Raw genomic sequence first — 105,486 nt, forward strand, 5'->3', positions numbered from 1 at the left:
CTAACATTTGCAAGTTTTTAGGCATGCGTGCTGCAATTTTATCTACATCATGAATGAATCCCATATCAAGCATTAAGTCTGCTTCATCGACAATAATCGTATTTGCTTTATGAACAAATAATGCTTGCTCTTCTACTAAATCTTTAATACGTCCTGGTGTTCCAACTACGATATGAGGTTGTTTTTTCAACTTTTCAATTGAGCGTTGTTTATCAGTTCCACCAATTAAACAACGTGCTGTAATCATTTGGTCTTCCGCACAAAACTTTGTTAATTTCACGATTTCTTCGTAAATTTGTTGTGCTAACTCACGAGTAGGCGCTGTAATAACAAGTTGTACTTCTTCACGACTTGCATTAATTCTGTTTAATGTAGGAAGTAAGTATGCATGTGTTTTCCCAGAACCTGTTTGGGATTGTCCAATTACACTTACACCTTTTTTCACGACCGGGAAAATTTTCTGCTGAATTCCTGTCGGCTCTGTAAAGCGTAGTTCACGAACTGCATCTATTAAAAATGGTTTAAAATCATACTGTGTAAAAGTTTGTTGTGTCATAAGTTACACCTTCTTTCTAAAATTTCTACTGCGCGCACAAATCAGTCAAGTCTACATTATATCGAAATCTACAAGTAAAATCCATCTTTAGTTTAGGTTTTCACTTCAAAAACTAACCTTCTTCCCTTTTATTGCATATTGTATGTGTATATACCTAACTGAAGAAAGGAGGATTTCTCACATGTTTCCGAAATCCCCTACAAGGCAAATGTATCCGAATCCAGGGCAACAACCTTATACACCATATCCAATTCCACAACTACCACCAATGGCACAAAAAAAGAAAGGTTTTCTTGCTAAGCTTTTTAAAAAACACGATCCAACCGAGCCTTTTATGCAAATGGTTCCACCTTACCGACAAATGGAAGGGCAACCGATGATGCATCAGCAACCACCACCGCCACAATATCAACAGCAATATCAGCAGCAATACCACCAACAATATCAGCAGCAACATCCACAATATCAACCATACATGCAGCAACACCCTGAGCAAATGATACCGCCTCAAATGTATGAATCAAATGAAACGCGCGGCGGCGCAACTACAGCTGCGGCAACAGCAAGCAGTGGCATCGGCAGTTTCTTTTCGAACTTAATTTCGAATCCCACTAATATGATAAACAACATCGAAAAAGTATCTCAAGTCGTTCAATCTGTAGGTCCTGTCGTCGAACAGTATGGTCCTATTATGCGTAGTCTACCAAGCATTGTTAAAATCCTCACCTCTGGAAAAAGTACGGAAGAAAATCAAACGGAAAATGTAACAGAGCCAGTTGAGGTAGAAAGTCCGCCTCCTGCACCTCAAAAAAAGAAACGAAAACGAAAGAAAATAGTGATTGAACCTGTAATAGAAAAAGAGTTACCGAAAGAACCAGTTCAACAAACAGCAACAAAACCAAAACTATATGTGTAACAATCCTTTGTTTTCTATCCACTCCTCCTTTATAATGTAAAAGACTATGCACAAAAGTATCCCTTGTTTAGAAGGAGAGGATTACTCATATGAAAATTGTTAAAATTTCCCCTCGTGGTTATTGCTACGGTGTTGTCGATGCAATGGTAATTGCACGTAATGCTGCATTAGATAAATCATTGCCGAGACCCATTTATATTTTAGGTATGATTGTTCACAATAAACATGTTACAGACGCTTTTGAAGAAGATGGAATCATCACATTAGACGGTCCAAGTCGCTTAGAAATTTTAGATAAAATTGATTCTGGTACTGTTATTTTCACAGCACACGGTGTTTCTCCAGAAGTTAAACAACGCGCAAAAGAAAAAGGTTTAACAACAATCGATGCCACTTGCCCAGATGTTACCAAGACGCATGACCTTATCGAAGCTAAGAAAGCGGAAGGGTATCATGTCATTTATATCGGTAAAAAAAATCATCCAGAGCCAGAAGGCGCAGTTGGTATTGCACCTGACATCGTTCACCTTATCGAAAGAGCCGATGATTTAAAAACCTTAGAAATCCCAACAGATAAAATTTTAGTAACAAATCAAACAACGATGAGTCAATGGGATGTTCAACATTTAATGGAGGACATTCAAAAAAAATTCCCAACAGCAGAATTCCATAAAGAAATTTGTTTAGCTACTCAAGTTCGCCAAGAAGCTGTCGCTAAACAAGCTGATGTTGCAGACTTAACAATTGTTGTTGGTGATCCGAAAAGTAACAATTCAAATCGCTTAGCACAAGTATCACAAGAAATCGCGGGTACAAAAGCATATCGAGTTGCTGATGTAAGCGAAATTCAATTAGAGTGGCTACAAGGTGTAGAAAACGTAGCTGTTACAGCAGGTGCTTCTACTCCAACGCCAATTACGAAAGAAGTTATCGCTTTCTTAGAGCAATATGACCCAATGAATCCCGCTACATGGGAAAGAGTTCGAAAAGTACCGTTACAAAAAATATTACCTCGCGTGAAAGTGAAAAAAGAACAATAATAAAAACCGTTGCTTACATGAGCAACGGTTTTTATTTTTCTTATACAAATATAAATGGATCTGTATGTAACTGCGAAGCATGAATGTGTACATTGAGTTTCTTTGCATCCACTTTTTCTTGTAATTGCTTTTGCACACCTTGTTTCATTACTTTTTCAACATTATGTCCTGGGTCAACTATATTTAAACCGAGCATCATCGCATCATGAGCAACATGATAGTACATGTCACCAGTTACATATACATCTGCTCCTTTAAATTTCGCTTGGTTTATATATTTATTACCATCTCCACCAAGTACAGCTACTTTACGCACTTTATCATCTAACTTACCGACAACTCTTGCGCCCTTCACGTCTAATGATTGTTTCACATGTTCTGCAAATTGGCCAAGCGTCATTTCTTCTTGTAAGTATCCTATTTTTCCTAGGCCTAACGTTTCACCTTTATTATCAAGCGGATACACATCGTACGCTACTTCTTCATAAGGGTGCGCCGTTACCATTGCTTTAATCACTTTCCGCTGTAAGGAAGCTGGAATAATCGTTTCGATTCGCACTTCTTCTACACGTTCTAACTGTCCAGTTTCCCCGATATAAGGATTTGTCCCCTCTTGAGGTACAAATGTGCCTGTACCCTCGCTACTAAACGTACAGTGGCTATAATTGCCGATATGACCAGCACCTGCGTCTCCTAATGCTTTCCTTACTTCTTCTGCATGAGTGACTGGCACAAACACAACAACTTTTTTCATTTCTTCTGCATATGTCGGTGCCAAAACTTCTGTATTTTGCAATCCTAACGCCTCAGCAAGTAAATCGTTTACCCCGCCCTTAGCAACATCCACATTTGTATGCGCTGCATAGATTGCAATATCATTTTTAATACACTTTTCAATAATTTTCCCATACACCTTATCTGTATGAATCGCTTTTAACGGGTTAAAAATTAAAGGATGATGAGCAATAATGACATTTGCCCCTAATTGAATTGCTTCATCCACAACTTCTTCCGTTACATCTAGCGCAATCAATACGTGCTGCACGGGTTTATTAAGCGCTCCAATCTGCAGACCAATCTTATCTCCTTCCATTGCCAAATGCTTCGGATACATACTTTCAAATAAAGAAATAATTTCATGGCCGTTTGGAATTTTACTCATGATAAAACCTCCCCTATCATTTTCATTTTCGCTTCTACTTCCCCACGCTTCGCTTTTGTTTCTTCAGAATCAGCCGCACGTTCTAACTGTTTTAAAATATTTTGGAAGTTTTTTAATTCTCCTTCCCATTTTTCAACGAAGGCTTCACTTTTTTCTGTTATTAAAAATGGTCCCATAAACAATTCAGCTTGTTTATTTTCAGAGTAAGGCGCTACAACATTTCCGCGCTCCCCTACTAAAATTTCGTAAATTTTCCCATCTTCTTTTACGATTTTTTCATGGATAAGCTCCCAACCATTCTCAATAAACCATTCACGAATATGATGCGCTGCAATATTAGGCTGTAAAATTAAACGTGTTACACCTTCTAATTTTTCTTTACCACTTTCTAAAATGTCACGAATTAACGCTCCGCCCATTCCGGCAACCGTAATTACATCTACTTCTCCTGGTGCGATAACAGCTAATCCATTCCCTTTACGCACATCTACTTTATCTTGTAAACCACTTTCAGCTACAGTTGCTTGCGCAGAGCGAAATGGTCCATCTACAACCTCTCCTGCAACTGCTTTTGTAGCAATATTATTTATAATTGTATAACACGGTAAATACGCATGATCCGATCCAATATCAGCAACTGTAGATCCTACTGGTATTTCACGTACAACTTCTTCTAATCGTTTTGAAAGCTTTACTTCATTCATGTATTTCCATTACTCCTTCTCTTGTCAGTCTGTCTCCATGATAATGAATTTATAGTAGTTGTTGCAAGCCCATAACAACAATTCACCGCTCTATCATTCATCGTATTTTAGAAAATATAGAAAAACAAGCCCTTTGCATAAGCAAAAGGCTTGTCATACGGAACTTTATTTTTTCTTCGATAACCAATCAGCTACTTTAGCGGCTTGATCAGCTGGAACTATATTGGCAGGCATATTGCCTTTTCCTTTCGAAAGAATTTCTTTAATTTCATCCTTTGAAAGTTTCCCACCAATTTTTTGTAAGTTAGGTCCAACTGCCCCTTGTAACTGATCACCATGGCAGCTCGTACAGCTTTGCTTCACAATATCTTCTGGTTTTGATGCCGTTTGTGCTGGCTTCCCGCCATTTTTTGCATCAGCTAACTCTTTAGATTTATTTAGCCCCTGAAATGAAAATACAAACATAACGATAATACCCAATGCTGCAATAAGAGCGAACGGAATCAGCGGATTACGTTTCATATCTCTTCTCCCCCCTCTATACCCCTAAATAGTTAGATGATTCAGTCATTTATATTGTACTTGAAAACGCTCTATCAGAAAAGAGCAAACTACTACTTGTTAAAAATATTCCATAAATTCAGTTTATTGTTTTTTATTGTCATATCGCTTATTATTTCGATAATTATTAACGTTTCTCATCATATTTTTCGCTTTTCTACATATATTTTTGTATATAATAAACAAAATTAATCGAAAAATCGAAAAATGAGCATTTGCAAATCAAAAGACAATTCTGTAAAATAAATTACAAGAAATTGTAATCGTTGCCCATAGCTAAATTTTAACAAAAATTAACAAAATAAAAAAGTTTACTTCACAAAAGTGAAGTAAACTTAAAAAATAACCTATTCTAAGAAATCCTTAAGACGCTTACTACGGCTTGGATGTCTTAATTTGCGAAGTGCTTTTGCTTCAATTTGACGAATACGCTCTCTCGTTACGCCGAATACTTTCCCAACTTCTTCAAGCGTACGAGTTCGTCCATCATCTAAACCGAAACGAAGACGTAGAACATTTTCTTCACGATCTGTTAGTGTATCTAACACATCTTCTAATTGTTCTTTTAGCAATTCATAGGCTGCATGGTCCGCAGGCGATGTTGCTTCTTGGTCTTCAATAAAGTCACCTAAATGGGAGTCATCTTCTTCACCAATTGGTGTTTCAAGAGAAACTGGCTCCTGTGCAATTTTTAAGATTTCACGTACTTTTTCTGGAGCAAGATCCATTTCCTCACCAATCTCTTCAGGAGATGGTTCGCGACCTAAATCTTGTAATAATTGACGTTGTACACGAATTAACTTATTAATCGTTTCAACCATATGAACTGGAATACGAATTGTTCGCGCTTGGTCTGCAATGGCACGTGTAATAGCTTGGCGAATCCACCAAGTTGCATACGTACTAAATTTGAAACCTTTACGATAATCGAACTTTTCAACAGCTTTAATTAGACCCATATTACCTTCTTGAATTAAGTCTAAGAAAAGCATACCACGGCCTACATAGCGCTTTGCAATACTTACTACAAGACGTAAGTTTGCTTCTGCAAGACGACGTTTCGCTTCTTCATCGCCTTCTTCAATACGCGTTGCAAGTCGAATTTCTTCTTCTGCAGATAGTAAGTCTACACGACCAATTTCTTTTAAATACATACGAACAGGATCGTTGATTTTAACCCCAGGTGGTACACTTAAATCATTGAGGTCAAACTCTTCTTCTGTTTTTGTAATTTGGCGATTATTAGGGCCTTCTTCGTTGTCATTATCACCAACTAAATCAATGCCTTGTTCACCTAAATATTCATAGTATTCATCCATTTGATCGGATTCAATTTCAAATCCATTCATGCGTTCTGCAATCTCTTCATATGTAAGAACGCCACGTTTTTTTCCGAGCTCAGTGAGTTGTTCTTTCACTTGCTCAAGGGTCATTTCAGTTTCAATTTGTTTAGAACGAGCTGGTTTGTCAGCCATCTGTTCCCCTCCTTACGCGAGATACAAACATTCATTATACTAAAACTTTATCAAAAAAGCTATTTTCTCGCTTTTTGATTTTGTAAATATGCTACATAATATTTAGCAGCCTCTACAGGATCTGTTTTTTCCATTTGTTTCACTTTAAAGATAATTTCCATCTTTTCAAGTTTTTCCTGATGCCGTCTAAGCGTCTCCAAATGGCCTTGCAACACTTCTTCTGTGTATTCTGGATTAATAAATTCATCCGTCGAAATATCAGTGATAATATTTTTCAACTTTTCATCAGAGAGCCAACTTAAAAATGTTCCAACTGAAGGTTCATTTCCCTTTTCATAATATGCGTATAGTTCATATAAAATCCCTTTATGTTCTTCTGTATGAAAATCTTCTATATGGGATTCCATACGAACAGCTACTTCTGCACTTTGCAACATATGGTAAATAATTTCTCTTTCCGCTCTTTCAAAACCTGTTAACTTCGGTTTTGTTTGAACGACTTGAGACGGTTTAGCAACCTGCTTTATTTGTTTTTGCTGTACCTTTTGTTCTTTGCGATATTGGTGCAATTGGTTCAAAAGTGTTTCCATTGAATACGAAAATTCTTGCGATAATGACTTCAAATATGACTCTGCCTGCATCGCATCTTGTAACAACGATAACTCTTTTAAAACACTCTTCACATATTCTTCTTTGCCAGACTCATCTTGCAAATTTTTCCCTAAACGCAAATAATTTATTTTAAAACCAACAAAACTCACACTTGATTTCACAAGATTTTCAAAAGCAGTAGTCCCATATTGTTGCACATATTCATCAGGATCAAGCTTATCTGGCAAGGATGTGACTTTCACTTGGCAACCAACTTTTAGCAATAATTGCCCTGCTTTCATCGTCGCTTCTCGCCCTGCTTTATCACCATCATAGCAAAGAACAACAGTTTCAACGTTACGTCGCAGAAGTTTTGCTTGTTCTTCAGTTAAAGCTGTTCCCATTGTCGCAACAGCTTCTTCCACACCACTTTTTACCGCAGCTAGTACATCGGCATATCCTTCGAAAAGAACCACTTGCCCACGCTTTCTAATAAACGGTCTTGCTTGGTGGAAGTTATACAACAATTTACTTTTGTGAAAAATCGGTGTTTCAGGGCTATTTAAATATTTCGGAGTGTCATCTCCTAACGCCCTTCCACTAAACGCTATCACCTTACCTTGTAACGTATAGATCGGGAACATAACTCTTCCACGGAAGCGATCATAATGACTACCATCCTTCTCACTTCTTATTAGAAGGCCAGCTTGTTCCATACTAGACAGCGATAAACCTCTTTTTTGTAAAATTTTCGTCGCTGCATCCCAAGCAGGTGATGCATAACCAATTTCAAACTTCTCAATCATCTCTTTCGTAATACCACGGTTTAATAAATATGAAAGTGCTTCATTTCCCTCTTCCGTATTTACTAATAAATGATGATAATACTTTTTCAATAATTCATGAGCTTGTTGCATGATGACAGTGTCATCAGATATGTCTTCTTGTTGTCCTTGCCCTGATGTATACTCTGCAACCGCAATTCCATTTCTTTCGCCTAGCTTTTGAACAGCCTCGGTAAAAGCCAGTCCTTCCATTTTCATTAGAAAGGAAAATACATTTCCACCTTCTCCACATCCGAAGCAATGAAAAATTTGCTTATCAGATGAAACAGAGAATGAAGGAGAATTCTCACCATGAAATGGACAAAGGCCGAAATAGTTACGCCCCTGTTTTCTAAGTTGAACGTATTCACCAATGACTTCTACAATATCGGATGATGTCCGAATCTGTTCAACAACTTCTTCGGGAATTCTGTTCCCCATAACTCCATCTCCGTGTCGTATTTTGTATTCGATATAAATTAAAAAATTCCTTTATAATTCGACAATATTTTTCTAAACTTGTTAGAAAGTGTTGCCGATTACATTGTATAAACGATTTTGAACCTTTCCTATAGGTCCTTTATCTGCATAAATCGCATATACATACTTGCTATATAAAATTGTATACATTTGCTCATCTGTTACAAATGTATCTCTTAGAAACAATACATACACACCTTTTTATAAGAAGAGTAGCAAGCCACATATACTGTTTGATCTTGAGATTTGTAACTTTTTCATGTTGATCCATATAACGATCAACTCCATTTTGTTCAGTATCTACAAAGATCCAATTGCCTTGCTATTTCCTTAAAGGATGAGCATATGATGCGACAAACAAAATTCCGACATGAAATTCCGCTCCAACTTGCACAATTTCAGCCTTCACGGGATATACATCTACACCAACTAATATGTTGTTGATGCTTTGCATATTTCTGTATTCTACATCCCTTCTGCGAATCCTTCCATAATGTGCGTTTTCTTGTATAGATTTTGTCGATTTAACGTAATTACATGTCTTTTTCGTAAATCCTATCCCTAGTTTATTCTGAAAAATTAAAGTCTAAACGTAAAATATAGGTTTTTATCACAATTTTTTATTATAATATATTTTCTTCAACTACGCTACATATCCCTTTATTTTTTCATCTTACATTTCAGGATGACAAACTCACACCTTGAATATACTAAAAGACAAAGGAGTATAAGTATAACCATTACACTACAATCTATTACAAAATCCATAGGTATCATATTTCACACGAGCGAAAAAAGCACATTCACCTTTGGTAAATGTGCTAAAACATTTTTTGGTTTTGCACTGCATTCACAATAATATTTGCTGTTTCTTCAATCGCTTTATTCGATACATCGATTACTTGGCAATTTATTTTACTAATTACTTCCTCAAAATGATTAATTTCTTCTTGAATACGATTAATATTTGCATATGTTGCTCCATCACTTAATCCAAGTGATTTTAATCGTTCTTTTCGAATATGATTTAACTTATCTGGCGTAATTTTCAAACCGAAACATTTTTCTTTTGCCACTTGATATAGTTCTTCAGGTGGGTCAACTTCTGGCACGAGTGGTACATTCGCAACTTTCAAGCGTTTGTTATGAGCTAAATATTGGGAAAGTGGTGTTTTTGATGTACGCGAAACACCAATCAACACGATATCCGCTTTTAAAATACCTCGTGCATCTCTGCCGTCATCATACTTCACAGCAAACTCAATCGCTTCAATCTTTTTAAAGTATTCTTCATCTAACCTACGGACAACGCCTGGCTCATATCTCGGCACTTGCCCCGTAATTTCTTCTATTTGATCAATAAGAGGGCCGATAATATCGTATGCCTCTACCCCTTCTTTTGCAGCCTCTGTTACTAAATATTTGCGCATATCAGGCTTAACTAACGTAAAACATATAAGTGCTTGATTACTCTTAGCAATCGAAATCACTTCTTTTAGTGTCCCTGTATCTTCTACATATGGTACACGTCTAATATCAGGAGCAAACGGGAATTGCCCCATTGCTGCTCGAACAACCAAATCAGCCGTTTCCCCTACAGAGTCAGATACGACATATACGATTTTATTATCCATTACATTACCTCACTTTAAACAAATTACACTTATTCGTTATTTACTAAATTTACAAACGCACGTGTAATATTTGTTTTTGTAATTCGCCCAATCACTTCTAAACCTTGTTTCGTATCTTTTACAACTGGCATTGCATCAATCTGTCTTTCTATTAATTCCATCGCAATATCATATAAAGAATCCTCTCTACGACACATCGCAATGTTTGGCATCCTTGTCATGATAATATTAACCGGAAGAGAGGTTAAATCCTGCTTTCCTAAGCTCGCTCTTAATAAATCTTTACGAGACACAACACCAACTAATAGAGTCATCTGATCTACAACGAACAATGTACCAACGTCCTCTAAAAACATCGTACAAATTGCATCGTATACGGAAACATTTTTATCAATTACAACCGGTCTAGATTGATAATCTTGTACTTTAATTTTCTTAACAGCTTCAGATAATAGCTGCCCCCCAGTTTTACCCGTATAAAAATAACCTACGCGTGGACGTGCTTCTAAATAACCAGCCATCGTTAAAATTGCTAAGTCTGGTCTTAGCGTCGCACGTGTTAGACCCAATTGCGCTGCAATTGATTCCCCTGTAATAGGACCGTGATCTTTTACAATCTGAATGATATGTTCTTGCCGTTTATTCAGCTCTATGATAATCACCACCTTTAATGCACAACGAAAAAAGTTATACTATCTCTTAAATATTATATACTAAATATGCTATTCGAAAAAGAAAGTATGTAAAAAGGACCGTATACGGCCCAAAATTATATTTGAAACTTATCAAGTTGTTCTAAAAAACGTCTTGATTTCAAATAAATTCCGCAATATTCATCATAATATGTATTCAATACTAAACGCATTTGTTTTTTTGTGCTATCCTTTACCGATACATTTCCGAGCCTATGTAAATCGAAATGGAAGAAAAGACGTAATAATTTATGAACAGCTTCTCCTACCGGTATACGATACGGGTCTTGCTCTGCATGACGTGAGCACAGAAAACCGCCTTCCCTAACGGAGAAGGCGACAAAGTCTGTTTCTTGATGACAAATCGCACATGTATCAAAGTACGGGCGCATCCCTAATACCGGAAGCATTTTCGTTTGATAAATTAATGATAATACTTCTGGATCAACACCCTCACACATATAATGCAACGTTTGATATAACATTTCAAATAAATACGGATTATGTTTTTTATCTTCTGTTGCTTTATCAGTTAATTCAACAATAAATGATGCATAAGCAGTTAAAAATATATCCTCGCGAATTTCTTTCATAGTTGAAATAATCTCGCCTTGTTGCAATGTTCCAAGCCCAGATCCCATTTGAATAAGAAACTGGCCATGTGTCATTAATTGCGACACAGATGCTAATCGGCTTTTCGGTTTTTTTGCCCCTCTTGCCATTGCACTTACCTTACCAAGTTCTCTTGAGAATATTGTAACAATCTTGTTCGTTTCTCCGTAATCTGTCGTACGGATAACGATGCCCTCAACTTTTTGAAACATGTTCGTCACCATCCAAGGTTTGAACAAAACGGGTCAAGAAATTGGAGAGTCTAGATGCGCTAGCTCCTCTTCATGTTGATCCATCTCATCGTTTACGTCTTTTTCCATTTCTTTCAAAAGCAAGTACGTTTCAATGCTTCCTGTTTTGGAGAAAAACTTCCAGGTAAAATCTAGCATAAGAATCCACCTTTCTCAATAAGCGTAGCCTATAAACCAATTTCCTTTGTTGTTATTAAATTGACCCATTTTGTCCATTTTCATGTGAGAAAAATTTTTCCTAATTTATCAAAGTTCATAAAAACCAATAATCAGTGGATGAACCAACCATCCACTGATTACAGCTTGACTCTATTTTAGTACTCATCCTCGCGGAAACCTAGGTCACGAAGCTGAGACATTTTATTACGCCAATCTTTTTGCACTTTTACCCATACTTCTAAAAATACTTTAGAACCAAGTAGCGCTTCAATATCAAAACGAGCTCGCTTACCAACTTCTTTTAACATTTTCCCTTGTTTTCCGATGATGATTCCTTTTTGTGATGCACGTTCAACAACAATCGTTGCATTTATATAAACTGCCCCGCCCTCACGCTTTTGAATCGCATCGATAACAACAGCCACAGAATGCGGCACTTCTTCACGTGTTAAATGTAGTACTTTCTCACGAATAAGCTCTGCAATAATAAATCTCTCCGGATGATCCGTTACTTGATTATCTGGATAGTATTGTGGTCCTTCTGGTAAATACTTTTTAATTGTTCCAATTAAAGCGTCCACATTATTACCGTCTAACGCAGAAATTGGTACAATCTCTGCAAACTCATGTAGTTTACGATATTGATCAATTAACTCTAGTAATTGCTCTGGATGAAGTTGGTCAATTTTATTAATTACTAAAAATACTGGTTGTTTCGTTTCTTTTAACTTCTCGATGATGAATTCTTCACCACGACCAAAGCCTTCGACAGCATTAACCATAAACAGAACGATATCAACTTCTTTTAATGTCGTTTGCGCCATCTTCACCATGAAGTCGCCTAGTTTATGTTTAGGTTTATGTATTCCTGGTGTATCAATGAAAATAACTTGTGCATCATTTTCTGTATATACACCTTGAATTTTATTACGAGTCGTTTGTGGCTTATCACTCATAATAGCAATTTTCTGGCCGATAATACGATTTAAAAATGTAGATTTCCCAACATTCGGTCTGCCAATAATAGAGACAAAACCTGATTTATAACCTTTTCTATTCATGTAAATCCTCCGCTAAAAATGCTCCTGGTAACAATTCTCCGACTGTCGTCTCTTGAACGTCACCATGTAAATTTGTTAAGTATACTTTCGTATCCTGTTTACATAATTCTACCATAACTTGTCGACATGCTCCACAAGGAGGTACTGGGCGCTTTGTATCTGCTACAACCGCAATGGCTACAAATTCTTTATCTCCTTCAGAAACCGCCTTAAATAAAGCTGTTCTTTCAGCACAATTACATAAGCCATATGATGCATTCTCAACATTACATCCACGATATACTTTTCCATCGCGCGTTAATAGTGCTGCACCTACTTGAAATTTAGAATATGGTACGTACGCTTGTTTACGCGCTTCGATTGCTTCTAGAATTAATTGTTTACTATTCATATTCCCGCATCCTTCCTGTTCACAGCTATGAAGAGGTACACTCTCTCATTAAAGCCCCTTACAGCACTTCCAAAGCTTAATAAAAGCTTCGGAATGCAACTATACCATATACGGTAAAAAGATAATAGCACCAATTATAACAGCTATAATTGCAAACAATAAAACCGCTCCTGCCGCAACATCCTTTGCAATTTTTGCAAATGGATGAATATCGGCAGTCGCTAAATCTACTGTTTTTTCCACAGCCGTATTTACCATTTCTAAACTCATTACACTCCCTATTACAATAAGTAATATCATCCACTCTGTTCTCGTAATATGGAAATAAAAGCCGCAGCATATAACAATGACTGCGGCTAAATAATGGATTTTCATATTTCGCTCATGACGAAAACAAAAGAATATACCAGCTATAGCATATCCAAAACTATCTATAAGTTTTCCTTTTTTCATCGTCCTAATCCAAAAGCTTCTAAAATTTCTTTTTGTCTTCCGAACATTTCTTTTTCATCTTCTTCTGTCATGTGATCATAACCAAGTAAATGTAAAAAGCCATGTAATGCCAAAAATCCAAGTTCACGATCGAAAGAATGTCCGTACTCTTCAGCTTGCTCTTTCGCCCTTGGAATAGAGATAATAAGATCACCTAACATGCGTGGCATCTCTGCACCAACAATCTCCATTTCTCCTTCTCCCATTTCTTCCATCGCAAAGGATATTACATCTGTAGGTTGATCTTTATCTCGGTAATCACGATTAATTTCTCTAATGCGCTCATTATCTACAAATGTCACCGATACCTCCGCACCATCCTCGATATTTTCCATTTGAGCTGCTTTTTCTAACACTTCACGAATTAAACTCATATACGCTTCTTTTACTTCTTCTGTTTCATCAATAAAATCAATTAACAAACTCATTCTTTCTCCTTTTCTTCCGGAAGTTCCGGATATGTAATACGCGAATGGAAAATACCATTTAACGTTTCACACAACGTTTTTCCAACGATTTGTAGTTCCTTAAACGTCAAATCACATTCACTAAATTGACCGTCTTGTAGTCGATCTTTAATAATACTTTGCACCAAATTATTAATTTGTTCTGGCGTTGGGTGATTCATAGAACGTACCGCAGCTTCTACACTATCAGCAATACCAACAATTGCCGATTCTTTCGAAGTTGCTTTTGAACCTGGATAACGGAACATCTCTTCTGTATATTTTTCTTTATCTTCTTTAATAGCTTTATAATAAAAATATTTCAGTAACGTTGTACCGTGATGTTGCCCAGCGATATCAATAATTTCTTGTGGAATATGATATTCTTCGAGCATTCTTACTCCATCCGTTACGTGAGCAATTATAATATCTTTACTCGTTACAGGATCTAATTTATCATGCGGGTTTTCAATTCCCATTTGGTTTTCAATAAAAAATTGCGGTTGTACTGTTTTTCCTACATCATGATAATATGCCCCTACACGCGCTAATACACCATTTGCCCCGACTGCTTCACAAGCAGCCTCAGAAAGATTCGCTACCATTACACTATGATGATATGTCCCTGGCGCTTCTAACAAAATTCTGCGTAAAAGCGGATGATTTGGACTTGATAGTTCCATAAGCTTCATGCTTGATACGATTCCAAGTCCACTTTCTAAATATGGTAAAATCCCCATAGCCAAAACGGATGATATAATCCCTGAAAGTGAAGCCATTAATAATTGCGTACCAATTTCAAGAGGCGAAAAATTCCCATTACGTAATAATAAGAGCGCCGCCAATACGACTACATTTAATACAGAAACGAGTATACCAGCTTGTAAAATCATTGTACGACGATTTTTTTCTCGCAAGAAAATACTAACCGATAATGAACTTAACAATACGTAAATCCCTACACTATAATTTAATGTACTCGTTACTCCTTCATTAAACATAATACTTCCGCATACAGAAAAAATCATACTCGTTAAAAAGACAAATCGATCACCAATCATTAGTTTTACAAGTATTGTTCCCATCGCAACTGGGACAACATATGCAATCCCCGCGTATTCAAGTTTTTGAAACAAACTAATGATTTTCATTAAGACGATTGTGATAGACAAAATTGTAATATACGCTAAAACATACGGTCTATCTTCTCTTTTTCTCTTTAAAAATAATTCAAATTGTTTATGCATAAAGTATAGTAACACACCAATGAGTACCGCTAATCCAACATAAGGTTGAAAGCCGTTCCCTTTTTCTAACAAACCAACTAATTTCAACTGATTATACACATCACTTGAAATTGTTTCACCTTCTCTAACAAGAACTTGTCCTTGAAGAATATAAACAGGTGGAACTAAATCTTCCTCTGCTTTTCTCTTCTCTTTCGTTAAGATCGGGTCATAAAAATAGTTTGCTGAAATTGCATATCTTCCTAGCGCCTTAATTGACTCTTTTAAACCATTATCAACATTAACACTATTCATCTCACTTACATATCGTTCTTTCGCATCTTTCAATTCGTCCATTTTAATATGCTCAGTCATGATACTATTAATCGCTGTGACCGCAGCATCTTTCGCTAATACTAATTGGCTCGAATCTGCATTAATCAAACTTAGTAAGTTTGAATCAGATAATTCTTTCGTTAAGTCAGCGGGTAGTTTCTTTTTTAACTTCTCCACTTTCTCAGCATCAGTCATCTTTTTTTGATCATCCGGTCCAACAGCTTTAATCTCTTGCACCACTTCATCCACTTTAGCAAAGACGTCATTCACAATATCAACTTTGTTTTGTTTATACTCACTTTTATATGTATATTGATCTTCAACTTTTGTAGCGGCTTCTTTTTTCTTTTTATCCGTTGTAACTTTATCTTCAATTTTTATAGGAGAATGGATTGTCTTTTTCGCAATAGAATACATATTAACATCTAATTGCTCTGGTTTTACATTATTCATAAGCGCAAAAAACAGCACTGCTCCTAATACAACGTAAGAAATCCAACTTAGTTTTTTCGAATGTTGTAAATTACGAAACCACTTAGAAATTTCTTGAGATCTTGACATGATTTCAATACCTTCTCCTCTCCAGAAATAAAGTGAAACTATTTATAGCTTTCATTTCTTCTACCAAACGATACTTTGAGGCAACATTTTATACACTAGTACCTATAGTTTATTTTCCTTATCTTTCATGATAGTAAAAAATATGACGTTCGCCAACCTTATCATACAAAAAGAAATGATCCTGACAAATAGGATCATTCCATTTTATCATATGCCTCAATAATACGTTGCACCAATGGATGTCTCACAACGTCCGTTTGTTCTAATGTAATAAATGACAGACCTGATACACCAGATAAAATATTAGCAGCTATAGATAGCCCTGATTTTACCCCTTTTGGCAAGTCTACTTGTGAAGGGTCCCCTGTAATAACCATTTTAGAACTAAAACCTAATCTTGTTAAAAACATTTTTATTTGAGCACCCGTTGTATTTTGAGCCTCATCTAAAATAACAAATGAATCATCAAGCGTACGCCCCCTCATATAAGCAAGCGGCGCGATTTCAATTACTCCTCGCTCCATCATACGCTGCGTATATTCTTGTCCAAGAATATCATGTAAGGCATCATATAATGGGCGTAAGTATGGATCTACCTTCTCTTTCAAATCCCCTGGTAAAAAACCTAAATTTTCTCCAGCTTCTACAGCAGGTCTTGTTAAAATAATTTTCTTTACATACCCTTGTTTTAAAGCCCTCACAGCCATTACTACAGCTAAGTATGTTTTTCCAGTTCCTGCAGGCCCTATCCCAAAGACAATATCATTCTTCTTCATCGCATGAATATATCGTCTTTGCCCCATTGTTTTTACACGAATGGATTTACCTTTTGCAGTCTTGAAAATTTCTTCTTCATATAACTCTTCAAATTGAGCAATTTTCCCTTGTTGTGCAAGCTGAATTGCATACGCAACATCTCTCTCTGAAATTGATATACTTTTACGAATTACAACAAGTAATTGCTGTAAGATTTTTTCTACGAGTGTCACCGTTTCAACTGCCCCAGATACATGAACAGTTTCTCCTCTAGTTACGATCGATACATTCAGTTCTCGTTCAATTACTTTTAAATGTGCATCATTGACTCCAAAAAGAGCGATTGCTTCGTTAGTATTTTCCAATTGTTGGTTCATTTCTACTAATTGTTCTGCCATTACTCAGTCTCCTTGAATATCGGATTCGGATATTGGTTGTGGCTCTGCAATATTTTCAACCACAGTATAATGCAATGTGACCTTTAGTTGACCCGCCTCAACCTCTTTACTCAAAATCTTATCACTTACAATCATAGCATGTTCATCCAATTTTTTCTTTAGTTCTTTTTCGGCCATCTCTTTCGCTACTTTCAGCGCTTGCTTTTCTGTATATTCTCGATTCGCTTCTTCCTCTTCTCTCACAACATCTTTTTCATATGCAATCGGCAGTGTAAAACCAAATAATTTCACATCATGCTTTACACTTTCAGTACGAGAGCGTTTATACTTATCATGCTGAAATCCCCATATTTTTATTTTCGTATCCCAAAATTTAAGAAAATGTTCATTGTATACATTACCAGTATACACTTGGAATTGCGTCTTTAACGGGACATCCACCTTAGATGTATACCACGTTTCTCCATACACAATACCTTTCGCTGAAACAATCGTCGGACTTTCCTCATTACCATATATTCCTGATACGAGAATCTGCCCTTTTTCTACATGATCATTTTTCAGTACAACCGGCTTTCCAACTTCTACGAACGTCTTTGTAATAATCGCTTCTTTTTTTGCTACTAAATTTTGCGGCCTTTGTTCCTTTTCTTTCTTCGGTTCGTTTTTTTCAACAATTTTAAAATGATACGTCGTTCCTCTTACTTCTAGTCCCGCCCAAGTAATGGCATTAATATTATCTGTCAAATGGCGTTGTACATCTTCTACATTCGGCATTTGAAATTGTAGTTTCCCTTTTTTAATACCCATTTTATCCAATTCTTTCATCAATATATATTCCGTTTCAGGTTTTGCTCCTGTAATTTCAATTTTCCAAACCATATTTGACATTGCAATCACACCAAAAAAGAAAATTAAAAAACCAATTAAAAATCCACTATTTTTAATTAAACGCTTATTCCAAAAAGGAAAACCATAACGTCCAATAAAATATAATTTACATTCATTTTTTCTATAAATTGGTTTTATTTTTTTCACATCGCGTAACAACATACAAAAAACTAACGTTTCATCAGCTATCTTTTTAACATCCCAAACTAATAAATTCCTCCGTACACATTCATTAACAAACCGTTCCGCTCCTCTACCTTCAATTCGCACTTTTACATATCCAAGCCACTTTATAAACCATTTATTTTTCATTTACCACCTTCACTACCTTTCTAAAAGTAGATATACTACTTTTTATTTGAAACATTAAAATAGCTCGTACTAAAATGAAACCGAGTAAAACTGTAATCAGTCTCTATCAACGGAACTTTTACAGGATAAAGAAGAAAAACTTCACAAATGGAAGTTTCACTTCAATCACCTTTTTTTTCATTTTCTAAAAATGTTACTTGCTCAATTATCCCTTCGAGCAAAAGCTCTTCTGGAAGAATCGTTTTAATAACAAAGGATTGTCCTTTAATTAATAATTGACCGTGTTTTAAAAGTAATCGCACTTCTTTATCTGAAAACACTAATAACCCCCGATGATTTTCTATATAAATATGTATTTGCCCAACAAGAGTAATCCGAGGTAGATCCATTAATACATCCACTGGTAGGTCTACTTGTTTTGTCAACCAATTTTTCATTTGTTCTAATTTCTTCATCTCGAAAGACCCCCTCTCATCCCATATATATGTATTTCTTCACAAGTGCCTATCGTGTTATAACGACTTCACTAACATAACTATATTCTGTAAGAGTTCATATCATGTTAATTAAAACAGCCGCTATATGAAATCATATTTGTCAGGACAATGATGGATCAGAGGATGTTACCTTTAATAATAGAAGTATTAATACAAGAATATGCGCCCCTACAGGATATCAGTACAAGTTACATTAAGAAATTGAGCCTAGCGAGAAGTTAGAAACTTGAAAAAAACTGTTACAATTCGTTCTGGATGTGACATACTGACCATAGAATAAGTAGTTGTCATTTATTGGACAAATGAGATAAAGTGAAACTTTAATCCCCCCTCACCAATCGGGCTGCCCGTTAATGAGGGATAAAATCAAAAAAAAAGAAAATTTCTCCACTCTGAATGTTACGTTGTAAGTAAGAATATTTTATAGATGGTTGTTATATGAATTTCAAAAAATATTAGGGTTCATTAAAAAATGAATTAATAAATGAGGAAATACGAAAGTAAATTGGCTTTAGTCAAGAAATTTCGAATGTTATAAAACAAATTATCGACAGTAATATCCGGCCATTTTATGCAACTGATGCAAAATCTAAAATAGTTAGAATCTCTTTCGTTACCTTTGAGGATTATGCTGAAGAGCAAGCTATAAAACTTCAATCTGATTTTCAGAAGGTTCGGTACTTAGCTTTTATTTGCGAAAGAAGTTTTAGTCAAGGAAGTAAGAATAGGTGTAGAATCGGAATTATACAAGGAAATAATAAATTGAAACTTTAACTAGAGGGGTTTCTATCACTTATAGAAACCCTTTTTAAGCAATATAGCGTTTCTCCTTAATAAGAACAATAAAAAAACGTCTCATACGAAATGAGACGTTTTTTTACGCTAATAGCTGGATAACCAGCTTATTCACAAGTGATCCGTCTGTTTTACCTTTTACTTTCGGCATAACAGCAGTCATCACCTTACCCATATCTGCTTTAGAAGTCGCACCAACTTCAGAAATAACTTGCTTGATTACATCAACTAGTTCTTCTTCAGTTAATTGCTCTGGCAAATATGCGCTTAAAATCTGAATTTCACTTTGCAGTTTATTAACAAGGTCTTCACGACCAGCTTTTTTAAATTCAAGGAGGGAGTCCTTATACTGTTTTACTTCACGAGCTAAAACTGTTATTTCCTCTTCTTCAGTAAGAGTATGTTGCAGTTTAATACCTTCATTTTGTAAAGCAGCCTTAACCATACGAATAACGGTTAATTTTTCTTTTTGTTTATTCTTCATCGCTTGTTTCATATCATCGTTTAAACGACCGAGAAGACTCATAACTTACACCCTCTCTTAGAATTTACGCTTTCTTGCCGCTTCAGATTTCTTCTTACGTTTTACACTTGGTTTTTCATAAAACTCGCGCTTTCTTGCTTCAGCAAGTGTACCAGTTTTAGAAACCGATCTTTTAAAACGGCGAAGTGCATCCTCCAAAGACTCGTTTTTACGAACGACTGTTTTTGACATTCTCTTTCCCTCCCTCCGAAACATCACACTTACATACTAACTTCAGCATGCAAAAAGAAACACTTCTTCAGCATGTCTTTTACGATTATAATACATTTTATCACTTCAGGTCAACTATTTGGCAGAATAAAAGAAGAATAGAAGCATTTCCTTTTCAAAAGTTATGCAAATAGCTAGTATCCTTTACTGATGAAGACAACTATATTTTTATCATTTCATCTTTTTTCATACAGGGATGCATGAAACGCCTCCCCACCTTATAGTACTTAACCGCTTCAAATAAAGAAAGCATGCAAACCGTTTCCGGTTGCACGCTCTTTTTATGCGCTAGCTGATTCTTTTTTTACATCATCTTCAAGAACACGAACAAATTGCGCTTCGTTATATGGATAACCAGCTTTCGTAATTTTCACTTTCACTAGCTTACCAATTAATTCTTCTGATCCTTCAAATACAATTTTCAAGTAGTTATCTGTATACCCTACATATAACCCTTCACGGTCGCCGTCTTTAAATTGCTCTTCTGGAATGATTTCAAGCACTTCACCTTCAAACGCTGATGCATATTCTTTCGCTAATTGATTAGATAGCTCAATTAAACGATGAACACGATCATTCTTCACATCTTCAGGAACTTGATCTTCCATGCGTGCTGCAGGTGTTCCTGTACGTTTTGAGTAAGGGAACACATGTAACTCAGAGAAGCGGTTCTCTTTAATGAAATTGTATGTTTCCATGAATTCTTCTTCTGTTTCACCTGGGAAACCAACGATTACGTCAGATGTAATCGCAAGGCCTGGTAACGCTTCTTTCAAACGATCTAAACGCTCTTGGAAGAACTCCATCGTATATTTACGACGCATACGTTTTAATACAGTATTAGAACCAGATTGCAACGGAATATGCAAGTGGCGTACAACTACTTCAGATTTATCTAACACTTCAATTACTTCATCTGAAATTTGACTCGCTTCAATAGAAGAAATACGAAGACGTTTTAATCCGCCTACTTCCGCTTCCATATCACGAAGTAATCCAGCTAAGTTATAATCTTTTATGTCTTCGCCGTATCCACCTGTATGAATACCCGTTAATACGATTTCTTTATAGCCTGCATCCACTAATTGTTGTGCTTGTTTAATAACTTCTTTTCCATCACGAGAACGCATTAAACCACGCGCCCAAGGAATGATACAGAATGTACAGAAGTTATTGCAACCCTCTTGTATTTTTAAAGACGCACGTGTACGATCCGTGAAATAAGGTACATCAAGTTCTTCATACACACGTGTTTTCATAATATTACGGACAGCATTAATTGGTTGACGCTCTTTACGGAATTCTTCGATGTAACCTAACATCTTTTCACGATCCTGTGTACCAACTACAATATCTACACCCGGAATCGCCATAATTTCAGCTGGAGATGTTTGTGCATAACATCCCGTTACGCAAATAACTGCATCTGGATTTTGACGCACAGCACGTCTGATTACTTGACGGCTTTTTTTGTCCCCAGTATTCGTTACTGTACATGTGTTAATAACATATACATCAGCTTTCTTTTCATATTCTGTTCTTTCATAACCACCTTGTTTAAACAATTGCCAAATGGCTTCTGTTTCATAGTGGTTTACTTTACAACCTAACGTATGGAACGCAACAGTTGACATTGATCATCACCCCATCAATTCAAAATGATACGAAGCAGCACTTAACGCGTATAACGGCGCCGTTTCTGTTCTTAAAATTCTTGGTCCTAAACTACATGGTACAAATTTATGTTCACGAAGCGCTGTAATCTCTTCCTCAGCTAAACCGCCTTCTGGGCCAAATACAATCAATAGCTTTTGACCTGGTTTCATTGTCGTTAAAGCTTTCGCAAAATTAGATCTCTCACCTTGTTTTGCTTCCTCTTCGTAAGCAACAAGACAAACATCATACTCACCACTCATTGAAAGCAATTGCTTAAATGATGCCGGAGCATGTACTTCTGGAATTTCACTTCTATGTGATTGTTCCGCAGCTTCTTTCACAATTTTTCTTAAACGCTCAACTTTTTTATCAGCTTTTTTCGCATCCCATTTTACGATAGAGCGAGATGCTTGAAATGGTAAGAATGCAGCTGCCCCAAGCTCAGTTCCTTTTTGAAAAATTAACTCTAGCTTGTCTCCTTTTGGCAGTCCACTTGCAATCGTCACGAAAACAGGAAGTTCACTTGACGCCTCTACCCATTCTACAATAGCCGTATTAATAAATTCACTGGTAATTTCATCAATTGAACATACTGCTGTTTTTCCGTTTACACAGCAATAAATATGATCACCAGCTGACATACGCATCACTCTTGCGATATGATGTACGTCATCACCTACAATGCGAATACCTGTCTCATTTACATATTTCTCTTCTACAAAATAACGTTGCATATAATCACCTTAGTAGAGTTTCGTTCCTTTCGTAAGTCAACACTTACGAAAAGAACGAAACGTTATCATTTTTCATATAACAAACGGCAAGTCTCTCACCTTATAGTGAGAGACTCCCCTTTTCATTATAGACTAAAATCTATATTACGCATTTCGTGCAATAATTGCTATCCAATCTTCCATTCGTAACACTTCTTCAATTGTAAATCCAGCTTGTTCTAACGCCTCAGAAATTACTTTTTCCTTCGCAGCAATAATGCCCGATGTAATAAATAATCCACCTGACTTCACAACTCTTGCTGCATCTTCAGGGAATAATAGAATAATTTCTGCTAATAAGTTAGCTACGATTAAATCAACAGGACCTTCAATGCCTTCTAAAAGACTATTTTGTCCAACAGACACGATATCATCTGTTTTATTTAAACGTACATTCATTTCTGCACTTTCAACCGCAACCGGATCTAAATCATATGCTTGAACAGAAGACGCACCTAATTTTGCAGCCGCAATACTAAGTACACCAGAACCTGTTCCTACATCAATAATAGTGTCACCTGGCTGTACTGTTTTTTCTAAAGCACGGATACACATCGTTGTTGTTGGATGAGTTCCTGTACCAAACGCCATACCCGGGTCTAATTCAATGATTTTTTCATCAGGAGAAGATGGTGTATATTCTTCCCAAGTCGGTACGATTGTGAATGTATCAGAAATTTGTACTGGATGGTAATATTTTTTCCAAGCAGTAGCCCAATCTTCTTCATTGACTTCGTTAACGGTAATATTTCCAGTACCAATTTCGATGTCGTAAGATGGAAGCACATCAATAGATGATTTTACACCTGCAATCGTTTCATGTAAAGAATCCGTTTGCGGGAAATACGCTTTTATTAATACACCTTCCGCCGGATATTCATCTGGGTTCAATGCATAAATTTCACCATATTGTTGCTCGCGCTCTTTCGTTAACTCCGCTGGATCCTCAATCGCAACTCCACTAGCACCAGCTTCATGTAAAATATGAGAGACAGCTTCTACTGCTTCTTCTGTTGTATGAATACTAATTTCTGACCATTTCACAATTTACCAACTCCATTTTTTATTTCCATTATTCCCCTTTGAAAGCACGTTTAAGCTTTCCGAATAAACTATCATCCTGCTCTTCTTGTCCTGCAAATTCACGTAATAAATCTTTTTGCTGCGAAGTCAATTTCGTCGGTACAACAACACGAACGACTACATATTGATCTCCTTGGCCGTATCCACGTACGTTCGGAGCACCTTTTCCTTTTAAGCGGAATTCTGTTCCAGTTTGTGTTCCTGCTGGAATTTTCAGCTTCACTTTACCATGAACAGTAGGAACTTCCACTTCATCACCAAGCGCCATTTGCGCAAATGTTAATGGCATTTCGCAAATAATGTGATCTCCTTCACGCTCGAAGAATTCATGATTTCTTACATGAACGACAACATATAAGTCTCCTGCTGGTCCGCCATTTACGCCGGCTTCACCTTTTCCAGACACACGAATTTGTTGACCATTATCGATACCCGCTGGAATTTTAACATTGATTTTTTTACGTTTACGAACTTTACCTGAACCGTGACATGTCGTACATTTTTCTTTAATAATTTGTCCAGTTCCCGAACAATGACCACAAGCTTGACGATTTACGATACGACCAAACGGTGTGTTTTGTTCTACACTCACTTGACCAGAGCCTGAACAATGTTTACATGTTTCTTTTGAAGTTCCTGGTTTTGCTCCACTACCTTTACAAGTATCACATGGATCTTCTACTGGAATTTCCACATTTAATTCCTTACCAAAAATAGCTTCTTCAAAATCTAAAGTGACTTGATATTGTAAGTCAGCACCTTGGCGCGGAGCATTTGGATCACGACGTCTGCCGCCGCCACCGCCAAAGAAAGAACTAAATATATCTTCAAAACCGAAGCCACCGCCGAAGTCTCCTCCGCCGCCAAATCCACCGAATCCTTGATTTGCACCAGCATGACCAAATTGATCGTACTGTGCACGCTTTTGATCATCACTTAACACTTCGTATGCTTCTTGTACTTCTTTAAACTTTTCAATTGCATTTTCTTCTTTGCTTACGTCTGGATGGTATTTTTTAGCCAAACGACGATACGCTTTTTTAATTTCATCTGTTGAAGCGCCCTTGCTAAGTCCAAGGACCTCATAATAGTCTCGTTTACTCATAAATTTACAACCCCCGAATCTTTCACATAAACGTAATTTTAACACCGAAAGAAAGTGCTTTGCAACAAAGTTTCCTCACTTACAGTATGCAAAGCGAAAAACTTAAGATCCTCACACATCGCTTCTCATTCGTGAAAAAAGCCAAAGTCAAGGCACGCTTGACTTTGACTTTTTGTCATCTTACTTATTATGTTTACAATTGAATTACTTGTCTTCTTTTACTTCTTCAAACTCAGCGTCAACTACATTGTCTTTCTTTGCGCCAGCGTCTTGTGCACCTTGCGCACCTTCTGCTTGACCAGCAGCTGCTTGAGCCTGCTCGTATAATTTAACAGTTAATTGTTGTACGATTTCTTGTAAAGCATCTTTTTTCGCACGAATTTCTTCAAGCTCGTTTTTCTCAATTGCAGCTTGTAATGCTTCTTTCGCTTCTGTTGCTTTTGCAACTTCAGCTGCATCTACTTTACCTTCTAAATCTTTTACAACTTTGTCTGTTTGGAATACAAGTTGGTCAGCTTCGTTACGAAGTTCAACTTCTTCCTTACGTTTTTGGTCAGCGTCAGCATTTGCTTCCGCTTCTTGTACCATACGTTCTACTTCTTCATCAGAAAGACCTGAAGAAGATTGGATTGTAATAGCTTGCTCTTTGCTTGTTCCTAAGTCTTTCGCACGTACGTTAACGATACCGTTCGCATCAATATCGAATGTTACTTCGATTTGTGGAATACCACGTGGTGCTGGTGGAAGGTCAGTTAATTGGAAACGACCTAACGTTTTGTTGTCAGCCGACATTGGACGCTCACCTTGTAATACGTGAATGTCTACTGCTGGTTGATTATCAGCAGCTGTCGAGAATACTTGTGACTTACTTGTTGGAATTGTAGTGTTACGCTCGATTAATTTCGTGAACACGCCACCCATAGTTTCAATACCTAAAGAAAGTGGAGTTACGTCTAATAATAGAACGCCTTCTACATCACCAGTAAGTACGCCACCTTGAACTGCAGCACCTAATGCTACAACTTCATCAGGGTTTACACCTTTATATGGCTCTTTACCAGTTTCACGTTTAATAGCTTCTTGTACAGCTGGGATACGAGTAGATCCACCAACAAGAATAACTTTATCTAATTCGCTTGGAGCAAAACCAGCGTCTTTTAATGCACGACGAGTTGGCTCTAATGTTCTTTCAACAAGACCTGCTGAAAGCTCTTCGAATTTCGCTCTTGTTAACGTTAATTCTAAGTGTAATGGACCAGCAGCTCCAGCACTAATGAATGGTAATGAAATTTGAGTTTGTGTTACACCAGAAAGATCTTTTTTCGCTTTTTCAGCTGCATCTTTCAAGCGTTGAAGCGCCATTTTATCTTGGCTTAAATCAATGTTATTTTCTTTTTTGAACTCAGCTACTAAGTGATCGATGATAACTTGGTCAAAGTCATCGCCACCAAGACGGTTGTCACCAGCAGTTGAAATAACTTCGAATGTGCCGTCTGCTAACTCAAGGATAGATACGTCAAATGTACCGCCACCTAAGTCATATACTAAGATTTTTTGTTCTTCGTCTTGTTTTTCTAAACCGTAAGCAAGTGCTGCTGCTGTTGGCTCGTTAATAATACGCTCAACTTCTAAACCAGCAATACGACCAGCATCTTTCGTTGCTTGACGCTCTGCATCGTTGAAGTATGCAGGTACTGTAATAACAGCTTTCGTTACTGTTTCACCTAAGTATGCTTCAGCAGAAGCTTTTAAGTTTTGTAAAATGATTGCAGAAATTTCTTGAGGTGTATAATCTTTACCTTCAACTTCTACTTTGTAGTCTGTACCCATATGACGTTTAACAGACATGATTGTATTTGGGTTTGTAATTGCTTGGCGCTTTGCAACTTCCCCAACTTGACGTTCTTCATTTTTGAAAGCTACAACAGAAGGTGTTGTACGGTTTCCTTCTGGATTTGGGATAACCTTTGGTTCTCCACCTTCCATAACAGCTACACAAGAGTTTGTTGTACCTAAGTCAATACCGATAATTTTACTCATGGCGAATCCTCCTAGTTTTATGTAAATTATTGATTTACTTTTACCATTGATGGGCGAATCACACGGTCTTTTAGTTTATAACCTTTTTGGAATTCTTCCACAACCGCGTTTGATTCAAATTCACTATCTTCCACTTGCATAATAGCTTGGTGTTCATTAGGATCAAACTGTTTACCAACAGCTTCAATCACTTCCACACCTTCTTTAGTCAGCGCTTCTAACAATTGACGATGCACCATTTCCATACCTTGTAACAAGGATTTCGTTTGCTCATCAGTCGCTTCCACTTGCATTGCTCTTTCAAAATTATCAAGAGCTGGCAAGATGTCTGAAACTAGACTTTGTGCTCTATATTTTTCAGCAGCCTGTTTATCCATTTGGACACGGCGCTTATAATTTTCAAAATCAGCTTGTAGACGTAATGTGCGACCTTCCGTTTCCGTTAGTTTCGCTTGTAGCTCATCTACTTTTTCTTGTAAAAGAGCAGCCTCACTTTTTTCTTCTACAGTTTCTTCACTGTTTTCTGGTGTGACAGCTTCTTCAACTTGCGCTTCTTTTACTTCTTCTACCACTTGTTCGTTACGCTCTTCCACAATATTCACCTCCTTAAAAGGTATTAGGTATCATGCATAGCATGATTACCTAAGCATTATATATTACACACAGCAATGAAAATTTCATCACTTGAGCGAATGTATTACTCTCATTTACTTTTTAAGTCCATCAGTAAATTGTCTCGTAAATAACTGTAACAAACTAATTACACGAGAATATTGCATTCTCGTAGGACCTAAAATAGCAATTGTTCCAAGTTGCTCTTCGCCGATCGAATATGTTGCAGAAATTAAACTACAATCCTCCATAGCCGTCGAAGAGTTTTCCCTACCAATTTTCACTTGAATCCCGACTTGTTTATGACGCAAAATGTCATAAAATTCGGCTTCATTATCAATCATGGTAAGTAAAGATCTAACCTTTTGAATGTCATGGAACTCTGGCTGCGAAAGCATATTTGCTTTTCCTCCAAAGTATATCTTTTCCGATAACGGAACTTGAAATGTACCATCCAACATTTTTATTGCACTATCGTAATTATGAACATACCCACGTAAAACTGTAACAATCTCCTTAAAGATTTTATTATGAAGTTCTTCCATCGGTACGCCAGATAGCTTTTCATTTAAAATATTAACCATTTTTTCTAAATCTGATAAATCAACAGATTCCGGAACGGTAATCGTTTTACTTTGTACATGCCCTGTATCGGTTACAATAATAGCGACAGCAGTTTGACGATCAAGCGGCACAATTTGTACATTTTTAAGTTTATTTGTACTTAACTTCGGTCCAAGAACAATGGCCGTATAATTCGTAAGTTCTGATAAAATTTGAGCAGATTGTTGTGCAATTTTTTCCGCTTCAAAAATTCTTTCAGCAAATAAATCTTTAATTTGTACAATTTCAGCGTTCGGTAAGTTTTGCGGTGCTAAAAGATGGTCTACATAAAATCGGTAGCCTTTCTCAGAAGGAACACGTCCAGAAGAACTGTGCGTTTTTTCAATAAAACCTAATTCTTCTAAGTCCGCCATTTCATTTCGAATAGTAGCTGAACTAAATGTAATTTCATCTTTTTTAGCCAACGTTCTAGACCCAACGGGCTGCGCTGATCCAATAAAGTCATCAATAATTGTTTGTAAAATTAAGAGCTGACGTTCCGTAAGCATCTCATCATCACCTCTGTTAGCACTCTTTGTCTTTGAGTGCTAAATCTATTAATAACTTACCAAAATTGACATTCAATTGTCAACGGAAACGTCACGAAATAATGAAACTTTTTCACGCCTATGGAACATTTAATTAGTCAATCAAAAATGATTGGAATACTTCATTCCCTAATAATTTTCCTTTTCGCGTTAAACGCACATGTCCATCTTCCTCTTCAAGCAATCCCTGCTCTTGGTTGCTTTGTAACTGCTTCGCGAAAACTTGATCCATCTCTACATTAAATTTATTGCGGAACGCCGTTTTAGAAACACCTTTTGTTTTTCGAAGCCCTAAGAACAGCTCTTCTTCCATTCTTTCTTTCTCCGTCACTTTGTGAACATCTAAATACGGAAATCCTGTTTCATCAATTTTATTAAAATATTGCTTCAGCGGACCTACATTTTGAATACGTTCCCCGTTCACATAACTATGAGCTCCAGCTCCAAATCCATAATACTCTTCATTATTCCAGTATGTGAGATTATGTCTACTTTTATTGTCACCTTTTGAGAAATTACTAATTTCATACTGGTTATAACCGTGTTTCTCCATTTCATCCATTACTATTTCATACATTTTCGCTTCATGGTCTTCACCCGGAAGACGCAATTTCCCTTTGTTCATTAAGTTATAAAACACTGTTTTAGGTTCCACAATTAATGAATATGCAGAGAAATGTTGTACACCAAGCGTAAAAGCAATATCTAATGTTTCTTTTACATCTTCTATCGTCTGTCCTGGCAAAGCATAAATAATATCTACATTAATATTTTTAAATCCTACTTCCTGTGCTTCTCGAATCGCGAGGAATGCATCTTCCCTCGTATGCTTGCGCCCGATTTTCTCAAGCAGTTCATCACGGAACGTTTGCACACCAAAACTAATTCGATTCACTCCACCTTCTAGCAGTACATTCAACTTCTCTTTCGGCAGATCTCCTGGATTCGCTTCAAATGTTAATTCACAATTTGGGGCGAACGGACGCAAATGACGATTAATAATCTCGAGTAATTTTTTTGTCTGTTCCATATTTAACGCTGTCGGAGTTCCCCCGCCCACAAAAATCGTTTTTATACTATCAAACGGAACTTTTTGAACCGTATTTATTATTTCCTTCTCTAAATAATCTAAATATTGATCAACCGGTTGGCGTTCAATAAACACTTTATTAAAATCACAATAGTGACAAATGTGCTGACAAAACGGAATATGAATATATGCAGCTTGTACCAAATATAACTCCTACCTTTCTAAAAAGAAAACCTCCGCACTCCGGAGGGTTCTCTACTTCTCTAACGTATTACGAATTTGTTCCATTCGCATTTTTCCCCAATCATACATCATTTCAACGATCGGTAAAAGTGACATGCCTAGTTCCGTCATATAATACTCAACGCGAGGAGGAATTTCGGGATATACTGTCCGATCAACAATTCCATCTTCCATTAACTCTTTTAATTGGTTCGACAAAACTTTATGAGAAATGCTTGGGAATAACCGTTGTAATTCACTGAAACGATGTGGTCCTTCCACACCAAGATGCCACAGTATCACAACTTTCCACTTTCCACTAATAATAGAAAGCGTCAATTCCTTTTCACAATTAAAATTACCATTTTGTATTTTATCTTGAATATCTTTTCGAATATTTTCGGACATTAACAATCTCCTAACTCTATATGAACTAAAAAGCTCTCTCATTATTGTAAATGAGAGCTGCTCAGATGTCTAAAAAGTAATTATACAGAAAAAAGAAGCCGCACAAACGACTTCTTTTTTATTTCAAATATTAGTTGTCATCCATTTTCAGTACAGCCATAAATGCCTCTTGCGGTACTTCTACAGAACCAACAGACTTCATACGTTTTTTACCTTCTTTTTGCTTATCAAGAAGTTTACGCTTACGAGAAATGTCACCGCCGTAACATTTTGCAAGTACGTTTTTACGCATCGCTTTAATTGTAGAACGTGCTACAACTTTATTTCCGATAGTCGCCTGAATTGGCACTTCAAATTGTTGTCTCGGAATTAATTCTTTTAATTTCTCTACGATTACTTTACCACGGTCATACGCTGAATCACGGTGTACGATAAATGATAAAGCATCCACTTGTTCATTATTTAAAAGAATATCCATTTTCACAAGTTTAGATGGTTTATAGCCAATTAACTCGTAGTCAAATGATGCATACCCTTTCGTATTTGATTTCAATTGATCGAAGAAGTCATATACGATTTCTGATAACGGGATTTCATATGTTAATGTAACACGCGTTTCATCTAAATATTGCATATCAATAAACGTTCCACGTTTACCTTGGCAAATCTCCATTACAGCTCCAACATAGTCATTCGGAACCATAATTGAAGCCTTCACAAACGGCTCTTCTACACGATCGATAGACTGTGGATCTGGCATATTAGATGGGTTATCAACAATAACATCTTCACCGTTAGTTAAATAAACTTTATAAATAACGCTTGGCGCTGTTGTAATTAAGTCAATCTTAAATTCACGTTCAATACGTTCTTGAATGATTTCCATGTGAAGAAGCCCTAAGAAACCACAACGGAAACCAAATCCTAGCGCTTGAGATGTTTCTGGTTCAAACTCAAGAGCAGAATCGTTTAACTCTAATTTTTCTAATGCATCACGTAAATCGTTATAACGAGCAGAGTCAATTGGATACAGACCACAGAATACCATCGGATTTAACTTACGGTAACCTGCTAACGGCTCTGCAGCTGGACGTTTCGCATGTGTAATCGTATCACCAACACGTGTGTCACCAACATTTTTAATCGATGCTGCTAAGAAACCTACATCACCTACTGTTAACTCGTCACGTTGCGTAGTTTTCGGTGTAAATACACCTACTTCTGTTACTTCAAATTCTTTACCCGTTGCCATCATACGTACTTTATCGCCAACTTTTACTGTTCCATTTACAACACGGATATAAGCAATTACACCGCGGTACGGATCATATAAAGAGTCGAAAATCATACATTGTAATGGCTCTTCTGAATCACCCGACGGAGCTGGTACTTTTTCAACAATTTGTTCTAAAATTTCTTCAATACCAATTCCAGCTTTCGCAGAAGCAAGTACCGCTTCTGATGCGTCTAAACCAATTACATCTTCTACCTCTTGACGTACACGTTCTGGATCCGCACTTGGTAAGTCGATTTTATTAATAACTGGTAAAATTTCTAAATTGTTATCAAGCGCTAAGTATACGTTTGCTAACGTTTGCGCTTCAATACCTTGCGCTGCATCTACTACAAGAATCGCGCCTTCACAAGCCGCTAAACTACGAGATACTTCGTACGTAAAGTCGACATGTCCTGGTGTATCAATTAAATGAAGAATATACTCTTCACCATCTTTTGCTTTATAGTTTAATTGTACTGCGTTTAATTTAATTGTAATACCACGCTCACGCTCTAAATCCATAGAGTCAAGCAACTGAGCTTTCATTTCGCGTTGTGTTAACGCGTTTGTTTTCTCTAAAATACGGTCTGCTAACGTTGATTTTCCGTGGTCAATATGAGCAATAATAGAGAAATTACGAATTTTGGACTGTCTTTTTGCTCTTTCTTCTTTATTCATCTATGTTCTCAACTCCTAATAGTCTCGCCAATATACACTAGCACTGATTATATCAATAGAGCAACAAAGATTCAATGAAAACTCGTGCTGCTTACGATACAAATCATTCTATCTATATCTTATGCGAATAAACCATAAGAGACAAACCCTTTTCAAATTTTAAAACGGCTGTCTTACAAATCAGTAAAACAACCGCCTCCCATGTTACTCTTAGCTAAAAATTCCTTTTATTTTCCCAACAACTATATCTGTCCCGAACTTCGTCATTTCATAAGCTACACTTGCTACCGCCATCCCAATTCCTTCTACAACATTAAAACTTCTTAAACGTTCTAATTGCTGTTGTTTTTCTGAGGCCGAAAACGAGCTACCCAAAATTTCTGATTCAGCACCTGTACTTTCTGTCCCTGTCATATGAGCTATTTGTTCATATGACAATTGCTGATAGCCTTTCATACTTTTCAAACCATGATTAGCAAGTGCCACTCCTGCTATCATCATAAGTAAACATAAAGCTACACTACATATACACAAAAGCGCAAAGCGACTCAAACCATAATCATCTGTTCCCCTCAATGTGTATATGCTCCCGTATTATCTTGATCAATTTGATGATGTAGCGCTGCATTTAAACCACTCGCTATTACATTCGCCATATCCTCAATAAAAGTATCTACTTCTTTTGGGGTTACCATTAAATTATGACCAAGAGGAGATAGCACTTCATAAATCAGCCTTCTTTTTTCTTCTTCTTCCAATGTACCAACAGCACCTAAAAACATATTTCTGCTCTTTTCATCCGGCATATCTTCTTCTGTTAATTTTTTCTTTTCTCCAAATGAAAATCCCGCTGGTAACAAAGATCGTGAAGGTTTATTTCCTTCTTTCATCTCTCGACCAAAATGTTTCAAAATAAAATCAATCGTATCACTTGTAATCGAAACAGCATCGACCACAGTCGGAACACCAATTGCGATAACAGGGATACCTAATGTGTCTTTACTTAGTTCTTTACGTTTATTCCCAACCCCCGATCCAGGATGGATTCCAGTATCAGAAATTTGTATCGTGCTATTTACTCGTTCAATAGAACGGGCAGCTAATGCATCAATTGCAATTACAAAGTCCGGGTTCGTCTTCTCAATAATTCCATAAATAACATCGCTCGTTTCGATTCCTGTAATCCCCATTACCCCCGGCCGAATTGCACTAACAGGCCTAAATCCTTCTTCTACACTTTCAGGCTGCAATTGAAACAAATGTCTCGTTACTAATACATTTTCTACAACTATCGGTCCAAGAGCATCTGGTGTTACATTCCAATTCCCAAGACCTACAATTAAACAGCTTGCTTCTTTTGTAACTCCAACCTCTTCTAAGAAACAAGAAAATTCTTTTGCAAAAATACGCTCCACTTTTTGTTGAAGTTCTGTATCTTGCTGACGTATCCCTTGTACTTCAAGTGTTAAATAATTTCCAGGTTTTTTCCCCATCGCTTCAGAGGCAGCTTCATCAATCGTTACTTTTGTAATTATAGTACCTTCTTCTTCTCTCTCTTTTACAATAACTCCCTGTATCCCTTTTTGTTCTTCTTGGCTTTCTTGCAACATTTGATGAGCTTCTACAGCAAGGTCAGTTCTAATGCTATATTTACTTAAATCTAATGGTTCTTTCATCGTATCTCCTCCGTAATTCATAGTAAATATCGTTAGATTTCCCAAAGTTATATAAGGTCATTCTTTCCTTTACGTGAAATTTCATGGATATACTATTGCAATTCTCTTCACCGTTTGATAGAATATCACTTGTTCTATGTAAGAATCGAGTCATTCGATTGCACCAGGGAGGTGAAAAGTATGGCAAACATCAAATCTGCTATCAAACGCGCTAAACTTAGCGAAGAGCGTCGTGCACATAACGCTTCTATCAAGTCTGACATGCGTTCTGCTGTTAAAACTGTAGAAGCTTTAGTTACTAATAACGATCTTGAAAATGCTAAAGAAGCTTTCAAAACTGCTTCTAAAAAACTTGACAAAGCAGCTCGTAAAGGTCTTATCCACCAAAACGCTGCAGCTCGTCAAAAATCTCGCTTAGCGAAACAAGTAAACGCGTAAGGCGTTTAAAAAACGATCCATTTGGATCGTTTTTTTATATACAAAAAAGTTCATGCACTAAGTGCATGAACTTTTTTGTGTCATCACATATGATTTAATCGCATTAAGAAAAATTCGAGCACAAGCTTCTTATCCATCTTTCCCGTCTTCATACTATAATCAGCTTCCGCTAATTCTATAATCACTTTTTTTAATTCTTCAAAAGAGAAAAACTTCGTTTGATTCATTGCTAACTTTACACGATACGGATGTACACCAATATGAGACGCAATTTGATTTTGTCCATAACCACGTTGCTGTAGCTCTTTCACTTGATACAACAAGCGGAATTGACTCACTAATAACGCAAGCAATTTAATCGGCTCTTCCTGCTGCGTAAATAATCCATCCAAAATTTGCATTGCACCTGCAATATCTTTTTTCACCACTTTTTCTGTCAAAGCAAATACATTTTGCTCAACTGATTTTGGCACAAGCTCTGCAACAAGTTTCGTCGTAATCTCTCCGCCCATACCAACGTATAACGTTAACTTGTCCATTTCCTTCGCCAACATCGTTACATTACTTCCCACAAGCTCTAGCAACAAACTAACAGCCGCGTTATCAATATGCACATGCACTTCATCTGCACGAGCAACAATCCACTTCTGAACATCCTGTACTTGCATTGCATTCGCTTCTACTACATCTGCTGTTTTCTTTAATAGTTTTGTAATTTTTTTTCGCTCATCAAGTTTTTCGTAAGGCGCAACAAAAACAAGAATAGAAAATGGAGAAGGTTCACTAATGTATTCTTCTAAAATTTTTATATTTTGCTCTAACTTTTCTTTTTGCGAAGTCAAAAATAGCGGTGATTTTATTAACAGTACTTTCCGTTCTCCGAAGAAAGGAAGCGTACGCGCATCCTCAACCACATCTTCTAAATACGCTTCTTCTAAATCGTATGTCACAACATTAAACTCTCGATCTTCTTCTTCAAGTGCTTCTGTCGTAATAAGCTTTATCGTTTCATTTATAAAAAAAGCTTCCGTTCCATATATTAAATATAACGGAGCAAACTGTTTCTTTTTAATTTTTTTATGTATATCACTCATACTTTTTCCTACTCCCTAACTTGGCAATATATATTTATACTAATGCCCTAGCTTTTGTTTTACAAGTACAAAGGAACAGGCTTTATAACCCGTCCCTTTATTTATATTAAACGCCACGCAATAAGCCCCGGGTTTCTTATTGGTGTGCGGTAATCACCTTCCCTTTATTATTCGCAATAAAAATTTGAGTATAAGTGCCAACTGTTAACATGCTTGGAAACGAAAAACTCACATTACTTCATGATTTACAAGTAACAAAAAAGCTCGTTTTCTCTTCATATGGAAATTGTAGATTTTTTTCTGACAATATTTTATACTAAAGTGGAATGTTGGGGAGGGATTCTAAATGAATGATTTTGAACAAAACGTTCAAAGTAAACGCAATGACGCTATTGATTCAGGGGTAGGATTTATCGTCTCATTTGGTTTTTTCGCAACACTTTTCATCATTGCAACTGTTATTAAATTTATCGGTTCTTAAAGACTGCCACTTCATGGCAGTCTTCTCTTTTTCATCTATTATGTGTTTTATCATATGTGATTTTACTTTTAAAGGTTCCATTTTCCCCTTTAAAAACATAGGAAATAGCACCTTGCTTGTCCGTGCGCCATATCGCACTCCCCATCTTCTCAAAACGCTCTATCACTTCTTTATGCGGGTGTCCATACCTATTCTGCTTACCAACAGATATAATCGCTACACGAGGCTGTATGACGTTCAAAAAAGGCTCTATAGATGACGTATCACTCCCATGATGAGCAACTTTTAAAACATCTACTTGTAAATCTGGATATGCCTCTACTAAAATCTTTTCCCCTTCTTCTTCCAAATCGCCTGTAAATAGCCACTTCAACCCTCCAAATTTTGCCCATATTACAATTGAAGCGTTATTTTCACTTTTTTCTTTTCCTTTTGGAGCTAAAACAAAAAATTCCGCTTCATTTACACTCCAACTCTCCCCTTCCCCCACTTCAGTTATTTTCATTTCCTTTTCTAATGCCTGTTTCTTGACTACTTTTTCTAATACTGCATCTTTTCCCTTTCGGCCAAATACCACTTCTTTTACAGGTATATATGATAATAATTCTTGCGCAGCACCTATATGATCTGCATCTCCATGCGTTACGATTAATTTATCAATTGTTTTAATACCTTCTTTTTGTAAAAAGGGTATTAAAACATCATTTCCAACAGAAAATTCATGCTTTTTTTGTTGCCATTCTTCCTTATTCACACGAAGCGTTCCACCTGTATCAATAAGATAAATCCCTTTATCATACGGAAGGCGAATTAATATTGCATCACCTTGTCCAACATCAATAAATGTTACACTTCCGCTTCCTCTAAAATATGGATATATATAATGATATGTGCTAATAAAAAGAAATACACTCGCAACTATACAAACTATTTTTTTCGGCGCTCTCCGTTCCCAAACCATCAATATGCTGACAATACTCGCGCAATATACAGCTACAAGATTGAAGGGCGTTTCCCCGAAGATAAGCTGGGTAAATGGTAAACTTTCACAATAACTTAGAAAATCATTAGACATACTCAAGCCTATTGATAATACATCGGCAAATCCTTTTGCGAGAAACGGGACAATTGGCATACACAGTAAAATAATAATGCTACATGGTAATACAATGATAGATAAAAACGGAACGTATAAGAGATTGAGGAGAATGCTATATGGAGAAAAATAACCAAAGTGATATAACAAAATCGGAGTACTAACGAGCTGTGAAATGATAGAAATATAAATAGAATTCCGGATTACTCCGTTGCTACTTCCTAACAATAACGGAGCAGACAAAAGTAAAGCGAAGCTACCTACAAAAGAAAACTGAAATCCAATATTAAAAACAAGATAAGGGTCATATATAAGCATGCATATAGCTGTTACACTTAAAGCATCTAAACTAGACAAACGAATCGAGCACATAAAAGCAATCAACATCAAAACTCCTGTTATAGAAGCTCTTATAACAGAGGGTGACGCCCCTGCTAAAACCATATACAAAGGAATACAAACGATAAGGCAAATTGTTGCTACCTCCCTTGTCACACCGCTTCTTAGCAAAATAAAATATACTATCACCATTAACAATACAATGTGCGAACCTGAAATTGCTAACAAATGTACAAGACCAAATTGTTGATATTGCTCTTCCACTTCAAACGTCATTTGTTGTCTATCACCAAATATTAATGCATTCATAAAAGCACCTGATTGCTCTGGAAACATTTCTGTAACTTTCGAGATTGCTTGTTGCCTCAAAAGAAGAATCCATTGCGTGAGCGACAGTGATGTTTTATAGCATTCAGAAATATATGTAGCCTCAAATGTAAAATGAATATGTTGTTTGTATAAATAATCACGGTAATTAAAACCATGAAAATTCCGAGCTGTTTCCGGTTCTTTCCTCTCACCCTCGAATACACATGATATCCCTGCGTATAATTGTTGCATTTTTTTCTTTTCCAAGACTGATTTGATTCTATAACTTAACTGCACTATATTTTTATTCTGATCTTCAAATTGAAAAGATAGGCGATCCCCATTAACAAGCGGTGTATTTTGTATAACTCCTCTTGTAACTCCATAGGACTCCCCTAGAGGCTTATTCCACGTTTGAACATAGGAAGTGTATATAGCGCTACTAAAGTACGCTACAATACAAAAAATGAAGGTTTTACGCGAAGTGCGATATAAACAGAAGAAAACATTTAAAAAGAGGCAAAAAACTATCAATAAAAGTGACGATGAAAAGGCAATTGCAACCCCTATTATAAACGAGATTGCAACATACCCCCATTGTTCCTGCAACTTATACTCACTCCTTATAGCATCATTTTTGCTTTCGTGAATACATGCTGTAATTCTTCCATTGATAAATTATCTTTTTCTAAAGACGCAAATAATTCTTTCAACTCTGTATAACGTTTTTGCTCCTCTAATGCAGCAATATCATATTCTAGCGGAACGTGCTTCACTGTTACGTTCGCTTGTTCAAATAACTCTATGGCGTATGGATGATTTTTATAATCCTGTGCATAATAAACCGCTGTAATACCACTTTGAATAATTGCCTTACAACATTGTAAACAAGGGAAATGCGTAACGTAAATTTCTGCTTCCTCTGTTTTCGCACCAAACTTGGCACATTGTAATAAAGCATTCATTTCGGCATGAATTGTCCGAACACAATGATTATCGATTACGTAACAACCATCATCTATACAATGTACGCCACCTTTAATTGAACCATTATACCCACCAGCAATAATTCGTTTATCGCGAACGATTGTCGCTCCTACCGCAAGCCTTGTACATGTACTACGCAAAGATAGTAGATGGCTTTGCGTCATAAAATATTGATCCCATGAAATTCGTTCCATATTTTTCACCTACTTTTTTGTCTACTTGTAGTGTAGCGAAAGAAGAAAAACTTCGTCAATCTTTTACGGAATAATAATTTGACCTTTTATCTTTTCAAGAGACTTCGCACCAATCCCATCAATCTCTAATAAATCTTCTATTTTCTGAAACGGACCATGTTCTTCTCGATATTTCAAAATACTTTCTGCCTTTCGAGAGCCAATCCCTGTAATTTTTTCTAGTTGTTCTTTCGCCGCTGTATTTATTCGAATCTTGCCATCTTCCTTAGAAGAAGTAAGCACCCCTTGTTCTGACTCATTTTTACTCGGTATATAAAGAAGCATTTGATCTTGTACAATTTGTGCTAAATTTACTTTTTTCATATCTACTTCTGATAAAAAACCACCAGCCTTTTGAACCGCATCCTTTACGCGATCTCCTTCCTTCATTTCATATACCCCTTCTTTACTAACCGCTCCTTTCACATCAATTATAATTGTTCTTTTCTGTTCCTTTGTATCCGATATTTTCGGTTTACCCTTTTTTTCTATCTCCTTCTCTTGTACATTCATTGTAATAGGCGTTCGTTCTACATTCTGATTCGTTTTCCAAAAAACAAGAAAAAGTAAAGTTCCAATAATAGCTACTAAACCTAACCACTTTTTCGGAAAATCCCACATCATTTTACACCTCTAATCATAAATTTATAACATCATTCATATTGTTTAGGAGAAAGCTGTTACGAAGGAGGGATGAAACTTTGAACATAGGAATTATAGGGACAGGAAACATGGGAAATATACTAATCGATGCATTTTTAGAAACCCGTGCTGTCAAACCTTCTTGCCTTACAATCATTAATCGGACGCCCGCAAAAGCATATCATATAAAAGAAAAATACCCTTCTGTTCAGATAGCAAAAACAATCCCGGAAGTAATCGAACAATCACAACTTATTTTTATTTGTGTTAAGCCGATAGATATATACCCTATCCTAAAAAAATACGCTGAACATTTTTCTGATGAAACGTGCTTAGTTTCTATTACAAGTCCAATATCTCCATCACAATTAGAGACTCTCGTACCTTGCCACGTCGCGCGTATCATTCCAAGTATCACAAATCGCGCTCTCTCTGGCGCCTCACTATTTACATTTGGAGATAATTGCTCTGAAGAATGGCAACAAAAACTACTTCATCTATTCAAAAACATTTCTACACCTCTTGTAATAAAAGAAGATATAACGCGCGTTTCATCTGATATAGCAAGTTGCGGTCCTGCTTTCTTTAGTTATTTACTACAATGCTTCATTAACGCTGCTGTAGATAAAACAAATATTACACACGAAGAGGCTACTACTTTAGTAAGTGAAATGGTCGTGGGGATGGGGAAATTACTTGAAAAAGAAATCTTCACATTACCTACCTTACAAGAAAAGGTTTGCGTGAAAGGCGGCGTTACTGGGGAAGGCATTCGGGTTTTAGAAGAACACGTTGGAGATATGTTCCATAAGTTAATCGAGCGAACACATGAAAAATTTGATGAAGATTTAGAATGCGTTGATCAGCAATTCAATAAACACACATAATAAATACGTCATTTTCATTCCAAATCCTTTTTATAAATACTTACTTTTTTACAATACATTTTCACTTCAACTACTATTCCCACACTTTACGCATACGATCTTTAGATTATGCTAGAACTAAAAATACATCTTCTTTATAAAACAAAAGCAACCTTCTCGGTTGCTTTTGTTTTTATCCGTTTTTCTTCGCCATGAAGAAAATACGCTCTGTTTGTTCTGTAACTTCAAGTCGCTCAAAATCACCTGTTACACGAAGCACTGTAAAACCTGCTTCTTCAAGCCATTTCGTTAACTCTTCCACTTGATATGCACGTTGCACGTGACATTCGTCAAACCGATGGTACACATCTTCTTCTGGATCTTGAACAAAGAATGTTAAATCATGCTCTACACTATTTGATTCTTCACCAGGGAAGCAATTCCAAATAAGAGATATTTCTTCTCCATTCACTGTATACGTTTCATTTTGAAATACATGATGTATTTTATATAAAGAGTGTACATCAAATAAAAACAAACCATCTTGACGTAAATGGTGAAATACTCTTCTAAATGTTTCTTGTACTCCATCTTCTTGCAATACATAATTTAATGAATCACAAAAAATCGTTACACAGTCAAACTCACCCGGAACATCAAGCTCGCGCATATCTTGTTGGTAAAAAGGAATAAAATGCCCTTCTCCGCCTAGTTTTTGCTGAGCGACTGTTAACATTTCTTCTGAAAGATCGACACCTATTAAATCGTAACCCTTTTGCACAAGCGGCAGGGTTACATTACCTGTACCGCATGCTACATCAAGAATTTTTGCCTCTTTCATACCTGCCTGCTGTAAACTTCCCTCTGTAAATTCCACCCATTTATCATAAGGGACATCATTCATTAGTTCGTCGTACAACAATGCAAATTGTTCGTATTTCATTGGCCTAACTCTTCTGTAATATCTTCACGTGGCACATCGCCCCATAGACGCTCTAAATTATAATGATTACGCTCATCTTTATGGAATACATGAGCAACTACATCTCCAAGATCAACTAATACCCAACGTGCTTCGTCAAACCCTTCCATACGTTGTACGTCGATTTGGAACTCATGTGCTTTTGATTTAATTTCACGTGCAATTGCTTGCACTTGTTTATCTGAATTTCCGTGACAAATAATGAAATAATCTGCAATTGGTGAAATACCTTGCATATTTAGGACAACCATATCTTCTGCTCTCTTATCATCAGCTGCTTTTGCCGCTAATACTAATAATTCTTTATCGTTCATTTACTCATTTCCTCCTTGATAACTGCATTGTATGTTTGGAATGTTAATGGATAAATCGTCTGATCTTTTTCCATTAAAAATTGAATTGTTCTCTTTAACGCAAATAATAGGGCTTGATTTATATCCGTATATGCGAGTTTACGAGCCTCTTCCACTCCTGGAAACTTTCGCCCAGGTTCAATGTAATCAGCTACATAAATCACTTTATCTAACATCGTCATATTCTCATGACCACTTGTATGATATGTAATAGCTTGCAAAATTTCAGAATCCGTAATGCCTACTTCTTTTTCTACTAAGTATGCCCCAACAGGTGCATGCCATAACTCTTTGTTATAGCAAAGTAAATCTTTCGGCAAATCTTCACGTTTAATAATCTCTTCCATTTCTGAAATTGCTCTACATTTCGCATAATCATGGAATATAGCTGCCATCTCTGCTTTTTTCTCGTCCACACCGTATAACTTAGCAAGCTCAATCGCTGTCTCCATTACACCAATTGTGTGTATATAACGTTTTTCATGCATTTGTTGTTTGACAATATGCAGTGCATTCTCACGATTCATACAACCCATTCCTCTCGATATATACCTGTACTTTTTCAGGAAGTAAATATTTACACGTTTTCTTCTCTTTATATCTCTCACGTAATAAGGATGAAGAAACTGCAAATTCCGGAATTTCCACTGTAGTAATCTTATATGGTGTATGCAATGTATACCCAGGTCTTGCAACTCCAACAAACGTTACAAGATTAAGTAAAGCTTCAATGTTATACCACTTCGGTAAATATTCAACCATATCCCCACCAATAATAAAGTGAAACTGCACATCCGGATACTTCTTCGTCAATTGTAACATAGTGTCATACGTATAAGATGGGCCCTTCCTACTTAGCTCTTCTAAACAAATAGAAAAGTGTTCTTCTGCCTCAGTCGCGAGCTCTAACATATGTAAACGACTTTCTACACTTGTAATATTCCGCCCTTGTTTATGTGGGGGAATCTGGTTTGGCAAGAACCATACTTCTTCCAAGTTCAAAGCGTGATATACTTCATTTGCAATTAGCAAATGTCCATAGTGAGGCGGATCAAATGTACCGCCAATGATGCCAATTTTCCTCAAAAGAAACGCCCCTTCCTTTTATATACAGCAACTCTCCTCGGTTAGGAATGAAGAGAGTTGCTATTAATAAAAGTTCAATTGGTTTCGCTCTCTACATCATTACGCATCAGCGATAAAAATAGCGCATGCTAATCTTTTTATCGAGGAAGCTTAATTTGTTTATTTTCTCTTGATTCTTTGTATAAAACGATTGTGCTTCCAATTACTTGAACGATTTCAGCACGTGCACCTTTTGCAAGTTCTTCCGCAACCTCACGGCGATCAAATTCACAGTTTTGTAATACACTTACTTTAAATAACTCACGAGCTTCTAAAGTATCTGCAATTTGTTTAATCATATTTTCATTTACTCCGCCTTTTCCTACTTGAAAAATTGGTGTTAAATGATGTGCTTGTGCACGTAAAAATCTTTTTTGTTTTCCTGTTAACATATATGTTAGCCTCCAAGCTTTTCTATAACTAATTGTTTCATTCTCTCGATATTTGGGGTGCGTCCTGTCCACATTTCAAATGCAAGTGCTCCTTGATAAACAAACATATCAATACCATTTTGAATGATTGCATCTTGCTCTTTTGCCTCACATAAAATTTTCGTTTCAAATGGATTATAAATTATATCTGATACAATCGTTCCCTTTTTTAACGAACAAATTTGTAATGGCGTATATTCTACGTGCGGATGCATACCTATCGTTGTCGTCTGAATGATAATATCATAATTTCCTTGTTCTTCTGTCGCTTTTTCTAACGACAAAGCAACAGAATTAACATCGGCCGTACGTGCAGCAATAAGTTCCTTCGCCTTATCTACTGTACGATTGGCTACATCAATATCTTTTACACCTACATCAGCAAGAGAAAAATAAATAGCTCGGCTAGCACCACCTGAACCAAGTAACAAAATACGTTTCCCTTGAAGTGGTTCATTACTAATTGACTGCAGCGCTCGAACAAAACCAATCCCGTCTGTGTTATAGCCAATTAATCTTCCATCCTTATGAACCACTGTATTTACTGCACCGATTTTCCTTGCCAATGGGTCAATCTCATCCAAATACTCCATAATAGCAACCTTGTGCGGAGTTGTTACATTAAATCCTGAAATACCTAATGCTTTTAAACCTCTTACTGCTTCCCCTAGCAATTCCTCTTCAACAAGGAACGCATGATAATGGGCATCCATATTCAAGTGTTCAAATGCATCGTTATGCATAACGGGTGATAATGAATGTCCAATTGGATTTCCGATTACACCATATAATTGTTTCATAAATCCCTCTCCATATTAAATTAAAGATTTACGTAGTGAAACACTTACTCCTTTTGGTACGTGTGCAACAATTTTTGCTCCTGGTTCGTTCACAGTAACCCATCCTAATCCAGAGAATACAACATCCGTTTTAGGTTCACGAATATTAAATTCGTATTTCACTAGCTCAGGCATATTTGCTAATTCTTCTGGCGTTGGTGGGCTTAATAAATCCCCGGCATGATTTTTATATAATTCATCTGCTTTCTCAAGCTTTGTACGATGGATTGTTAAGCGATTCGAGAAGTGACAAGTAAATGCACGACGACCACCACTTACATAATCAAAACGTGCCAATCCACTAAAGAATAACGTTTGTTCTTCATTTAATTGGAATACCATCGGCTTAATTTCTTTTGTTGGTGTAATAAGCTTTAAGCTTTGCTTTCCAACATAATGAGCCATTTGGTGGTGGTTAATAATACCTGGCGTATCATATAAAGAAGACTCTTCGTCCAATGGAATATCAATTAAATCCAGTGTTGTTCCTGGGAAATGAGATGTTGTAATTACATTTTCAGTCTCATCACTAAATTCTTTAATCATACGATTAATAAATGTCGATTTCCCTACATTCGTACATCCAACAACATAAACATCTTTGCCGCCGCGATAATACTCAATAGCATCTGCTAGTTCAGCAATTCCTTGTCCCTTCGCTGCACTAATTAAAAAGACATCTTCTGGTTTTAATCCTAGCTGCTTTGCACTATAGCGCATCCAATGTTTTACTTTATCATGTTTTACTGACTTTGGAATTAAATCAGCTTTATTTCCAACAAGTAATACTTTATTATTCCCTACGAAACGATGTAAGCCAGGTAACCAGCTACCATTAAAATCAAAAATATCTACAATTTTGACTACTAATGCATCTGATTTTCCAATTCCATTTAAAATGCGTAGGAAGTCATCATCTGTTAACGATACATCTTGAATTTCATTGTAATGCTTCAAGCGAAAACAACGTTGACAAATGACTTGTTCTTTCTCTAAAGATGAGGCAGGAGCATACCCCACTTCGTTTTTATTTTCTGTTTGAATTTCTACACCGCAACCAATACATTTAATTGTTTCAGTCAAACTTTATTCCTCCCAGTTAATTAAACCTTTTTTCTTCATATTTTTCATAATTCTTCGTTCAATTTTTCGATTAAAGCGCGTTACTAATCCGTCCGTTTGTGCTACCGGTACAACTAAAATTGTATGAAGGCCTACTCGGTTTCCACCAAGCACGTCAGTCAGTAACTGATCTCCAATTACTACAACTTCATCTGGCTGCAAACGCATCTCTTGTATCGCACGCTTAAATGCGCGAACAAATGGTTTACGTGCACTATGAATAAATGGAATACCTAATGGATCAGCAAAATCTTTCACACGTTGCTCATTATTATTTGAAACGACCGTTACTTGAATGCCTTGCTCTTTCATTTCCAAGAACCATTTTTCAAGTTGCGGCGTTGCATTGGGACGATCCCATTCAATTAAAGTGTTATCTAAGTCAGTAATAACGCCTTTAATCCCACGTTTTTTTAAATCTTCTGGTTGAACATGATATACATTTTTCACATATTCATTTGGTAAAAATAGTTTCAATTTCTTTCACCTCTTTGAGGATTTTTCATAAAATTTTTCGACAACATTTTTCGATATATAACCTGTGGATAAAATTGTACACATTTTCCACATTAATTTTTCAGTTAATTTGGAATTTACTAACAAACTATACACACTTTATCCACCTAGGTATGTGGATAACCACTCGTTTGTGACTGTCATATTTTTTTGGTACATTAAATGCATCAACGAATCAATCCTTATATTATTAGGAGGTGACTCACCTTGAAAACAAAACATATGGAACAGTTATCCACTGAGTTACTCACTGAGTCTTATTATAAAGCAAAAGAACTAAAATTAAATCCCGACTTCATTTTACTTATAAAACAAGAAATCATTAGACGCTCATTAGAGGACAAGCTTGTCAAATCATCTTGATTACATATAAAGTGAAAGTTTAATCAGCCCTTACCAATCAAACAGTTACAGGATAAATTATTAGATGCCCTGTAAAAAGAGCCATCCTACGATGGCTCTCGAATAAACAAGTACTCCCATCTAGGGGATTTCATCATTAAGTATCTTTGCCCATAACTCTTACTTACGGTTATAAAAGCTTTTCTTTATTTATGAGCTAAGCGAGTAGCTATTTTTTCACCAAGACGAAGCTCTTGTCCACTCTTTAATTCCTGCACTACTTCTATCATATCTTTTTCAAACAATAACACAACTGTTGAACCAAATGTAAAGTATGCCATTTCTTCACCTTTTTGAACAGTGTCTCTCTCATGCAAAAGCTCAATACTATTAACAAACATAGCACCTACTTTTACAAGAGCCATATGCTCGCCATCACTGCTTACTTCTGTAACAGAACGATAATTTTTTGACAGTGGTTCTTTCCCGTATTCCATACCAGCTGCATTTACCGGATATGATTTTCTACCGAGTACAAATCTTTCAGTCACAGAACCAGAAAGCGGACTATGAATGCGATGATAATGACTTGGACTCAAATAAATTACCATATATGTACCGCCTGCATATCGCGTTGCACGTTCTTCATTACCTAGCATATCCACAATTGAATAGCGCTTTCCTTTTATATCAAATGTTTTTGTATCCTCAATAGGACCATGATCTGCAAAAACACCATCAACAGGACTAACAATACTCGATGCATCTGTATCAATACTACGCTTTCCTTCTTTTAGCTTACGCGTAAATAATTCATGCAATGTTCTATATTCCTTCAAACCCTTTTCCATCTCATCTTGATTAATTTGAAAAACTTTCGCGTACGATGGAATAATGATAGAGCTCAAACGAGATTGTGCAAATTTACGTAATATATAAGAAGTAAAGCGACCATTTGTAAGTTCTATCATAAGTCGATATAATGTACGTCGCAAATTGCGAAACCCCCTAATCAGTCTATAACTTTAGTTTTCCCTTCTTTTCTTTCTATATCATATGTAAAATTGGTTCTTATTCCCACATATCATATAAAGCAGCCTTATTATATATACAGAAAACTAAGTATGGTATTATTCTTAAATTATTTAGCACCTTCTAATATTACAGATAGAATCCGTCATTTTCAACAGTGAACATGTATTTCTTCTTAGCATAACGCGTTTTCTTTTCTTATTTACAATAAAAAAAGCAGCCCATTTTAAATATGGCTGCTTCTAATACACTTTACTCTTTCGCTTTTTTCTCTTTCTCTGCCCTTACAAACTCGTGGAACATTTTCATTAAAGCACGCTTTTCAATCCGTGATACGTAGCTTCTAGAAATACCAAGCGCCTTAGCGATTTCCCGCTGTGTTTTCTCCTTATCTAGCCCAAGTCCAAAACGTTTCACAATCACTTCTTTTTCTCTTTCGTCTAAAATATCGATATACTCTTTAATTTTTTCTAACTCCATACTAAGCTGAATCATATCAATTACATCTTCAGACTCTGATTTTAATATATCAATAAGCGATATTTCATTGCCCTCTTTATCTTGCCCGATCGGATCATGAAGTGAAACATCTTTTTTCGTTTTCTTTAGTACACGTAAATGCATCAAAATTTCATTTTCAATACAGCGTGCTGCATACGTCGCAAGCTTCGTTCCCTTTCCTGCAGAATAGCTCTCGATCGCTTTAATGAGCCCGATCGTACCAATTGAAATTAAATCTTCTGCATCTTCTCCTGTGTTCTCAAATTTTTTAACGATATGAGCTACAAGCCGTAAATTATGTTCAATTAAAAGATTTCTCGCTTGAGCATCACCTTGCTCCATTAACTCTAAGTACTTTCTCTCATCATCTGATGATAACGGCTGCGGGAACGCATTGTTCTTCACATAAGAAACAAAGACAAACACTTCTCGAACCATATATCCAATTGCGGCGAATAGACTCAAACCTTTCACCTCCGCCAAAATAGTGGTCTTTATTATGTGTATGTGGGCGTGAGGTTGTTTGTGTCTGTACAGTTTATTTATAAAACTCAACACTTCTAACATTTAAAATATTTTATCGTTATATTATAATTAAATAAAATTGTTATTTATATATGAATATGCTATTAAAGGGGACACTATTCATGATTACATTAGAACGATTATTAAATGTAACAATTTATTTAGGGGTATTTTTACTTTTCATTTCGTTCATTACTTTTGTTATTAAAAGAGGGCCTGATTTATTATTTTTTCAATTTGGAATTTCTTTATTTTTTGGAGCTCAAATTATAACTGGAATAAAATTTTTTCATAACTATGGTTTCTCCTTTCACTCAAAACTAGAACTACTTATCTTTATTTTCTATGTAATTGGAATTATTACATGTATACTATTATTCTTTCACTTTCAAAATCCGTATCGAATTTTTTTATTAATCTGTAGTTGTTTATTTTTAACTGGATCCAATTATTACTTTAAAGAAACATTAAATTTTAGTAAAAAAATTCCAAATCAAAACAAAACTTTTTTAAGTACACAAGATGACTCTTTTCCAAAAGAAGTTCGTAAATTTTCAGAGGATTACAACAACATAATAAGAAATGATTTTTATGAAATACCGATGATTCCTACTGAATTACAGATTACAAGCAAAAAAGATTCTTCCCATAGTACATCTTACTTAGTTGAACTTCATAATAGCGAGAATGAAATTACTGATGACTCTGTACAATTAACTCCATCAGACCGTTTTTATGTGCTGTTAAATAAACAAAAAACAAAAATATCAAAAATAGTATATGAAGGGCAGAATTTTTTCACATTTACAGTCACACTAAAGGCTCTTAATTTACAGCAAGAACCAGAAATTCATAATATGTTTTTAGAAATAGATAAACGTAGAGCGATGAATCTTCTTAATTTTGAAATTAAAGCCCATACTAAAGAATGGAAAGTAATATTTAAAAGTGATAGTTCTTATTCCAATCTTCCTATCACATTTACTTTTGAAAAACGAACAGGCAAAGTATAAAAATAAAAAGAGTTATTTTTTCTTTGAAAAATAACTCTTTTTATTTTACTTACTCCAAATCTTTCTCCCCGCTTGGGCATCAATATAACGAATTTCCCGCCTACAATCAAAAGGTTCTTTATGTTTTTCATCTGTCGTTTGTTTGTAAAGTAGTTTGTATTTCGTTTCCTCTGCATCATGATCTAAAGACCATTCTAATTTAACTCGGATAGCCTCTCTGTATATTTCTAACGCTTTTTCTTTAGTTACTTTTGGTGTTATTTCGTATGTGAGCAATTCTTTTATAAAGTTGCTAGACTCCCCCGAGTAGTGCATAACAGCACCATTTTCTGCATTGATGTTAATCATAAATTGGTTATACTCTGCCGGAATATCATTTATATATACAGAAAAGATAAATCTTTCAATCCCATCTTCTGCTTCTTCACGTTCCTCCCAAAGACGCAGATATTGTGTGATATCTGGAATAACTCGTTCTAAAAATTGAAGTGCTTTTTGTAAACATTCCTCTCTAGACAGTATTTGCTTTACTTCTTTATCATCTGTCAGTTTTATAAAACCAGTTAATTCATTGGTTAATTTATCAATTTTAACGCTAACTAAATTATTATATTTCAACATCGGTAAATGCTTTTTAAAGAATTCATTCATTAAATATGGATTCTTTTCTTCTTTCTGTTTTTGTAATTCCTCTTTCGGAACAAATTTCATCCTTATTTCATCATCACTTTCTGTCTCATCTACTTTTGTAAAACCTTCTTTATTCCAGTCAAATAATTCGAATACTTCACCTCGTTCGTTACCTTTTTTCGATTTTTCAACAGCTACAGCCGAAGGCAATTTATAATGATCTGGTCCAAATAAATCTTTACCTGTACTTGCATCAATAAACGCATGACTAGGCTCTGGTTCATATACAAGATGGTACCCTTTTACTTCTTCCCCGTTTTCATACTCACATGAAGAGTATGTTAAATCTATAAATACAAGTCTCATATCTTGTCTAGCTTTCAAATTTTCTAAAACGATATTCTCCTCAACAATTTCACTTGGCCATAACGGTTTTTTCTCTATAGCTTTTTGTCCATTGTAATGAAAATGCACAACATTACCTGAAGAGTGCACTCGCACAACGCACCCTGTATTCGGCAATGGATAGCTATTCACTTCTTGCATATAATTTACTTCTTTCCAACCGCGCCTGTCGTCCTTAACCGTTACATATGTATAGAATTCATATCCTTCTTTTGTATATTTTTTCAAGAACGCATTTGCAATCTCTCTTGCCTTCTTCTCCTCTATCGCTTCCTTGCCACTTGAAAAAGAATTTTCATCATCTATCTTAAATTCAATTAAATTACCAGTATGTCTATTTAATGTAATTTGTATCTGTTTCTCCTCATCATCTTTATGTGCCCACCACAATAAATGATACGGGTCATCAACCCCTTCTTGATCATCTACAACAAGACTATATTCATCTGGAATATTAATAATATGAGCCACTTGCTCTTTTCTTTCTTTATCTTTTTGATTCATCATACCGCTCCCTTTATTACAATTTAAGGTAATTATAACAAACAAAACCAAAGAACTATAAAAAAAGACTAGAGATATCTCTAGTCTTCTACTTCGTTTCACGATGTAACGTTACTCGCTTTAATCGTGGACAATATTTTTTTAATTCGATGCGTTCTGGATTGTTTCGTTTATTTTTTTTAGAAATGTAATTACGATCACCGCACTCCGTACAAGCTAATGTAATATTTACACGCATATTTAATTCTCCTTTCTTTCAAAAATCGCAACTAAAACGTAATGATTACGATTTATATATTATAAAACTTCATTCCATTTGTCAATTGCAAAAACAAGAAGATTCCATTTAGAATCCCCGTGTTTTTATAGTTAAATAAATTTTCTCCCGCATTAACGGGCAGTAAGACCCCCACTGATTAAAAGTTTCACTTTATTAAAACGATTCGTATGTAACAAACTCACTAATCGGCTTTCGATATCCTCGTGGGCGAGTTTTAGTCGTATCACTTTTTCCTATCGTAATCATTAAAACAGGTACTATATGCTCCGGCATATTTAATTCACTTTGTACTGCTTTTTCATCGAAACCAATCATTGGACATGTATCATAGCCATAATATTTAGCTGCGTACATAAAAGTCATCGCGCTTAACGAAGCATTTCTAATCGCTTCATCCTCCATGAAACGCTCTCCTTTTCCTTCATATAAACCTTTCGTTTGCCTAATTGTATCTTCATATTCACATTCATCAATCATTTTTAAAACTTTCATACCGAAGTAAATATTTTCAACATTTTGGTATGCTTTTTTATCACCACAAACGAGCACTACCGCTGATGCACTCGATACTTTATATTGACCGAAAGCTAATTCTTTTAATCTTTCTTTTCGCTCTTGATCACGAATTACAACATAATGTGTGTGCTGCAAATTATAGCAAGATGGAGAAAGCTTAGTTAACTCAAATATTTTTTTAAAATCCTCATCAGGGATTTCTATACCTTGTATAAATTTCATTGCAGAACGTCTAGCAATTGCTAATTCTTCAAAGTTCACCATATATCCTCCTCGATAACTGTAAATTTAAATATACATTAATTTATACAAATAGATAAATCAAATAAAAACACTTTAAATCCGAATAATAATTATGATTAACAGCAAAAAAGACAAAAAGCTGAAACAATTAGTTCATACGAAATTCACACGAATCTATTACTATAGAAACTGTACATAGTGAACTTATTAACAATCACGTTTATTTATATAAAATCTTACTCGAAAGGAGTTGAAAGTATGAAAACTAAATATCGCTTTATGATCTCATCATTTGCTGCTTGCGCTTATATGATTTGGTATTTAGTATAATAACGACCTCACTTGCAAATAGGAAAAGGTGTGTATATAAATGGAATATAATCAATCAACAGTTAACTACTGGAAAGCTTTTGTATTACCATATACATTTGCTTTAGAAGAGTTAAAAACTAAATTTGAAATTATGAACCGGGAAGCTCAATTTCTAGAGGATTACAACCCGTTTGAACATATAAAAACAAGACTAAAACAACCTGAAAGTATTATTAAAAAACTAGAGCGCAAAAGCTTATTACCAACAGTTGAAAATGCTCAAACACATTTACAAGATATTATTGGTATTCGTATTACATGTTGCTTCGTAGAAGATATCTATCATTTGAAAGAAGTCATTCAAAAACGCGAAGATATGGAAGTCATAGAAGTAAAAGATTATATCGCTAACCCAAAACGAAACGGATATAAAAGTTTACACATGATCATTAAATACCCTTTATCACTAAATTCTGGTACAAAAGATGTATTTGCAGAAATTCAGTTACGTACACTGGCAATGGACTTTTGGGCAAGTTTAGAACACAAACTTTATTATAAATATGAAGGGAAAATACCGGAGTATTTAAAAGATGAACTACATGATGCAGCAATGAAAGCTGAAGATCTGGATAATAAAATGGCCACAATTCGTCAAGATATTGATGATATTGAGGCATGTTCAAATCAAATTATGCTACCACTATAAAAAAAGGTTCTCGCCAATGAGAACCTTTTTTCTATCATTTTTGGGAAGTACGACTCCACACTTATTAAAGTTTCACGTTATTTTTTCTCTATTGTTCGAACCTCTTCAATCTTCCATTTATCCTCTTCTTTTCCAAGGGCATACTGTACTTTCTTTTGAAGAGTAATACTGTCGTCTACTTCCTTTTCTTTCGTTTCAACAATAACATACCCTACTTTACTAACTTTCATATCTATATGTTCCAATTCAATTTTCTTATTTCCCTTTTGAAATGCGGCTTCTTTTTGTGTTTTTAAGTCTTCAGCACTAGGCATCTTCTTTGAAAATAACTCCATATGTTCTGCAAGATTTTTTTCATTGGTCGTTCGCACAAATGTATGAATAACATCTTGAATAGATTTCTCTTCTTCTTTTGTTATTTGTACCTTTTCCTCAGTTTTTTTAGTAGTAGAGTTTTGTGCTACATTATTCTCTTCTTGTTGACATCCAACTAGTAATACTACAAATGCTAGAAGGAATCTTAATTTCGTAAATATTTTTTTCATATTTCCAACTCCTAAAAAGAAAAGCGAGGCAGTTCGCCTCACTTTCGCTCTTAATTAGCGTCTTCCTTTATTCGGATCACCGCCACCAACAATATCAAAGACACGTTTCGCTATATTTGTATTCTCTTGAACGCCAGAGAACAAGTATTTACCTGGACCAAATGCATACACGTTCACATCTTCCCCTGTATGTCCACCTGTTGTCCAGCCTGTAACCGAGCGCTTATTGAAAATATCTTCAATTGCATTATCAATCTTTGTTACATCTTTTGACGGAGCTATATCATTTACAGCTTGAATTTCTTCTGGAGTTAATTGTAAATCAATATACTTTTTCAATGTTTCTTCTACATTTGCACCTTTTGCAATCTCATTTGCCATAAAGTCTGGTGTGCGTTTTGCAGCTTTAATTGGATCTACTTTAAAGTTATACTCGCCATTGGCACCTAAAGATAAGCCACCAGTAGCGTGATCTGCCGTTGCAACAACTAATGTATTTTTATCTTTTTTCGCAAACTCAATCGCTGCTTTGAAAGCTTTTTCGAAGTCTTCCATTTCACTCATTGCACCAACAATATCATTATCATGTCCAGCCCAGTCGATTTGACTTCCTTCCACCATTAAGAAGAAACCATTTTTATTTTTGTTCAAACGCTCAATTGCTGCATTAGTCATTTCTTCTAATGAAGGTGTTTTCTCATTGCGGTCAATCATTTTATCTAATCCACCTGGTGCAAATAAACCAAGAATTTGATCATTTTTATCATTTAACAATTGATCTCGATCCGTTACATAGCTATAACCAGATTTCTTAAACTCTTCTGTAAGATTACGATCTTTTCTAACAAAGTTCTTTACGCCGCCGCCAAGCATAACATCTACCTTATGCTTCCCTTTAATTTTCTCATCAAAATAATCATTTGCAATTGCGTCCATATTTTTACGGCTAATGTCATGCGCACCGAAAGCAGCTGGTGTTGCATGTGTAATTTCAGAAGTTGCAACGAGTCCCGTTGATTTCCCTTTTTCTTTCGCTTGCTCAAGAACTGTTTTCACTTCCGCTTTATCATTATCAACTGCAATTGCAGCATTATATGTTTTAATTCCTGCTGACATAGCTGTTGCTGCCGATGCAGAGTCTGTAATATTTTCATGTTCATCTTCTGGGTATGTTTTTTGTGTTCCTACAAGATGCTTATCAAATTCTGTAGATTCCATTTCAAAGGTTTTTGGATTATCTTTCATATAACGGTGAGCCGTCATATATGAAGGACCCATACCATCCCCAATTAATACGATAACATTTTTGATCTTTGCATTGCTTCCGTTCTCATCTGCATTAACCTCACTAGAACGAGTAAAATTCCATGTTGCTACCGAAGTAACTGCTAATGATGCCACAACTGCAAATGGCCATGCTTTTTTCACAAACTTTTTCACTGTCTTGTCCCCCTAATTAGGTTATTCATTTCCCACTATCAAATTTAATGGAAGACTATTAAGAGAAAATTAGCTGTATGTAAATTTTTTGTTAACTTATGTAAATATCAGTTATAATTTGTATAAGTTTGTCTTTTTGTATCAATCATTCCGCCCTTTACAATTTAAATATAAACAAGTTGGATTTCATTTAACGTAAATCTCTTTTTTTACATTTTGACTCTATGTTTATGAAAATAAATAGAAATGCGGTGAGCCTTTATGAAAATAGTAAAGCTAAATGAATCTTTTATTTTTGAATTACTTAATCTTTGCAAATCTGTTGGATGGTTACACGATGAAATTTTTATGAAAAAACAATTCGAAATGTATCTTTCTATCGGCACACTTGTAGGTTACATTCATGAAAACAAACTCATTGCGACTGGAGGAGTATTTCCCTTTACAAGTAACTTCGCTTCCATTGGTATGTTAATCGTTCACCCTAATTTTCAAGGACGCGGAATAGGGCGCATGTTGCTAAATCATTGCTTGGAACAAATTCATCCAAAACAACCCATTGCACTTATTGCGACAAAAGCTGGCGAACCTCTATACACATCATGCGGATTTCAAACAGCAACAACGATTCATCGTTTTGAAAAGCAAACTATTAAGACGTACCCTTCTCACTTACAACAAGTACAAGAAGAAGACCTTATATTTCTTACTTCTCTGGATCAAATTGCAACTGGTATGAATCGTTCTCTACTTTACTCTTTGCTATTACCAAGGGCCGTACACTCTTTTAAAATTGAAAGAAATAACTGTATAGAAGCTTTTTCATTATGCATACAAAAGGGCAATATATTATGTATCAATCCACTTATCGCCAAGCAAGAAGAAGATGCTATCCAATTATTAAAAAAGATATGTGAATGTTGGAATGGTATAGTACGAATTGATGTTCCACACTCACAATTTACATTTCGTCAATTTCTTCAAACAGAAAATTTCCAAGAAATGCTCCTTTCACCTCTTATGATAAAAAATGGTAGCCAACTTCCTGGAAATCGTAATATGCTATTTGCTATGATAGATACAGCGTTATGTTAGAAAGGAGACACCTAATTGAAGCGATTTAGCTATTTTATGGTAGGTTGTCTTACTCTTACACTATTAGTAGGATGTAGTGCAGCAGAAAAGCCAGTAGAACAAGTAAAACAAGTTAAAAATACAATTACAGCGAAACTAGCTACCGAGGAAAAAATGGTAGAAATAGATGGTCAAACCATTTACTTTAAAAAGATTGGTAATGAAAAACCACCTTTACTTATGATTCATGGCTTTGGAGGATCATCAGATGGTTTTCAAAAGATTTACTCCGATTTAGCAAAAGATCATACAATTATTTCTGTAGATGCTTTAGGATTCGGGCGCTCATCTAAGCCAATGGATTTTTATTATTCTTTTCCAACTCATGCAAATTTGTATTATAAATTAATGAAAAAACTAGGGTATGATTCATTCGCAATACTGGGGCATTCCATGGGGGGAGAAATTTCTCTAAATTTAACATATTTATATCCTGAAGCAGTTACTCACCTTATTTTAACTGATGCTACAGGTGGCCCTCATACATTCGTTAATAAACAAGGCTCACCAAAACCACAATTGTCGACTGATTTAAATGCCGTTTCTTCTATTACAGATTATGATGAAAGCAAAGTGAAATTCAAACGTAATGATGAAGAGCATTATAATAAAATGAAATTATGGCCTAGACGTCTTAAAATTAATGCAAATGAAATAAAACAGCCAACTTTAATTATATGGGGCAGAAATGATAGTAGCGTTTCCTGGAAAGAAGGAGAAACGTATCATCAATTCTTAAAAAATAGCACTTTACATATTATTGAAAAAGGTTATCATGCACCATTTCGCCAAGAACCACAAGAATTTGTCGGGTATGTAAAAGATTTCTTTAAGAACAATCCGATTAAAGTTGAAAAATAACATAAACGGGTATCTCAAAATGAGATACCCGTTTTCATATATTAAGCAGCTTGCTTTTGGCGTTTTGGAGTTTTTGATCCTAATACTTTCGGGATAACGAAGCCATCCATTCCAAATTTCCCAGCGTTCATACCGGAAACAAGAACAAACATAGATAAGATAACCATCTCAGGGTTCACACCAATTGACCCACTAAACATATAGGAAAAGTTCATTACAAGACCAAAAAAGACCGCTGTTTTTGTTAAACAGCCTACAATTAAACCAATTCCGACTAAAATTTCTCCCCATGTTACAAGTGTATTAAACAAATCTACATTTGGAATTGCAAATTCTTGTAAGAATGATGCCCACCAAGATTGAACAGCCGGTTGTGCACCTTTAGATTTTTCAATTGCCCCTTGCAAATAACCTGTTGCATCGAATCCTTTTCCTTGTAGTTTACCGATTCCAGCCATTAACCATGTGTAACCAAGATATACTCGAATTACTGCTAATGCAAAAGAAACTGCTTTGTTTTCTCTTAAAAATTGAATAACCATATCTTCCTCCTAAAGTTGTAATTAAGTTAGTTACAGATAATATAATAACATTAGTTACTTATTTTTCAAACGTTAATTATGAATAATCTGTGACATGCGTATGAAACATTAAAAACTAACGTTTATATAGTAACTTTTATTACCTGTAAAAACTTGAACATATCATACCACAAGTGATAACCATTTTCATTGAAAAAAATGTAAAAAAAATGTGAGTTAAATGTGAAACACGTTTATTCGAATATAGAATAAACGTGTTTCACACTAATTATAGAATCGAAATGTATGTGTCTCCTCATCAATTAAACTCGCTTCTTGTAACGCTTCTTCTAACGTTTTCCCATGGTTAATAACCCCATAAAATAAGCGTATAGTAAACATAAGTGCTGCATTTCCATCTACATAATCAATCGATCCAATATATGATTTCGCACCACTATGTAAAAAAAATTTTGCTAGATTTTGCTCCCCTAACGTACACCCGCTATTTACAATATGTGTATTATGCAATTTTGCATATTTATAAATTTCTTCTGTACCAAAATACCCTCTCGGTTCATCTTGTTCATATACTTCTTCGCCTAACTCTTCCATGACAAACTTCCCTTCTTCACCATGAAAGCAAAAAATAATATAATTAATATTGTTAAATAAGTTCTTTCCAGAAAGAACTTCCACAAAATCTTTCGGTCTACCAATCCAATATGTCACAACCCTTGCACCAAAATATTCAAGAGATGCTCGAATTGATTGCGCTTCTAAATCCGAATTAAAACCAACTACTAATGCAATATTCAACATACAACCCCCATCCTATAATCAGCCCTTATCAATCAGAATTTTATGGGATAAATCCATTTCATATATGCCCGTTTCTTTCAAAAAATCTGATCTAGTTAAAACGACTTTCTGGTAAATCCGTTGTATGTTCACCTTCACCATGCCGAACAAAAACGATTTTCATATTCAGCCTCCTCTTCCTATAAAATCCTCACACATATTTCTTCCCTATTGCATTCTTTATTCCTGCTGTATAAAAACCGATATGTAAAAAAGGTTTGACACTAAACTTTGTAAAATATTACAATATTACATGTAAAATACTTTTTACACCGAAAGGAGAATTACATATATGAAATGGATAATTGTCTTTATTGGAATGATTGTATGGGGATATATAAACGGCTTCTTTAGTAGTGATCAAACTGCTAATCCCTGGATTACAGATGATGAACGTGAAACAAAAATTAAACAAAAAGCAATTACGGCAAGCTGGTCCGGTGTTTTTATGTTTTGTACCATTAGCCTCTTAAATAAATGGTTAGGTTTAAGCACAAACGATAAATCACCGTACTTACCAGACCCTATCGCAGCTATTTTAAAGGAAAATGTAGAGTTACAAGTTTTACTCATGCTATTTGTTATGTATGGAATATTTTACTTACATTATCGAAGAAAATTAAGTGCCTAACTTCTAACTCATGATTATCCTCCTAAATGGTTATAGTAATTAGGACGAAATGAAAGGAGCGATAGAAAAATGAGTAACTCGAATGAATTTTTAGATACACTACATGAAAAACAAGCAAAAGATGAACAAAATAGAAAGCGCCAAGGGAACGGAAACCCAGCGAAAAAAAAGCCAAATAAAACGCATAAATAACAATAAAAAACTGCCTAAAATGATCTTTTAGGCAGTTTTTTATTGTTATTTCACCGAGATGACATTTTCCCAATTCCATTTCTCATAATACCACGCTGGTACATCTATATTTTCAATCCACTTCTTTTCCTGTTTCCCATCTTTATGAGCAAGCCATACATCCGCTTTCTTACGGTCTGAACGTATCCAAATTAATTGATTACTCTTCTTCATGAAGATCGGGTGGTAATCCCCTTGCCTGTTCTTTTTCTTTGTGATTTGATGCTGTGCATTACTTGTACTATCGACCTCATACAAAGATGGTAGTGGCCTTTTTTCTGGTGGAGTTTCTATCCCTGCCTCCTTTGCTCGTGAAACGATAATTACTCTATCGTTCTTCCATACAAAATCCCAATCAACATATCCTTTCGGCGTAAATATGTTCTGCTGAAGTGCTGGCAATTCCTTTACTTTTAAATGCTTATTTTCTAATGCAACTCTTCCGCTCCCTTCAATATAAGCTAATATATTTTTTGATGGTGCCCATTGAAACCATTGTGCGTTTAGTAACATTTGATCTACTTTTTCAAACCGACTGCCATCTGCACGAACTAAGCAAAGCGTATTACTATCAGCTGACCATGAAGCTGTCGGTACTGCTAAAAATGAAATCCACTTTTGATCTGGTGACCACTTAAAGCCACTTGCTACTAGCGCTAGGAAATCATCATGTTCATTTGGCAATGCATACAAATGCTTCATTTTGTGAGGATTCATATGTGCATCTTTTTGCACTTCATATAGCTGAGCCCCTGTCCATCCTGTTGGAAGTAAGTGCGCTTCAGAGGATACAAGAAAGTTCTTTCCATCGGGGTACCATGCATAATCCCCTACACCAGCCGATACATTTTCAAAATCTGCATTCTTTTTTTCTACATCAAATGTATTTAATGTACCTGTAAATATAAATGCAATTATATTTTCTGTTGGTGACCATTGATAATTCGATGCTTCTGAGTGAAACGGCGTAACTTTCTTTCCATCTTTCAGCCGATATAACTCAAGAATATTTTGTTTCTTCCCTTTTACATATGCCAGCCATTCTCCATCATGTGACCACTTTGGCCCTGTTATGTTCTCTCCTTTTGTAAGTTGTTTTTCTTTCCCCTCAACTTTAATCCAAAGGTTATGATGACGAATAAAAGCAACTTTCACACTATTATTTTCTGCGCTAGTAATAGTGATAGAACACAAAAACATAAACAACACTACACTACCACTTACTATTAGCCTTTTCATACCATCACTCCATTTCCCTCATAGCATTCCTCACTTTCTTCCTACAATATATGAAAAATATCGATTCGACATAATCAGAAAAAATTCCCCAAGAAATTTCCAATTCATAGAGGATTGGTATGAATTATGTCGAAAGTATAGTTTAGCCAACATTTATATTTATAAGTTATAACTAAAATGTAAGATTTAATTTCTGAATATTGGCACTTTTTATTAGGGGGAGTATCAATGAAAAAAACTACATCTACACTATTAAGCATGGCGCTTGTCTTTTCTAGTTTTGGAGCTTTAAGCGCTCATGCTGAATCACTACAAAAGGAGAAGCAATTTAGTCCACAATTAAAAACAACGATTGAACAGTGGGGAGAACATAAAATTGCTCAAAATGTTGAAACGAAAACAACAAAAGAAATATCAGTAATTGTAGAATTGCAACATGCACCTCTCGCTGCTCAAAGTAATATTCAGCATGCTCCAGATTTACAAAATAGTAATGCTCAGTCTTATCATGCTGAGCTAAAAAAAGCACAAGAAGATACGACTAAGAAAATAAAAGAAAAAGCACCTGGTGCAAAAATTAAAGAAGTGTATAATACGTTATTTTCCGGATTCTCTATTTCAGTTCCTGGAGATCAAATTACCTCTCTTGCCTCTTTACCTGAAGTAAAAGCAGTCTATCCGAACTTAACATATAAATTGCATGAAACATCAAAAAGTACTACTAACGAAGAAGCACCAAATATCGGTGGACCGACAATTGGTGCACCTGAAGCGTGGAATTTAAAAGATCCATCTGGCAAACCGCTTGATGGAAAAGGCATGAAAGTAGCCATTATCGACTCTGGCGTAGACTATACACACCCTGACTTAAAGGCAAATTATATCGGTGGATATGACACGGTTGATGAAGATAGCGATCCAATGGATGGTAACGTACATGGTACTCATGTAGCTGGAATTATTGCGGGTAATGGAAAAATTAAAGGCGTTGCTCCAAACGCTTCTATTCTAGCCTATCGTGTAATGAATGACGGTGGAACTGGTACAACAGATGATATTATCCAAGGGATTGAGCGAGCGATTCAAGATGGTGCGGATGTGTTAAACCTCTCCCTTGGGCAAGATTTAAATGTACCTGATCAGCCTGTAACATTAACGTTAGAACGAGCAGCGAAACTTGGTGTTACTACTGTCGTTTCAAATGGAAATGACGGACCAAAACCTTGGTCTGTTGATGCTCCTGGTAACGCAAGTAGTGTCATTTCTGTTGGAGCATCTACGGTTTCTATCCCGTTTCCAACATTCCAAGTAGCTGGTTCCAGCAAAACATATCAAGGGTTACCGTTATCAAAATCCGATTTTCCAATAGGAAATGATTCCCCTCTTGTATATGTTGGTTATGGCAATCCAAGTGATTATGCAAAACAAGATGTGAAAGGGAAATTCGCACTTATTTTACAAGGTACTTCTAGTACATTAGTAAAAGCAGAACAAGCGAAGCAAGCTGGGGCACTTGGTGTGTTATTAATCTCTAACGAAAAAGAAATTAATATGATGCCGGAATATTTTTCACGTGAACATCTGGCTATCCCAGTAATGCAATTATCAAATACAAATGGGGAAGAATTAAAAACTTTAATCACAAAACGAAAGAAAAATATAAAAATTGGACAACCAAAGCAAACAGAACTTATCGGTAACTTTAGTTCAAGAGGACCATCACAAGGAAGTTGGCTAATAAAGCCTGATGTTGTTGCACCTGGAGTACAAATTACTAGTACAGTACCGCGAGGCGGCTATGAATCGCATAACGGAACAAGTATGGCTGCTCCGCAAGTAGCTGGAGCGGTTGCCCTCTTGCGTCAAATGCATCCGGATTGGACGACAGAACAATTGAAAGCGGCTCTTACTAACAATGCAAAAACATTACATGATGTCAATGAAAATACATACCCTGTTATGGCACAAGGATCTGGTTTAATTAACATTCCGAAAGCAGCTCAAACAAATGTATTAGTAAAACCTAACAATGTCAGCTTTGGTCTTATTAAGCCAAATAGCGGAAAAGTAAAACTGACGCAAAATGTTACATTACAAAACCTTTCTAGTAAAAAGAAAAGTTTTTCAACTCGTGTGGAATTACTAGATGCCAACACAAAAACAAAAGTAAAAGCTTCTGTCCCTTCATCGATTAGCATACAACCGAATAGTAGTACCGAAAAACCATTTACTATCACGGTAGATAGCTCACTACCACAAGGTGTGTATACTGGAAATGTATATGTAAAAGAACAAGGGGCAAAAGAAGAAATTCGAATTCCATTCACATTTAGTATCGATCCTAAAGATTATAAACGTATCGATGGACTTGAAATTATTAATTCTACTTTTAGCCCAAATGGCGACCACGTACTAGATGATAATCTCATCAACTACTATTTAGTTGCGCCTGTGGATGATGTAACATTACATGCAAATTTAGTTACGAAAGAACGTGTAACGTATCAAGGGATTATCCATCAAGCTAAAAATGCAACTCCTAGATGCAAACCTTTCAAATGGAATGGTACAAAAGCAGATGGCATTCCTTTAGCTGACGGGCTATATCAAATCGAAGCAGTTGCTTCTAATTCTGGTGGAGAAACAAAACAAACAGCTGCTGTATTTCTTGATCGAACTGCACCTAAGTTAACACACGAAGTTGACCAAGAAAATCTCGTAATTAGAGGAAAAGTTGATGATATTCTACTAGATTGGATGTCAGAATCTGGTTGGATAGCACCTGGTATTCCAGTGAGAATGCAATATGAAATTAACGGAAATGGTGTATGGGAACAGGCATTCCTGAACCCTTGGGAGAAAAGCTATGACATTTATTTCGATCGCACTCAATTACACGAAGAAAAAAATACTATTCACATTGTAGCAACTGATGCAGCTGGCAATACCTCTAATTTAACTGTTAATTTAGAAGTGAAATAAAGTGAAGCCTTAATCAGTAGAGATTTTGTTCATCCCCACTGATTATTAGCCTTCACCAATCGGGGGTTACGGGCAGTTATTCTCCCACCGAATTTTGAGGTAGGAATTTTACTGCTCATTAACACGGGATAAAAAATTTTTGTTGACAATTTTTTTAATATAGTTTTATAATACAAAACATAGTTTAGTTTAACGAATTATATATCGGCTTTGAAGGAATGCTAGTAGCGACTTATATCACTGTCCCAGAGAACTGATGGTTGGTGCGAATCAGTACATATACAAGCGTGAATTACAATTCTGGAGCTTCTTTCCCGTAATGCTTTTTATGCATGAAGAGAAAGACGGATCTTTCCGTTATCGTAAAGTGAGTGGTAAACAATTAGTTGTTTACAAATAGGGTGGTACCGCGATTTTTATCGTCCCTATCGGATTTTCCGATAGGGACTTTTTTGCATCCATCCTCTTACACAATTTCATATATACGCGTTGAAAGAATCGCAGTAGTATCTTATATCCCTGTTACAGAGAGCTAATGGTCGGTGGAAATTAGCACATATATAAGTATGAATTACAATTCTGGAGCTTCTTTTTCGTAGTGCTTTTATGCATGAAGGAAAAGACGGAATTTTTCCGTTATCATTAATTGAGATGTAAGTATATTTTCACTTACAAATAGGGTGGTACCGCGATTCTTTCGCCCCTATCGGATTTTCCGATAGGGGCTTTTTCTATTTATCACAGAAACATATGTTAAATAATTCCGAATCTTATGATAAAATTTTATAAGCGCTTACAAAAAAATGAAAGGGGGGTGATACAAGCTATACGAAATCGATATTCAATTTTATTGAAAAAAAGGAGGATGTCTAAATGACAAAGAAAACAGAAATTCCATCGCATTTAAAACCATTTGTATCCACACAACATTATGATCAATACACACCGGTGAATCACGCTGTGTGGCGTTACATTATGAGACAAAATCATAGCTTCTTAAAAGACGTTGCTCATCCAGCCTATGTGAACGGACTACAATCATCTGGTATTAATATAGATGCAATTCCAAAAGTAGAAGAAATGAATGAGTGTTTGGCACCAAGCGGCTGGGGCGCTGTAACAATTGACGGACTTATTCCTGGCGTAGCATTCTTCGATTTTCAAGGACACGGATTACTACCGATTGCAACAGATATCCGGAAAGTAGAAAATATCGAGTACACACCAGCTCCAGATATCGTACATGAAGCCGCAGGACACGCACCGATTTTACTTGATCCTACATATGCAAAATATGTGAAACGTTTTGGGCAAATTGGTGCAAAAGCTTTCTCTACAAAAGAAGAACATGATGCATTTGAAGCTGTTCGTACATTAACGATAGTAAAAGAAAGCCCTACTTCTACTCCTGATGAAGTTAAGGCTGCTGAAAATGCTGTAATTGAAAAACAAAAGTTAGTTTCTGGTTTATCGGAAGCTGAACAAATTTCACGTCTTTTCTGGTGGACAGTAGAATATGGATTGATCGGAAATATAGATGATCCAAAGATATATGGTGCTGGTCTCCTTTCTTCTGTTGGCGAAAGCAAACATTGCTTAACAGACGCTGTAGAAAAGGTTCCATTTTCTATCGAAGCATGTACAGGGACAACTTATGACGTAACAAAAATGCAACCACAACTATTTGTTTGTGAATCCTTTGAAGAATTAACAGATGCGCTTGAAACATTTTCTAAAACAATGGCCTTTAAAACAGGTGGAAAAGAAGGTTTAGAAAAAGCAATTCGCTCTGAGAACTATGCAACAGCTGAGCTAAATAGTGGATTACAAATTACAGGTACATTTAGCGAGACAATTGAAAACGATGCAGGTGAATTAATTTACATGCGAACAAATTCGCCAACGGCATTAGCGCTTCATAATAAACAGTTAGCGAATCATTCTACTTCTGTACACAGTGACGGATTTGGAACACCGATTGGATTACTTACTGAAAATATTGCATTAGAAAATTGTACAGACGAACAACTACAATCATTAGGAATTAAAATTGGAACTATCGCTGAGTTTACTTTTGCAAGTGGTATTCATGTAAAAGGAACAGTAACAGATATTGTGAAAAATGATAAGAAAATTGCTCTTATTTCCTTTATCGATTGCACAGTTACTTATAACGCCCGCGTTTTATTTGATGCTTCATGGGGCGCATTTGATATGGCTGTTGGCTCACAAATCACTTCAGTATTCCCAGGTGCCGCAGATGCAGCAGCATTTTTCCCAATGGATGAAGAAGTTCAAGAAATTCCTGCTCCGCTTGTACTGAATGAACTCGAGCGTATGTATCAAACAGTTCGAGATATTCGAAGTGAGGGGATTTTACACGACGCGCATATCGATCAATTAGTAGCAATCCAAGAAGTATTAAATAAATTTTATGCGAAAGAATGGTTGCTGCGCCTTGAAGTATTAGAGTTACTTTTAGAGCATAACAAAGGGCATGAAACATCTGCAGCATTACTACATCAACTTTCTACTTTCACAACTGACGAAGCTGTAACACGCCTTATTAACAATGGTCTTGCGTTACTTCCAATAAAGGATGTGAAAAATGATGCTAAGATTAACTGAAGAAGAAGTTCACGAGGAATTATTGAAGGTAGATAAATGGATGGTAAAAGATGAGAAATGGATTGAACGAAAATATATGTTTTCCGACTACTTAAAAGGAGTCGAATTTGTCTCTGAAGCCGCCAAACTATCAGAAGAACATAATCACCATCCATTTATCCTTATCCAGTATAAAGCAGTTATTATTACTTTGTCATCTTGGAATGCAAAAGGTTTAACGAAACTAGATTTTGAGCTTGCAAAACAATTTGATGAACTATTTTTACAAAACGAAAATGCAATTATAAGAAAATAAAAAAGAGAAGCCTTTTTAGGCTTCTCCTTTTATTTGGAAATGGATACAATGTCCAAATGGATCCTCGACTTGTAATATTCCATCTTTGTACGTAGCAATCTTACCAATATTTTTTAAGCTTTCACATACTTGCTCTTTTTGTTTTTCATCCGCTAATACAATTGTGAAATATTTCAAACCAACAGAACCTGGCATTTGCGGTGGTACCCCTTCACCTTGCCATGTATTTAAACCGATATGGTGATGATAGCCACCTGCTGATACGAACAACGCTCCATTACGAGCTGGGATTGTTACTTCAAAACCAAGACCATCAACATAGAAACGTTTCGCTTCCTCTAAATCAGCTACATGGAAATGAATATGCCCCATCACAGTACCAGCTGGAAATCCACTCCATGTACTTCCTTGCTGCAATAATTCTTCACCAGCTAACGGGTTACTAACAAATGGGAGCTCTCCATTCTCATCACGCCAAACTTCTTTTTGTCGATCATGATAAATTTCAATCCCGTTTCCATCTGGATCAGCTAAATAAAGAGCTTCACTAAAGTAATGATCGGCCCCGCCATGTAGTGGATATACCATTTCTACAAGATGACGAAGAACATTCGCTAAATCCTGCCTACTTGGTAATAAAATTGCGTAATGATATAACCCTGTTCTTCCTCTTTGCTTCGGAAAAGCTTCTTTCTTTTCTTCAATGATAAGAAGTGGTTCATCATTTTCATTCCCAAATGTAACGACTGCTTTTTCTTCTTTTAGCACCTTCATACTTAGTACTTCCGTATAAAACTCTAGTGATTTCTTTACATTAGATACGTATAAATGAACAACATCCAGTGTTGTATCGGGATGAAGTTGAAAACTCATCTTGTTAGCCCCCCATTTAAATTAGTTCTTCTTTGACATTTTTTCTTTTAAGAAATTATCTACAAAACCATCAGCTTTTGCAACAAATAAGTATGCACCCATTGCTAATAATGCAAGTTCTAATTCGAAACCAGGATTTTTTCCATCTCCCAATAAACCAGCTGACCATTTCACTTTTACGATTGCTCCAACCATAACAAGTGCAAATAATAATCCAATATATCTTACACCTAAACCTAGAATTAATAATAGGCCTCCAACTAATTCAAATGTTGCTACACCGTATGCAAGTCCTCCTGGTAAACCAATGCTTGTAAACCACCCTGCAATATTGTCAATTCCTGATTGGAATTTTGTTAAACCGTGCATGAAGAATGTTACCCCTAACACGATACGAATAATTAAGTTACCAATATGTTGATTCATTTCTTTCTCTCCTTTATAGTTTTCTTATACAAAACTTTTATTCACATTACAAAACATACACTAATTTTTTTTATTCGTCAATTCATTTTCACTGGGAAAAAATATATTTTTTTTGCTATGATACAAATAGTTGTTTACAAAAAGGAGCTTGATTTTATGAATATTGGTTCTGCAATACGTGAAATTCGTCAACGTAGAGGCATAACAATCGCACAAATTTGTGAGGGAACAGGTCTTTCTAAAGGATTTATGAGTCAGGTTGAAAATAATAAAACATCACCATCTATCTCAACTTTAGAAACGATCTCCAATTTTTTAAACGTTCCCCTTCCCTATTTATTGTTAGAGCAAAAAGATCGATTAAAAATTGTCAAAAAAGAAGAACGGAAATACAGTGTATACGGCAAAGATGAGCAAAGAATTGAACATGTTGCGGAGCAAGGGGGCCTTCGCCTATCTTTAGTAGAAATCCCTACTGGATTCCCGAAAGAAAACTCACCAAATGCCCATGAAGGGGAAGAATGTCACCTTGTATTACGCGGAAAACTAGAAGTTCAGCACGGTGAAGATATTGCAATTGTAGAAGAAGGTGATTCTTTCTCATGGAATGCATGCGTTCCTCATATTGTTCGTAATATAGGAGAAGAAACTGCATTACTACTCATCTCTAGTTATGCGGAAAATCGAAAACGTGTTTACTAAATAATAAAAAAGAAGCCTGCTAAACAGGCTTCTTTTTTATCCCCTTATAATTCCATAACTTGTCCCCACTAGTACAGTCTTTTCGTGTTGATTGCGATAAACTGACTCGATTGAAACTTTTTTATAGCCTTCCATTTGCTCAACATTTGTTAAAGTTAATTCACAAGTGATTGTATCTCCTGTGAAAACTGGTCTAATAAACTCACTTACTAATTCTCTTGCTATGTAATGTAATTCTTCGCCTACTTTCGTTCCAATGCTAGCAGTCAATAAACCATGGACCATTAATCTTCCATTTTCATCATATTCCACATGGTGTCTACCTTTATCTCCGGTAATATTTGCAAATTCAAACACCTCTTCCTCAGTAAATCTTCTTTCATATTTAAATACATCCCCAACTTTTATACTCATTTTTATCCCCCTAATAATAAACAGAATTTTCTTTTATTTTATCATAAAATGTGCCTCAATCCATTCTCTATTATCAAATCCTCAAAATTACCTCGCTAAACTTTTACTTTTCATTCATTTATCGGTGACCATCTCTTTTCGCGACTTGATATCCATAATACGCACATGTTCCATTTCTCGATAGCTCTCTAACTTCAAATCCACAGCTTCTATAAAAATCAAAATTGTTCGCAGAAGTATGTGCAAACCAGTCACCATGTGGTAGCTTTTGCAAACAAAGAGCGACAAGTTTCTTACCTAATCCCTTCCCTCTATATTCACATTTCACAACTAAATTTACTATGTTCGCGACCATGATTCCATCAGAAATGACTCTAACCATGGCAATCATCTCTTCTTCATCCCAAATTGTGAATGCCCATGTTGAATTTTCAAATGCTATCGTGAATTTTTCAATTTGCCAAGAAGGGATATTATCATTGCTCCAACCGGCATCTTCGAATAAAGTCTTAATTGCATATGCAGGTACACCATTCGTCCCCTCACGAATAATAAGTCCATTATGATAAATGTACATGTAATCCCCCCTTTATTTTTATATACCATTCTTCAAAAAATGCAATTAACCTTTTTTCATCCAACGCGCCTAATGGAATAAACGAGAACATCCATCCCATGAAATGAAGTTGTTTTCTCATAACTAAGCCCCGTTTTTCTAGCAACAAAGATTGAGGCGGGGTGGTCCGGATTAATAAGAGAAATCAATTTATTCATTCGTAACGCTTGGAAGCCATAGTCTCGAAATGCTGCCGCTGCTTCTCTCGCATAGCCTTTTCCCCAATACTGAGGTAATAACCAATAACCAATTTCAATTTCCTCTTTTCCATCTATCTGCTGCTTTACTAATCCTGCATGACCAATCCGTATCCCCGTTTCCTTTTCAATTAATACAAATAAACCGAGGCCGTTTTTATAGCTAGGAATTACCCACTCTTCCAAACTTTTTTTACATTGCATATATGTTTTTAAATTCCCATTTCCAATATAGCGCATTACTTTTTCGTTTCCCCATAGTGAAGCGTAGAACTGTAAATCATCCATTGTATATTTACGAATTTGTAAACGGTCTGTATGAAACATTCCTTCACTCCTTTCTACTAATTTCTTCTTAATTTCACAATCATATTTTGTATGCACAATAAGTGTTACCATTTATTATAAATGAATCAACCACATAACACAGAATATTCAATCTTATAGAAACAAAAAAAGCAGTAGACAAATATTGTCCACTGCATCCATATCATAACTAGCATAAAGAAAACTACAATTGAGGGGGGTGTAGGATTTTCAAATATACTAGATACTTATCCCGTTCTAACGGGCGGTAAACTTTCCAATTGTTTCAAGTGAAAAGTTTACCGCACATAAGAACTTCCTTCGTTCATTAAGATAGTATTGCTAAATAATCATATACACGCTTAGATTTCTCTCCACCCATTCGTGCATGTTGAAGAAGAGAAATACCATGAGGACCAGATGCGCGCAATGCTTCTGGTTGAGCTACTAAAATAGCTTGTACAACTTCTAATTCACCAAGCATAGCTGCTGCAAAAATATCCATCCGAGCACCCTTTTCTAGTAAATAAAGAGCAATATCTTTACGACCTACATGTGCCGATGCGCCTAACGCACTTTCCCAATCTGATCCACCCCAATTATAAGAGGCGTGAAGTAAGCTTGGTGATTCAACCAATAGCTCTTGTACTTTCTCTAAATCCCCGTGAGCTGCCATAACAAATTCTCTTACTAATTCAATGGTAATACGCTCTTCTGTTTGCATCGCTCTTCTCCCCTTTTAGAAATTCGTTTCGGTGTAAAAAAAGGCTTGTCACTTCCCTGAAAAATATCTACATCTATGCCAAATACATGTTGAAACATTTCATGGCATAGTACTTCTTCTGGTATACCATCATACTGAACTTTTCCTCGCTTTAATACAAGTAAACGATCGCTATATTGAGCAGCTTGGTTAATGTCATGTAAAACCATTATAATTGTCATTCCAAACTCCTCATTTAATCGTTTCACAAGTTCCATTACTTCCAACTGGTGAACGATATCTAAAAAGGTTGTTGGTTCATCCAATAATAAGACATTTGTACGTTGCGCTAGCGTCATCGCAATCCAAGCACGTTGCCGTTCCCCTCCTGATAAAGAATGTAAAAGACGATATTCATACCCTTCAAGATTTGTAACAGACAATGCCCAATCAACAATTTCTTCATCTTCTTTATTTAAGTGGCTACTCCATGATTTATGTGGACCTCTTCCGAACTCAATTAGTTCTTTCACTGTTAAATCTAATTGATGATCATGCATTTGTGGTAACATTGCTAATTGCTTCGCTACATCAGCACTCTTCATCATATGAATATTTTTCCCATCTAAAATGATGTCCCCTTCGCTTTGTTTCAGTAGCCTTGCTATTAAACGAAGCAAAGTAGATTTTCCCGATCCATTCGGACCAATTAAACTAACGATTTCTCCAGCCTTAATATGTACATTCATATTTTGCATTTGAAATCTTTCAGAGTGTGCGTAAAACACTTTGTTAACGGAAATCACTTTGTTTTCCTCCTCTATGAATTAAATATAAGAAGAACGGACCACCTAAGAAGGACAGTAAAATACCAACAGGCAATTCGATTGGGTCAAACCAACTTCGAGCTATTGCATCCGCAAAAACAAGTAATACCCCGCCGCCAAGGCATGATAAAGGTAGCAAATATCTATAATCATTTCCAACTAATAAACGTAGCATATGTGGTACGACAAGACCGACAAATCCAATAAGACCAGACACACTTACTGCAATTCCAGCTAATAATGTACTTACTACGATTAAATAAAACCGACTTTTTTCCACGTTATGTCCTAATAACTTTGCCATTTCATCTCCAAGCATTAACACTCGAATATGCTTAATACCAAAGAAAGCTAATATAATGGCGAATATTGCATAATAAATAATCATATTTAAATGTACCCAACTTACACCACCAATACCACCCGCTAGCCACGGTAACACCGATTGTACTTTGTCACTATGTAATAACATTAATGCTGACGTTGCTGCACCAATTAATGCATTGATCGACACCCCTACTAAGACGATTTTTGAAGGTGGTGCCCCTTTTTGCCATGATAAAGCATAAATAACCATCGCTGTTATGAAAGATCCTAAAAACGCCCCTAGTGGTAAAAAAGCTAGATGCTGTGGGAATAAAATCATGATGACAATTGCTACAAGGCCTGCCCCAGATGAAACTCCGATAATACCAGGATCTGCAAGAGGGTTTCTCATAACTCCTTGTAGCAGTGTACCAGATGCAGCTAAACATGTTCCTACTATAAACCCAATGAGCACTCTCGGTATGCGAAGATCCCATACAATTCGATGAACTGTCGAACCTTCATCTTGTATACCCGTTAGAATATCTCGTACAGAAAAGGATAAACTTCCTGCGAAAAGACCGTAAAAGAGACCTAGGATTGTTAATACAACTAAAGTAACTGCTATTATCCATCTTTTTTTCGCAAAAGGATGTTCCTTTTCTCTTACTACTTCACTACTTTCCATAGTATCATTTCCTTACATCTTGTATACTTTTATACATAAAGTCCATTGCTTCTGTAACTTTTGTACCAGGATTAGATCCAAATAAATCAGGTGGCAAAATAACTACGCGGTTTTGTTTTACTGCCTCTAAATTTTTCCACGCTTCATTTTTCATCATTTCGCCTTCGAATGCTTTTTTCACACTTTTTGGATCTCCGTGTGTAATTAAATAAATCACATCTGGATTCGCCTCAATAATACGTTCTACACTTAGCTGTGCATATTGCGGATATTCTTTCGTTTCTGGAAAATCAGAAGCAATATTTTTTCCGCCTGTTTTTTCTAAAATATCACCTGATAAAGATGTTGGTAATGCCGCTAAATAAGTTCCTGGTGCGCCATACACTAGCAATGCTTTCGCATCGCTCTTTTTCTCATATTTCTTCATTTGATCATTCATTTTTTGATTAATTTCTTTTGCTTTATCTTCTTTCTTCATTACCGTTCCATATAATTCAATATTTTTTTGAATATCTTGTACAGAATTCGCAGAAGAAATGATAACTTGCGTTCCTTGTCCTTCAACCGTTGGCACATTCTTTTGGAATCCATTGTTAGCAACAAGTACATCGGGCTTTAAACTAGCAATTTGCTCAAAATTCGGTTGATGTGCATTCCCAATTACTTGTGCTTTCTTTAGCTCATCTGGAAGAGTTAATTTCGTATCCGGGCGACCTACTATTTTTCCACCTAAAGCATGAATAATATCCATGTCCCCCATACTTAATGTTGCAAAACTTTCTGGCACTTTATCGAATGTTACCTTTCTTCCTGATAGGTCGGTAATTTCGATTTTCTCTTTTCCTTTTTCTGTTTTGGTTGCAGACGCTTTTTCGTCCCCTTTGGCACTGCAACCTATTAACAAGAAAAAAATAGATAAAATCGCTGTAAATAGCGTAATAGATTTTTTCATTCCTTCACCTCTAATTGATAATGATAATCATTAACTACTATTCTACTTTAATTGATAAGGATTATCATTGTCAACACGAAACGCATATATTTTCCTACAAAAAAACAAAAAGCGCGACAAAAAGATTTTTTCTTTTCGCTGCGCTCTAGTTAACAATATTATTCACATTCATTTTCCTCTAGCTGGTCACGCATCACTTTCACACGCTGAAAGAAAAAGAACGATAAGCTTAAAAATATAACGATGCTCCCCATCATAACAAAAAATTGGATTGTCTCTTTTGCTCCACTCGGAATCAATAAGCCAACCATTAACAATGTACTTACAGCGAGAAGCATTTGTCCAAACCGAGTATAATCTTCTATTTTTCCTTTTAATTCTTTCATTATATTCTCACTCCTCCATTTCACTGTATCATATTCTATGAAACTGAAAGACCAGTAAATACAGCCATTCTGGGAGATGTTTTCCAATAAAAAAAGAGCCGCTTTTACTGCGGCTCTTTTTTTATCATTATTCACCTTTATATGCTTCCATATAAATTTCTTTCAGCTCTGAAATAAGCGGTAACTTTGGATTAGCAGTTGTACATTGATCTTCAAAAGCTCTTTCTGCTAATACTCCAACAACCTCTTCAAATTGCTCTTTATCGACTCCTTGTCCCGCAATACTCATATTAATATTTAAGCTTTTTCCAAGCTCAATAATTGCTTGGACGAGTGATTCCACCCCTTCTGCTGCCGAACTTGCTGGAAGCCCGAGCATTCTCGCTATATGTGCATATCTTTCATCTGCCACAAAGTGCTCATATTTTGGGAACAATGCGTGTTTTCTTGGCTTAATAGCATTATAGCGGACTACGTGCGGCATTAGAATGGCATTTGCGCGTCCGTGCGGAATATGGAATTCTGGTCCAATCTTATGTGCTAAGCTGTGATTAATACCGAGGAAAGCATTTGCAAATGCCATCCCTGCAATTGCAGAAGCGTTATGCATTTTTTCTCTTGCTTCTTCATCATTTCCATCTTTATATGCTCTCGGTAAATATTTGAATACGAGATCAATAGCTTTTAATGCTAATCCATCTGTATAGTCATTTGCCATAACAGACACATACGCCTCAATTGCATGTGTTAAAACATCCATACCAGTATCTGCTGTTACATGTGGTGGTACTGTCATTACAAATTGTGGATCAACAATTGCTACATCTGGTGTTAATTCATAATCTGCGAGCGGATACTTTATATTATTTTTCTTATCTGTAATAACCGCAAATGGTGTCACTTCTGATCCCGTTCCTGATGTCGTTGGAATCGCAACAAACTGCGCCTTATTTCCTAATTCCGGATATTTACATGTACGTTTTCTTATATCTAAAAATTTCTGTTTAATACCATAGAATGTCGTTTCTGGATACTCATAGAATAACCACATTCCTTTTGCTGCATCCATAGCTGAACCACCACCAAGTGCGATAATTACATCTGGCTTAAAACTTTTCATCATTTCCGCACCTTTGAAAACAGTTTCATCTGATGGATCTGGTTCGACCTCAAAGAAAACTTCAACTTTCACATCATTTGCATGCTTGTTTAAATAGTGCGCGACTGTATCGACATAGCCATGTTCAACCATTCCGGGGTCCGTTACAATAAATGCACGTGAAATGTTAGGCATATTTGCTAAATAAGCTGTAGCATGTTTTTCAAAATAAATTTTTGGTGGCAGTTTGAACCACTGCATATTCTTTTTTCTATTTGCCAGCCTTTTTATATTTAATAAATGAGTCGCTGTTACATTTTGGGAAACTGAATTCTTTCCGTATGAACCACAACCAAGTGTAAGTGATGGAATAAATCCATTATATATATCCCCTATTCCACCTTGTGATGAAGGTGCATTTACAATGAGACGGCAAGCTTTCATACGTAACCCAAATTGCTTTTGCACATCTTTATTTGTAGAATGGATAACTGCTGAATGTCCTAAACCACCGAGGTTCAACATTTCTTCGCAATATGTAAATCCTTCTTCTAATGAATTTGCCTTCACACAAGCTAATACTGGACTCAGTTTCTCACGGGATAACGGATATGCTGCTCCGATACCTTGAATTTCAGCTACAAGCATTTTTGTATGTCCAGGAACAGTGATCCCAACTAAATCGGCAATATACTGTGCTGATTTCCCTACAATATCACTATTTACTGCACATGTATTTTCATTTATAACGAGCTTTTCTAATTTTTTTCTTTCTTCTTCTGTTACAAAGTAACAACTGTTTTCAATCATTTCTGTTTTAACATCATCATAAATTTCTTTATCGACAATGATTGCTTGTTCCGATGCACAAATCATACCGTTATCAAATGTTTTTGATAAAATCAAATCATTAACAGCTCGTTTTACATGTGCTGATTTTTCTATATAACACGGTACATTACCAGGACCAACGCCTAACGCTGGTTTTCCAGTAGAGTAAGCTGACTTCACCATACCAGCGCCTCCAGTTGCTAGAACGAGTGCTACACCATCATGGTTCATCAATTGTTTCGTCGCTTCAACAGACGGTCTTTCAATCCATTGAATACAGTGTTTTGGTGCACCAGCTTTCATCGCTGCATCATATACGGTTTTCGCTGCTGCCACAGAACATTTTTGTGCGGAAGGATGAAATGCGAAAATAATTGGATTTCTTGTTTTTATCGCAATTAACGCTTTAAACATTGTTGTCGACGTTGGATTCGTTACTGGTGTTACTCCAGCTACTACACCGACAGGTTCCGCGATTTCTATTATTTCTTCATGAGGATCTTCGTGAATAATCCCTACCGTTTTATCTTGCTTTATACTATGCCAAATATATTCAGTGGCAAAAATATTTTTAATGCATTTGTCTTCATATACACCACGGCCAGTTTCTTCAACTGCCAATTTTGCTAGCGGCATATGTTGATCAACACCTGCTAATGCCATTTCATGAACAATGTTGTCAATTTCCTCTTGTGTAAAACTTTCTAATGCTTGTAAAGCTTGTTGACCATTATTTACTAGCGTATCAATCATCTTTTTTACTTCCTGCATTTCATTTACAACTTTCTCTTTGACTACCATGTGAATTTCCTCCTATTCTACTATTACGGTCCTTATATGTCCCTGTAGGTCAAAATAAGTCCCAATTAACACAAAAAAATAGAGATGCTTTCCTACATGAATTTCATTGTTTGTGAAAAGTTTCACAAGCTTGTTCGTGAGTAACGTTTCCTGAATTCAATATACATGAAATCATTTCGTTTGTGTATGTCTGTTTTGTGAAATGTTTTACAAAAAGACGTAATAAAAAAACGCACTGCTAATATAGAGCAGTGCATTTTTTATTATGCTAGCGCTTGTGCTAAATCTTCAATTAAATCTTCACCATCTTCAATACCGACAGAAATACGAATTAATGTATCTGTAATTCCTAATTCTTTGCGGCGATCAGCTGGGATTGATGCATGTGTCATTTGAGATGGAATAGAAATTAAACTTTCTACCGCTCCTAAGCTTTCAGCAAGTGTAAAGTATTGTAGTTTCTCAAGTACTTTATTTAATGTTTCTTCACTATCTACATCAAATGAGATAATAGCACCAAACCCGTTTGCTTGTTCTGTTGCTAATTCGTGATTTTGATGTGATTCAAGACCTGGGTAATATACTTTATTTACTTTTGGATGATTATTTAAGAACTCAGCAATAGCACGTGAATTCGTTTCATGTTCTTCCATACGAATTCCTAATGTTTTTAAACCGCGAAGTAGTAAGAAGCTATCTTGTGGCCCAAGAATACCTCCTGTTGAGTTTTGTACAAAGTGAAGATCTTCTGCTAGTTGTGGGCTATTTACAACTACTAAACCTGCAACTACATCACTATGACCTCCTAAATATTTCGTTGCACTATGAAGCACAATATCTGCTCCTAAAGAAATCGGCGACTGCCAATATGGCGTCATGAATGTGTTATCAATAATTGTTAATAGGTCTTTCTCTTTAGCAAGAGTAGATATTTTCTTAATATCAGTAATTTTTAGTAGTGGGTTCGTTGGTGTTTCCACATAAATTGCTTTCGTATTTGGACGAATCGCTTCTTCAACTTCCTCTAAGTTTGTTGTATCTACAAATGTATGCTCAATACCGAAACGGTTTAATACTTTCGTAATAACGCGGTATGTTCCGCCATAAACATCATCTGTTAAAATAACGTGGTCACCTTTTGAGAACAACATAATTGTCGCTGTAATAGCAGCCATTCCTGAACCAAATGCAAATCCAGCATGCCCATTTTCTAATACAGCAATCATTTCTTCTAAAGCTGCACGTGTTGGGTTACCTGTACGTGAATATTCATATCCTTGATGCTTACCAACTGCTTCTTGTTTGTACGTACTTGTTTGATAAATCGGTACGTTTACAGATCCAGTTGAAGGTTCTCCTATGCGAATACCATGAATTAACTTTGTCTTTGCTCTCATTTTTTATTCCCATCCTTTGTATATGTCTTTACTTAAATAGCGCTCACTACTATCAGGAAAAATCGTTACAATATTTGTACCTGGTGCTGCCTTCTCGGCCTCCAGTAAGCTCGCATGAAATGCTGCTCCTGAAGAGCTCCCAACGAGAAGTCCTTCTTTTTGCGCTAATTCTTTCACTCGTAAAAATGCATTTCGATCAGAAATCGTATGAATTTCATCAAAATAAGATGTCTTCAAAAATGGCGGGATAAATTCCAGTCCAATTCCTTCGGTCTCATGTGAACCAGCCTTACCACCATTTAAAATAGATCCTTCTGGCTCTACGATAACTGTTTTAATATCTATATTTTTTTCTTTCAAATAAGATGCAGTCCCCATAAACGTACCGCCAGTTCCTGCTCCAGCAACAAATATGTTAATCTCTCCATTCAATGCGTCCCACAGTTCAGGTCCTAGTGTTTTAAAATATGCACGAGGATTTGCCTCATTTGCGAACTGACTTGGAGAGTATGAATTCGGTAGTTCATTTACTAACTCTTTTGCTTTAGCAATTGCACCGGTCATTCCTTGCTCAGTCGGTGTATGCACGACCGTTGCACCTAGTGCTTTCATTAATTCTTGTTTTTCAATACTAAATTTCTCTGGTACACAAACAATAACACGTAAATCATGTTCTAATGCTGCAAGTGCCAGTCCAATACCAGTATTCCCAGCAGTCGGTTCAATAATTGTTCCACCCTGGGTCACAAGCCCTTTTTCTAGCGCATCTTCGATTAATTCTCTTCCTAAACGATCCTTAACGCTTCCGCCTGGGTTATAAAATTCAAGCTTTGCAAATAAACGGACTCCTTTCGGAAGTGAAAAACGAGTAATTTCTACAATTGGTGTATGACCAATTAACTCATGAACTCCACGATATACATTCATCGTGTTCTCCCCCTTGTTTGCCAATAAAGAAAAGGCAACTGTATGTATTTTCTTTATATGAGACAGTTGCCTTTTTGTTACATTACTTTAACTCTTCTAACACTTTTACGATAAAGTTTGTAGAATGAAGAGCTGCTTGATCTAAAAACTGATCAAATGAAACATTTGATTCTTTACCAGCAATATCAGAAAGTGCGCGAATGATAACAAACGGAATTTCATATTGGTGGCATACTTGTGCAACAGCTGCTGCTTCCATTTCTACCGCATAAAGATTTTCAAATTTATCACGGATGGCTGCAACGCGGTTCGGATCACTCATAAATGAATCACCTGTTGCAATCATACCTTTTACAACTTGAATATTTTCTTCAGCCTGCATACATTTCTCAGCTAATGCAACTAACGCCTCATCAGCTTTAAATCCAGGCGGCATTCCTGGTACTTGACCATATTCATAGTTAAATGCTGTTACATCTACGTCATGGTGACGAACTTCAGTGGAAATAACTACATCACCAACGTTTAGAGAATGATGGAATCCACCAGCTGAACCAGTATTAATTACTTTTTCAGGCTTATATTTTTCTAATAAAATTGTCGTTGACATCGCTGCGTTTACTTTACCAATACCAGACTTTAACAAGATTACTTCATGCCCTGCTAATAGCCCTTTCGTAAATTCACAACCTGCAACCGTTTCTGTCTCTGCTTGTTCTAATTTGTCACGTAAAATACGTACTTCTTCTTCCATTGCTCCAATTACAGCAATTCTCAATCTAATCCCTCTTTCTATTGCTTAGTTGCCTCCATTACCCAAACGAAATGATTTAATCTCGTGAACGTTACATGGAAGCCATTGTTTTCAAAAATAGTCTGCATAACTGGAATACGTGTATAGTATTCCGTTTGCAAATCGTTTGCTAACTGGTGGAAACCTCTTTGTTTTGCTGTTTCAACAGTTTTATCATATGCATCTTGATCTGCAAATATCGTATCAGCAAACACTATTTTACCACCTTTGTTTAGCAATTGACTATACTTCGCAATCGCTACATTTTTTTCATCATCTGTTAAATGATGAAATGCATAGGTGCTTACAATGGTATCAATTGAATTTGGAACTTCAAACGAAAGAAAATCACCGTCTGTAATTGAAAATTCTTTTGGCAATTTCTCTTTTGCAATCATGCGCATTTCACGCGACGGTTCTATACCGTAAACTGTGCGGCCAGCAAGTAATAATTTATTTGTTAAATTACCTGTACCGACACCAAATTCTAATACATTACCAAATGACTTGTTAACTACATCCTCTAGAATGCCCTCATAATGGGCGAAAACTTCTTTATATTGTATATCTTCGCCTTGTACAAATGAGTCGTACGTATGAGCCCACTCATCAAATAAACCATTAAATTCTGTACCCATAAAAATTCCCCTTTTTCTTATCGGTTTTATCAGTATGATATTCCCTCTTTCTAAAAATGTCAATTGAAATGTACATGGTATTTCCTTCTTTTCTTTGTTACACTATAGTTGATTACATAGGAGAGGGGCCGTCTTCATGTCATTTACCTTTGAAATGTTAGAAGATAAAGTAGAGTTTTTTGAAGCGGGAGACTTAGCTTCTTTAGAACGAAAAATTAGTGAACAAATTGATAATAATAAAGCACTTATGCTTGAAGTTCATCACATCTCACATCAAATGGTTATGGATCCTGAAAGTAAAAGACCGTATTATAGCGCGGTTGTTCATTTTAAATTAAAGAAATTGCGTTAACAAAAAAGAGAAGCTCCTAAGGAGCCTCTCTTTTTTAGTTTAGAGTTTGAACAAGTACTGGTTTCCAGCCCTCATTGTCTACCCAATCAATATTTACATAATATCTTTTCCCACTTTGCTTATCTTGAACATCACCATAAGCTTTGCTCTTTCCAGTTTTGTCTCTTCCAACAAAATGGAATACTAATTGCTCTTTCGGTACTTCAACACCTGCAGCAATTGCACTTTGCATCTCATTCCAATCTGATGAACCCTGTTTAAACGTCATCGCTGGTGATGAACCTTGTTCTGTTCCTACAGCTTTCCAAGAAGGTTTTGTATACGCCTCTTTTGCCTTAGATACAGTTTTCTCAGCTGATACTTTCTCGTTAGCTTTCGCTTCTTCTTCAGCTTTTTTCTGTTCTTCTTCAGCCTTTAGCTTCTCTTCTTCAGCTTTTTTCTTAGCTTCTGCTTGCTCTTGTTCTTTTTCTTTTTTCTTAGCAGATTCTTTATCTTCTGATTTTCCAGCTTTCTCATTCTTTGTTGTTTGTTGAGAGACTTTCTTATCAGTAGAAGATGCTTGCTCTTTCGTACTAGGAACGAACAATTGATATGCTACAATAGCTACTAATAGTAATACAATAGCGATTGCAATATTTAAAACACCGTTTTGACGACGTTTTTGTTGTTTCTGTTGGAATCTTGATCCTCCTGCCATTCTCCAAACCTCCATGCAGTTTTTCCTAATTGCTATTGTAACATTAAATCTAGAAAGGTTGAACATTTACAATGATATTTTCATGAAATGAAGACATTTCACTATAAATTGCAAGATTACTTTTCATTCTCCAATTGATAGATTGCTCTTACCATATCTTTAAAAATAGGTGTAACTTTATTCACTTTGCTATCAGTCTCTAGATCAACAACAACTAAAGCATATCTTGGATTCTCATACGGAAAATAACCTGCAAACCAGCGATTCACCCTCGTCCCTTTCCCTGTTTGCGCTGTCCCGGATTTTCCAGCGACACTTAGTGGCAACGAACGGAATGCCGTTCCTGTTCCTTTCTCCCTTGTTACAACGCCTCTTAATAACTCTTGTAATGTTTTCACTGTTTCATACGAAAGCTGTTTTCCATTTAACGTATGGCTCTCAAATGTAAAAAAATCCGCTCCATTTTTATATACTATTTTTTCAACTGCTTTCACTTCCATCTTTTCTCCATTCCTCGCAATCGTCGCCATCATATTTGCAATTGCTAGAGGTGATATACGTACATCTTTCTGTCCAATTGCTGTTTGTTCTACCGCTTTTTTACTATTTTTATTTTCTTCATTCCCCCAAATAGTAGTACCCTTTTCTTCTGGCATTTGCTCAAAATGAGGTGTATGAAATACAGAACCTTTCCATCCAACCTTTTCATTTGCTCCTAAAGCTGCTACGTATGTTTCTAGCACCGTCTTATCCTTTTGTAATAGCTCGTTACCTAACTCGGAAAATGTCCTGTTACAGCTCCTGGCAAAGCTCTCTTTAAAGTTAAGTGTACCCATCCTAACTTGCGGGTCGTTTTCACCATATAAATCTTTATTACAGTTAAATGTCCGATTAAACAAATTTACTTTTTGATCAATGACTGCAGCTGCAACTACTGTTTTAAAAACAGAGCCTGGAAAATGTGGCGTTAACATTTGATTTTCAAGTGTAGTTTTATATAAATTCTCATCCCTTACTTGTAAAGACGGCTTACTAGCCATCGCTAATATTTCATTTGTCTTTACATCAAGTAATACTAGTCCCCCCTTCTTTATTTCATTCGCTTCAATCACTTCTTCTGCTTTTTGCTGCAACTCTTTATGTAAAGTAGTTTGAATCCTAACTGGATAAAATGGATTTCCTGGTGAAGTGTATTTCGCTTGCTTTCCGAAAATTGGTTCTCCTTGCCGATCTACTTGATATAATACTTTTGCCTCTCCATCAGTCAATAGAAATTCATCAAATGATTGCTGTAATCCTGAAATACCTATCGGCGTTTGTTTTGAGATTCTTTTCAATTCTCCATATCGCTTTTGAAACTCCCTTTCGTTCTCCCCTACATCACCAATTAAATGATTTATCTCTCCAGTTTGTTTTAATCGCACTTCAGCTGCTACAATACCTAATACATGTAATTCATTTACCTTCTCCATCTGCTCTCGTGTCACTCGAAATGGAGCAGTTTCTCCTTGTAGTGTAAATGCATTTTTATTATTTTTCATTTGTCTTCTAATCTCTTGTCTCGACACACCAATGATATGCGCGATTTTCTCTAACATGTCATTTTTTATTTGTAAAAATGGAAAAATAATTAAAACAGGATATTTTTCCTCACCTATTTTTTTACCATTACGATCTATAAACTGCCCACGTCCATCGTCTACTGTAATGGATTGTGTGCGTTGCGTAACACTTTTTTCAATTAAATTTATTTTGCGATCAGTAAATGATTCTGTATCTATAATTTGAATTTGGATTAAACGACAAAGCAATACAAACATAACGCTCATAAAACAAATTAAAACAATTGTAATTCTCCGTTTTATTTTCATAAAAAACACCTCGTCTATTGTAGTTTAGACGAGGTACTATTTTATTTATACAATCTCCAAAACAAAAACAGATATTATATAAGGCTATTATTGTTTCTTTGGCTTCTCTAAAAATTTCATAAGAAGCGATCTAAATTCAGTTTCATTCACTCCAGTGTTTTTAGCAACTTCAATTACAGTGGTTGTTACATTAGCCGCTATTTTTAAATAATCCTTACTAAGATTATCCATTTCATTTCTTTTTTCTTTTGCATTCTCAACTGTTACAGAATCAATACAAGTAATCATCTTATCTACAATATGTAAATAATTATTTTGTGCATCTATTATTTTTTGAATATCATCTTTATTACTTACTTTCGATTGTTTTAAATATGTATATGCTTGATTCACTTCATCTTTTAAAATTTTATCATTATTCTTCGCCTGTTCTTGTAACATATTCTTCATATCATCTATTGTTTTTTGATCCATCGAATCTCGCAATAAATAATCTGGATTCCCAATTGCGTAATCATACTTAATCGTTACACCTTGAAATATTTTCATGACAATTGCTAATTGATACGCTACATCAAAATCATTAAATTCCTTTTTATCTTGTGGATTTTCTAAGGCTTTTGAACTCTCAGTTGCTTTAATATCCTTTTTTTCTTCTTGCTTCACTTTTTCTCCCTTTGATGATGTAGTTTCTTCATTCGTTCCGCATGCAGCAAGTCCTAATATGGAGATACTACAAACCAATCCTGTAAAGATTTTATGTTTCATAATTAGCCCCTTTTCCCTTTTAAAACCTATGGTCTCTAATTATGATATCAAAGCTTAAAGTGTTTTTTTGACATTTTTTGTCGAATCACTCTAAGGTTTACACAATTTTTTTCATTCTACAGAAAAAAAAAGATTCTCCCGATAGGAGAATCTTTTTTTTTATTTTACAGAGACAATCTCTACTTGCATTTCTCCGCCTGGTGTTTGGATTGTTACTTTCTCACCAATTTGCTTACCTAATAAGCTTTTTGCGATTGGAGAATCGTTAGAAATTCTTCCTTCGAATGGATCAGCTTCCGCGCTACCTACGATTGTATACGCTTCTTCATCTCCGTTTGGTAATTCTTTAAATGTTACTGTTTTACCTAATGTAACAACAGTAGATACTTCGCCAGTATCTTTAATGATAACTGCGTTACGAATCATATTTTCTAATTGTGTAATACGTCCTTCTACGAACGCTTGCTCATCTTTCGCTGCATCGTACTCAGAGTTCTCAGAAAGATCCCCGAAGCTACGTGCGATTTTAATACGTTCTACTACTTCTTTACGTCTTACTGTTTTTAATTGCTCAAGTTCGTTCTCTAGTTTTTGCTTACCCTCTTGCGTCATAGGGTATGTTTTTTCTGTTGACATATTTTCCACTCCTTTTATATACCAATCCCCTGAAAAAAAGAGGAGTTCCATATGAAAACTCCTCCGCTTCCATTGTTAGCGGAGGTTTCTAGTACCCTTGCACTAGCGGAGTTGTCACATACAACCCCGTATTTCCAATTCTTCTTTATATAAAGAAGATATGTATGGAAAGTTGATATAAATATGCCCTCACCTATATATAGATGAGGTTGCATGTTTCATTGTATTCGATAAGAAGGGAAAAAATCCCTTCCTACCGTATATCTTTTACTATGCTATTACAAATTTACTTTTTGTTCAAGAATTGTTGCAATTTTTGTCACCATAATATCAATTGCAACGTGGTTTTGTCCACCTTCAGGGATAATAATATCCGCAAATTTCTTAGAAGGCTCAATAAATTGATTGTGCATTGGACGTACAACATTTACGTACTGATCAATAACTGAATCCATCGTACGACCGCGCTCTTTAATATCACGTTGCATGCGGCGCAGAATACGAAGGTCAGCATCCGTATCAACGAATAATTTAATGTCCATTAACTCGCAAAGACGTGGGTCTTCTAAAATAAGAATTCCTTCTAAAATAATTACATCTTTCGGCTCAACCGGAATAATTTCTTCTGAACGCGTATGCAATGTATAGTCATATACAGGCTTATCAATTTGCTCATATGCAAGCAACTGCTGCAAATGTTCAATTAACAGATCATTATCAAACGCAAGCGGATGATCATAATTTGTTTTTAAACGCTCTTCCATTGGTAAATGGCTTTGATCTTTGTAATAATAATCTTGCTCTAAGATTAAAATAGAATGACCTTTAAAATGGTCAAAAATCGCTTTCGTTACACTCGTTTTACCTGATCCCGAACCACCAGCAATTCCAATTACAACAGGCTTATTCGTCCCCATTCGACTATCACTCTTTCTTATTGAAGTATGCTTTTGCGCATCATATTATTCACATACACTCGTTGATCCACTTTGAATTTCACGATTTGCAACGGATGTCTCGCTGCATCTAATTCGTTTCCATCCTCATCCCAAATTTTCTCCACCGTTTGCGTAAAGTTTTCTATTTCTGGTCCAAAGAACTCCACTTCATGTCCTGGTTTGAAATGATTACGTTGCTCAATCGTTACGATGCCCGTTTCTTCATTATAATCTAACACTAAACCAGCAAAATCATACGTTGTTTTCTTACTATGATTTCCAAACATTTGCTCTTGATGTCCTGGAACCCCTTCAAAGAATGCAGAAGCTGTATCACGATTTGCACATTTATCAAGCTCATCTAACCATTCTTGTTTAAACTCAAAGTTATCTGGATCCGCACAATACGCATCAATTACTTTACGATATACAGTTGCTACAGTCGCTACGTAATGGATTGATTTCATACGTCCTTCTACCTTTAAGCTATCGATTCCGATTTCAATCATTTTTGGAATTGATAAAATTAAATTTAAATCTTTTGGACTCATCGCAAAGTGAGCATCTCCTTCTTGGAATAGAGGAAGCTCTTTTGCATCTTTATGTTGTGATACTGTTTGAACTAAATCATAATCCCAGCGGCAAGATTGGCAACAACCACCACGATTAGAATCACGCGCTGTCATATGGTTACTTAATGTACATCTTCCTGAATATGCGATACACATTGCACCATGGACGAACGCTTCAATTTCAATATCCACTTTTTCTTTAATTTCTTTCATTTCTTCATAGCTTGCTTCACGAGCTAATACAAGACGATGTAAACCTTCTTCTTTCCAATACTGTGCTGCTTTCCAGTTGGATAGTGATTGCTGTGTGCTTAAATGCACCTCAACAGAAGGCGCTACGCGTTTACAAGTCTCAATGATAAGCGGATCAGCAACGATAATTCCCGTTACGCCAGCTTTTTCAATCCCTTTTAAATATTCCTCTAGCCCGTCCATATTTTCATTATGTGCAAAGATATTTGTTGTTACGTATATTTTTGCTCCATACTTCTTTGCAAACTCAACGCCTTCTGCCATTTCTTCTAGCGTAAAGTTACCTGCATTCGAACGAAGACCAAATTCTTGTCCACCTAAATATACAGCATCTGCCCCGTAATGGATAGCTACTTTTAATTTTTCTAAGTTACCCGCAGGGATTAACAGTTCAGGTTTCTTCACAATAACACGTTTGCCATCGATCACTCGTGAAATTTCTTGTACAGTCATTTCCTACACCCTCCTCGTTTAGTAAACCGTTTCTTTAAAGAAGAATCCTGTATCTAACGGACGATTTACTGGTTGCATTTCTTCTATTTCTTTATATAGATCATCTTTCACGTCATAATATGCATCACGATCTTCTACGCATAAATCAATCGCTTGACGATATTTCTTCGTTACTTCAATAATGTATTCAGAGCTTTTTAGTACACCGTCGATTTTTAAGCTATCAACTTCAGCATCGATTAGTTCCTCTAATTCATCGATGAAACAAATGTCGTTCGGACTCATAATGTGAGTACCATTTTCATCTTCATAAATTGGATATTTATTGTTACGCTCTGGGTCATATAAGAACATATTCTCTTCATATTTTTTCTTTTCAATGTCAAGATTACGTCCTTGATACTCAAAGTAGTTTCCTACTAATGAACGCTTCGATTGGAACATACAAGTCATACCGTGAATTTGTACTTCCAGTTCCACTTCAGCATTTTCTTTTAAATCAACAATTTCATCTAAGCTAAGCTCACGAGCTAATACAGCACGCTTTGATCCTCTTTGTCCCCAGTAATTACAAGTGAACCAGTTTGTTGCTGTCGTTTCTGTATTCCAGTGCAACTGCATATTTGGTGCTACTTCACGAACAGCCATTAATACCGCTGGATCTCCGAAAACAATTGCATCTACATTTACTTCGTTTAAAAATGAAACGTAATCTGTTAATTCTTCTACTTTATCGTTGTGGAACATAGCGTTCATGGCTACGTATACTTTCACACCATTTTCATGTGCAATCTTCACAGCTTGTTTTACATCTTCACGTGAAAACTCCCCTGCTAAACGTAAACCAAACTTTTGCTCACCGATCATTACCGCATCTGCTCCTGCTTTCGCAAGTTGTTCGATATCCGCCACCGCTCTTGGCGTTACTAACAATTCAGGTTTCTTCATACCTTGGTCACCCTCTCTTTTTACTAACAGCTACTCCATCACCAATTGGGAAAATCGTTGTATCATATCCTTCATGGTTCATAAGCCACTCATTGTACGTCTTAATACGACGGATTAAACCACGTGTACGTCTGTTTTCAATTTTCTCTTTTGTCGTTACAAGACCGTGGTACATAACATTATCTGAAATAATTACGCCACCAGGATTTAATAACGGTTCATATAAGTCAAAAAAGCGACGATACTGTCCTTTTGCTGCATCAATAAAAATAACGTCAAATGTCCCGTGTTCTTTTACTTGTTCACCTGTCTCTAACGCATCACCGTAAATAACTGAAATACGATCTGTTACTGGGGAACGTTCTATATATTCAAGTGCTTTTTCATATCGCTCACGATTGCGCTCAACTGTCACAATACGTGAATTTGGAATAGCTTGCATCATACGAATACTAGAATAACCGATTGCTGTTCCAAGTTCTAAAATGCTTTTCGGTCCAATTAAACGTAAAAATTGCAGCATAAATTCCATTCCAAGTCGATCCATAATCGGCACATGATTTTCTGTTGCATATTCTTCCATTTCAAGAATTAATTTATCTTTCGGATCAATAAATGATAATAGGTACTCGTTAACTGCATCCTCCATAAATGGTCCTCCTTATTTACATGGAGAAGTGCCTCTATGACGTCTTTTCACACATAGAATGCAATAAAAATACAAGCCAGCTTTATCCTTAGCTTGTACGTCCCGTTTTGATATTAAAAACGATTCTTCTGCCAGTTTTTAACCCGATATATTTTACCACAAAAAAGAGGGATGTGCGACTTTTTTCGCTATCCCTCCCCATTTCACTATTTTTTCGTAATGTATTTTTGCTTTAATGCATTATGCTCTTCTAATGTTTTCGCATAGTACACTTCACCACTTGGTGCAGCTAAGAAATAATAATAATCTGTTTGCGCAGGTTCTAACGCAGCTTCTACTGAATGTTTACCAGAGTTTGCGATCGGCCCTACCGGTAATCCTTTTACAACATACGTATTGTACGGTGAGTTGACCTTTAAATCTTCGTATAATACACGTTGTTTATGCTTTCCAAGTGCATATAATACCGTTGGATCCGTTTGAAGCGGCATACCTTTTGCTAAACGATTATAAAAGACACTAGAGATCTTTTGACGATCTGTAAAACCAGTTGCCTCTTCTTCAATAAGTGAAGATAATGTTAAAAGCTGATGAACATCCCAATTCTTCGCTTTCATTTTCGCCTCATTTTGAACAATGATTGCATTTGTTTTCTCAAGCATTGGAATTACAATTTCTTCTAACGTCGTATCTTTCTTATAAAACGAATACGTTGCAGGATATAAATAACCTTCTAATGGGTATTTAATATTGCTATCAAAGATTTTATCCGTTAATAACTTCGGATACTTTTGCTGCATTTTTTGAATAAATGCTTTATCGTTTAATTGACGCGTAACATCATCTTTATTCCACTTTAGTTCTGTCGCAATCGTTTCTGCAATTTCAGTTACTTGCGCCCCTTCTTTAATCGTCACTTTATAAAGAGCTGGACGATGCACGTTGCCAGATGACATTTGTTCAATCACATCTTCAGCATTCATTGAAGGATTTAATAAATATGTACCTGCTTGTAAACTTTTCGATTTAGCCTTTGTATAAAAACTAAAAACTGTACCGTTTTTTACAGCGCCTTTTTCTTCTAAAATTTCTCCAATTTTACTTGTAGATGATCCTTTCGGAATTTCTACTTCAATCTCTTTTTTATTCCCGCTATCAACTGGTCCTAATGCGGATGAAATATACGCATAGACTGAACCACAAACTAAAAGCAGTGCAATAATCGAAAATAAAAAGATGCGTCTACGCTTCTTTTTCACTTGATTCTCTATCAAAACATTTCCTCCTTACTTAATTGTAGACCGTATGTACACCTTTCTATACAGCACGATGTAAAAACGCTAAAAATTTACTTATCTTTTTTAATTGACACTTTATTTTTCTACAATCCGTCTCATTATACTACAAAGACTTACACAGTTTCGACAAAAAATCTTTCATTTTACATATAAATACAAAAAAAGATGGACTGTATATCGTCCATCTTTTCAGTACTTATTATTCAGCTTCTTGCTCATCAGCAATAGTGTTAAACGTTTCTTGTACCATTTCCCACTCTTCTTCAGATTCGATTGGAAGTAAAACTCCGCCCTCTTCTTCATTTTGCTCATAAGCCATTGCATCATAAATTGGGTCTCCATCTTCATCTACTTCACCGATTGGAGAGAAGATTACGTATGATTTTTTACCAAATTTGTCAGCATCAAAAGTGAAAATAATTTCACATAAATGTTCGTTACCTTTTTCGTCTACAATTGTAATTTGACGTTCTTCCATTTTGGTCACCTCTTATTTTCTATCTAAAAATCCTTGTAAGATTACGACTGCAGCCATCTTATCGATTACTTGCTTTCGCTTCTTACGGCTTACATCGGCTGAAATGAGCAGACGTTCCGCTGCCATTGTTGACAAACGCTCGTCCCACATTACAACGTCTAATTGTAACAGCTCTCGTAGGTTTTCTGCAAATTGTTGGCACGCTTCACCACGCGGGCCAATTGTACCATTCATATTTTTAGGTAAACCTACTACTATCTTGTCCACATTGTACTGCTTTACTAACTCAGAAATACGATCAAAACCAAAGTGACCTCGTTCTTCGTTAATCTTAATTGTTTCTAATCCTTGTGCTGTCCAGCCCATTTCGTCGCTAATTGCAACTCCGACTGTTTTTGTACCTACATCTAAACCTAATATCCGCATAAACTACTCCTCACGATGATGTTTCAAGTAAGACTTCACAAGCTCTTCAATTAACTCATCACGTTCAAGCTTGCGAATGATGCTACGTGCATCTTTATGGCGAGGTATGTATGCTGGGTCTCCACTTAATAAATAACCGACGATTTGGTTAATCGGATTATAGCCTTTTTCTTGAAGTGCATCATACACAGTTAAAAGTACATCATTTACATGGACACTCTGTTTTTCATCTTGAATGCTAAACTTCATTGTTTTATCAAAACCGTCCATTTCAAGCACCTCACTTATATAGTAAGTATAGGGAGAAGAACTTCTCCTCTCCCTACCATTGTACACTACTATCTCTTTATTTTGAAACAGATTTAACGTACTCTTGTACAAATGCTAAAGCTTCTTCGACTTGAGCTGGGTTTTTACCGCCTGCTTGTGCCATATCAGGACGGCCGCCACCGCCACCGCCGCAACGAGAAGCTACTTCTTTCACAAGTTTACCAGCATGGTAACCTTGGCTAATTAAGTCTTTCGTTACACCTGCTAGGATGTTTACTTTATCGTCATTAACAGACGCTAATACAACAACTGCTGACTCTAATTTATTTTTCAGATCATCCATCATCGTACGTAAGTTATTCATATCTGCAACATTTACTTTCGCTGCTAATACATTCACACCATCAACTGTCATTACAGAATCAGTTAAGTTTCCAGCTTCGATATTGCTTAATTTCGCAGCAAGAGATTCATTTTCTTTTTGCAGTTGTTTCACTTCAGCAAATAGACCATCAACTCTTGTTAAAATATCTTTCGGATTTGTTTTCATTTTTCCTGCTGCTTCTTTTAATAAACCTACTTGATCGTTCATTAATTCGTATGCAGACTTACCAGTTACTGCTTCAATACGACGAGTTCCTGCACCGATACCAGACTCAGCAACGATTTTGAAAATACCGATAGAAGCTGTATTATCAACGTGACAACCACCACAAAGCTCTAAGCTGTAATCGCCAACTTGTACAACGCGTACAACATCTCCGTATTTTTCACCGAATAATGCCATTGCGCCCATTTCTTTCGCTTCTTCGATTGCTTTTTGAGAAATCTCAACATCAATACTTTCCCAAATTTTCTCGTTTACCATACGCTCAATTTTTTCTAATTCGTCAGCTTGTACTTGACCGAAGTGAGAGAAGTCAAAGCGTAGACGTTCAGAAGTTACAAGAGAACCTGCTTGGTTAACGTGTGTTCCAAGTACGTCTTTTAATGCTTGGTGTAGTAAATGAGTTGCTGTATGATTTTTTACAACGCTACTACGGTTTTTCGTATCGATAATAGCTTTTACAGCCGCATCTTTCGTTAATGTACCTTCTTCAACAACAACTTTATGCAAGTTTTGGCCGTTTGGTGCTTTTTGTACGTCTTTTACAAGAACTTTCACACCATCCGCAAGAAGGTAACCACGGTCTGCAATTTGTCCACCGCTCTCAGCATAGAATGGTGTTACATCAAGCATTAATTGTCCTTCTTCACCAGCTTGTAAGCTGTCTGTGTATTCACCGTTTTTCACAAGTGCAACAACGTTACTTTCTGTTGCAACTGTACCGTAACCAACGAATTCGCTCGCTACTTTAATTTCTCCAAGGACACCACCTTGAACTTGCATAGAATCAACGTCTTGACGAGCAGCACGTGCACGCTCACGTTGTTTTTCCATTTCATTTTCAAAACCTTCATGATCAACTGTCATGCCAGCTTCTTCTGCATATTCTTCTGTTAATTCAATTGGGAAACCGTATGTGTCATATAGACGGAACGCATCTACTCCAGAAATAACAGTTGTTTTTTCTTCTTTTGCTTTTGCAATTACTTCAGCTAAAATCGCTTCACCATCATGAAGTGTTTCATGGAAACGCTCTTCTTCGTTCTTCACAACTTTCGCAATGAAATCTTTCTTTTCAAGTACTTCTGGATAGAAGTCTTTCATTACTTCTCCAACAACCGGTACTAATTCAAACATAAATGGACGATTGATGTTTAATTTCTTCGAATAACGAACAGCGCGGCGTAATAAACGACGTAATACATAACCACGGCCTTCGTTAGATGGAAGAGCACCGTCACCAACAGCGAATGTTACTGTACGGATATGGTCAGCAATTACTTTGAATGCCATATCTTTTTCTAAATCGCCATTACGATATTTTTCACCAGAAATTGTTTCTGTTGCACCAATCATCGGCATGAATAGGTCTGTATCGAAGTTTGTAGGCACATCTTGAACGATAGATGTCATACGCTCTAGACCCATCCCTGTATCAATGTTTTTCTTAGGAAGTGGTGTATATGAACCGTCTGGATTATGGTTAAATTGAGAGAATACAAGGTTCCATACTTCTAAGTAACGCTCGTTTTCTCCGCCTGGATATAATTCTGGGTCACTAAAGTCATTACCGTAGGCTTCTCCGCGGTCATAGAAAATCTCTGTATTCGGTCCACTTGGTCCTTCACCGATATCCCAGAAGTTTTCTTCTAAGCGAATAATACGCTCTTTTGGAACGCCCATTTTCTCATTCCAAATTGTGAATGCTTCTTCATCTTCTGGATGGATTGTAACTGATAGTAATTCTTTATCGAATCCGATCCATTTGTCGCTCGTTAAGAATTCCCAAGCCCATGTAATTGCTTCTTCTTTGAAGTAATCACCAATTGAGAAATTTCCTAACATTTCAAAGAATGTATGGTGACGAGCTGTTTTCCCTACGTTTTCAATATCGTTTGTACGAATTGATTTTTGAGCATTTGTAATACGTGGATTTTGTGGGATTACACGTCCATCAAAATATTTTTTTAATGTAGCTACACCACTATTAATCCATAGAAGAGATGGATCTTCATGCGGAACTAGTGATGCACTAGGTTCTACTGCATGTCCTTTTTCTTGGAAAAAGTCTAAAAACATTTGACGAATTTGTGCGCCTGTTAGTTGTTTCATTGTATTTTCCTCCTTAAATATAAAAAACTCCCGTCCCTATAAAAGGGACGAGAGTTAACTCGCGATACCACCCTAATTATGAATTGATTACAATAACAATCAATTCATCACCTCATGGTGCCGTAACGTGGCAAGACGGCAGTGATTAGCTGCTCTCAGGATTAGCTTTCTGTTACCCTTCATTTAAAGCTTCTTTCAGCCATATGGAAGCTTCTCTCTATAAATGGACTGTAACGTACTTGTTCCGTCATTGATTTAATGTATTATATGACTAAATATAATAGAATTCTCTTAAGTTTGTCAATGTAGATAATCATTTATATTGGATTAATTACTTATTAATCATAAGTATTCTACTATTCATTCTTAACAGCCTTTTCATATAGTATGCATTTATTAATAAATCGGAATCTCCTTATAAGAATAATTTATAAAAATTTCTAAATATTACTTTTTTGTTATAATTAAATTATTGTTAATAAAATAAAGGAGCGATCACAATGACAACCTTACTTAGCAAAGCTAAAAACATATTAGCGACTGACGAAACGATATTATTTTACGCAGCATGTTCATTAGACATATTTATTTATCGTTCCGTCGCAAGGCCAGGATTGCTAATTTTAACGAACAAAAGGCTATTCTTTTATGGGCCAGATGTAAGTAAGAATCCAATATTTGAAGAGTACTCTTTCGCAAAAATTTCTAATCTAAAAGAACAAAAGCGTCTTTTCAACAATCAAATTGTATTTATGTATGATAACGAATGGAAAAAAATAAAACATATTCAAACAAATGATGTGAGCTCCCTCGTTCAAAAGATACACGAGCAGCTTTCTAAATAAATATATGATTAGCCCTCTATTTCTTACATAGAGGGCTTCTATACTTACACATCTTCTTTTTTCAAGAGCGGTCTCACATGAACAATGACAGTGCGAATAACTGCTAAAATCGGAACCGATATTAGCAACCCTACAATCCCAGCTACCTCTCCCCCAACTAGTAAGGCAAGCATAATAATAACGGGATGCATACGAAGTGACTTACCAACGATGTAAGGCGATAAAATGTTACTCTCCACAAATTGCAAAATCGCAATTGTGATCCCCGCCTTAATAAGTAAACTCGTTGATACTGTTGCTGCAATCATTAACGTCGGGATTGCTCCTAAAATAGGACCGAAGTACGGGATTATATCCGTTACCCCAATAATAATGCCAAGCAATAATGGATATTTCATACCGATAAACCAAAAAGAAAGAGCTGATACTCCCCCTAATACTAAACAAACAAATAACTGTCCTCGAATATAACTTCCAAGTGATTTATCAATTTCTTTCGCAAGCATTTGCCCCGTACCTCGCCATTTACTTGGGACTAGTTTCCAAAAGATATGATAAAACTCACCATAATCTTTTAATATGTAAAATACAATGAACGGTATTAAGAAAATAATGAGCAATGAATCGAGTACACCACGAGCTGTACTCATCACTTTATTTAAAAGTGCTTGAATCTTCGTTTCCACACCCACAAAAAGTTGTTTCACCTTTTCATGAATGAACGAAGGGAAATTCGCCGTTTGTTCTGTAACGCCATCCATCCACGAATCGTACATTTTTGTAAACTGCGGAAATTGTTCATTAATCTCTTGTAACTGTTTAATAACGACTGGTGTTCCTTTATAAATCCCATAACCAATTCCGCCAAAGAAAAGGATATAAATGAGCAAAATGGCAAGTGTACGGGGCATCCCTTCCTTATGAATTTTTTCAATTAAAGGGTGCAATAAATACGCAATAAAACACGCGATAAGAAACGGCGTGATTGCTACTTTAAATACAAAAATAATCGGTGCCCATAGCGGCTTAATTTTTAAAAAGACGAGCAGACAAAGAAAAACAAGTAACAATAATCCTAAACGATATATCCAAATGATTTTAAGATTCTTCACATGAAAAACCTCCTCCACCTTTATTTTGAAAATAAATGGGGTAGGTTATGTGCGAAACTTTTAAAATCTTTTCATACGGACCATACTGTTTTTTAAAGACGTACATATAAATAACATAACAAGGACAACCACCCCTGAGAATACAGCATGAATTAATATAATCAGGAGGGCTAATTATGGTTTTGTTTATGCTTGGATTATCAGCACTTTTTATGATTCTTGAATGGATTTGTATCGGGTTCGGTATTTGGAAGGGGTTCTTTATTCATTCCTCACGTAAAGAAAAAGCGAAGCAATTATGGCAGTATGGAATACTTGGCGTTGGCTGCTACGGTCTATCTTATCTTTTCTCAGAGATCGGACTTTTTTATTTGCATATGGGTGCATAAAAAAACTCCCTTGTCTACAAGGGAGTTTTTCACTTTATCGAAATGATTATAAGTAAGACTTAATCATCTTACGTGCTTTTTTCATATTGCGTTTTGAAAATACATCTTGCTTACGAGCATATTGATATGCTGCAGCTCCAACACCTAATGCGATTAATGAATTGCGTAGATTCAAAGTAAATCCCCCTTTTCGTTATCCGATCGTTCTTTCATTCTCATCAAATAAATCATCAAGAGAGCTTAGTGAACCATCTTCCTCAACTTGATGCGTATGGATTTTCCCCTTTGAAACCGATAATTCGATATAACAATTCCAGCAATAAAATTGGTTGACACCTATTTTTCCAATGTCTTTCCCTTTGCAATTTGGACAAATAAACATATGGCTTTCATCTCCTTACAGTCTCCCAGATTCTATTCGCCATTATGTCCAAACTGCATTCATTTATACATTTTACTGGAGCCTTTCAACGCTATGCGTTTGAAAGTTTCACTATATAATTTCACCTTGTTACATGAAATCATACGGTGAAATGTTTTCCACGTCCATTTCCTCGCCATTAACTGTGACCATCTGTACTTCTCCTTGTGATTCTTGCAAGCGACTAGCTAAGGTTGTTTGACGCATTGCATCATCAAGGCGATTTACACCAGATTGGAAAGCTGCTTCCTCTCCGCAAATAATAAGGAACTTCTTACTTCTTGTAATGCCCGTGTAAATTAAATTACGACGTAACATACGGTTGTAACTTTTCACGATTGGCATAATAACAATCGGAAATTCACTACCTTGTGATTTATGAATGGAACAACAATATGCATGCGTAATTTGATTTAAATCGGGCTTCGTATACGTTACCTCAATTCCATCAAATGAAACGATAATCATATCTTGTTGCTCAACGTTTTCTTTCGCATAAAACACCGAAACAATTTCCCCAATATCACCATTAAACACTTGGCTCTCCGGCTGATTCACGAGTTGCAGTACTTTATCGCCTCTTCGGTACACAACATCACCGTAAGCAATTTCTTTACTCTTTTCCCTCTTCGGATTAAATACTTGTTGCAGCGCTTCGTTTAATACATTAATACCAGCAGGCCCGCGGTACATCGGTGCTAATACTTGTACATCTCTTGCGCTAAAGCCTTTTGTTTTAGCATTTTCACAAACTTTTTTCACAACCTCAACAATTTGAGCTCCTGTACAGCCGATAAATGAACGATCTTTTTGATTTTGTGCTAAATCTGGTGGTAGAGTTCCATTTTTTATCGCATGGGCAAGTTGAATCACTGATGAGCCTTCCGCTTGACGATAAATTTCAGTAAGCTTCACTGTCGGAACTGCGCCTGCATTTAATAAATCTTTTAATACTTGTCCAGGCCCTACAGATGGCAACTGATCTTCATCACCTACAACGATAACTTGAATGTTCGTCGGCAACGACTTAAATAGCTGATTTGCAAGCCAAATATCAACCATTGAAAATTCATCGATAATAAGGAGCTTACCTTGGACAGGATCCGTTTCATTACGCTGGAAAGATCCTTCTGGCGTCCAACCAAGTAAACGGTGAATTGTGCAAGCTGGAAGTCCTGTCGATTCACTCATCCGCTTCGCTGCTCTTCCTGTTGGAGCTGTTAATAGTATTGGAAATGGATTATCATCACTGTATTCATTCGGATTTAACGATAACCCGTGTAGTGATGCATACATTTCAACAATCCCTTTAATAACTGTTGTTTTCCCTGTTCCTGGTCCACCTGTCAATAACATCATCGGTTTATGAAGTGCCGTTTGAATTGCTTCTTGCTGAAACGGTGCATATTGTACGTTCAGTTGTTCTTCAATTTCACCTAACGTTTTTAACACTTCTGCTTCTGGAAATGAAGGTGTTTCTTCTTGATTCATAAGCCTGCGAATAGACTTTACAACACCTTTCTCAGAGTAGAATAACGTTGCTAAATACACTCGTTCTTCTTCTATGATGACTTTCCCTTCACTTTGCATCGTTTCAATACAACCTATAATATCTTCCTCAGTCACTCTTCCTTCTTGATTGTTTAAAAGTGACATCGTTTCTCTTACAAGTTGATCTTTCCTCATATAAACGTGACCAAGTTGTAATGAGACATTCTCTAATGTGTAAAAACATCCTGCGCGTACACGGTCGTCATGATTACCCGATATCCCTAACGCACGCCCTATATCATCCGCTCTTCCAAAACCAATCCCGTCCACTTCTTCGATAAGTTGATACGGATTATTACGAATCACTTCTAATGTCATCTCTTTATATTGCTGGTAAATCTTAATAGAAAGTTTCGTTCCAAAACCGTAGCCATTTAAAAAGCTCATTACTTTCTCTAGCCCTTGATGTTCAACAATTGTCTCATATATTTCCTGAGCCTTTTGTTTATTAACGACACCATTTAATGCCTCAGGGTCATCCATAATTTTAGAAATAGCATGTTCTCCGAGATGGTCCACAATTTTTTCAGCTGTACGCTTTCCTATCCCTTTAAATAAATCACTCGCTAAATATTGCACCATACCTGCTTTTGTTTGCGGCAATTCTTTTTTAAATGTTTCAACCATATATTGTTTTCCATACTTTGGATGGTCCTTAAAATGACCTGTCAATGTAAACACTTCATCTTCATGCATGCGGGGAAAATGACCGTTTATCATTACTTTCTTTTCGTCATACGTTTCATTCGTTTCAATGACTTTCATACTGACAACGGAATAGAGGTTTTCTTCGTTGTGGAAAATGGTATGAAGAACTTGCGCTTTTATAAACTTTTTCTCTTCCTCAAACAAATCCATTGCATGTTGATTTCCCATTTTTCCTCTCCTTTCCGGTATTTTCACTTTAATGAGCAGTACATCCCCCACCTTTTTAGATGAGGGATAACTACCCATTAAACTATATTTTTATCTTATTCAGCTTCTTGCTCTAATAAACGAACGCCATTACCCGCTAAAAAGTGATCTGGCTGAATTTCAGTTGCTTTCTTAAATAAAGCGAGAGCCTTCTCATTATTTTCCTCAAATACGTACGCAACACCTAAATTGTAATACGCATCTGCATGCTCCTCATCCATTTCTAATACCTTTTCAAAATAAGGTTTCGCCTCTTGAACGTGTTCTAATCGCGCGAAGCAAAGTCCGCACTGGAATACAGCTTCTACATCGTTTTCATCTAATTCTGTTGCTCTTTGTAAGAATGGTAGTGCAAGACGATCATTTCCAAGCTGTACATGTGTGATACCTAACATAAATGTTACATCAGCTGATTGTAATCCAGCTTGCATTGCTTGTTCAAATACAGCTTTCGCTTCAGTAAATTGCTCTTGGCCATAATATACATTTCCTAAACCATAATAGGCTGCTGCAGATTTATCATCTAACTCTAGTGCACGTTTATAAAATAAAATCGCTCGCTCGCTATCACCTAATACGTCTAATAAATTTGCAAAATTAATGTACCCAAGCGCATCTTTCGGATTTTCTTCGATTGCTTCTGTAAAATTTTTAGCTGCTTCTTCCCAGTTTCCTTCTTGCATATATTGAATACCTGTTTCAAGTTTGTTTGACATGTCCTTCACCTCTACAACAAATTATAACAAAGAATGTATTTTCCAAGCGAACGAAAATTCGCTTTATGTAAAAGAAACCTCTAACCGCTAATCGGCAGAGGCTTCTCATTTATCCTAAATAATCCAATTTCTTACCACTACGGTATACTTCATCAATTGTAGCACCGCCTAAGCACTCATCTCCATCATAGAAAACGACTGCTTGTCCTGGTGTAATTGCACGAATTGGCTCATCACAAAGAATACGAACTGTATTTTCATCAACGATTTGAACCGTTACTTTATTGTCTTCTTGACGATAACGGAATTTCGCCGTGCACTTAAATTCTGTTTCTTTTTCTTTGTTACTTACCCATCCTACATTCGTAGCAATAACTTCATCACCATATAGAAGTTCGTTATGGAATCCTTGATCAACATATAAAATGTTTTCTTTTAGATTTTTCCCAACAGCAAACCATGGATCACCATTACCACCAATTCCAAGGCCATGACGTTGTCCAATTGTATAATACATTAAACCGTCATGCTTCCCTTTCACTTCACCAGATAATGTTTGCATTACACCTGGTTGTGCCGGTAAGTAGTTACTTAAGAAATCTTTAAAGTTACGCTCACCAATGAAGCAAATACCTGTACTATCTTTTTTCGCCGCTGTCGCTAAGCCAGCTTCTTTCGCCATTTCACGAATTTGCGGTTTCTTTAATTCACCTAACGGGAACATTGTTTTTGATAATTGCTCTTGGCTTAATTGATTTAAGAAATATGTTTGATCTTTATTGTCATCAACACCGCGAAGCATTTTATATTCGCCGTCCATATAAGCAACGCGTGCATAATGGCCTGTTGCCACATAATCCGCACCAAGCGCAATTGCATGCTCTAAAAATGCTTTAAATTTAATTTCTTTATTACACATTACATCTGGGTTTGGTGTACGACCAGCTCGGTACTCATCTAAGAAGTACGTAAATACTTTATCCCAGTATTGTTTTTCAAAGTTTACTGCATAATACGGAATACCAATTTGGTTACACACTTCAATTACATCATTGTAATCTTCTGTTGCTGTGCAGACACCATTCTCATCTGTATCATCCCAGTTTTTCATAAAAATTCCGATTACATCATAACCTTGCTCTTTTAATAAAAGTGCTGCTACAGATGAATCGACGCCACCGGACATACCGATGACAACGCGTGTTTCGTGAGGTAGTTTGTTCATCATGTCACCTCCCATGCTAATTTTGTGTTAATCGCTTCACGATTTTCACTGTTTCGTACGCCGCTTTTTCAATTTGCTCTTTCGTATTTCCAAGTCCAAAACTAAAGCGTACGGATGAACGTATTTGATCGGAGTCTTTTCCAAACATCGCTACTAATACATGTGATGGATCAATCGAACCAGCTGTACAAGCAGAACCACTTGATACTGCAATACCAGCTAAGTCTAAGTTCACAAGAAACGGTTCAATGTTCATTCCTGTAAAACTTACATTAAGTACATGCGGTAAGCGATGTTCTAAGTTTCCGTTTACCTCGAAAGTAATGCCTTCATTTTTGAAGACAGATACCATTATATCTTTAAACTCTTCATATTGGGCATTTTTTTGCTCACGAGTTTTTTCAGCTATAAGAATTGCATACTGAAGCCCAGCAATACTAGGCACATTTTCCGTACCAGCACGGCGTTTTCTTTCTTGCTCTCCGCCTATTAATAACGGTTCAAATTTCACATTTGCACCAGCGTATAAGAAACCTACACCTTTTGGCCCGTTAATTTTATGAGCTGAAATTGATAATAAATCAATACCAAACTCTTTCACATTAATTTCTACTAAACCGTAAGCTTGTACCGCATCTGTATGGAAATACGCTTGATGCTCTTTTAACAGCTTTCCTATTTCCACAATCGGTTGCATCGTCCCTACTTCATTATTCCCAAACATAACAGATACAAGAATCGTCTCTTCTGTTAATGCCTTTTGTATGTCAGAAACTTGAATGCGCCCTGTTTCATCGACAGGTAAATATGTCACTTCAAACCCTTCACGCTCTAACAATTCGCACGTATGCAAAATCGCATGATGTTCAATTTGCGTCGTTATAATGTGGTTACCTTTATGACGGTTCGCACGTGCTACACCGATAAGCGCTAAATTATCAGCTTCTGTACCACCGCTCGTAAATATAATTTCATTCGGATTCGCATGAATGCTGCGTGCACACACTCTTCTCGCCTCATCTACTGTGTGACGAGTTTGACGTCCATAAAAGTGAATACTAGACGGGTTCCCGAATATTTCTGTCATATATGGAATCATCTTTTCGACCACTTCTGGGTGAGTCGGAGATGTCGCAGCATGATCTAAGTAAATGCGTTCCATTAAATCTCCTTCTTTCCAAATCGTTTCACAAGGAATTAAATGTAAAACATATAGCCCCCGTGATTTTCTTCCTCATAACGTACTAAATCTTCTAACGTTGTACTATCTAACACTTCTTGCACCGCATCACGAACACGCATCCATAATTGGCGTTGTGCTGGTTCTTCTTCTTCTATCATTTCTACAACACTAATCGGACCCTCTAATACACGGATTACATCTCCAGCTGTAATGTTAGCCGGCTGATCTGATAGTACATATCCGCCATATGCTCCCCGCGTACTCTTTACTAGACGCGCGTTACGAAGTGGTGAAATTAATTGCTCTAAGTAATGTTCCGATAAGTCATGTGCCTGCGCAATTGATTTTAATGAAATCGGACCTTCACCAAACTTTTTTGCAAGATCAATCATAATTGTTAAGCCATAGCGGCCTTTCGTTGAAATTTTCATCTATTTTGCACCTCTTTTCAAATTTTCACTTCTATTGGTTATATCTTATTTATAAAAAGAACACAATTTAAAATCCTATGAAATTATAGCATAATATAGTATTATAAGAAATTTCAACTTGTGTATCAAAATGATAACATAAAATCACATTGAAAAACTCGGGAATTATTACAATTGAAAGAAAAATGAAAATATTATCCTTTATTTTTCCCATAAAACAGCATCCTATTTCAAATTTCGTAGAAAAAAATGATACGATAGAACGAGATTATATATTAAGGGAGACGGTCCAAATGAAACAACCACTCGCACATCGAATGCGCCCTACAAATATTCAAGAAATTATTGGGCAACAACATTTAGTTGGTGAAGGAAAGATTTTATGGCGAATGGTCCAAGCCAATCATTTTCAATCTATGATTTTATACGGTCCTCCAGGTACAGGAAAAACATCCATTGCCAGTGCAATTGCTGGAAGTACCGGTACCCCGTTTCGTCTATTGAATGCTGTTACTCACAATAAAAAAGATATGGAAGTTGTCGTACAAGAAGCGAAGATGCATCGACACCTCGTTTTAATTTTAGATGAAGTTCACCGTCTAGATAAAGCAAAGCAAGACTTTCTATTACCTCACTTAGAAAGCGGACTTCTTACTTTAATTGGTGCAACGACAAGTAATCCATTCCATGCAATAAACTCCGCTATTCGAAGCAGGTGTCAAATTTTCGAATTACACGCACTAACAGAAGATGATATTTTAATTGGGTTAAAAAGAGCTTTAGAAGATAAAGAAAAAGGCCTTGGAGAATATGCTGTAACGGTAACAGATGAAGCACTACATCACTTTGCAAACGCCTCTGGTGGTGATATGCGTTCCGCTTATAACGCACTTGAGCTTGCTGTATTATCTAGCTTTACTACAGACGATCAAGCGGCTGAAATCACACTCGAGATTGCAGAAGAATGCTTACAAAAGAAGAGCTTCGTTCACGACAAAGGCGGCGATGCTCATTATGACGTATTATCAGCATTTCAAAAATCAGTGCGCGGAAGTGATGTAAATGCAGCGCTCCATTATTTAGCACGCCTTATTGAAGCAGGTGATTTACAAAGTATTGGCAGACGCCTTCTTATTATGGCTTATGAAGATATTGGACTTGCTAGCCCACAAGCTGGACCACGTACACTAGCTGCAATTGAATCAGCTGAACGAGTTGGATTCCCAGAAGCACGCATCCCACTTGCAAATGCCGTTATCGAGCTATGCTTATCACCAAAATCAAATTCAGCTTATAAAGCACTTGATGCTGCATTACACGATTTACGCAACGGTCAAACAGGTGACATTCCAAGCCATTTAAAAGATAGTCATTACAAAGGCGCAGAATCACTTGGAAGAGGCATTGGATATTTATATCCACACGACCATCCAAACGGCTGGGTAAGGCAACAATACTTACCTGATAAAATAAAAAACAAGCAATATTATAAACCGAAAACGACAGGGAAATTTGAGCAAGCACTTTCTACTGTTTATGAAAGATTACAAACTTCGAATAAAACGAAAAATAAAGGGTAACATAAACGAAAACGTCACCATTATGGAGGCTTCGCTTATGAAAACACGTCAAGATGCATGGACAAAAGAAGATGATCTCCTTTTAGCAGAAACTGTTTTACGACATATTCGCAGCGGAAGTACACAAATAAAAGCATTTGATGAAGTCGGCGATACGTTGAACCGGACTTCAGCAGCTTGCGGCTTTAGATGGAATGCTGAAGTAAGACCGAATTACGAAGATGCTGTGCAGCTTGCGAAGAAACAACGTAAAGAATTAAAGCGCTCTGAAGCTAAAATAGAAAAAAATCAGTTCACGAAAACGAAACAACTCGTAATCGATGCTGAGTTTTCTGAAGATATTACGCCAAGTAAACAAGAACTTACGATGCAAAATGTCATCTCATTTTTGCAAAACTTGGAGCATAATAACCCTTCACTCGCAAAGTTGCAAACTGAAAATGATGTATTACAAGCTCAGCTCACTTCTCTGCAAAAAACGAATCATGAACTTGAAACGAAATTAGCGGTACTCACAAAAAAACAACAAGCAATCGAAGAAGATTACGCGATGCTTGTTCGAATTATGGATCGTGCTCGAAAACTTGTTTCGGTCGAAGAGCAAGAAGAGCAAATTGCCCCGATTTTCAAAACCGATCAAAACGGGAATTTAGATATTATTTATTCTGCTGAGAATTAAAAACAGGGATGTCACTTTTTTGACTGAGTGACATCCTTGTTTGTTTTCGGTAAATCATATATATACATGTCGGTAAATGAAATTATATTAACGATTTTTCGAATATATCTATCGTAACTTGCAATATATCAACGATTTTTCGAATATATCTATCACAACTTGCAATATATCAACGATTCAATAAAGGATATCGATTTAACGACAAAGATTGACAATAACATTCCTCCTTGTCATACAAGGAAACTCCTAAAACGGATTAGATATTTTTTACTAAAATGTTATTATAAACATATACCTTTAAAGGGGGATGGTTGCTATTTCATTAATAATCTTCAAAATAACTCTTGGCCTTCTCGTCCTGACTTTAGCTCTTTTCACCATTAACAGTCTAAAAAAGACATCCGCCTATACATCAGATAAATATGATCATTACTTACTAGCGTTACTTACATTTGAACTAGTAGTAATGCAAATATCCATATTTCTTTAATACATATAAAAAAGCATATATCCAAAATAATCTGTACCCTTTGTAAAGGACATTTTGAAAAAAGTTAGGCAACATCAAGAAGATGATTTCTGTATCCTGGTCTTACCCCTGTCAAGTAGACAGTAATAGATTAGGTGTCTTTTCATTAAGCAGCCTTAGTTCCAAATTCAATAGGACTAAGGTTGTTTAATCTTTTTTGAAATCTTTTGTTATTGTAATAGCCC

113 protein-coding genes and 3 other annotated features (1 of these 116 cut by a window edge) are annotated in these 105,486 nt (G+C 36.1%); of the genes, 21 read left to right on the forward strand and 92 right to left on the reverse strand.

Going from position 1 to position 105,486, the window contains the following annotated elements:
• Positions 1 to 556 carry the beginning of a DEAD/DEAH box helicase gene (locus D1166_RS11040; protein WP_000194015.1) on the reverse strand. Its footprint begins 755 nt before the window's first position, so only the first 556 of its 1,311 coding nucleotides appear in the window; its start codon is at positions 554 to 556; the stop codon falls past the left edge of the window.
• A gap of 181 nt (positions 557 to 737) precedes the next feature.
• Between D1166_RS11040 and vrrA the strand changes: the two genes are divergently transcribed.
• Positions 738 to 1,472 (forward strand): VrrA/YqfQ family protein, encoded by a 735-nt coding sequence (gene vrrA, locus D1166_RS11045; RefSeq protein ID WP_000484170.1) that lies wholly within the window; start codon positions 738 to 740, stop codon positions 1,470 to 1,472.
• An 89-nt stretch (positions 1,473 to 1,561) separates the two neighbouring features.
• Positions 1,562 to 2,512 carry a 4-hydroxy-3-methylbut-2-enyl diphosphate reductase gene (locus D1166_RS11050; RefSeq protein ID WP_000706659.1) on the forward strand — a complete coding sequence of 317 codons (951 nt, stop codon included), beginning with the start codon at positions 1,562 to 1,564 and terminating at the stop codon, positions 2,510 to 2,512.
• Positions 2,513 to 2,552: 40 nt separating this feature from the next.
• Here the strand turns inward: D1166_RS11050 and D1166_RS11055 are convergent, their stop codons facing one another.
• The 33 genes from D1166_RS11055 to gpr all read right to left on the reverse strand — a co-directional run bounded on the left by D1166_RS11055 (position 2,553) and on the right by gpr (position 34,283).
• A complete protein-coding gene (locus D1166_RS11055) occupies positions 2,553 to 3,674 on the reverse strand; it encodes a Nif3-like dinuclear metal center hexameric protein (protein WP_000036233.1) in 1,122 nt (373 codons plus the stop codon).
• Entirely contained in the window at positions 3,671 to 4,378 is a 708-nt protein-coding gene (locus tag D1166_RS11060; protein ID WP_001006545.1) for a tRNA (adenine(22)-N(1))-methyltransferase, read from the reverse strand. Before D1166_RS11060 ends, D1166_RS11055 begins: the two co-directional genes overlap by 4 nt.
• Before the next feature lie 165 nt (positions 4,379 to 4,543).
• Positions 4,544 to 4,900 carry a cytochrome c550 gene (cccA, locus tag D1166_RS11065; RefSeq protein ID WP_000828141.1) on the reverse strand — a complete coding sequence of 119 codons (357 nt, stop codon included), beginning with the start codon at positions 4,898 to 4,900 and terminating at the stop codon, positions 4,544 to 4,546.
• A 386-nt stretch (positions 4,901 to 5,286) separates the two neighbouring features.
• Entirely contained in the window at positions 5,287 to 6,414 is a 1,128-nt protein-coding gene (gene rpoD, locus D1166_RS11070; protein ID WP_000764066.1) for an RNA polymerase sigma factor RpoD, read from the reverse strand.
• Positions 6,415 to 6,473: 59 nt separating this feature from the next.
• The gene (gene dnaG / locus D1166_RS11075; protein ID WP_000528221.1) at positions 6,474 to 8,270 is read right to left on the reverse strand and encodes a DNA primase; all 1,797 of its coding nucleotides are present in this window, start codon (positions 8,268 to 8,270) and stop codon (positions 6,474 to 6,476) included.
• A gap of 81 nt (positions 8,271 to 8,351) precedes the next feature.
• Positions 8,352 to 8,495 (reverse strand): hypothetical protein, encoded by a 144-nt coding sequence (locus tag D1166_RS31230; RefSeq protein ID WP_000479733.1) that lies wholly within the window; start codon positions 8,493 to 8,495, stop codon positions 8,352 to 8,354.
• Positions 8,496 to 8,631: 136 nt separating this feature from the next.
• Positions 8,632 to 8,763: a hypothetical protein gene (locus D1166_RS31760; RefSeq protein WP_002062334.1), complete on the reverse strand. Its 132-nt coding sequence runs from the start codon at positions 8,761 to 8,763 to the stop codon at positions 8,632 to 8,634.
• A 367-nt stretch (positions 8,764 to 9,130) separates the two neighbouring features.
• Positions 9,131 to 9,943: a pyruvate, water dikinase regulatory protein gene (locus D1166_RS11080; RefSeq protein ID WP_000368937.1), complete on the reverse strand. Its 813-nt coding sequence runs from the start codon at positions 9,941 to 9,943 to the stop codon at positions 9,131 to 9,133.
• Between the two features lie 29 nt (positions 9,944 to 9,972).
• The gene (gene ccpN / locus D1166_RS11085) at positions 9,973 to 10,605 is read right to left on the reverse strand and encodes a transcriptional regulator CcpN (protein WP_000583756.1); all 633 of its coding nucleotides are present in this window, start codon (positions 10,603 to 10,605) and stop codon (positions 9,973 to 9,975) included.
• A gap of 107 nt (positions 10,606 to 10,712) precedes the next feature.
• A complete protein-coding gene (gene recO / locus D1166_RS11090) occupies positions 10,713 to 11,459 on the reverse strand; it encodes a DNA repair protein RecO (RefSeq protein WP_000487013.1) in 747 nt (248 codons plus the stop codon).
• A 33-nt stretch (positions 11,460 to 11,492) separates the two neighbouring features.
• A complete protein-coding gene (locus tag D1166_RS11095; RefSeq protein ID WP_000883924.1) occupies positions 11,493 to 11,636 on the reverse strand; it encodes a YqzL family protein in 144 nt (47 codons plus the stop codon).
• A 176-nt stretch (positions 11,637 to 11,812) separates the two neighbouring features.
• A complete protein-coding gene (gene era, locus D1166_RS11100) occupies positions 11,813 to 12,718 on the reverse strand; it encodes a GTPase Era (RefSeq protein ID WP_001080229.1) in 906 nt (301 codons plus the stop codon).
• Complete coding sequence (locus D1166_RS11105) at positions 12,711 to 13,109, reverse strand: cytidine deaminase (protein WP_001086282.1); 399 nt, start codon at positions 13,107 to 13,109, stop codon at positions 12,711 to 12,713. Before D1166_RS11105 ends, era begins: the two co-directional genes overlap by 8 nt.
• Before the next feature lie 99 nt (positions 13,110 to 13,208).
• Entirely contained in the window at positions 13,209 to 13,562 is a 354-nt protein-coding gene (locus D1166_RS11110) for a diacylglycerol kinase family protein (protein ID WP_000715469.1), read from the reverse strand.
• On the reverse strand, positions 13,559 to 14,029 hold the full coding sequence (gene ybeY, locus D1166_RS11115; protein WP_000054679.1) for an rRNA maturation RNase YbeY: 471 nt from the start codon (positions 14,027 to 14,029) through the stop codon (positions 13,559 to 13,561). The genes D1166_RS11110 and ybeY overlap by 4 nt, the downstream gene beginning before the upstream one ends.
• A complete protein-coding gene (locus D1166_RS11120) occupies positions 14,026 to 16,170 on the reverse strand; it encodes an HD family phosphohydrolase (RefSeq protein ID WP_000091514.1) in 2,145 nt (714 codons plus the stop codon). The genes ybeY and D1166_RS11120 overlap by 4 nt, the downstream gene beginning before the upstream one ends.
• A 194-nt stretch (positions 16,171 to 16,364) precedes the next feature.
• Complete coding sequence (locus tag D1166_RS11125) at positions 16,365 to 17,324, reverse strand: PhoH family protein (protein WP_000840520.1); 960 nt, start codon at positions 17,322 to 17,324, stop codon at positions 16,365 to 16,367.
• Positions 17,325 to 17,327: 3 nt separating this feature from the next.
• Positions 17,328 to 18,527, reverse strand: coding sequence for a sporulation protein YqfD (yqfD, locus tag D1166_RS11130; RefSeq protein WP_000792500.1), 1,200 nt, complete (start codon positions 18,525 to 18,527; stop codon positions 17,328 to 17,330).
• A 161-nt stretch (positions 18,528 to 18,688) separates the two neighbouring features.
• A complete protein-coding gene (gene yqfC, locus D1166_RS11135) occupies positions 18,689 to 18,982 on the reverse strand; it encodes a sporulation protein YqfC (RefSeq protein ID WP_000732269.1) in 294 nt (97 codons plus the stop codon).
• 919 nt (positions 18,983 to 19,901) lie between these two features.
• Positions 19,902 to 20,345 (reverse strand): GatB/YqeY domain-containing protein, encoded by a 444-nt coding sequence (locus D1166_RS11145; RefSeq protein WP_000054562.1) that lies wholly within the window; start codon positions 20,343 to 20,345, stop codon positions 19,902 to 19,904.
• A gap of 15 nt (positions 20,346 to 20,360) precedes the next feature.
• Entirely contained in the window at positions 20,361 to 20,534 is a 174-nt protein-coding gene (rpsU, locus tag D1166_RS11150; RefSeq protein WP_000048061.1) for a 30S ribosomal protein S21, read from the reverse strand.
• Between the two features lie 320 nt (positions 20,535 to 20,854).
• Positions 20,855 to 22,207, reverse strand: a complete 1,353-nt coding sequence (mtaB, locus tag D1166_RS11160) for a tRNA (N(6)-L-threonylcarbamoyladenosine(37)-C(2))-methylthiotransferase MtaB (protein WP_000108679.1) — start codon at positions 22,205 to 22,207, stop codon at positions 20,855 to 20,857.
• Positions 22,208 to 22,213: 6 nt separating this feature from the next.
• The gene (locus D1166_RS11165) at positions 22,214 to 22,963 is read right to left on the reverse strand and encodes a 16S rRNA (uracil(1498)-N(3))-methyltransferase (RefSeq protein ID WP_097856089.1); all 750 of its coding nucleotides are present in this window, start codon (positions 22,961 to 22,963) and stop codon (positions 22,214 to 22,216) included.
• Between the two features lie 144 nt (positions 22,964 to 23,107).
• Positions 23,108 to 24,046, reverse strand: coding sequence for a 50S ribosomal protein L11 methyltransferase (gene prmA / locus D1166_RS11170; RefSeq protein WP_098317854.1), 939 nt, complete (start codon positions 24,044 to 24,046; stop codon positions 23,108 to 23,110).
• A 28-nt stretch (positions 24,047 to 24,074) separates the two neighbouring features.
• Positions 24,075 to 25,190, reverse strand: coding sequence for a chaperone protein DnaJ (gene dnaJ, locus D1166_RS11175; RefSeq protein ID WP_000043947.1), 1,116 nt, complete (start codon positions 25,188 to 25,190; stop codon positions 24,075 to 24,077).
• Positions 25,191 to 25,394: 204 nt separating this feature from the next.
• A complete protein-coding gene (gene dnaK, locus D1166_RS11180; RefSeq protein WP_000034700.1) occupies positions 25,395 to 27,230 on the reverse strand; it encodes a chaperone protein DnaK in 1,836 nt (611 codons plus the stop codon).
• A gap of 26 nt (positions 27,231 to 27,256) precedes the next feature.
• Complete coding sequence (grpE, locus tag D1166_RS11185) at positions 27,257 to 27,823, reverse strand: nucleotide exchange factor GrpE (RefSeq protein ID WP_000392711.1); 567 nt, start codon at positions 27,821 to 27,823, stop codon at positions 27,257 to 27,259.
• Between the two features lie 114 nt (positions 27,824 to 27,937).
• Positions 27,938 to 28,954, reverse strand: a complete 1,017-nt coding sequence (gene hrcA, locus D1166_RS11190) for a heat-inducible transcriptional repressor HrcA (RefSeq protein ID WP_000954941.1) — start codon at positions 28,952 to 28,954, stop codon at positions 27,938 to 27,940.
• Positions 28,955 to 29,087: 133 nt separating this feature from the next.
• On the reverse strand, positions 29,088 to 30,227 hold the full coding sequence (gene hemW, locus D1166_RS11195) for a radical SAM family heme chaperone HemW (protein WP_000249427.1): 1,140 nt from the start codon (positions 30,225 to 30,227) through the stop codon (positions 29,088 to 29,090).
• Between the two features lie 51 nt (positions 30,228 to 30,278).
• The gene (locus D1166_RS11200; RefSeq protein ID WP_001293539.1) at positions 30,279 to 30,653 is read right to left on the reverse strand and encodes a winged helix-turn-helix transcriptional regulator; all 375 of its coding nucleotides are present in this window, start codon (positions 30,651 to 30,653) and stop codon (positions 30,279 to 30,281) included.
• Between the two features lie 130 nt (positions 30,654 to 30,783).
• Positions 30,784 to 32,607, reverse strand: a complete 1,824-nt coding sequence (gene lepA / locus D1166_RS11205; protein ID WP_001030951.1) for an elongation factor 4 — start codon at positions 32,605 to 32,607, stop codon at positions 30,784 to 30,786.
• Between the two features lie 210 nt (positions 32,608 to 32,817).
• Positions 32,818 to 33,183 carry a YqxA family protein gene (locus D1166_RS11210; RefSeq protein WP_001215034.1) on the reverse strand — a complete coding sequence of 122 codons (366 nt, stop codon included), beginning with the start codon at positions 33,181 to 33,183 and terminating at the stop codon, positions 32,818 to 32,820.
• Positions 33,180 to 34,283: a GPR endopeptidase gene (gpr, locus tag D1166_RS11215; RefSeq protein ID WP_000662616.1), complete on the reverse strand. Its 1,104-nt coding sequence runs from the start codon at positions 34,281 to 34,283 to the stop codon at positions 33,180 to 33,182. The genes D1166_RS11210 and gpr overlap by 4 nt, the downstream gene beginning before the upstream one ends.
• 180 nt (positions 34,284 to 34,463) lie before the next feature.
• Here gpr and rpsT point away from each other — a divergent pair, with 180 nt between their 5' ends.
• Positions 34,464 to 34,721, forward strand: coding sequence for a 30S ribosomal protein S20 (gene rpsT / locus D1166_RS11220; RefSeq protein WP_001274011.1), 258 nt, complete (start codon positions 34,464 to 34,466; stop codon positions 34,719 to 34,721).
• A gap of 83 nt (positions 34,722 to 34,804) precedes the next feature.
• Here rpsT and holA read toward each other — a convergent pair whose 3' ends face one another.
• Positions 34,805 to 35,815 (reverse strand): DNA polymerase III subunit delta, encoded by a 1,011-nt coding sequence (gene holA / locus D1166_RS11225; protein WP_118043308.1) that lies wholly within the window; start codon positions 35,813 to 35,815, stop codon positions 34,805 to 34,807.
• 346 nt (positions 35,816 to 36,161) lie between these two features.
• Between holA and D1166_RS11230 the strand changes: the two genes are divergently transcribed.
• Positions 36,162 to 36,296 carry a YqzM family protein gene (locus D1166_RS11230; RefSeq protein WP_000997609.1) on the forward strand — a complete coding sequence of 45 codons (135 nt, stop codon included), beginning with the start codon at positions 36,162 to 36,164 and terminating at the stop codon, positions 36,294 to 36,296.
• A gap of 31 nt (positions 36,297 to 36,327) precedes the next feature.
• Here D1166_RS11230 and D1166_RS11235 read toward each other — a convergent pair whose 3' ends face one another.
• The 3 genes from D1166_RS11235 to D1166_RS11245 all read right to left on the reverse strand — a co-directional run bounded on the left by D1166_RS11235 (position 36,328) and on the right by D1166_RS11245 (position 39,884).
• Complete coding sequence (locus D1166_RS11235; protein WP_097856088.1) at positions 36,328 to 38,649, reverse strand: DNA internalization-related competence protein ComEC/Rec2; 2,322 nt, start codon at positions 38,647 to 38,649, stop codon at positions 36,328 to 36,330.
• Positions 38,650 to 38,663: 14 nt separating this feature from the next.
• On the reverse strand, positions 38,664 to 39,221 hold the full coding sequence (locus D1166_RS11240; protein WP_000439773.1) for a ComE operon protein 2: 558 nt from the start codon (positions 39,219 to 39,221) through the stop codon (positions 38,664 to 38,666).
• Positions 39,222 to 39,284: 63 nt separating this feature from the next.
• Positions 39,285 to 39,884: a helix-hairpin-helix domain-containing protein gene (locus D1166_RS11245; protein WP_000989929.1), complete on the reverse strand. Its 600-nt coding sequence runs from the start codon at positions 39,882 to 39,884 to the stop codon at positions 39,285 to 39,287.
• Between the two features lie 77 nt (positions 39,885 to 39,961).
• Here D1166_RS11245 and comER point away from each other — a divergent pair, with 77 nt between their 5' ends.
• The gene (gene comER / locus D1166_RS11250; RefSeq protein ID WP_118043309.1) at positions 39,962 to 40,789 is read left to right on the forward strand and encodes a late competence protein ComER; all 828 of its coding nucleotides are present in this window, start codon (positions 39,962 to 39,964) and stop codon (positions 40,787 to 40,789) included.
• A gap of 172 nt (positions 40,790 to 40,961) precedes the next feature.
• On the opposite strand, the gene D1166_RS11255 is transcribed toward comER, so the two are convergent.
• From D1166_RS11255 to D1166_RS11290, 8 genes are all read right to left on the reverse strand, one after another.
• Positions 40,962 to 41,711: a class I SAM-dependent methyltransferase gene (locus D1166_RS11255; RefSeq protein ID WP_000873080.1), complete on the reverse strand. Its 750-nt coding sequence runs from the start codon at positions 41,709 to 41,711 to the stop codon at positions 40,962 to 40,964.
• Complete coding sequence (rsfS, locus tag D1166_RS11260; protein ID WP_000998193.1) at positions 41,708 to 42,064, reverse strand: ribosome silencing factor; 357 nt, start codon at positions 42,062 to 42,064, stop codon at positions 41,708 to 41,710. The genes D1166_RS11255 and rsfS overlap by 4 nt, the downstream gene beginning before the upstream one ends.
• Positions 42,061 to 42,630, reverse strand: coding sequence for a bis(5'-nucleosyl)-tetraphosphatase (symmetrical) YqeK (yqeK, locus tag D1166_RS11265; RefSeq protein WP_001078477.1), 570 nt, complete (start codon positions 42,628 to 42,630; stop codon positions 42,061 to 42,063). Before yqeK ends, rsfS begins: the two co-directional genes overlap by 4 nt.
• Entirely contained in the window at positions 42,620 to 43,189 is a 570-nt protein-coding gene (gene nadD, locus D1166_RS11270; RefSeq protein ID WP_001226048.1) for a nicotinate-nucleotide adenylyltransferase, read from the reverse strand. The genes yqeK and nadD overlap by 11 nt, the downstream gene beginning before the upstream one ends.
• Positions 43,190 to 43,326: 137 nt before the next feature.
• Entirely contained in the window at positions 43,327 to 43,620 is a 294-nt protein-coding gene (yhbY, locus tag D1166_RS11275) for a ribosome assembly RNA-binding protein YhbY (protein ID WP_000955224.1), read from the reverse strand.
• A 5-nt stretch (positions 43,621 to 43,625) separates the two neighbouring features.
• Positions 43,626 to 44,459 carry a shikimate dehydrogenase gene (aroE, locus tag D1166_RS11280; RefSeq protein WP_097856087.1) on the reverse strand — a complete coding sequence of 278 codons (834 nt, stop codon included), beginning with the start codon at positions 44,457 to 44,459 and terminating at the stop codon, positions 43,626 to 43,628.
• Positions 44,460 to 44,474: 15 nt separating this feature from the next.
• Positions 44,475 to 45,581, reverse strand: coding sequence for a ribosome biogenesis GTPase YqeH (gene yqeH / locus D1166_RS11285; RefSeq protein ID WP_000140799.1), 1,107 nt, complete (start codon positions 45,579 to 45,581; stop codon positions 44,475 to 44,477).
• Positions 45,582 to 45,584: 3 nt separating this feature from the next.
• Positions 45,585 to 46,097: a YqeG family HAD IIIA-type phosphatase gene (locus D1166_RS11290; RefSeq protein ID WP_000765314.1), complete on the reverse strand. Its 513-nt coding sequence runs from the start codon at positions 46,095 to 46,097 to the stop codon at positions 45,585 to 45,587.
• Positions 46,098 to 46,343: 246 nt separating this feature from the next.
• On the opposite strand from D1166_RS11290, the gene sda reads away from it, so the two are divergent.
• The gene (gene sda, locus D1166_RS11295) at positions 46,344 to 46,499 is read left to right on the forward strand and encodes a sporulation histidine kinase inhibitor Sda (protein WP_000850094.1); all 156 of its coding nucleotides are present in this window, start codon (positions 46,344 to 46,346) and stop codon (positions 46,497 to 46,499) included.
• 185 nt (positions 46,500 to 46,684) lie between these two features.
• Here the strand turns inward: sda and D1166_RS11300 are convergent, their stop codons facing one another.
• Both D1166_RS11300 and sigK read right to left on the reverse strand, forming a co-directional pair.
• On the reverse strand, positions 46,685 to 47,473 hold the full coding sequence (locus tag D1166_RS11300; RefSeq protein ID WP_001255000.1) for a phosphatidylserine decarboxylase: 789 nt from the start codon (positions 47,471 to 47,473) through the stop codon (positions 46,685 to 46,687).
• Between the two features lie 289 nt (positions 47,474 to 47,762).
• Positions 47,763 to 48,476 carry an RNA polymerase sporulation sigma factor SigK gene (gene sigK, locus D1166_RS11305; protein WP_000051382.1) on the reverse strand — a complete coding sequence of 238 codons (714 nt, stop codon included), beginning with the start codon at positions 48,474 to 48,476 and terminating at the stop codon, positions 47,763 to 47,765.
• A gap of 152 nt (positions 48,477 to 48,628) precedes the next feature.
• On the opposite strand from sigK, the gene D1166_RS11310 reads away from it, so the two are divergent.
• Positions 48,629 to 49,549, forward strand: coding sequence for a hypothetical protein (locus D1166_RS11310; protein ID WP_080024551.1), 921 nt, complete (start codon positions 48,629 to 48,631; stop codon positions 49,547 to 49,549).
• Positions 49,550 to 49,594: 45 nt separating this feature from the next.
• Here D1166_RS11310 and D1166_RS11315 read toward each other — a convergent pair whose 3' ends face one another.
• The 3 genes from D1166_RS11315 to D1166_RS11325 form a co-directional block, all read right to left on the reverse strand.
• Positions 49,595 to 51,088, reverse strand: a complete 1,494-nt coding sequence (locus D1166_RS11315) for a YcdB/YcdC domain-containing protein (RefSeq protein WP_097856086.1) — start codon at positions 51,086 to 51,088, stop codon at positions 49,595 to 49,597.
• A gap of 88 nt (positions 51,089 to 51,176) precedes the next feature.
• Positions 51,177 to 51,326 carry a 50S ribosomal protein L33 gene (gene rpmG / locus D1166_RS11320; RefSeq protein ID WP_001265617.1) on the reverse strand — a complete coding sequence of 50 codons (150 nt, stop codon included), beginning with the start codon at positions 51,324 to 51,326 and terminating at the stop codon, positions 51,177 to 51,179.
• Between the two features lie 195 nt (positions 51,327 to 51,521).
• Complete coding sequence (locus tag D1166_RS11325; RefSeq protein WP_000245978.1) at positions 51,522 to 52,148, reverse strand: nitroreductase family protein; 627 nt, start codon at positions 52,146 to 52,148, stop codon at positions 51,522 to 51,524.
• A 349-nt stretch (positions 52,149 to 52,497) separates the two neighbouring features.
• On the opposite strand from D1166_RS11325, the gene D1166_RS11330 reads away from it, so the two are divergent.
• Complete coding sequence (locus tag D1166_RS11330) at positions 52,498 to 53,148, forward strand: GTP pyrophosphokinase (protein ID WP_000456230.1); 651 nt, start codon at positions 52,498 to 52,500, stop codon at positions 53,146 to 53,148.
• A 77-nt stretch (positions 53,149 to 53,225) separates the two neighbouring features.
• Here D1166_RS11330 and D1166_RS11335 read toward each other — a convergent pair whose 3' ends face one another.
• Together D1166_RS11335 and D1166_RS11340 are read right to left on the reverse strand one after the other, a co-directional pair.
• Entirely contained in the window at positions 53,226 to 53,693 is a 468-nt protein-coding gene (locus D1166_RS11335; RefSeq protein WP_097856085.1) for a hypothetical protein, read from the reverse strand.
• Between the two features lie 54 nt (positions 53,694 to 53,747).
• Positions 53,748 to 55,133, reverse strand: a complete 1,386-nt coding sequence (locus tag D1166_RS11340) for an alkaline phosphatase (RefSeq protein WP_000714912.1) — start codon at positions 55,131 to 55,133, stop codon at positions 53,748 to 53,750.
• A gap of 261 nt (positions 55,134 to 55,394) precedes the next feature.
• On the opposite strand from D1166_RS11340, the gene D1166_RS11345 reads away from it, so the two are divergent.
• Positions 55,395 to 56,228: a GNAT family N-acetyltransferase gene (locus D1166_RS11345; RefSeq protein ID WP_097856084.1), complete on the forward strand. Its 834-nt coding sequence runs from the start codon at positions 55,395 to 55,397 to the stop codon at positions 56,226 to 56,228.
• A 15-nt stretch (positions 56,229 to 56,243) separates the two neighbouring features.
• A complete protein-coding gene (locus D1166_RS11350; protein ID WP_000819810.1) occupies positions 56,244 to 57,128 on the forward strand; it encodes an alpha/beta fold hydrolase in 885 nt (294 codons plus the stop codon).
• Between the two features lie 41 nt (positions 57,129 to 57,169).
• Here the strand turns inward: D1166_RS11350 and D1166_RS11355 are convergent, their stop codons facing one another.
• Positions 57,170 to 57,670, reverse strand: coding sequence for a DoxX family protein (locus D1166_RS11355; protein WP_000236592.1), 501 nt, complete (start codon positions 57,668 to 57,670; stop codon positions 57,170 to 57,172).
• Positions 57,671 to 57,934: 264 nt separating this feature from the next.
• Entirely contained in the window at positions 57,935 to 58,471 is a 537-nt protein-coding gene (locus tag D1166_RS11360; RefSeq protein ID WP_097861438.1) for a delta-aminolevulinic acid dehydratase, read from the reverse strand.
• A gap of 331 nt (positions 58,472 to 58,802) precedes the next feature.
• Here D1166_RS11360 and D1166_RS11370 point away from each other — a divergent pair, with 331 nt between their 5' ends.
• Entirely contained in the window at positions 58,803 to 59,141 is a 339-nt protein-coding gene (locus tag D1166_RS11370) for a hypothetical protein (RefSeq protein WP_000871153.1), read from the forward strand.
• Positions 59,142 to 59,210: 69 nt separating this feature from the next.
• Complete coding sequence (locus D1166_RS11375) at positions 59,211 to 59,333, forward strand: DUF4023 domain-containing protein (RefSeq protein WP_000071866.1); 123 nt, start codon at positions 59,211 to 59,213, stop codon at positions 59,331 to 59,333.
• Positions 59,334 to 59,378: 45 nt separating this feature from the next.
• On the opposite strand, the gene D1166_RS11380 is transcribed toward D1166_RS11375, so the two are convergent.
• The gene (locus D1166_RS11380) at positions 59,379 to 60,611 is read right to left on the reverse strand and encodes a TolB family protein (RefSeq protein WP_097856082.1); all 1,233 of its coding nucleotides are present in this window, start codon (positions 60,609 to 60,611) and stop codon (positions 59,379 to 59,381) included.
• Between the two features lie 228 nt (positions 60,612 to 60,839).
• Between D1166_RS11380 and D1166_RS11385 the strand changes: the two genes are divergently transcribed.
• The 3 genes from D1166_RS11385 (at position 60,840) to D1166_RS11395 (ending at position 66,516) form a co-directional block, all read left to right on the forward strand.
• Positions 60,840 to 63,593 carry a S8 family serine peptidase gene (locus tag D1166_RS11385; protein WP_097861437.1) on the forward strand — a complete coding sequence of 918 codons (2,754 nt, stop codon included), beginning with the start codon at positions 60,840 to 60,842 and terminating at the stop codon, positions 63,591 to 63,593.
• Between the two features lie 201 nt (positions 63,594 to 63,794).
• Positions 63,795 to 64,023 (forward strand) — a binding site (T-box leader).
• Between the two features lie 50 nt (positions 64,024 to 64,073).
• Positions 64,074 to 64,301: a binding site (T-box leader), on the forward strand.
• Between the two features lie 165 nt (positions 64,302 to 64,466).
• A complete protein-coding gene (locus D1166_RS11390; protein WP_000163184.1) occupies positions 64,467 to 66,221 on the forward strand; it encodes an aromatic amino acid hydroxylase in 1,755 nt (584 codons plus the stop codon).
• Positions 66,202 to 66,516 carry a 4a-hydroxytetrahydrobiopterin dehydratase gene (locus D1166_RS11395; protein WP_000979538.1) on the forward strand — a complete coding sequence of 105 codons (315 nt, stop codon included), beginning with the start codon at positions 66,202 to 66,204 and terminating at the stop codon, positions 66,514 to 66,516. Before D1166_RS11390 ends, D1166_RS11395 begins: the two co-directional genes overlap by 20 nt.
• A 15-nt stretch (positions 66,517 to 66,531) precedes the next feature.
• Here the strand turns inward: D1166_RS11395 and D1166_RS11400 are convergent, their stop codons facing one another.
• Both D1166_RS11400 and D1166_RS11405 read right to left on the reverse strand, forming a co-directional pair.
• Complete coding sequence (locus tag D1166_RS11400) at positions 66,532 to 67,389, reverse strand: VOC family protein (protein ID WP_000009844.1); 858 nt, start codon at positions 67,387 to 67,389, stop codon at positions 66,532 to 66,534.
• Positions 67,390 to 67,410: 21 nt separating this feature from the next.
• Entirely contained in the window at positions 67,411 to 67,815 is a 405-nt protein-coding gene (locus D1166_RS11405) for a DoxX family protein (protein WP_001071553.1), read from the reverse strand.
• 156 nt (positions 67,816 to 67,971) lie between these two features.
• Here D1166_RS11405 and D1166_RS11410 point away from each other — a divergent pair, with 156 nt between their 5' ends.
• A complete protein-coding gene (locus D1166_RS11410; protein ID WP_001020693.1) occupies positions 67,972 to 68,517 on the forward strand; it encodes a helix-turn-helix domain-containing protein in 546 nt (181 codons plus the stop codon).
• Positions 68,518 to 68,553: 36 nt separating this feature from the next.
• Here D1166_RS11410 and D1166_RS11415 read toward each other — a convergent pair whose 3' ends face one another.
• The 13 genes from D1166_RS11415 to D1166_RS11480 form a co-directional block, all read right to left on the reverse strand.
• Positions 68,554 to 68,931: a hotdog family protein gene (locus D1166_RS11415; protein WP_000025015.1), complete on the reverse strand. Its 378-nt coding sequence runs from the start codon at positions 68,929 to 68,931 to the stop codon at positions 68,554 to 68,556.
• Between the two features lie 118 nt (positions 68,932 to 69,049).
• Positions 69,050 to 69,508, reverse strand: coding sequence for a GNAT family N-acetyltransferase (locus tag D1166_RS11420; protein WP_000276114.1), 459 nt, complete (start codon positions 69,506 to 69,508; stop codon positions 69,050 to 69,052).
• A gap of 56 nt (positions 69,509 to 69,564) precedes the next feature.
• The gene (locus tag D1166_RS11425) at positions 69,565 to 70,143 is read right to left on the reverse strand and encodes a GNAT family N-acetyltransferase (RefSeq protein WP_000258037.1); all 579 of its coding nucleotides are present in this window, start codon (positions 70,141 to 70,143) and stop codon (positions 69,565 to 69,567) included.
• Between the two features lie 235 nt (positions 70,144 to 70,378).
• Complete coding sequence (locus D1166_RS11430; protein ID WP_001192763.1) at positions 70,379 to 70,774, reverse strand: ankyrin repeat domain-containing protein; 396 nt, start codon at positions 70,772 to 70,774, stop codon at positions 70,379 to 70,381.
• Complete coding sequence (locus D1166_RS11435) at positions 70,741 to 71,559, reverse strand: ABC transporter ATP-binding protein (protein ID WP_097861436.1); 819 nt, start codon at positions 71,557 to 71,559, stop codon at positions 70,741 to 70,743. Before D1166_RS11435 ends, D1166_RS11430 begins: the two co-directional genes overlap by 34 nt.
• Entirely contained in the window at positions 71,546 to 72,574 is a 1,029-nt protein-coding gene (locus tag D1166_RS11440; RefSeq protein WP_097861435.1) for a FecCD family ABC transporter permease, read from the reverse strand. The genes D1166_RS11435 and D1166_RS11440 overlap by 14 nt, the downstream gene beginning before the upstream one ends.
• 4 nt (positions 72,575 to 72,578) lie before the next feature.
• A complete protein-coding gene (locus tag D1166_RS11445; protein WP_000748453.1) occupies positions 72,579 to 73,526 on the reverse strand; it encodes an ABC transporter substrate-binding protein in 948 nt (315 codons plus the stop codon).
• A gap of 158 nt (positions 73,527 to 73,684) precedes the next feature.
• Entirely contained in the window at positions 73,685 to 73,912 is a 228-nt protein-coding gene (locus tag D1166_RS11455) for a YrhC family protein (protein ID WP_000661265.1), read from the reverse strand.
• A gap of 127 nt (positions 73,913 to 74,039) precedes the next feature.
• Positions 74,040 to 76,643 (reverse strand): bifunctional acetaldehyde-CoA/alcohol dehydrogenase, encoded by a 2,604-nt coding sequence (gene adhE / locus D1166_RS11460; protein ID WP_097861434.1) that lies wholly within the window; start codon positions 76,641 to 76,643, stop codon positions 74,040 to 74,042.
• Positions 76,644 to 76,906: 263 nt separating this feature from the next.
• On the reverse strand, positions 76,907 to 78,040 hold the full coding sequence (locus tag D1166_RS11465) for a bifunctional cystathionine gamma-lyase/homocysteine desulfhydrase (protein WP_001201908.1): 1,134 nt from the start codon (positions 78,038 to 78,040) through the stop codon (positions 76,907 to 76,909).
• Between the two features lie 3 nt (positions 78,041 to 78,043).
• Positions 78,044 to 78,967 carry an O-acetylserine dependent cystathionine beta-synthase gene (locus D1166_RS11470; RefSeq protein WP_001103881.1) on the reverse strand — a complete coding sequence of 308 codons (924 nt, stop codon included), beginning with the start codon at positions 78,965 to 78,967 and terminating at the stop codon, positions 78,044 to 78,046.
• 82 nt (positions 78,968 to 79,049) lie between these two features.
• Positions 79,050 to 79,745: a 5'-methylthioadenosine/S-adenosylhomocysteine nucleosidase gene (gene mtnN / locus D1166_RS11475; protein WP_001217024.1), complete on the reverse strand. Its 696-nt coding sequence runs from the start codon at positions 79,743 to 79,745 to the stop codon at positions 79,050 to 79,052.
• Between the two features lie 14 nt (positions 79,746 to 79,759).
• Positions 79,760 to 80,398 (reverse strand): class I SAM-dependent methyltransferase, encoded by a 639-nt coding sequence (locus D1166_RS11480; protein WP_097861433.1) that lies wholly within the window; start codon positions 80,396 to 80,398, stop codon positions 79,760 to 79,762.
• 136 nt (positions 80,399 to 80,534) lie between these two features.
• Between D1166_RS11480 and D1166_RS11485 the strand changes: the two genes are divergently transcribed.
• Positions 80,535 to 80,750 (forward strand): YrzA family protein, encoded by a 216-nt coding sequence (locus tag D1166_RS11485; RefSeq protein ID WP_000010984.1) that lies wholly within the window; start codon positions 80,535 to 80,537, stop codon positions 80,748 to 80,750.
• Positions 80,751 to 80,784: 34 nt separating this feature from the next.
• Here D1166_RS11485 and D1166_RS11490 read toward each other — a convergent pair whose 3' ends face one another.
• From D1166_RS11490 to alaS, 13 genes are all read right to left on the reverse strand, one after another.
• A complete protein-coding gene (locus D1166_RS11490; RefSeq protein ID WP_000897099.1) occupies positions 80,785 to 81,447 on the reverse strand; it encodes a YrrS family protein in 663 nt (220 codons plus the stop codon).
• Positions 81,448 to 81,563: 116 nt separating this feature from the next.
• Positions 81,564 to 83,318, reverse strand: coding sequence for a peptidoglycan D,D-transpeptidase FtsI family protein (locus D1166_RS11495; protein ID WP_097861432.1), 1,755 nt, complete (start codon positions 83,316 to 83,318; stop codon positions 81,564 to 81,566).
• An 87-nt stretch (positions 83,319 to 83,405) separates the two neighbouring features.
• On the reverse strand, positions 83,406 to 84,086 hold the full coding sequence (locus D1166_RS11500; RefSeq protein ID WP_097861431.1) for a hypothetical protein: 681 nt from the start codon (positions 84,084 to 84,086) through the stop codon (positions 83,406 to 83,408).
• A 159-nt stretch (positions 84,087 to 84,245) separates the two neighbouring features.
• Positions 84,246 to 84,722, reverse strand: a complete 477-nt coding sequence (gene greA / locus D1166_RS11505; RefSeq protein WP_000102591.1) for a transcription elongation factor GreA — start codon at positions 84,720 to 84,722, stop codon at positions 84,246 to 84,248.
• Between the two features lie 278 nt (positions 84,723 to 85,000).
• Positions 85,001 to 85,639: a uridine kinase gene (gene udk, locus D1166_RS11510; RefSeq protein ID WP_000537078.1), complete on the reverse strand. Its 639-nt coding sequence runs from the start codon at positions 85,637 to 85,639 to the stop codon at positions 85,001 to 85,003.
• A 17-nt stretch (positions 85,640 to 85,656) separates the two neighbouring features.
• The gene (locus tag D1166_RS11515; protein ID WP_097861430.1) at positions 85,657 to 86,937 is read right to left on the reverse strand and encodes a peptidase U32 family protein; all 1,281 of its coding nucleotides are present in this window, start codon (positions 86,935 to 86,937) and stop codon (positions 85,657 to 85,659) included.
• An 18-nt stretch (positions 86,938 to 86,955) separates the two neighbouring features.
• Positions 86,956 to 87,885, reverse strand: a complete 930-nt coding sequence (locus tag D1166_RS11520; protein WP_000742807.1) for a peptidase U32 family protein — start codon at positions 87,883 to 87,885, stop codon at positions 86,956 to 86,958.
• A 7-nt stretch (positions 87,886 to 87,892) separates the two neighbouring features.
• The gene (locus D1166_RS11525) at positions 87,893 to 88,534 is read right to left on the reverse strand and encodes an O-methyltransferase (RefSeq protein WP_000389102.1); all 642 of its coding nucleotides are present in this window, start codon (positions 88,532 to 88,534) and stop codon (positions 87,893 to 87,895) included.
• 206 nt (positions 88,535 to 88,740) lie between these two features.
• Positions 88,741 to 89,808 carry an endolytic transglycosylase MltG gene (mltG, locus tag D1166_RS11530; RefSeq protein WP_000572137.1) on the reverse strand — a complete coding sequence of 356 codons (1,068 nt, stop codon included), beginning with the start codon at positions 89,806 to 89,808 and terminating at the stop codon, positions 88,741 to 88,743.
• A gap of 223 nt (positions 89,809 to 90,031) precedes the next feature.
• The gene (locus D1166_RS11535) at positions 90,032 to 90,310 is read right to left on the reverse strand and encodes a DUF1292 domain-containing protein (protein WP_000392730.1); all 279 of its coding nucleotides are present in this window, start codon (positions 90,308 to 90,310) and stop codon (positions 90,032 to 90,034) included.
• A gap of 12 nt (positions 90,311 to 90,322) precedes the next feature.
• Positions 90,323 to 90,736 carry a Holliday junction resolvase RuvX gene (gene ruvX / locus D1166_RS11540; protein ID WP_001221192.1) on the reverse strand — a complete coding sequence of 138 codons (414 nt, stop codon included), beginning with the start codon at positions 90,734 to 90,736 and terminating at the stop codon, positions 90,323 to 90,325.
• Positions 90,737 to 90,739: 3 nt separating this feature from the next.
• Positions 90,740 to 91,006, reverse strand: a complete 267-nt coding sequence (locus D1166_RS11545; RefSeq protein ID WP_000348590.1) for an IreB family regulatory phosphoprotein — start codon at positions 91,004 to 91,006, stop codon at positions 90,740 to 90,742.
• Between the two features lie 76 nt (positions 91,007 to 91,082).
• Entirely contained in the window at positions 91,083 to 93,725 is a 2,643-nt protein-coding gene (gene alaS / locus D1166_RS11550; RefSeq protein WP_000811831.1) for an alanine--tRNA ligase, read from the reverse strand.
• Positions 93,726 to 93,765: 40 nt separating this feature from the next.
• Positions 93,766 to 93,985: a binding site (T-box leader), on the reverse strand.
• Between the two features lie 240 nt (positions 93,986 to 94,225).
• On the opposite strand from alaS, the gene D1166_RS11555 reads away from it, so the two are divergent.
• Positions 94,226 to 94,570, forward strand: coding sequence for a PH domain-containing protein (locus D1166_RS11555; RefSeq protein ID WP_000209579.1), 345 nt, complete (start codon positions 94,226 to 94,228; stop codon positions 94,568 to 94,570).
• A gap of 44 nt (positions 94,571 to 94,614) precedes the next feature.
• Here the strand turns inward: D1166_RS11555 and D1166_RS11560 are convergent, their stop codons facing one another.
• Complete coding sequence (locus D1166_RS11560) at positions 94,615 to 95,682, reverse strand: AI-2E family transporter (protein WP_000793128.1); 1,068 nt, start codon at positions 95,680 to 95,682, stop codon at positions 94,615 to 94,617.
• A 176-nt stretch (positions 95,683 to 95,858) separates the two neighbouring features.
• On the opposite strand from D1166_RS11560, the gene D1166_RS11565 reads away from it, so the two are divergent.
• A complete protein-coding gene (locus tag D1166_RS11565; protein WP_000242535.1) occupies positions 95,859 to 96,071 on the forward strand; it encodes a hypothetical protein in 213 nt (70 codons plus the stop codon).
• Between the two features lie 46 nt (positions 96,072 to 96,117).
• On the opposite strand, the gene D1166_RS11570 is transcribed toward D1166_RS11565, so the two are convergent.
• From D1166_RS11570 to cymR, 7 genes are all read right to left on the reverse strand, one after another.
• Positions 96,118 to 96,246, reverse strand: coding sequence for a YrzQ family protein (locus D1166_RS11570; protein ID WP_001053553.1), 129 nt, complete (start codon positions 96,244 to 96,246; stop codon positions 96,118 to 96,120).
• 18 nt (positions 96,247 to 96,264) lie between these two features.
• Positions 96,265 to 96,453, reverse strand: coding sequence for a hypothetical protein (locus D1166_RS11575; protein ID WP_000469281.1), 189 nt, complete (start codon positions 96,451 to 96,453; stop codon positions 96,265 to 96,267).
• A 129-nt stretch (positions 96,454 to 96,582) separates the two neighbouring features.
• Positions 96,583 to 98,919 carry an SF1B family DNA helicase RecD2 gene (gene recD2, locus D1166_RS11580; RefSeq protein WP_000528086.1) on the reverse strand — a complete coding sequence of 779 codons (2,337 nt, stop codon included), beginning with the start codon at positions 98,917 to 98,919 and terminating at the stop codon, positions 96,583 to 96,585.
• A gap of 95 nt (positions 98,920 to 99,014) precedes the next feature.
• The gene (locus tag D1166_RS11585; RefSeq protein ID WP_000066409.1) at positions 99,015 to 99,674 is read right to left on the reverse strand and encodes a tetratricopeptide repeat protein; all 660 of its coding nucleotides are present in this window, start codon (positions 99,672 to 99,674) and stop codon (positions 99,015 to 99,017) included.
• A gap of 109 nt (positions 99,675 to 99,783) precedes the next feature.
• On the reverse strand, positions 99,784 to 100,899 hold the full coding sequence (gene mnmA, locus D1166_RS11590; RefSeq protein WP_001038010.1) for a tRNA 2-thiouridine(34) synthase MnmA: 1,116 nt from the start codon (positions 100,897 to 100,899) through the stop codon (positions 99,784 to 99,786).
• A gap of 16 nt (positions 100,900 to 100,915) precedes the next feature.
• Positions 100,916 to 102,061, reverse strand: a complete 1,146-nt coding sequence (locus D1166_RS11595) for a cysteine desulfurase family protein (RefSeq protein ID WP_000439893.1) — start codon at positions 102,059 to 102,061, stop codon at positions 100,916 to 100,918.
• 35 nt (positions 102,062 to 102,096) lie between these two features.
• The gene (gene cymR, locus D1166_RS11600; protein ID WP_000704116.1) at positions 102,097 to 102,513 is read right to left on the reverse strand and encodes a cysteine metabolism transcriptional regulator CymR; all 417 of its coding nucleotides are present in this window, start codon (positions 102,511 to 102,513) and stop codon (positions 102,097 to 102,099) included.
• A 293-nt stretch (positions 102,514 to 102,806) separates the two neighbouring features.
• Here cymR and D1166_RS11605 point away from each other — a divergent pair, with 293 nt between their 5' ends.
• Positions 102,807 to 104,093, forward strand: a complete 1,287-nt coding sequence (locus tag D1166_RS11605) for a replication-associated recombination protein A (RefSeq protein WP_000812919.1) — start codon at positions 102,807 to 102,809, stop codon at positions 104,091 to 104,093.
• A gap of 37 nt (positions 104,094 to 104,130) precedes the next feature.
• The gene (locus tag D1166_RS11610) at positions 104,131 to 104,772 is read left to right on the forward strand and encodes an RsfA family transcriptional regulator (RefSeq protein ID WP_000857722.1); all 642 of its coding nucleotides are present in this window, start codon (positions 104,131 to 104,133) and stop codon (positions 104,770 to 104,772) included.
• The last annotated feature ends 714 nt before the right edge of the window (positions 104,773 to 105,486 follow it).

The sequence above is a fragment of the Bacillus sp. ISO11 genome, assembly GCF_003458115.1.
In the GTDB taxonomy this organism is placed as follows: domain Bacteria; phylum Bacillota; class Bacilli; order Bacillales; family Bacillaceae_G; genus Bacillus_A; species Bacillus_A cereus.

What these genes read in the sequence shown, in the direction of transcription:
- yqfC (WP_000732269.1), bottom strand. Translation starts at nt 18,982, where the DNA reads ATGAAGAAATTAGAACAAATGAAAAATTGGTTGACAAAACAAGTAGAC.
- D1166_RS11545 (WP_000348590.1), bottom strand. Translation starts at nt 91,006, where the DNA reads ATGGACGGTTTTGATAAAACAATGAAGTTTAGCATTCAAGATGAAAAA.
- ruvX (WP_001221192.1), bottom strand. Translation starts at nt 90,736, where the DNA reads ATGCGGATATTAGGTTTAGATGTAGGTACAAAAACAGTCGGAGTTGCA.
- lepA (WP_001030951.1), bottom strand. Translation starts at nt 32,607, where the DNA reads ATGAATAAAGAAGAAAGAGCAAAAAGACAGTCCAAAATTCGTAATTTC.
- D1166_RS11605 (WP_000812919.1), top strand. Translation starts at nt 102,807, where the DNA reads ATGAAACAACCACTCGCACATCGAATGCGCCCTACAAATATTCAAGAA.
- holA (WP_118043308.1), bottom strand. Translation starts at nt 35,815, where the DNA reads ATGAGTGATATACATAAAAAAATTAAAAAGAAACAGTTTGCTCCGTTA.
- D1166_RS11520 (WP_000742807.1), bottom strand. Translation starts at nt 87,885, where the DNA reads ATGAAGAAACCTGAATTGTTAGTAACGCCAAGAGCGGTGGCGGATATC.
- D1166_RS11355 (WP_000236592.1), bottom strand. Translation starts at nt 57,670, where the DNA reads ATGGTTATTCAATTTTTAAGAGAAAACAAAGCAGTTTCTTTTGCATTA.
- dnaG (WP_000528221.1), bottom strand. Translation starts at nt 8,270, where the DNA reads ATGGGGAACAGAATTCCCGAAGAAGTTGTTGAACAGATTCGGACATCA.
- D1166_RS11440 (WP_097861435.1), bottom strand. Translation starts at nt 72,574, where the DNA reads ATGGAAAGTAGTGAAGTAGTAAGAGAAAAGGAACATCCTTTTGCGAAA.
- udk (WP_000537078.1), bottom strand. Translation starts at nt 85,639, where the DNA reads ATGGGGACGAATAAGCCTGTTGTAATTGGAATTGCTGGTGGTTCGGGA.
- D1166_RS11420 (WP_000276114.1), bottom strand. Translation starts at nt 69,508, where the DNA reads ATGTACATTTATCATAATGGACTTATTATTCGTGAGGGGACGAATGGT.
- rpsT (WP_001274011.1), top strand. Translation starts at nt 34,464, where the DNA reads ATGGCAAACATCAAATCTGCTATCAAACGCGCTAAACTTAGCGAAGAG.
- D1166_RS11495 (WP_097861432.1), bottom strand. Translation starts at nt 83,318, where the DNA reads ATGAAAATAAAACGGAGAATTACAATTGTTTTAATTTGTTTTATGAGC.
- D1166_RS11200 (WP_001293539.1), bottom strand. Translation starts at nt 30,653, where the DNA reads ATGTCCGAAAATATTCGAAAAGATATTCAAGATAAAATACAAAATGGT.
- D1166_RS11490 (WP_000897099.1), bottom strand. Translation starts at nt 81,447, where the DNA reads ATGGCAGGAGGATCAAGATTCCAACAGAAACAACAAAAACGTCGTCAA.
- D1166_RS11055 (WP_000036233.1), bottom strand. Translation starts at nt 3,674, where the DNA reads ATGAGTAAAATTCCAAACGGCCATGAAATTATTTCTTTATTTGAAAGT.
- rpoD (WP_000764066.1), bottom strand. Translation starts at nt 6,414, where the DNA reads ATGGCTGACAAACCAGCTCGTTCTAAACAAATTGAAACTGAAATGACC.
- D1166_RS11390 (WP_000163184.1), top strand. Translation starts at nt 64,467, where the DNA reads ATGACAAAGAAAACAGAAATTCCATCGCATTTAAAACCATTTGTATCC.
- yqfD (WP_000792500.1), bottom strand. Translation starts at nt 18,527, where the DNA reads ATGAAAAATAAATGGTTTATAAAGTGGCTTGGATATGTAAAAGTGCGA.
- D1166_RS11525 (WP_000389102.1), bottom strand. Translation starts at nt 88,534, where the DNA reads ATGGAGGATGCAGTTAACGAGTACCTATTATCATTTATTGATCCGAAA.
- D1166_RS11145 (WP_000054562.1), bottom strand. Translation starts at nt 20,345, where the DNA reads ATGAGTCTTCTCGGTCGTTTAAACGATGATATGAAACAAGCGATGAAG.
- D1166_RS11230 (WP_000997609.1), top strand. Translation starts at nt 36,162, where the DNA reads ATGAATGATTTTGAACAAAACGTTCAAAGTAAACGCAATGACGCTATT.
- yqeK (WP_001078477.1), bottom strand. Translation starts at nt 42,630, where the DNA reads ATGAATCGTGAGAATGCACTGCATATTGTCAAACAACAAATGCATGAA.
- dnaK (WP_000034700.1), bottom strand. Translation starts at nt 27,230, where the DNA reads ATGAGTAAAATTATCGGTATTGACTTAGGTACAACAAACTCTTGTGTA.
- D1166_RS11455 (WP_000661265.1), bottom strand. Translation starts at nt 73,912, where the DNA reads ATGAAAGAATTAAAAGGAAAAATAGAAGATTATACTCGGTTTGGACAA.
- yhbY (WP_000955224.1), bottom strand. Translation starts at nt 43,620, where the DNA reads ATGTTAACAGGAAAACAAAAAAGATTTTTACGTGCACAAGCACATCAT.
- D1166_RS11165 (WP_097856089.1), bottom strand. Translation starts at nt 22,963, where the DNA reads ATGCAACGTTATTTTGTAGAAGAGAAATATGTAAATGAGACAGGTATT.
- cymR (WP_000704116.1), bottom strand. Translation starts at nt 102,513, where the DNA reads ATGAAAATTTCAACGAAAGGCCGCTATGGCTTAACAATTATGATTGAT.
- D1166_RS11060 (WP_001006545.1), bottom strand. Translation starts at nt 4,378, where the DNA reads ATGAATGAAGTAAAGCTTTCAAAACGATTAGAAGAAGTTGTACGTGAA.
- greA (WP_000102591.1), bottom strand. Translation starts at nt 84,722, where the DNA reads ATGTCAACAGAAAAAACATACCCTATGACGCAAGAGGGTAAGCAAAAA.
- D1166_RS11110 (WP_000715469.1), bottom strand. Translation starts at nt 13,562, where the DNA reads ATGAAAAAAGGAAAACTTATAGATAGTTTTGGATATGCTATAGCTGGT.
- D1166_RS11575 (WP_000469281.1), bottom strand. Translation starts at nt 96,453, where the DNA reads ATGTTTATTTGTCCAAATTGCAAAGGGAAAGACATTGGAAAAATAGGT.
- recO (WP_000487013.1), bottom strand. Translation starts at nt 11,459, where the DNA reads ATGTTTCAAAAAGTTGAGGGCATCGTTATCCGTACGACAGATTACGGA.
- D1166_RS11125 (WP_000840520.1), bottom strand. Translation starts at nt 17,324, where the DNA reads ATGGCAGAACAATTAGTAGAAATGAACCAACAATTGGAAAATACTAAC.
- cccA (WP_000828141.1), bottom strand. Translation starts at nt 4,900, where the DNA reads ATGAAACGTAATCCGCTGATTCCGTTCGCTCTTATTGCAGCATTGGGT.
- vrrA (WP_000484170.1), top strand. Translation starts at nt 738, where the DNA reads ATGTTTCCGAAATCCCCTACAAGGCAAATGTATCCGAATCCAGGGCAA.
- hrcA (WP_000954941.1), bottom strand. Translation starts at nt 28,954, where the DNA reads ATGCTTACGGAACGTCAGCTCTTAATTTTACAAACAATTATTGATGAC.
- rpsU (WP_000048061.1), bottom strand. Translation starts at nt 20,534, where the DNA reads ATGTCAAAAACAGTCGTTCGTAAAAACGAGTCTTTGGAGGATGCACTT.
- D1166_RS11415 (WP_000025015.1), bottom strand. Translation starts at nt 68,931, where the DNA reads ATGAGTATAAAAGTTGGGGATGTATTTAAATATGAAAGAAGATTTACT.
- mnmA (WP_001038010.1), bottom strand. Translation starts at nt 100,899, where the DNA reads ATGAACAAACTACCTCACGAAACACGCGTTGTCATCGGTATGTCCGGT.
- D1166_RS31760 (WP_002062334.1), bottom strand. Translation starts at nt 8,763, where the DNA reads ATGCAAAGCATCAACAACATATTAGTTGGTGTAGATGTATATCCCGTG.
- D1166_RS11595 (WP_000439893.1), bottom strand. Translation starts at nt 102,061, where the DNA reads ATGGAACGCATTTACTTAGATCATGCTGCGACATCTCCGACTCACCCA.
- D1166_RS11395 (WP_000979538.1), top strand. Translation starts at nt 66,202, where the DNA reads ATGATGCTAAGATTAACTGAAGAAGAAGTTCACGAGGAATTATTGAAG.
- aroE (WP_097856087.1), bottom strand. Translation starts at nt 44,459, where the DNA reads ATGAAACAATTATATGGTGTAATCGGAAATCCAATTGGACATTCATTA.
- D1166_RS11330 (WP_000456230.1), top strand. Translation starts at nt 52,498, where the DNA reads ATGGAATATAATCAATCAACAGTTAACTACTGGAAAGCTTTTGTATTA.
- D1166_RS11480 (WP_097861433.1), bottom strand. Translation starts at nt 80,398, where the DNA reads ATGGGTACAGAATTTAATGGTTTATTTGATGAGTGGGCTCATACGTAC.
- D1166_RS11310 (WP_080024551.1), top strand. Translation starts at nt 48,629, where the DNA reads ATGAATATGCTATTAAAGGGGACACTATTCATGATTACATTAGAACGA.
- D1166_RS11315 (WP_097856086.1), bottom strand. Translation starts at nt 51,088, where the DNA reads ATGAATCAAAAAGATAAAGAAAGAAAAGAGCAAGTGGCTCATATTATT.
- D1166_RS11375 (WP_000071866.1), top strand. Translation starts at nt 59,211, where the DNA reads ATGAGTAACTCGAATGAATTTTTAGATACACTACATGAAAAACAAGCA.
- ybeY (WP_000054679.1), bottom strand. Translation starts at nt 14,029, where the DNA reads ATGAGTTTGTTAATTGATTTTATTGATGAAACAGAAGAAGTAAAAGAA.
- D1166_RS11095 (WP_000883924.1), bottom strand. Translation starts at nt 11,636, where the DNA reads ATGCTAGATTTTACCTGGAAGTTTTTCTCCAAAACAGGAAGCATTGAA.
- D1166_RS11370 (WP_000871153.1), top strand. Translation starts at nt 58,803, where the DNA reads ATGAAATGGATAATTGTCTTTATTGGAATGATTGTATGGGGATATATA.
- rsfS (WP_000998193.1), bottom strand. Translation starts at nt 42,064, where the DNA reads ATGAACGATAAAGAATTATTAGTATTAGCGGCAAAAGCAGCTGATGAT.
- D1166_RS11245 (WP_000989929.1), bottom strand. Translation starts at nt 39,884, where the DNA reads ATGATGTGGGATTTTCCGAAAAAGTGGTTAGGTTTAGTAGCTATTATT.
- adhE (WP_097861434.1), bottom strand. Translation starts at nt 76,643, where the DNA reads ATGGTAGTCAAAGAGAAAGTTGTAAATGAAATGCAGGAAGTAAAAAAG.
- D1166_RS11325 (WP_000245978.1), bottom strand. Translation starts at nt 52,148, where the DNA reads ATGGTGAACTTTGAAGAATTAGCAATTGCTAGACGTTCTGCAATGAAA.
- D1166_RS11385 (WP_097861437.1), top strand. Translation starts at nt 60,840, where the DNA reads ATGAAAAAAACTACATCTACACTATTAAGCATGGCGCTTGTCTTTTCT.
- D1166_RS11105 (WP_001086282.1), bottom strand. Translation starts at nt 13,109, where the DNA reads ATGAATAGTAAACAATTAATTCTAGAAGCAATCGAAGCGCGTAAACAA.
- D1166_RS11465 (WP_001201908.1), bottom strand. Translation starts at nt 78,040, where the DNA reads ATGAGAGCAAAGACAAAGTTAATTCATGGTATTCGCATAGGAGAACCT.
- D1166_RS11400 (WP_000009844.1), bottom strand. Translation starts at nt 67,389, where the DNA reads ATGAGTTTTCAACTTCATCCCGATACAACACTGGATGTTGTTCATTTA.
- era (WP_001080229.1), bottom strand. Translation starts at nt 12,718, where the DNA reads ATGAATAGAAAAGGTTATAAATCAGGTTTTGTCTCTATTATTGGCAGA.
- D1166_RS11120 (WP_000091514.1), bottom strand. Translation starts at nt 16,170, where the DNA reads ATGTCAAGATCTCAAGAAATTTCTAAGTGGTTTCGTAATTTACAACAT.
- D1166_RS11555 (WP_000209579.1), top strand. Translation starts at nt 94,226, where the DNA reads ATGACAACCTTACTTAGCAAAGCTAAAAACATATTAGCGACTGACGAA.
- D1166_RS11080 (WP_000368937.1), bottom strand. Translation starts at nt 9,943, where the DNA reads ATGGATAATAAAATCGTATATGTCGTATCTGACTCTGTAGGGGAAACG.
- D1166_RS11405 (WP_001071553.1), bottom strand. Translation starts at nt 67,815, where the DNA reads ATGAATCAACATATTGGTAACTTAATTATTCGTATCGTGTTAGGGGTA.
- rpmG (WP_001265617.1), bottom strand. Translation starts at nt 51,326, where the DNA reads ATGCGTGTAAATATTACATTAGCTTGTACGGAGTGCGGTGATCGTAAT.
- D1166_RS11430 (WP_001192763.1), bottom strand. Translation starts at nt 70,774, where the DNA reads ATGCAAACAGAAGAGCGTATTACCATTGAATTAGTAAGAGAATTTGTT.
- D1166_RS11425 (WP_000258037.1), bottom strand. Translation starts at nt 70,143, where the DNA reads ATGGTAACACTTATTGTGCATACAAAATATGATTGTGAAATTAAGAAG.
- mtaB (WP_000108679.1), bottom strand. Translation starts at nt 22,207, where the DNA reads ATGTCAACTGTTGCGTTCCATACGTTAGGTTGTAAAGTAAACCACTAT.
- D1166_RS11445 (WP_000748453.1), bottom strand. Translation starts at nt 73,526, where the DNA reads ATGAAAAAATCTATTACGCTATTTACAGCGATTTTATCTATTTTTTTC.
- D1166_RS11610 (WP_000857722.1), top strand. Translation starts at nt 104,131, where the DNA reads ATGAAAACACGTCAAGATGCATGGACAAAAGAAGATGATCTCCTTTTA.
- D1166_RS11380 (WP_097856082.1), bottom strand. Translation starts at nt 60,611, where the DNA reads ATGAAAAGGCTAATAGTAAGTGGTAGTGTAGTGTTGTTTATGTTTTTG.
- D1166_RS11050 (WP_000706659.1), top strand. Translation starts at nt 1,562, where the DNA reads ATGAAAATTGTTAAAATTTCCCCTCGTGGTTATTGCTACGGTGTTGTC.
- alaS (WP_000811831.1), bottom strand. Translation starts at nt 93,725, where the DNA reads ATGAAACAACTAACAGGCGCACAAATTCGTCAAATGTTTTTAGACTTT.
- D1166_RS11335 (WP_097856085.1), bottom strand. Translation starts at nt 53,693, where the DNA reads ATGAAAAAAATATTTACGAAATTAAGATTCCTTCTAGCATTTGTAGTA.
- D1166_RS11360 (WP_097861438.1), bottom strand. Translation starts at nt 58,471, where the DNA reads ATGTTGAATATTGCATTAGTAGTTGGTTTTAATTCGGATTTAGAAGCG.
- D1166_RS11585 (WP_000066409.1), bottom strand. Translation starts at nt 99,674, where the DNA reads ATGTCAAACAAACTTGAAACAGGTATTCAATATATGCAAGAAGGAAAC.
- D1166_RS11535 (WP_000392730.1), bottom strand. Translation starts at nt 90,310, where the DNA reads ATGGAAGAACGTCAAATTACAATTGTAGACGAAAAAGGTAACGAACAT.
- dnaJ (WP_000043947.1), bottom strand. Translation starts at nt 25,190, where the DNA reads ATGAGTAAACGAGACTATTATGAGGTCCTTGGACTTAGCAAGGGCGCT.
- D1166_RS11500 (WP_097861431.1), bottom strand. Translation starts at nt 84,086, where the DNA reads ATGAAACATAAAATCTTTACAGGATTGGTTTGTAGTATCTCCATATTA.
- D1166_RS11410 (WP_001020693.1), top strand. Translation starts at nt 67,972, where the DNA reads ATGAATATTGGTTCTGCAATACGTGAAATTCGTCAACGTAGAGGCATA.
- D1166_RS11565 (WP_000242535.1), top strand. Translation starts at nt 95,859, where the DNA reads ATGGTTTTGTTTATGCTTGGATTATCAGCACTTTTTATGATTCTTGAA.
- recD2 (WP_000528086.1), bottom strand. Translation starts at nt 98,919, where the DNA reads ATGGGAAATCAACATGCAATGGATTTGTTTGAGGAAGAGAAAAAGTTT.
- D1166_RS11345 (WP_097856084.1), top strand. Translation starts at nt 55,395, where the DNA reads ATGAAAATAGTAAAGCTAAATGAATCTTTTATTTTTGAATTACTTAAT.
- D1166_RS11515 (WP_097861430.1), bottom strand. Translation starts at nt 86,937, where the DNA reads ATGACTGTACAAGAAATTTCACGAGTGATCGATGGCAAACGTGTTATT.
- gpr (WP_000662616.1), bottom strand. Translation starts at nt 34,283, where the DNA reads ATGAAAGAACCATTAGATTTAAGTAAATATAGCATTAGAACTGACCTT.
- D1166_RS11470 (WP_001103881.1), bottom strand. Translation starts at nt 78,967, where the DNA reads ATGAATGTATATCGTGGAGTTCATGAGTTAATTGGTCATACACCAATT.
- D1166_RS11255 (WP_000873080.1), bottom strand. Translation starts at nt 41,711, where the DNA reads ATGAAATACGAACAATTTGCATTGTTGTACGACGAACTAATGAATGAT.
- D1166_RS11240 (WP_000439773.1), bottom strand. Translation starts at nt 39,221, where the DNA reads ATGGAACGAATTTCATGGGATCAATATTTTATGACGCAAAGCCATCTA.
- D1166_RS11485 (WP_000010984.1), top strand. Translation starts at nt 80,535, where the DNA reads ATGTCATTTACCTTTGAAATGTTAGAAGATAAAGTAGAGTTTTTTGAA.